Genomic DNA, 92,233 nt, shown 5'->3' with positions numbered 1-92,233 from the left:
CGCAGGGGATTGGCGTGCCACTGTCTCGCCCGGGTCCTCACGCCGTATTTCGACGGTCTGCTTGTCATACCAGTTGGTCCGAGTTCGGCGGCAGCCCCCCTCCTCCCGGGCGCAGTCATTCCGGCTCAGGCCCGGTGGCTGCTCTCACCGGTGACGACCGCCGAGCCGATGAGGTGCGCCAGCCGCAGCGGCTCCGGGACGAGGCCCCGGTCGGTGACACGGGCGAGGGCGTCGGCCACCTCGGCGGGCTCCGCGCCCTGCACCTGGAACGTGAAGCCTCCGTGCTGATGGATGGGCCCGGCCCGCTTGATGAGCGCCAGCCGCTGCTCCGGACGTGGCAGCCGCCGGAGGGCCCGCTCCACCGCGTCCAGGTCCGGCATCCGTCGCATCACCGCCACACACGGGAGCTTCAGGCGGGCCGCCAGCGCGGGCAGGTCCACCACGTTGAACCCCCCGAAGGCGATGCCATCCAGCAGCACCAGGTGCAGCTGCGGGAGGAACTTGCCGCCCTCCAGCAGCCGACACACCTCCTGTGTCGCGGTCCACCCGTCCTTGCGCACTCGCCCCCAGACGAGCCCCTCGAAGCGCGTCCCGCTGCACACCACGCCCACCACCGGCACGGCGGCGCCGGGGCGACGCTGGAAGGGGCCATCGTCGAAGCCGATGACGCGGGGCAGGCGGGGCAGACGCATGGAGAGCAGCCTGTGCTCTTGTCGAGCCAGAGGGAAGGGAAACGCGAGCGAGGAGCCGCGGAGCTACTCCGCCGTCGGCTCGCCCTCGGCGGCAGGCTCCGAGGAGGAGCCGGTGTTCCCCTGGCGGCGGCTGTTCAGGACCAGCTCGGGGTTCATACCCACCACGAAGGTGTTGCCCGAATGGCTGCTCGCGCTGGCCAGCGTCTGGAGCGTGCGCAGCTGCAGCAGCACGGGGCTCTGCTCCACCATCCGCGCCGCGTTGGCCAGGTTGCGCAGAGCCGCCGTCTCTCCACGCACCTTCTCCAGCGCCGCCTGCGCCTCCTTGCGAGCCTTGAGCGACTCGGCGAAGGCGCGCCGCAGGTCCGCCGGCAGCATCACGTCCTTGAGCTCCGCCGCCTCCACCGCGAGCCCGAAGGCCCGGGCCTGCTCGGCCACCCGCGTGCGCAGCCTCTCGGCCAGCGACACCTGCCCCGTGATGAGCTCCTCCAGCGGGTGCTGCCCCGCCTCCGCCCGCAGGGCCAGCTGCACCGCGAGGTAGAGGTGGTCCGTGTAGCTCTGCACCCGGTGGAGCGCCACGTCCGGCGCCGCCACCGCGTAGCGCACCGCGACGCTCGTCTTCAGCGCCACCTGGTCTCGGCACAGCACCTCCTGGCCGGGAACGGTGAGCGTGCGCAGCCGCAGATCGACCAGCTCCACGCGTCGGCTCCAGCGCCAGAGTCGATGCGGACCTGCTCCCAGCGTTCGTGCGTAGCGTCCCTGCTTGTAGAGCAAGCCCGCGTAGCCCTCGGGGACCACCGTCTTGCGCACCGCGATCAGGAAGAGCAGCAGCGCCCCGAGCATCAGCACCATCGCGAGGAGGAGATCCGTCATGCGCGCATCCTTTCTGGAGAAGGAAGACCTCGGAGGATCCCTTGGAGTCGGCGGGGGCTCTTCACCCGCATGGCCTGCCCCTCGGTGCGCCCGAGAGCGCTGATCCTCCGAGGCCCCCCATGGGGATTTGAACCCCGCCCATGTCTGGGTACCTGGAGTGGAGCTCCGCGATGCAGGACCCGATGGGACGATGTCCTCTCGGACTGACAGCCACGAGCTCCGAGGATCGGCGACGGACGCGCGCGCCGGGGCCTGACGCCAGTCGCTCCTCCGTGACAGTCAGGCACTCCAGGGCCCGCAAAAGCGGAAGCCCGACCCCCATGAGGAGGCCGGGCTCCGGGAACATCACCTGGGGTGCTGATCAGCCCGCGCGGACGTTCGCTGCCTGCAGCCCCTTGGGGCCGCGGGTGACGTCGAAGGTCACCCTCTGGCCCTCGGCCAGAGTGCGGAAGCCATCCATGTTGATCGCGGTGTGGTGGACGAACACGTCCTCACCCCCGCCATCCTGGGTGATGAAACCGAAGCCCTTCGCATCGTTGAACCACTTCACAGTACCAGTTGCCATGAACCTTCTTCTTTCGTTGCGAGGCGGATTCTCCCGCCCTTGCCCGGCCCGACCCGAGCAAGGCCAGACGTAGTCGGACTTCCCCGGAAAGTCGAGAGGGGTCTGACTTTCTTTCAAGAGCAGACCCGGGGTGTCTTTCACCCCAGGCGCGGTACCCGCGGGCGTCTGGGATGTCTATCGTTGCCGCATGAAGGAGCAGGCTCCCCAGGCCCGTGGCACCACCGTGCGCGCCGCCCTCGAGGCCGCGCTGGCCGCCGCGCCCGAGCAGGGCCTCACCGCGCGCGAGCTGTCCGGCGCCGTGGGCATCTCCGAGTCGAGCGCTGAGGGCCCGCGAAAGCAGAGCGGCAGGGCACCCGGGGGCACCCTGCCGCTCATGAATGCTTCAGCGAAGCGCCAGGAAGGCTAGTGCGCCTTCGCGGCCGCGTTGGCGCCCTCGGCGCTGCTGCGCATCGGCGTCTCGATGCGCATGCCGTAGAACGAGCGGTACACGAAGTAGAGCGAGAGGACGAAGAACACCGCCGCCAGGACGTGGGTCAGCGTGCCGTTGCCGGACTTGTTCAGCTCCACCGCCAGCTCCACCGCCAGCAGGCCGAAGAGCGTGGTGAACTTGATGACCGGGTTGAGCGCCACCGACGAGGTGTCCTTGAACGGGTCGCCCACCGTGTCGCCCACCACCGTGGCCGCGTGCAGCTCCGTGCCCTTGGCGCGCAGCTCCGTCTCCACCAGCTTCTTCGCGTTGTCCCACGCGCCACCCGCGTTCGCCATGAACACCGCCTGGTACAGGCCGAAGATGGCGATGCTGATCAGGTAGCCGATGAAGAAGTACGGCTCGGCGCACGCGAAGGCCAGGGTGCTGAAGAAGACGCCCAGGAAGATGTTGAGCATGCCCTTCTGCGCGTACTGGGTGCAGATCTCCACCACGCGCTTGGAGTCCGTCACGCTCGCCTTCTCCACGCCCTCCAGCTTGATGTTGGCCTTGATGAACTCCACCGCGCGGTAGGCGCCCGTGGACACCGCCTGCATCGAGGCGCCCGAGAACCAGTAGATGACCGCGCCACCCGTCACCAGGCCCAGGAGGAAGGGCGCGTGCAGCAGCGACAGGAAGCCCAGGTTCGCCGTCTGCAGCGCCATGATGCCGTTGCGCGTCTCGGTGCCCACCAGCAGCACGATGATGGAGAAGATCATCGTCGTGGCGCCCACCACCGCCGTGCCGATGAGCACCGGCTTGGCCGTGGCCTTGAACGTGTTGCCCGCGCCGTCGTTCTCCTCCAGGTACTCCTTGCCCTTCTCGAAGTCCGGCGAGAAACCGAAGTCCTTCTGGACCTGCTCCTTCACGTTGGGCACGTTCTCGATCAGCGACAGCTCGTACACGCTCTGCGCGTTGTCCGTCACCGGGCCGTAGCTGTCCACCGCGATGGTCACCGGGCCCATGCCCAGGAAGCCGAACGCCACCAGGCCGAAGGCGAACACCGCCGGGGCCAGCATCAGCGTCGCCGGCACGGAGGTGCTCACCCAGAAGGCCAGCGCCATCAGGCCCGCGATGATCATGCCCATCCAGTACGCGGAGAAGTTACCCGCCACCAGGCCGGAGATGACGTTGAGGCTGGCGCCGCCCTCGCGGCTGGCCGTCACCACCTCGCGCACGTGGCGGCTCTCGGTGGAGGTGAAGGCCTTGATGGCCTCGGGGATGATGGCGCCCGCCAGCGTGCCGCAGGTGATGATGAGCGACAGCTTCCACCACAGCGTCGTGTCGCCCGCCAGGTCCGGGATGAGCAGCTTGCTGACCACGAAGGTGAGCACCAGGGACACCGCCGACGTCAGCCACACCAGGAACGTCAGCGGGTGCTCGAAGTTCATCTTGTCCGCGTTCTTGTACTTGGCGCCCTGGATGACCTCGTTGACGAAGTAGGACAGGAGGCTGGCCAGCACCATGACGATGCGCATGGTGAAGATCCACACCAGCAGCTGCACCCGGAAGTTGTCTCCGCCCGGCACCACATCCGGCACCGCCAGCAGGATGAAGGTGATGAGCGCCACGCCCGTCACGCCGTAGGTCTCGAAGCCGTCCGCCGAGGGGCCCACGCTGTCGCCCGCGTTGTCACCCGTGCAGTCGGCGATCACGCCAGGGTTGCGCGCGTCGTCTTCCTTGATCTTGAAGACGATCTTCATCAGGTCCGAGCCGATGTCCGCGATCTTCGTGAAGATACCGCCCGCGATGCGCAGCACCGAGGCGCCCAGCGACTCGCCGATGGCGAAGCCGATGAAGCACGGGCCGGCGTAGGTGGGGGGGATGAAGAGCAGGATGATGAGCATCAGCAGCAGCTCGGTGCTGATGAGCACCATGCCGATGGACATACCGGCCTGCAGCGGGATGGCGTAGGTGGGGTAGGGCTTGCCGCGCAGCGAGGCGAACGCGGTGCGGCTGTTGGCGAAGGTGTTCACCCGGATGCCGAACCACGCCACGCCGTAGCTGCCCGCGATGCCGATGAGGCTGAACAGCAGGATGGCGAACAGCTTGAGCGGCGCCTCGCTCAGCATGTGCTGCAGGAAGCCGAAGTAGCCGACCATCACCACCAGCAGCAGGCCCCACAGCGCCAGGATGAACTTGCCCTGGGTGATGAGGTACGTCTTGCAGGTCTCGTAGATGAGCTCGGAGATCTCCAGCATCGACTTATGCACCGGCAGATTCTTGAGCTGGGCATACTGGAGGAAGCCGAACACCAGGCCCACCACGCACACCACGATGCCGCCGAGCAGGATCTGGTGGCCGTTGAGCGAGCCGTTGAGGAACGACTGGGAAGCGAAGTCCGGGAGGACGAGGTCCGCCTCGCTGGCGCGGGCGGTGCTACCAGCAAGGACGGCCAGGAGTCCGAGGACCCGGGCGACCGTGCCGGTGACGCCCCTCCGCAGGGCGTCCATCCGTGAAACGGTGGGTGTCATGGGGATGCAACTCCTCAAGAGATTCGTCTGTGGCGCGAGGCCCGTGCAGGCGCCGCGTGCCGGGATGAACAGGAGAATGTCGAGGGGTTGGCCGCCAGCGAGCGGGGACACCGCGCGCCGACGCTTCAGCACAGCCTCGCCCTTCGGAGCCTGGAGAGCCCAGAAGGCGGCGGCCCCTTAACATGGGCGAGGTGTGAAAGTCGAATTCAACTGTACGACACTTGGCGCTGCCGGGCCTTCCGGGGGGCCGTCGAGGACGCTTGGCCTCTCAACGAATGGCCGGAAGGGTACCCGAAAGTCCCGGGACTCTCAGGGCTTGAGCCGCAGCAGGAAGCCGTCCCGGGCGTTGGAGCCGGGCGTGCGCGGGCCCGCAAGGCTGCCGGCCACCAGCGCGTGCCCGGAGGCATCCACCGCCACGGTACTGGCCTGTAGCGCGCCGGTGCCCACGAAGCCTCGGGCCCACACGGAGCTGCCGTCCTCGGGCAACAGCTTCGTCACGTAGAGGCCGGCCCTCCAGTCCCGCTTGCCTACATCCAGCCCGCCGTCATGGGCGCCCGCCACCAGCACCTGGCCGGCGCCATCGGCGGCCAGCGCCGTGGCCGAGGCCGCGAAGGAGCGCGCCCAGCGCGCCTCCCCCTGTGAGCCGAACGTGGCCACGAAGCCGTCCTGCCAGTCCGACTCGAAGGTCTGCTGGCTGAAGAAGAAGCGGCCGGTGTAGGTGCCGGCCAGGAACACGTGGTCCACGCCCACCGCCACCGCCTGGGCCACGCCGTCGGCGCCCGACACCTCGCGGCTCCAGCGGTGCGCGCCCTCGCGCGACAGCTTCAGCACGAAGGGCGTGCGCGGCCGCGTCGTCACGAAGGTGGAGCCACCGAAGCTCACCGCGCCCGCGTAGCTGCCCGCCACCACCACCTCGCCAAAGGCGTCCACCGCCAGCGCCCGCGCGGACACATCCCCCTTGCGCGTGCCGTAGGCGCGACTCCAGCTCGGCGCGCCCTGGGCGGTGAAGCGCGCCACGAAGGCCCCCAGCCGATCCCCCGGCACGGACAGCTCGCCCGTGCCGAAGTCCCGGTGCCCGGCGAAGTCCCCCACCATCACCACGTCGCCGGAGGTCGGCTCCACCGCCACCGCGCCCACCGTGAGCGGGCCCTCTCCCGGAAAGGAGTGGACCCAGCTCAGCGCCCCCTCGGAAGTCATCCGCGCCAGGAACGGGCCCTCCGGCAGCCAGGCCTCGCCCAGCTGGAAGCCCGCGGAGGTGCCGCCCAGCAGCACCTCTCCCTCGGCGCTCATCCCCACCGCTCCCACCTGCGTGCGCACCGTGCCCCTGGGGACCAGCCCCCGGGCCCAGCGCAGCGTGCCCTCTTTCGAGTAGCGCGCCACCAGCAGATGCGAGCTGCGTGCTGCACGGTCGAAGGGCAGGGGCCCTCCCCCGAGGTCTATCGGTCTCCCATAGGCCGCCACCAGGAGGACGTCCCCGTTGGGTGCCACCGCCGCACGCATCGCCTGGCTGTCCCCCAGCACCAGCGCTCGTGACCACTCCATGGCTCCCACGCCCTCACCGCCGGCAGGCCCCGCCTCCTCGAGCCCCGGCGCACGCGCGGCCACGACGGGCTCCTCGCACCCCGCGAGGAACATCCCCACCGCGAACAGCACGCCCACCTGGCCCCGCCCCGCCATCCCGCCCCCCGCCGCCACCCCGCCTACCGCCTCCGCCCGCCAACCCCCACCACCTACCCGACCGACCCCTGCCCTTCGAACCGCGCCCAGTCCTTGTGCAAAGGCGCGGCCAGCCCCGCCAGAGGGCCTGTCTCTCGGGAAGACGCGGGCATGCAGTGTCCGGAAGGCGTTCCGGGCATGGCCGCTGGCCGTAAAAAACTCCGGGAGCCGTGGACACAGGGGGCGCCAGGGGGAAAAAAGAACGCGCCCGCCTGGGATGCGAGCATCCCCGCGACGGGCGCGTGTGGAGCAGGCCGTGGCCCGCCCCTCCCAGTCAGGGTGTGGACTAGTTCACCTTGATCTGGATCTCCTTGAGCGTCTCCTCGCCGCGCATGATGGTCACCGTCCAGTTGCCCGGCTTGTTCAGCCGCACGCCGGTCCACTGCCGGGCGCGCCAGCCCTCGCCCTTCACCTTCACGTCCTTCGTCTCACGCACCGTGGTGCCCTGCTTGGTCTGCACCATGATGTCCTCGACGGAGTCGCCGGAGGGCACCAGGTAGGACTGCCACAGCATGACGGTGGTGTTGGCCTTCACGCCGGCGGTCGGATCCACCTCGGCGGTGCACTCGAACTTGTTCGGGCCGTCCTTGGCCACCTCGGTGCACAGCTTGGCCTCGACGAGGATGGGCCCCTGGCCCTGGCCCTTGTAGAAGTAGTTCCAGGTGTCGCGCACGGCGTCCGCGCCAGGCTTGTTCACCGGCGTGGTCGGAGCCGCGGGAGCAGCCGCATCCTGCGCCAGGGCCACCGGCGACAGCGTCAGGGCCGCGAACACCACGCTCCGAGTCAGCATCTTCTTCATTTGAAAGAGTCCCCTCCGTTGAGAGCCGGACGGATGCCGGCTCGGGGGCAGCGTCTAGCACGAAACCCCTCGGGGAAAACCCGCGTGGAGGAGGGCAGAGGTGGGTCTATTGCCTCCAGTGTGGTGGTGCCGCTTCTGAATACGCGCCGGACGGGTGCGTCCGCCCGAACATGATCCGATCGCTCCTCGTGGTGCTCGCAGCGTTTGGAGTCCTCACCAGCGGTACCGCGCGGGCCCAGGCCTCCAGTGGCCGGGCCCGCGCCGCCAGTCGCCCCGCCAGCCCGGCGGGCAGGCAGATCGCCGCCCGGGCCACGCAGCTTGTCGGCGTGCGCTCGCTGCGCTCGGTGGATGCCTCGGTGCCGGATGACTGCTCGGGGCTGGTGCGCCTGGCCTACGAGAAGGCGGGCATCGAGCTCATGGAGGGGGGCGGGGGCCGCCGCGGTGACAATGCCGTGACATACCTCTACCAGCGCGCTCGCCGCCTGGGCGCGGTGCGGCGCGAGCGCCCCAGGCCTGGAGACATCGCCTTCTTCCGCGAGACGTATGACAGGAACCGGGACGGGCGCCGCAACGACGGGCTCACGCACGTAGGCATCGTGGAGCGCGTGGAGCCCGACGGGCAGATCATCCTCGTGCACCGCGGGAGCAAGGGCGTGGCCCGCACGCGCATGAACCTGAAGCACCCCACCGTGCACCGCCAGAAGCGCGGCGGCGCCGTGGTGAACGACTACCTGCGAGCGGCCTCGCGCAAGCAGCGCGCGTACGTGACGGGAGAGCTCTTCGCCGGGTTCGCCTCGCCGGAGCCCTGGATCCGCGCCCGGCGTGCGCCCCCGCGCCGGTAGGCACGGCGCCTTCCACCCGGTGTTCCGATCAGCATCCGCCGAGTGGCCGGATTCGGGTTTACCTCAATCGCAACGGAGCGGGTTTGTGGCTCAAGTGCGCATGCGGCTCGGGGTGTCAGCCCTGGCTGGCATGACGAGCGGATGAGGTGCCCATGAGTTGTCCCGTTGTCTCCGTGAACCGAGCCCTGTGCGTCCTGGCCGTGGCGTGGGTGATGATGCCGGTGGGCCGGGGAACGCCGGAGCAGACGCCCCGACCGAAGGAGCCGCGCGCCCTCCAGATGGCCTACCAGTCCCAGCGCGCCGGGCGCTCGGTGGCCCGCCGCGAGGAGTCCGAAGAGTCGGCTCAGGAGAACAGGAGGAACGCCAGGGTGACGAACGGCAGGTAGAGCAGGAAGGCCAGCAGCAGGAAGCCGAGGATGTCCTTGAACTCCAGCCGCGCTACCGCGAGCAGCGGCAGGGCCCAGAAGGGTTGGATGAGGTCGGTGGCCATGTCTCCCCACGCGTACGCCAGCACCACCTTCTCTGGCTCCACGCCCAGCGAGCTGGCCGCGTTCAGCAGGTAGGGCGCCTCGATGGCCCACTTCGAGCCGCCCGACGGCACGAAGTAGTTCACCACGCCGCTATAGAGGTAGACGATGGCCGGGAACGTCTCGCGCGTGGAGAGCGACACGAATAGCTCGCCGATGCGGTCCGTCAGCCCCGTGGCCTTGAAGATGCCGTAGATGCCCGCGTACAGCGGGAACTGCAGCACGATGCCGTGCAGCACGCCGCCGGCCTCCTCGCTGGCCTTGAGCAGCCGCGCCGGAGTGCCGTGCAGCAGCACCGCCAGCGTGAGGAACAGGAAGTTCACCACGTTGAGGTTGATGGCCCTCCAGCCGCCGCCGAGCGCCAGGTGGCGCGCGAACCACACCAGCCCCAGCACGCCGAAGAGGACGTTGAGCAGCCACGCATGGTCCAGCCACACCGCCGGGCTGCGCTCGGCCGGGCGCTCGGGCGGCACGAAGTCCCCCAGCTTCTCCAGCACGGCCGGATCCACCCTCACCGTGTGCTCGGGCTTGGGGTGCAGCGCCCAGGCCAGCAGCGTCAGCCCCGCCACCACCGCCAGCGTGAGCCCCACGTTGAAGGCCGAGAAGAGCGTCCGGTCGATGGGGATGACGCCCAGCTGCTTCTCCAGGAAGTGCCCGGGGGTGGCCACCAGCAGCGGCGCCGAGGCGGACAGCCCCGCGTGCCAGGTGGCGCCCAGCCCGAAGTAGGCGCACGCCACCAGCAGCCGGTAGTCCACGTCCGGCCGCCGCCGCGCCATCATCCGCACCAGCATGGCGCTGGCCACCAGGGACAGGCCCCAGTTGATGTAGGCCAGCCCCATGGAGACGATGGCCATCAGCGCCACCGCCCCCCGAGGGCCGCGCGCCAGCCCCGCCAGCCGCTCCAGCAGCGCCCGCACCGGCGCGGTGAGCGCCAGCAGGTAGCCGGTGAACATCACCAGCGCCATCTGCATGGAGAAGGTGAGCAGCTCCCAGAAGCCGCCGCCCCACGCCCCCACCACCTGGTCCGGCGCCGCGCCGACCCAGCCCAGGGCCAGCCCCATCGTCAGCAGGCTCAGGAGGACCGCGATGGCGAACGCGCTGGGCACGAAGCGCGCCGAGAAGCGGCCGAGTCCTTCCGCGATTCGGACGAGGGTCTCCACGGCTGGGCTCCAGTCAACAAAGGTGTTGGCCTTGCAGACAGCGTCGGAGGGGCGGTTTTACGGTAAGAGACACGGGATGTCCCCTTCCGAGAACGCGCCCCTCTCTTCCGGACGGCTCTCCAGCGGCGTTCCAGGCCTGGACGAGGTGCTGGGAGGCGGCCTGCTGCGCGCCGGCATCTACCTGGTCGCGGGAGACCCGGGCGCGGGCAAGACGCTGCTGGCCAACCAGCTGTGCTTCCACCAGGCGCGCCAGGGCGTGCGCTCGCTCTACGTCACGCTGCTGGCCGAGCCCCACGCGCGCATGTTCGAGCACCTCAAGCCCATGCGCTTCTTCGACGCTCGCACCGTGTCGGACTCCGTCTACTACGTGAGCGCCTTCCAGGTGCTGGAGAGCCAGGGGCTGGCCGGGCTGCAGGAGCTGCTGCGCCGCGAGATGCGCCAGCGCGAGGCGGGGCTGCTCGTCATCGACGGGCTGGCCCAGGCGCGCGAGCAGGCCGCCAGCCCGCGCGAGTTCAAGAAGTTCCTTCACGAGCTGCAGGTGTCCGCCCACCTGTCGCGCTTCACCGCGCTGCTGCTCTCCACCACGGCCGCCGAGGCCCAGGCCTCGCCCGAGCAGGCCATGGTGGACGGCATCCTCGAGCTGCACGAGCGCACGTATGGCGTGCGCGCGCAGCGCGAGCTGAGGGTGCGCAAGTTCCGCGGCGGCGAGAGCCTGCCCGGGTGCCACTTCTTCCGCATCTCCGACGCGGGCCTGGAGCTCTTCCCCCGGCTCGAGTCCCGCAGCCACCGCCAGCAGCCGGTGGACCCAGGCGCCCACCGCGTCCACTTCGGCATCGCCTCGCTGGATGCTCTCTTCCCCGAGGGGCTGGCGGCGGGCTCCACCACGCTGCTGCTGGGGCCCACCGGCAGCGGCAAGACGCTGCTGGGCATGTCCCTGCTGGGCGAGGGGCTTCGCCTGGGCGAGCCCTGCCTCTACTTCGGCTTCTACGAGCCGCCGGACCGGCTGCTGAACAAGGTCGCCAAGGTGGGCATCGCGCTGCATGCCGCGGCGGAGACGCACCGGCTGGCGCTCCACTGGCAGCCGCCGGGGGAGTACGTGCTGGACATGCTGGCCGCGCGGCTGCTGAGCGCGGTGAGGGCGCAGGGCGCGCGGCGGGTGTTCGTGGACGGGCTGAGTGCCTTCTTCGACGCCACCACCGAGCCGGCGCGCCTGAGCCTCTTCTTCGCGGGCCTCACCCACGAGCTGCGCTGCCTGGGCGCCACCACCGCCTTCGCGCTGGAGACGTCGCAGATCTTCGGCCCGGAGCTGCCCGTGCCGGTGGGCAGCGGCATCTCCGCGGTGGCCGAGAACCTCATCTTCCTGCGCCACGTGGAGCTGAAGTCCCGGCTGCACCGGCTGGTGTCCATCCTCAAGCTGCGGGACACCGAGTACGACACGACACTGCGCGAGTTCACCATCTCCTCCCAGACGGGAATCGTCGTCGACGGCCCGTTCCAGGGGGGCGAGGGAGTGCTCACCGGCGTGGCCCACTCCTCGGGCGGCTCCTCGCGTCATGGGTGAGCCCCGAGGCGCCGAGCTGTCGAGGCCTTCGCGTCTCGGCTCGGAGGTGCTCGACAGGCGGCCCCAGGCGCGATAGCCCGGAGTCATGTTCCACCTGCTCAAGCTCGGCCCCGTGCAGCTGACCCAGGACAGCACCAACGTGTATCTGCGGGTGACGCCCACGGGCGAGTTCTCGCCGCCCGTCTTCGACCGGGACGACCTGGCCGGCGTGCAGGCGCTCATCGAGGGAGTGGAGCCCGCCAGCGTGAGCTGCGAGCCCGCCCTGGCCGCCGTCGCCGAGGCCCTGGGCCTGCGGGTGGAGCCGCCTCCGCAGGAGGTGCTCTCGGCGCGCGCGGCCATCGCCACCTTCATGGCGTGGGAGCAGCGAGGGGTGGCCGGGCTGGGAGCGGACAAGGCGCTGCTCTTCGTCCAGGCCGGCACCGAGTTCTGGGAGGCCCGCCCCTGGTCCCACTGGGACGACAGCCAGCCCTTCCACGTCGCCGTCACCGGGCCGCTCACGCGCAACTACGAGGGCAGCATCTTCGGAGGGGAGAACGGCGGCGAGGGGCTCGCCCTCTACGAGCAGTCCGGCGCGCTCAAGGTGCTGATGGATCTGCAGGGGCGTGGCCAGGGTGACGCCGCCACCCAATTGCCGGCCATCGCCGTCACGCTGGACACGCGCCCCAGCTACGCCATCGATGCGCTCGCCGCCGCGAGCCGCGCGCCTCGGCTGCCGCTGCCGCTCAAGACGGGGCCCTCGGGGCTCACCATGCCCTCGCCCGTGGAGGCGCTGGTGCTGGTGGCCACCCTGCGGGCCGTCGCGCGCCTGGATCCGGGCCGCCGCGAGGCGCTCAGCACCGTCGTCGCCGGCTCCGAGCAGATGGCGGTCCGCGTGCTCGCTCCCCAGCCGCGCATGCGCAACTGAGCCCGCCTGTCGGGCCAGCGGACCAGCGTGCCCGGGTGGCGCATTTCACTCAAGGTACGGTGGGCCGACGGAAACGTCCGATACCCGACTCTGGAACCCGGGATCACTCCCCTCCCCACCGGCCGAGCGTGGCCCGGGGACTGGCGCAAAACCGCGTAATCAAAGAGAACTTGCCCCCGCTCAGTATTCCCAGTCCACGGCAAGGGACTGCCTTGACCGCCGTGGGCCAGCCAGGGGCTCGAATGCGCACGCAGAAGACGTCTGTACCTCGGAAGCCCTCCCCGCCGAAGGACGTGGAGGTCGCCTCCGACACGCTGGATGCACGCCAGCTGCTTCGAATCCTCTCCGCCGTCCAGCGCGGGGACTTCACCGTGCGCATGCCGGTGGACACCGTCGGCATCGCGGGCAAGGTGGCCGACATCCTCAACGACATCATCGATCTCAACGAGCGCATGGCGAAGGAGTTCGAGCGCATCGGGACGATGGTCGGTAAGGAGGGCCGCATCACCCAGCGCGCGACGCTGGCCGGCTCGGTGGGCTCGTGGGCCGACTGCGTCGAGTCCGTCAACATGCTGGTGGCGGACCTCATCCAGCCGACGTCCGAGATGGGCCGCGTGATCGGCGCGGTGGCCAAGGGCGACCTGTCGCAGACGATGGCGCTCGAGGTGGACGGCCGTCCGCTCAAGGGCGAGTTCCTCCGCACCGCCCGGCTGGTGAACGGCATGGTGGAGCAGCTCGGCTCGTTCGCCTCGGAAGTGACGCGCGTGGCGCGCGAGGTGGGTACGGAAGGAAAGCTGGGCGGTCAGGCCAAGGTGAAGGGCGTGGCCGGTACGTGGAAGGACCTCACGGACAACGTGAACTCGATGGCGTCGAACCTGACGTCTCAGGTGCGCAACATCGCGGAAGTGACCACGGCCGTGGCCCGTGGCGACCTGTCCAAGAAGATCACCGTGGACGTGCGCGGTGAGATTCTGGAGCTGAAGAACACCATCAACACGATGGTGGATCAGCTCTCCTCGTTCGCCTCGGAAGTGACGCGTGTGGCGCGCGAAGTGGGCACGGAAGGAAAGCTGGGCGGGCAGGCCGTCGTGAAGGGTGTCGGTGGTACCTGGAAGGACCTCACCGACAACGTGAACTCGATGGCCAGCAACCTGACCGCTCAGGTGCGAAACATCGCCGAGGTGACGACGGCGGTGGCCAACGGTGACCTGTCCAAGAAGATCACCGTGGACGTGCGCGGCGAGATTCTGGAGCTGAAGAACACCATCAACACGATGGTGGACCAGCTGTCGTCCTTCGCCTCGGAAGTGACGCGCGTCGCTCGTGAGGTGGGGACGGAAGGAAAGCTGGGCGGCCAGGCCGTCGTGAAGGGCGTGGCCGGTACGTGGAAGGACCTCACCGACAACGTGAACTCCATGGCCAGCAACCTGACCGCTCAGGTGCGAAACATCGCCGAGGTGACCACGGCGGTGGCCAACGGTGACCTGTCCAAGAAGATCACCGTGGATGTGCAGGGCGAGATCCTGGAGCTGAAGAACACCATCAACACGATGGTGGACCAGCTGTCCTCGTTCGCTTCGGAAGTGACCCGTGTGGCGCGCGAAGTGGGCACCGAAGGAAAGCTGGGTGGCCAGGCCGTCGTGAAGGGCGTCGGTGGTACGTGGAAGGACCTCACCGACAACGTGAACTCGATGGCCAGCAACTTGACCGCCCAGGTGCGAAACATCGCCGAGGTGACGACGGCGGTGGCCAACGGTGACCTCTCCAAGAAGATCACCGTGGACGTGCGCGGCGAGATTCTGGAGCTGAAGAACACCATCAACACGATGGTGGATCAGCTCCGCTCGTTCGCCTCGGAAGTGACGCGCGTGGCGCGCGAGGTGGGGACGGAAGGAAAGCTGGGTGGCCAGGCCGTCGTGAAGGGTGTCGGTGGTACCTGGAAGGACCTCACCGACAACGTGAACTCGATGGCCAGCAACCTGACCGCTCAGGTGCGAAACATCGCCGAGGTGACGGTGAGATTCTCGAGCTGAAGAACACCATCAACACGATGGTGGACCAGCTCTCCTCGTTCGCCTCGGAAGTGACGCGCGTGGCGCGCGAAGTGGGGACGGAAGGAAAGCTGGGCGGGCAGGCCGTCGTGAAGGGCGTCGGTGGTACGTGGAAGGACCTCACCGACAACGTGAACTCGATGGCCAGCAACCTGACCGCTCAGGTGCGAAACATCGCCGAGGTGACGACGGCGGTGGCCAACGGTGACCTGTCCAAGAAGATCACCGTGGACGTGCGCGGTGAGATTCTGGAGCTGAAGAACACCATCAACACGATGGTGGACCAGCTCTCCTCGTTCGCCTCGGAAGTGACGCGCGTGGCGCGCGAGGTGGGGACGGAAGGAAAGCTGGGTGGCCAGGCCTTCGTGAAAGGTGTGGCCGGTACGTGGAAGGACCTCACGGACAACGTGAACTCCATGGCCTCCAACCTGACCGCCCAGGTGCGAAACATCGCCGAGGTGACGACGGCGGTGGCCAACGGTGACCTGTCCAAGAAGATCACCGTGGACGTGCAGGGCGAGATTCTGGAGCTGAAGAACACCATCAACACGATGGTGGACCAGCTGTCCTCGTTCGCCTCGGAAGTGACGCGCGTGGCCCGCGAGGTGGGCACCGAAGGAAAGCTGGGCGGGCAGGCCGTCGTGAAGGGCGTGGCCGGCACGTGGAAGGACCTCACGGACAACGTGAACTCCATGGCCACCAACCTCACCACCCAGGTGCGCGGCATCGCCAAGGTGGTGACCGCGGTGGCCAACGGCGACCTGAAGCGCAAGCTCGTCGTGGACGCCAAGGGCGAGATCGCCGAGCTGGCCGACACCATCAACGGCATGATCGACACCCTCGCCGTGTTCGCCGACCAGGTGACCACGGTGGCCCGCGAGGTGGGTATCGAAGGAAAGCTGGGCGGTCAGGCCCGAGTGCCCGGCACCGCCGGCATCTGGCGCGACCTCACCGACAACGTGAACCAGCTCGCCGCCAACCTCACCACCCAGGTGCGCGCCATCGCCGAGGTCGCCACCGCCGTCACCAAGGGTGACCTCACCCGGTTCATCACCGTGTCCGCCCAGGGCGAAGTGGCTGCCCTCAAGGACAACATCAACGAGATGATCCGGAACCTGAAGGACACCACGCGCAAGAACACCGAGCAGGACTGGCTCAAGACGAACCTGGCCAAGTTCACCCGCGTCCTCCAGGGACAGCGCGATCTGCTCACCGTGTCCAAGGTCATCCTCTCGGAGCTGGCGCCGCTGGTGGATGCCCAGCACGGCGTCTTCTACATCTCCGAGCGCATGGACGGAGAGCAGGTCCTCAAGCTGCTCGCCTCGTACGCCTACCGCGAGCGCAAGGGCCTCTCCAACGTCTTCAAGCTGGGCGAGGGGCTGGTCGGCCAGTGCGCCCTGGAGAAGGAGCCCATCCTCCTGTCCGACATCCCGGACACCTATATCCGCATCAACTCCGGCCTGGGCGAGGAGGTGCCGCGCAACATCGTCGTGCTGCCGGTGCTCTTCGAGGGTGAGATCAAGGCCGTCATCGAGCTGGCCAGCTTCCACAAGTTCAGCGACGTGCACCTGGGCTTCCTCGAGCAGCTCACCGAGTCCATCGGCATCGTGCTCAACACGATCGCCGCGAACATGCGCACCGAGGCGCTGCTCAAGCAGTCCCAGGCCCTCACCGAGGAGCTCCGCAAGCAGCAGGAAGAGCTCACCGAGACGAACAAGCGCCTGGAGCAGCAGGCCACCTCGCTCCAGCAGTCCGAGGAGCTCCTCAAGCGGCAGCAGGAGGAGCTGCGCCGCACCAACGAGGAGCTGCAGGAGAAGGCCAAGCTGCTCTCCGAGCAGAAGAACGAGGTGGAGCACAAGAACCTGGAAGTGGAGCAGGCCAAGCGCGCCCTCGAGGAGAAGGCCGAGCAGCTCTCGCTCACCTCCAAGTACAAGAGCGAGTTCCTCGCCAACATGAGCCACGAGCTGCGCACTCCGCTCAACTCGCTGCTCATCCTCAGCCAGACGCTCAGCGACAACACCGAGGGCAACCTCTCCGCCCGCCAGGTGGAGTTCGCCAAGACGATTCATGCCTCCGGCGCGGACCTGCTGGAGCTCATCAACGACATCCTCGACCTGTCGAAGATCGAGTCCGGCACCATGACGGTGGACGTGGGCGCGCTGCGCTTCAGCGACCTGCGCGAGTTCGTCGAGCGCACCTTCCGCCAGGTGGCGGACAAGAAGGGGCTGGACTTCAACATCGCCGTGGCCCCCGAGCTGCCGCTGGAGTCGCAGACGGACGCCAAGCGCCTGCAGCAGGTGCTCAAGAACCTGCTGTCCAACGCCTTCAAGTTCACCGAGTCCGGTCAGGTCACCCTCAGCATCCAGGCCGCCCGCTCCGGCTTCTCGGCGGACCACCCCATCCTGCGCACCGCCCCCACCGTGGTGGCCTTCGCGGTCAGGGACACGGGCATCGGCATCCCCAAGGACAAGCACCAGATCATCTTCGAGGCGTTCCAGCAGGCGGACGGCTCCACCGCGCGCAAGTACGGCGGCACGGGCCTGGGCCTCTCCATCTCGCGCGAGATCGCCCGGCTCCTGGGCGGTGAGATCCGCCTGGAGAGCGAGGTCGGCAAGGGCAGCACCTTCACCCTCTACCTGCCGCTCAACTACGTGGCCCCGCGCCCCGTGGACTCGGGCAGCGTGGTGGACAAGGTCATCTCCGGGGTCCAGGCCCTGCCGGTGCCCGCCCTCATTCCCGGGGCCCTCGCCATTCCCGCCCCCGCCCCCGTCCCCGTCCCCGTCCCCGTCCCGACGGAGCTGCCCGTGCCGGTCGTCAAGCGGGTGGAGATCGAGGACGACAGCGCCTCCATCCTCCCGGGAGATCCGGTGCTGCTGGCCGTGACGACCGCGCCGGACCACGCGGCCCGGCTGCGCTCGGCGGCGCAGGGCGTGGGCTTCAAGATGGTCATCTCCACCGAGGCCGAGGCGGCGCTGGAGACGGCGCGCAACGCCCGGCCGGTGGCCGTGGCCGTGGACCTGGACCTGCCGGACATGGCGGGCTGGGTGGTGCTGGACCGGCTCAAGCACGACGCCGCCACCCGCGCGCTACCCGTCTACACGCTCTCCGAGGGTGACTACCGCGAGCGCTCGCTCAACCTGGGCGCGCTCGGCCACCTGAGGGCCGCCGCGGACCCCGAGGCCGCCGCGAACGCGCTCAAGGACCTGCGCGACTTCGTGGACCGCAAGGGCCGCAGCCTCCTCATCGTGGAGGATGACGAGGTCCACCGCCGCACGCTGGTGGAGCTGCTGGGCAGCGACGACGTGCACACCGTCGCCGTGGGCACCGCGGCGGACGCCGTCAGCGCCATCTCCAGCCGACGCTTCGACTGCGTGGTGCTGGACCTGGGCCTGCCGGACATGCCCGGCGCGGAGCTCTTGCGCAAGCTGCACTCCGAGCATGGCGCCGGCACGCCGCCCGTCATCGTCTACACGGGCCGCGAGCTGTCGCGCGCCCAGGAGACGGAGCTGCGGCGGGTGGCCGAGGCCATCGTCATCAAGGACGCCCAGAGCCCCGAGCGCCTGCTGGAGGAGACCAGCCTCTTTCTCCACCGCGCCCCCGCCCAGATGCCCGAGCCCAAGCGCCGCATGCTGGAGAAGGCGCGCCACATGGATCCGCTCCTGGTGGGCCGCAAGGTGCTGGTGGTGGACGACGACGTGCGCAACATCTTCGCCCTCAACACCGTGCTGGAGCGCTACGGCATGAAGGTCGTCTTCGCCGAGAGCGCCAAGGACGGCATCTCCCTGCTGGAGCGTGACCCAGAGGTGGAGCTGGTGCTCATGGACGTGATGATGCCGGAGATGGACGGCTACCAGGCCATGCGCGCCATCCGCGGCATGGAGCGGTTGGCCCACCTGCCCATCCTCGCGCTCACCGCCAAGGCGATGAAGGGCGACCGGGAGAAGTGCCTGGAGGCCGGCGCCTCCGACTACATCACCAAGCCGGTGGACATCGACAAGCTGCTCAGCCTGCTGCGCGTCTGGCTGCACGCGCCGCGCGGCGGGGCGGCCCGCACTCCGCGCACCGAGGTCTCCGAGTGACGTCGATGATGGACAGCGGGGAGCTGGAGACGCTGGAGCTGGAGCTGCTCGTCGAGGCGGTGCGGCGCCGGTACGGCTTCGACTTGCGCAACCACGCCCGGCCGCTGCTCCTGCGGCGGCTGCGGCGGCACCTGCGCGAGGAGCGCCTGGAGAGCTTCTCCGCGCTCCAGGGGCAGGTGCTGCACGACGCGGAGGCCATGGACGGCCTGCTGCGCGCGCTGGCGTGTCCCCCCGAGGCCCTCTTCTCGGAGCCGGCCTTCTTCTCCGCCTTCCGGGCGCGGGTGGTGCCGGTGCTGCGCACCTACCCGTCCATCCGCGTGTGGCACGCCGGCTGCGGCTCCGGGGAGGACACCTACGCCCTGGCCATCCTCTTGATGGAGGAGGGGCTGTGGGGCCGCTGCCGGCTCTATGCCTCGGACGCCAGCGAGGGGCTGCTGGCGGACGCGCGCTCCGGGGTGCTGGCGCTGCCCACAGAGCAGGACGTGCGCAACTACCAGGAGGCCGGGGGCCGGCGCTCGCTCTCGGACTACTACACGCGGGACGGCGACTGGGCGGTGGTGCACCCGGCCCTGCGCGACGCCATCTTCTTCACCCAGCACAACCTGGCGACGGACGGCTCCTTCAACGAGTTCCAGGTCGTCCTCTGCCGCGACACGCTGCTGTCCTTCAACCGCTCGCTGGCCGGTCGCGTGCACGAGCGCCTCTATGAGAGTCTGGCCCGGTTCGGCTTCCTGTGCCTGGGCCGCAAGGAGTCCGTGGCGCGTACGCCCCACGCGGCGGCGTACGAGCAGCTGGAAGGCACGGGCCGCGTCTACCGGAGGTCCGCATGAGTCCCCTGGGGCTGCTGGTGGTGGGCGCGCCGCGTGGCGCCTCGGCGGAGGTGGAGGCGCTGCTCGCCTCGCTGTCTCCGCGCCTGTCCGTGCCGGTGCTCCTGGCGCTCCACCGCGGCCCGCATGACCTGCTGGCCATGCCGCTGGGGCGCCGCTGTCCGCTGCCCGTCCTCGAGCCGGACGACAAGGAAGAGCTCGTGGGCGGCCGCGTGTACCTGGCCCCCGCGGGCTACCACCTGCTCGTGGACCGCGACAGCCTCTGCCTGTCTCGCGAGCCGGCCGAGCATGGCCAGCGGCCCGCCATCGATCCGCTCTTCGAGTCCGCCGCGGACGCCTACGGGCCGGCCGCCGCGGGCCTGCTCTTCGGCGAGCACGAGGACGGGTGGGCGGGGATGAGCGCGCTGCGCGCTCGTGGCGGGCACGTCGCCGTGGTGGGCGAGGGACAGCCCGTGGATGGGGTGGAGCGGGTGCCGTTGTCCGAAGTGAGGAACTGGCTGGCGCGGTGGGCTCACGCGCCTCGAATGAAGGTGCAGCCGTGAGCGCGCAGCCCCGGGAGAAGGTCCCCATCCTGCTGGTGGACGATCAGCCCGAGGGGCTGATGGCGCTGGAGGCGACGCTGGCCCCGCTGGGGCAGCAGCTCGTCACCGCCCGCAGCGGCCGAGAGGCGCTGCGCCACCTGCTCCACCAGGACTTCGCGGTGGTGCTGCTGGACGTGGTGATGCCGGAGATGGACGGCTTCGAGACGGCCCAGCTCATCCGCGAGCGCGAGAAGAGCCGCAACACGCCCATCCTCTTCCTCACCGCCCTCTCGCGCGGCGAGGTGCCCGAGTTCCGCGCCTACGCGGTGGGCGCGGTGGACTACCTGCTCAAGCCGTACGAGCCGGACATCCTCCGCTCCAAGGTGAGCGTCTTCGTGGACCTGTTCCGCAAGACGGAGATGCTGCGCCGCCAGGCCGAGGCGCTGCGCGAGGCGGAGCGGCGCGAGCACGAGCGGGAGCTGGCCGAGGCCCGCCAGCGCCTGGAGGTGGAGCGCTCCCGGTGGCGCGAGGAGCTGCTGCGCAAGGAGATGGAGACGGGCCGCAACCAGCAGCGGTGGCTGGAGGCGGTGCTGGCCGCGCTGCCCAGTCCGCTGGCCCTGCTGGAGCCCGGCACCGGCCACATCCTCTTCAGCAACCGCGCCGCGCAGGAGCTGGCCGACGGCGCCCTGCTCTTCCGCGAGGCGCGGCGGCTGCACTCGGACCTGGTCTTCACCGACGCCGAGGGCAAGGCCCTGCCCGACGAGGCCCTGCCCGCACCGCGCGCCGCCCGGGGCGAGCTGCTCTCCGGCCTGCCCGTCGAGTGGCGCCGGGGCGAGCGGCGGGGCGGGGCGCTGGCCTTCTCCACCCGGCTGCCGCCCATGCACGGCCGCCCGGAGACGGTGCTGCTGGCCCTGCTGGACGTGACGGCCCTGCAGGTGACGGAGCGCAACCTCCAGCGCGCGGTGCGCGTGCGAGACGACTTCCTCTCCATGGCCAGCCACGAGCTGCGCACACCGCTCACCTCGCTCAAGGTCCACATCCAGGGCGCCCTGCGCGCCGCGCTCCGACGCGGCGAGGAGCCGGTGCCCGTGGCCCAGCACGTCGCGAAGCTGGAGACGCTCGAGCAGAACGTGAGCCGGCTCGCCCACCTGGTGGACAGCCTGCTGGACATCTCCCGCATCAAAGCGGGCCGCCTGGACTTCGAGCTGGCCGAGGTGGACCTGGCGGCGGTGGTGCGCGAGGTGGCCTCGCGCTTCGGGGAGGAGGCCTCGCGCGCGGGCTGCCCGCTCACGGTGCGGGCCGACAACCCCGTCGTCGGAAAGTGGGACCGCAACCGGGTGGATCAGGTGGTGACCAACCTGCTCACCAACGCCCTCAAGTACGGCGCCGGGGCCCCCGTGGAGCTCAGCGTCCGCGAGGAGGCCGCTCACGCCCTGCTCGAGGTGAGGGACCAGGGCATCGGCATCCGCGAGCAGGACCGGCACCGCATCTTCGAGCGCTTCGAGCGCGCCGTCCCCCATGACAACTACAGCGGCTTCGGGCTGGGGCTGTGGATCGTCCACGAGATCGTCACCGGCCTGGGCGGCTCCGTCACCGTGGAGAGCCACCCTGGCCAGGGAGCGAGCTTCCGCGTGCAGCTGCCCTGGACGCGAGAGCCCCAGGCGACCGAGTGGCGCAAGGCCGCCCAGGGGTGAACATCCTGGGCCGTACCCGCAAAAGAATAGTTGATTTAGCAAACATCATGGGCAAGTTGGGCCTGTGAGTGACGCGGTCATCCCCGCGCGGGTCCAGCGCTTCATCGCGACGCACATCGACTCCATCGAGAAGCTGGAAGTCCTTCTCCTGCTGAGGGCGCGTGCTGAGCGGGACTGGTCTGCCCGCGATGTCAGCCAGGAGCTGCGCATCACGGAGATGTCCGCCACGGCGCGCCTGGAGGACCTGACGGCGCGCCGGCTGCTGGTGAAGGACGGCAGTCCTCCTATCTACCGATACGGCCCGGCCAGCTCCGAGGACGCCCAGGACGTGGGCGACCTGCAGGCCACCTACAGCACGCGCCGGGTGAGCGTCATCTCCTTCATCTTCTCCAAGCCCCTCGACAAGGTGCGAGGGTTCGCGGACGCATTCCGGCTGAAGCGGGACAAGGACGACGGCCATGGCTGAGGCGGTCTACATCCTCTGTGCATTGACGAGCGTGGCGTGCGCGGTGCTGCTGCTGCGCGGGTATGGCCGCTCGCGCTCGCGCCTGCTGCTGTGGAGCGGGCTGTGCTTCATGGCCCTGGCCATCAGCAACATGGTGCTCTTCGTGGACCTGGTGGTCGTCCAGGGAGTGGACCTGTCGCTCTTGCGCAGCTCCCTGGCGCTGCTGGGCATCGCCACGCTGCTCTACGGCCTCATCTGGGACGCGCAGTAGGAGAGGAGCCGGCGATGCTCAAGCCCATGATCAACGGCGCGCTGGTGATGGCCTGCCTGGCGTGCGCCCTGTTCTTCCTGCGCTTCTGGCGGGCCTCGCGCGACAGGCTCTTCGCCTTCTTCTCGCTCGCCTTCGTGGTGATGGGCTGCAACTGGCTGGCCCTCACCCTGCTCGACGTGGACGACGAGCGGCGCCACTACGTCTACGTCATCCGACTGGTGTCCTTCCTGCTCATCCTCTACGCCATCTGGGACAAGAACCGGGCAGGGCGCGGTAGCAGCTCCTGACACCTCGGTGACGCGGAGTCGACAGTTCGCGCGCCCTGTTCCGCAGGGCTGCCTACCTGTTCGTCTGCCACCAGGGTGGAAAGGAGGCGAATTCGCGCCGGACCGGAGGGCGATCCACTTGCCGGTTTGAGTCGCAATCCGCATGTCGTCAGAGCCGTGCGCTCCGCGGGTGGGGAGTATCCGACATGATGGAAGAACTTCCAGTCGCGAGCATCCTCCTGGTGGATGACCACCCGGCGAACCTGGTGGCCCTGGAGGCCGCCCTCGAGCCGCTGGGGCAGCGGCTGGTGCGGGCGCGCTCCGGCACGGAGGCGCTCAAGCGCATCTCCGAGGAGGACTTCGCCGTCATCCTCCTGGACGTGCAGATGCCGGAGCTGGACGGCTACCAGACGGCGCGCCTCATCAAGTCCCAGGAGCGCAGCCGCCACGTGCCGCTGCTGTTCCTCACGGCCATCCACCGCGACGAGCGGCAGATGCTGAGGGGCTACTCACAGGGCGCGGTGGACTACCTGCTCAAGCCGCTGGATCCGGACGTGCTGCGCGCCAAGGTGGGCGTCTTCGTGGATCTGCACCAGCGGCAGGAGCAGCTGCGCCGGCGCGAGGCGCGGCTGCGCGAGCAGGAGCGCGAGCTGCTGCTGCGCCAGAGCGAGGCGAACGCGCGCGCCATCCTGGAGGCCATGCCGCAGGCGGTGTGGGCCTCGCGGACGGATGAGGAGGAGGCCTGGTGCAACCCGGCCTGGGAGAAGCTGATGGGGGGCCGGGTGTCGGGCGCGCCGCGCGCCAGCTTCCTGGAGGGCCTCCACCCGGATGAGCGGGCGGTGGTGGAGGCCGGGTGGCGCGAGGCGCTGCGCTCCGGGCAGCCGTGGGAGGCCCAGCACCGCATGGGCAGCGAGGACTCCTGGCGCTGGTACCGGCTGCGGGTGACGCCGCTGCCCTGCGCGGGCCACCGGTGCCGGGGCTTCCTGTGCACGGCGACGGACATCGACGACGAGCGGCGCAGCCACCTTGTCTCCCAGCTGCTGTCCCACGCCAGCGTGATGCTGTCCTCCTCGCTGGACTACCACGCCACGCTCACGCGCCTGGCGCAGCTGGTGGTGCCGCGCTTCGCGGACTGGTGCACGGTGGACGTGCTGGAGGAGGACCGGCCCGGCGCGCGGCTGACGCGCGTGGCGGTGGCGCACGTGGAGGGCGGCAAGGCCGAGCGGCTGCTGGAGCTGCACCGGCGCTTCCCGCCGCGGCAGGGCAGCCCGTCCGGGGTGGGGCGGGTGCTGGACTCCGGCACGCCCGAGCTGCTGCTGGACGTGCCGGACTCGCTGCTGCAGCGGCTGGCCACGGACGCCGAGCACGCGGCGCTGCTGCGCGAGGTGGGCTTCTCTTCCTGCATCCACGTGCCCATGCGCGCGCGCGAGCGGAACTTCGGCGTGCTCACCTTCGTCATCGCCAGCAAGCGCCACCGCTATGACGCCAGGGACCTGGCCCTGGCCGAGGAGCTGGGCCGGCGCGCCGCGGTGGCCATGGACAACGCGCTGCTCTACGGCGAGGCCCAGCGCGCCCAGCGCGCGGCCCAGGAGGCCAACCGCCTCAAGGACGAGTTCCTCGCCACGCTCTCGCACGAGCTGCGCACGCCGCTGACGTCCATCCTCGGGTGGACGCAGATGCTGCTCAAGCGGGACGACCTGGACGAGCACGGCCGGCGCCGCGGCCTGGCCATCATCGAGCGCAACGCCCGGGTGCAGCGCCAGCTGGTGGAGGATCTGCTGGACGTCTCGCGCATCACCAGCGGCAAGCTGCTGCTGAACCTGAAGGAGGTGGCGCTGCGCGAGGTGGTGGAGGCGGCGCTGGAGAGCGTGCGGCCCACGGCGGAGATGCGCGGGGTGCGGCTCATGGCCGACCTGGGGCCGCTGAGCGAGACGGTGATGGCGGACCCCACGCGGCTGCAGCAGGTGCTGTGGAACCTGCTCACCAACGCCATCAAGTTCACCGACAGCGGCGGGTGCGTGGCGCTGAGCGCTCACCCCCGCGGCGCCACGGTGGAGGTGGTGGTGCGCGACACGGGCAAGGGCATCCCTCGCGAGCTGCTGCCCCACGTCTTCGAGCGCTTCCGCCAGGGAGAGATCGGCCGGGAGCAGGGCGGCCTGGGGCTGGGGCTGGCCATCGTGCGGCACCTGGTGGAGCTGCATGGAGGCTCGGTGGAGGTGGCGAGCGAGGGGCCCGGCCTGGGCTCCACCTTCACCGTCCGCCTGCCGCTGCGGCCAGCCCGTCAGGAGGGCCTGCCCGGCGCGGAGGACACGGTGCGGGTGCCGGACCTGGCGGAGGCCAAGGGCAACCTCCTGGTCTCCGAGGAGCTCGTCTCGGCCGTCGCCGCGCTGCTGGGGCAGGCCGTGCACTGAGGCGCGCGTGCGGGCGGCCCGGCCGGAAGACTGAAAATTCTTCCCAAGGTGGGGCTGGAATTCCTACCGGCTGCCGTCATGGCTCCCTGCCCCGCGGGAGGAGAGCGATTCAGGACAGTGTCCGAAATCTGAATCCGATCAGCCGCTTGTGGGGCACTTGCAGTGATGGGTAGGTGTGAGCCGGGGTCGGCACGGTTGTCGCATCGGGTGCACATGTTCGGGTGTGGGTGGGCCCGGACATTGACCCTCCGCGTCGCCCCGGAACCCTGCCTTGCAAGCGTCCCCGTCCGTCTGCAACTGCGCGAGTCCGCACCTCGAGGCCGAGTGCCCGACGCTCATCCGTCAGAGCGGTGGGGCGGTGGAGCCGCGCCGCGCGCCGAGCCCGGTCCCGGAGCTGGCGGAGGAGGGGGACTCCTTCGTCGGGCAGAAGTTCGGCAGCTTCCAGGTGGTGCGCGAGCTGGGGCGCGGCGGCATGGGCACGGTGTGGCTGGCCGAGCATGCGCTCATCCAGAAGCGCGTGGCGGTGAAGGTGCTGCACGCGCACCTGGCGAGGGACAGACGGCTGGTGTCCCGCTTCCTCTCCGAGGCGCGCACGCTGACGCTGATCCAGCACGAGAACGTCGTCACGCTCTATGACCTGGACATGCGGGAGGGGCGCCCGTACCTGGTGATGGAGCACCTGGAGGGGCAGAGCCTGGCCTCGTTCGCGCAGGGGCCGCTGGAGCTGGCGCTGGCGGTGGATCTGCTCTCGCAGGTGTGTGACGCGCTGGGGGCGGCGCACGCGCACGGCGTGGTGCACCGGGACCTCAAGCCGGCCAACGTGTTCCTGGTGCCGGGCAGCCACGGCAAGCACCGGGTGAAGCTGCTGGATTTCGGCATCGCCAAGCTGCTGACGTACCCGACGGGGATGACGCCCACGCAGGATGGGGCGGTGCTGGGCACGCCGGAGTTCATGTCGCCCGAGCAGTGCGGCGGCCTGCCGGTGGACGCGCGCACGGACCTGTACGCGGTGGGGGTGATGGGCTACTTCCTGGTGACGGGGCGGATGCCCTTCACGGGGAACCATCCGGCGGAGGTGCTGATGGCGCACCTGCTGAAGGCGCCGCGCCTGGCGCACGAGGTGCGGCCCCAGGTGCCGCGAGCGCTCTCCCAGGTGCTGGCGCGGGCGATGGCCAAGCGGCCGGAGGATCGCTTCGCCTCGGCCGGGGAGCTGCGGGAGGCGCTGCGAGGGGCGCTGGCGCCGAAGCGGGAGCCGCCGCCGTCCTTCACGGCGCGGGTGCGGGTGAGCGGCGAGCCGGTGTCGGCGGAGCTGCGCTGCGAGCGGGTGGGGCGCACGGGGCTGTTCCTGCACACGCAGTCGCCGCCTCCACCGCTGCTGGTGGACGTGGGGCTGCTGCTGCGGCTGCCGGGGGGAGAGCTGGCGTGCACGGGGCAGGTGGTGCGGCACGTGTCTCCGGAGCAGGCGCATCAGTGGCACATGACGCCGGGCTTCGGGGTGCAGCTGCGAGACACGGCGCCGGGCTTCCAGGAGGCCTTCGAGAAGCTGCTGGCGGGCGAGCGGGTGGCGCCACAGACGCCACCGGTGAGCAACGTTCGGGAGGACGAGCGGGCGGAGGCGGTGCTGCAGCGCTTCGGGGGACGGCTGCTGGGGGACCACTACCGGGTGCTGGGGACGACGTGGGACGCGGACTTCGACACGGTGCGGGTGAGCGCGCGCGAGGCGCGGCTGGCGCTCGAGCCGCTGCTGAAGCTGACGCTGGCTCCGAGCCAGCGGGCGCGGGCGGAGCGAGCGCTGGAGCGTGTGGCGGAGGCGTTCCAGGTGCTGAGTCACCCGGAGCGCCGGGCGGAGTATGACGCGGAGCTGCGCAACCTGGAGGGCGTGCAGCGGTGCCTGTCGGCGGGGCTGACGGTGACGGCGCTGGAGGAGTGCCGCCGGCGCTTCCTGGCGCGCAACCGCGTGCCGGAGGGGCACGCGACGCTGCACCTGGCCACGGGGGATGCGTTCGCCGCGCAGGGCAAGCTCGCGGAGGCGTTGCGCTCGTACGAGGCGGCGCTGCGGGTGGATCCGCTCCACCTGGAGGCGCTCAAGCGCTGGCGCACGGTGCGGGCCCGGCTGCGCAGCACGCCGCCTTCCTCGGAAGCGATGGGGCGCTGAGCGCTTCGCGCCAGGAGCCGGGCCGTCGCCCAGGCCCTCGGACCGGACGGCCTAGCGCGCGGCCGCCATGGGGCGGGCCTGCGCTTCCGGGATGGGGGCGGAGCGCGGCAGCCGCACGGCGAAGGTGGTCCCCTCCGCCTCGGTGGAGCTCACCTCGACCCGGCCCCCGTGCGCCCGGGCGATCTGCTGGACGATGAACAGGCCCAGGCCCAGCCCGGATGTCGGATGGCCGTCGTCCGTGGACCGCCGGAAGGGCTCGAAGATGTGCGGGAGCAGGTCCTCCGGAATGGGGGGGCCTCCGTTGTGGACCTCCACGCACACGGTGTCCCCCTCGTCCCTCGCCACGAAGTCCACCGGGCTGTCCTCGGGGCTGTAGTCCAGCGCGTTCTTGCCCAGGTTGCCGAGCAGCTGGGCCAGCCGGTCGGAGTCCCACTCGCCCCGGAGATCGCCTTGCGTCCTCAGCCGCAGCTCCCGCTGGGCGTTGCCGGCCCCCAGCTCCTCCAGCACCTGCTGGCAGATGGAGCGCAGATGGGCCGGGCGGGAGCTGATGGGAATGCCTCCGCCCAGCCTTCCGCGCGTGAAGTCGAGCAGGTCCGAGATCATCCGCCCCATGCGCTCGGCGCTGGTGGCGATACGCCGCACGCTCTTCAAGTGCTGCTGGAGCACGCAGTCGGAGCGCATCAGCGCGTTGGCGGAGAGGAGGATGGCGTTGAGCGGGTTGCGCAGATCATGGGAGACGATGCCGATGAAGCGCTCGCGGAACTCCGCGGCCTGCTGCAGCTCCGCCTCGGCCTGCTTGCGCTCGGTCACGTCGGTGTTGACGGCGACGGCTCCCACGATTTCGTCCCCGACACGGACGGGGGCGGCGGCGCAGCGCACCACCAGCTCCCTGCCCGTCACGAGGTGGCGGGTGCGCACCTCTTGAACGGTCGGCTGCCCGTGAAAGGCCCGCATGAACGGCTCCTCCTCCAGCGTGAGCCGGTGGCCGTCCTCGATGGAGCGGTTTTGAAGACGCTCCCCCAGGAGCGCGACGTTCTGGTTCAGCTCCTCCAGCGAGCCGAACCCCAGCATCTCCAAGGCCGCGGCGTTGGCCTGCTTGATGCCGGTGGCATCGCCCACGTACAGGGCATCCGGAATGCTCTGGAGTATGGCCTGGAGAATGGCCGTGTTGCGCGCCAGCTGCGCCGCGGCGCGCTTGCGCCCGGTGATGTCCTGGCCCGTGCCCAGGAAGCGCACGGGACGCCCCGTCGCGTCGAGGTGAACCCGGCCCTGCATGCAGACCCACCGCTCCTCCTGGCCCTCTCCGGGGGCGACACGGCACTCGCATGCGAAGCCACCCGTGCCGCCAGGTGCCAATGCCTCCCGTGTGAGCCGCTCCAGGTGCTCGCAATCCTCGGGATGGACGCGTGAGAACAGGGTGGAAGGAGCCACGAGGACGGGGGCGCTCGCTGGCAGCCCGAAGAGAGCGCACATGCGCTCGTCGCACACCAGAGTGTCCGTGGTGAGGTTCATGTCCCACGTTCCCAGCCCCATGGCCTCCGTGGCCAGGCGCAGCCGCTCCTCGGCGGTGCGGAGCTCCTCGGCGGCGAGCGCCTCCGTCTGCCGTCGCGCCCGCACCTGCTCGGTCACGTCCGAGGCGACGGCGATGACGCCCTCCACGTGCCCCTGGCTGTCGCGCATGGGCTCGTAGACGAAGTTGAAGAGCACGTCCTCGAGGGCACCTCCTTCCAGGCGGGCCAGCCTCGCGGGAAGCTCCCTTCCAACGTAGGGCTCTCCGGTGGCGAGCACCCCATCGAGCAGCTCCTCGAATCCCTGGTCCGCGGCCTCGGGCAGCGCTTCGAAGAGGGGCTTGCCGAGCACCTGCTCGGGGTGGCGGCCCCAGATGCGGCACATCAGGTGACTGGCCAGCTCGATGATGTACCGAGGCCCCCGGAAGATGGCGATGGCCGTGGGTGCCTGCATGAACAGCGAATGGAGCCAGGCGCGCTGACGCTCGGCCTCCGCGCGGGCCTGGGAGGCTTGGGCCAGCGCCTCGTCGCGCGCCCGCAGCGCCTCACGCAGCTCCTGGTTGGCGGTCTGGAGCTCCTGACTCCGGCGCGGCAACTCCACCTCCAGGTTCCGGCTCTGGAGGGCCGTCGTGCGCTCTCGCTCGTCGTCGCCCCGGCGGGCCAGGCGCACGGAGTCCGTCACGTCCTCCACGCGGTGGAGGAGGTAGCGCACCGCGCCCTCGGGAGACAGGACGGGGAGGTTGATGGGGCTCCAATACCGCTCCTCGAAACCGCCCCCTTCGGCCGCGGGACGCCGGATGTCGTACTTCTGCACGGCCATGGTGTCAGCCGAGCGGGTGGCCCGCGCCCGCTCGAGCGAGGCGCGCAGGTTGCGCACGCCCGTTGCGCTGGGGTCCGCCGGGTTGTCGGGGAACACCTCGAAGAGGGGCCGGCCGAGGATGCCCTCGCGAGTCGCCATCGTGGCGCTCAGGTAGGCATCACTCACCGCGACCAGGGTGAAGTCCGCGTCCGGCAGGGCGATCAGGTACAGGCCCGGACACTTCTCGAAGAGCTGCTGGAAGTCAGGAGAGGACGGGGAAGACATGGCGAGCTCGCAGTGAGGCGGCGAAGGAAGGAAACGGTAGGCGGGATGGCTTGCCAGACATCGTGTCCTCGAAGCTCGGACCCCGCCGTGTCCCCGTGAGCCCGACGTCGGCATGAAGTAACAGAGGACGGGGCTTGGGGCTTCTAGCCATGTATCGCATAGCAGGCAGGCCAGCGAGAGGCCGAGCGTGCGCTGCCCGACGGTCCTGCCGTGCTGGCGCGAACGGGACGGGTGAAGGGCTGTTCGTGAGCCGCCACATCGACGTCCGCCGAAGAGAAGCTCCTTCCTTCGCGGAGCGCCCCCCTCTAGGTCCGACGCCTCTCATAGGAGGCAGAGCCATGGACTCGGAAGAGAACAACGCCCCTTCCCGCCGTCAGGTCGTCGGGGGGATGGCCACCGGAATCGCCGCTGTGTTCGCCACGCCAGCGCTGGCCCAGGACGGAGGCACGCCGCCTGCTCCCGCCGGGCCGCTCCAGAACCCCGTCACCCTGTATCCGATGCCTCCGTTCCCCGCCCAGTCGCAACCCTGGCCGGGCCTCACGAGCAAGATGCAGCCCCGGCCGGACCATGGGGAGAAGAGCTACAAGGGCTGTGGCCGCCTCACCGGCCGCAGGGCGCTCATCACCGGTGGGGACTCCGGCATCGGCCGCGCCGCCGCGATTGCCTATGCGCGCGAGGGCGCGGACGTCGCGATCAACTACCTCCCCCCGGAGGAGCCTGACGCGCAGGAGGTGGTGGAGCTCATCAAGGCCGCGGGCCGCAAGGCGGTGGCGCTGCCCGGCGACATCCGCAACGAGGCCTTCTGCCGCAAGCTCGTCTCCGACGCCGTGAGCAAGCTCGGCGGGCTCGACATCCTCGTCAACAACGCCGCCCGACAGCAGAGCCACGACTCCCTGCTCGACATCTCCACCGAGCAGTTCGACTGGACCCTCAAGACGAACCTCTACGCGATGTTCTGGATCACCAAGGCGGCCCTGCCTCACCTCAAGCCGGGCGCGGCGATCATCAACACCGCCTCCGTGGTCGCGTATGAGCCGCCCGAGAACCTGCTCGACTATTCGATGACCAAGAGCGGGATCGTCATCTTCACCAAGGTCCTCGCCAAGCAGCTGGCCAAACAGGGCATCCGCGTGAACGGCGTGGCGCCGGGCCCCTTCTGGACGCCCCTCCAGGTGACGGGGGGACAGCCGCAGGAGAAGCTCACCCAGTTCGGCAAGAGCACGCCCATGGGCCGCCCCGGCCAGCCCGCGGAGCTCGCGACCGTCTACGTCGAGCTCGCGAGCCCCTCGGCGAGCTACACCACCGGGCAGATCTACGGCGCCTCCGGCGGCGGCGGCAACCCCTGAGCGGGCGGGGAGCGCACCCGTGCGCGCGCTCCCAGGCGGACGAGGCTCGCCTCAGGCGCGCGCGCTGGGGCGCTGGCCGGGCTTGAGGATGACCTTGGTGTAGCCGTCCCGGCGCTCGTCGAACTTGCGATAGGCGCTCGCGGCCTCCTCGAGCGGCAGCCGGTGGCTGACGATGAAGCTGGGGCGGGCCCGGCCGGCGATGATGAGGTCGCGCAGGAACAGGTTGTAGCGCTTCACCGGGCACTGCCCGGTGCCGATGGTGAGGGCCTTGTCGAACACCTTGCCCCAGGGCAGCGGGAACTGTCCCTGCTTCGCGGCCTCGTCCGCCGCGCCCGGATCCGGCGCCATGTAGACGCCCACGATGCCCAGCGTGCCGGTGGGGTTGATGAGCTCCACGAGCTGCTCGAGCACCTGGGTCGCTTGACGCGGACGCTCCGCGCTCGTCTGCTAGGGTGAGGGACTACCCGTGAGGTCCCCTCGTCTTGCTCCTACCGTCCCTCCCGCCTTTTGCGTCCGCCTCCCTGCTGGTGGGCCTTGCCGCTATGGCTCTGGCCGCGCCCGCGGGGGCTGCCTCTCCCCGCTCCATCGTTCTGCTGGGCAACGCGGGTGAAGCGCCCCTGCTCTACCTCTCGCCCGATGTTCCCACCCTCATCCTGCTGGATGCGCCGATTGTGCGTGAGTCTGTCCAGGTGGAGGGCCGCGCCCGCTTCGCCAGAGTCGATCCGAGCAACGAGGGCATCACGCTGCTGCTGGCCATGCCGCTGGGGCCCAGGGAGCGGCTGGCGCTGCGCTTCACCTACCGAGAGGGCTCCCCCCAAAGCGTTATCTTCCTGCTCACCGGCCAGCCCGGCACGGTGGACACCGTGGTCAACGTGCGCCGCCCGCAGCAGGCGGTGGAGGCGTGCCACGTGGAGCTGGCTGCCACGCGCGAGCGGTGCGACGCACAAGCCAAGGAGTTGGAGGAGTGGAAAGCGCGGCCCCCGGTGGTGAGCCCGGCCGCCGTGGCGCTCGCGGGGCTCGTGAACGCGGACGGCGTGCAGGTTGGCAACTCCTGGGAGGCGTGCCGCGAGTGGGAAGGCGGGTTTCGCGCCGCCCGGTGCCAGGGGCTCGCGGCGTCGACGTGGACGGTGATTGTCTTCGAAGGCAACAACCTTGGGGAGGAAGCATGGGCGCCCGCGTGGGCCGAAGTCACGCCCGCGGCAGGAGGGGCGCCACGCCGCGCCCGCGCGGTGCTCTCGGGACAGGCCCCCATTCCTCCAGGCGGTACGGTGCGCGTGGCCGTCGAGGTGGAGATGCCCGCGAGGAAGCCGGAAGCATGGTTGCAACAGCCGCACTCGCTGCGGGTGTGCACCGCGGACGGGAGCCGCTGTCTGTCCGCTCCTCTGGTCAGGCTGTAGCCACAGGCGAGAGGTGCACGGCATGTTCTGGCGAATGGATCCAACGAACCTCAAGCCCGGTCAGCGGGTGGACGGCTGGCGCATCGTCCGGAAGCTCGGCGGCGGCAGCTACGGCGTTGTGTACGAGGTGGAGAAGGACGGGAAGCGCTTCGCGCTCAAGGTGGCCTGTCAGGCGGACAATCGCGGAGATCCGAAGCAGACGGACGCGCGTGCGAGGCGGGAGGCGGTCTGCCTCGGGAAACTCGGACACCCTCACATCATCCGCATGTGGGCGCAGGGCCGTTGGAGGGAGCCTCGCTCCGGTTTCCTCTACGTCGTCCTGGACTTCGTGGACGGCTACACGCTGGGGGAGTGGGTGCGGCGGACGTACCCGACGGTGCATGAGGTGGTCGTCCTGTTCCGCAAGCTGTTCGACGCGCTGGAGCACATGCACGCGCGGGGCGTGTTCCACCGGGACTTGAGCCTGCGAAACATCATGGTCACCCAGCAGGGCGAGCCGGTCATCATCGACTTCGGAGCGGCGGACTACGCGGCGGCCGAGGAGTTGACGGATGCACCGTTGCCGCCCTGCACGCCGCGCAACCGCAGCCCGGAGGCGATGGAGTTCTGGCGGGAGAACCGCCTCAATCCCCAGGCGCGTTATCCCTTTCAGGCGACAGACGACATCTTCGCGCTCGGAGCGGACCTCTACGACGTGCTGACGGACCCAACGGCCGACTTCCCCAAGAATCGGCCCTCTCTCCATGGGGTGGTGCCTCCTCCTTCCCCCTTCAAGGTGACGCAGGGGCGCGTGCCCTCGGAGCTGAGCAGCTATGCGATGATGCTGATCCACCAGTCGCTGGAGGTGCGGCCCGCGACGGCGAAGGATGCGCGGCGGCCGCTGGAGGACTTCGAGCGGTATGAGGGCCCGGAGTGGCGCGACACCCGCCCTCATCCTGTCGTCGCGCAGCTCCCGCCAGAACCCGTCGAAGGGGCTCCCGTGCCAGTCGAGGAAGAGCCACCCGGGAGCGAGGAGGCGCCCATCCCCGCTCACCCCTCCGCCGTGCAGGGAGCGTGGAGAAGCGCGCTCCACAGCGCGCGCCTGAAGTGGGGGCATGTGGCACTCGGGGGGCTGCTGGTGCTCGGGGGCTCGCGGCCGCCGTGGCGACCTCGCTGCTGCACGGGCCCGTGCAACCGCAGGTGCCCTCGGTGGCCAGCAGCGCCCCAGCGGAGCCTTCCCCTCCCGCCCCAGTGCTGGCCGAAAAGCCGACAAGCCGCCCTGCTCAGTTACCCTCGCCGCTCCCTACCCAGAAGGAGGCGAGCCCTTCCGTGCCACTGCCCGAGAATTCCCCCACCCTCACCCGCGGCGTCCCCACCCCACAGAAGGCCACCCCCCGCCGCGCGCTCTCGAAGGTTCAGCGCTGCGCGCTGCTCGTGTTCACCGTCGCATGGGTTGAAGCGGGATGCACGGGCGTGCAGCCGCGCCCGGACCCGGAGGAGTGCCCCCAGGAAGCCGTGGACGCGATGGAGAAGGAGCTGGACTGGAGCGTGTCGCAGACCACATGGGGGGGCACGCAACCCGCGATCCTCGTGGATGTGACCACGGGGCGTACTCCCCAACCTTTGCCCAAACGCGGGGACGCTCACACGGTGTTCAAGGACGGCCCCGTGACGGGGGCGCTTGTCATGGACGAGGGCAAAGCCCCGGAGGGGACACGACTGGAGGGGCACCTGTGGACGACGGGGGATCGCATCTACGGCCGCTATCGCCGTGCCATCCTTCCGGACGGGCGCTCCGTGCCCATCTGTGTGGAGCTGGTCAACGGGAACACTCTAGGCCTGGACAAGCGGGAGGGCTCGAAGCCCGGCCACGCGGTGGGCGCGAAGGAAGTCAACGGGCGGGCGGTGGAGCGGTGGCATTGAGCGCGGCATGTAGAGCGGCCTGTTCCGAGGGAGCTCAAGCGACGGCCAGCGCTTCGCCATGTTCATGGCCCCATGATACCTCCGGGCCATCCGGACGGCTGGCTGGGGGGCGTCCAGGCAAAGCGTCGTCATGACTTGCGTCCGGCGACCGCCTCCTCGTTAATCATCTCCATCCCATGGCCTCCTCGGACTCAGACGACAAGCTCCCACCCCAGGGCCGCTTCACCCGGCTGCGCAAGCTGGCCGGGCTGTCCGCCCAGCTCGGCGCCGATGCCCTCAAGAGCGGCGCCAAACGACTGGCCGGCCAGGACTCGGAGCTGCTCACCAAGGGCATGGCCGAGAAGCTCGTCGCCACCCTGGGAGACCTCAAGGGCGCCGCCATGAAGTTCGGCCAGGCCGTCTCCATGGACCCGGACCTGCTCACCCCCGAGGTGCGCCAGGTCCTCGCCCGCCTCCAGAACCAGGCCCCCGCCATGGGCTACGACACCGTGGCCCGCGTCATCCGCGAGGAGCTGGGCGCGCCCCCAGAGGCCCTCTTCCGCGAGTTCGACAAGCAGCCGCTCGCGGCCGCCTCGCTCGGACAGGTGCACCGCGCCGTGCTCGAGGACGGTCGCTCCGTCGTGGTGAAGGTGCAGTACCCCGGCGTCGGCGACTCCCTGCAGGGAGACCTCGACAGCCTCGGCATGGTGGTGAAGACCGTCTCCAAGGCGTCCAAGGCCATGGATGGCACCGCCTACTTCCAGGAAGTGCGCGAGGAGTTCCTCCTGGAGCTCGACTACCAGCGCGAGGCCCAGCTGTGCCGCGGCTTCGCCCAGAGCGTCTCCCGGCTGCCGGACCTCAAGGTGCCCGACGTCATCTCCGAGCGCACCGCCGAGCGCGTGCTCACCCTCGAGCTGCTCGAGGGCCAGACGCTCAAGGACTGGGTGGTGACGGAGCCTCCCCCCGAGGAGCGCTTCCGCGTCGCACGCCAGCTCATCCGCGCCATCTACGGGCCCTTCTTCTGCGCCGGGGAGATCCACGCTGACCCCCACCCCGGCAACTTCATGGTGATGAAGGACGGGCGGCTCGGCCTGCTGGACTTCGGCTCCATCAAGAGCTTCTCCGAGCGCTTCGTGGACGCCAACCGGCGCATGTTCATCCAGGCCGTGAACCTCCAGCCCCTGGACATCCTCCCCCTGAGCCTCGAGGTGGGCTTCACCCTGGAGCTGCCCGAGGCCGAGGCCGAGGAGCTCATCCACGAGGTGCTCCGCATCGTCGGCCGGCCCATGCGCTCGCACGCGTACGACTTCGCCACCTGCGAGATCAGCCGCGACATGAAGCGCCACTTCGCCAAGAACGCGGCCCGCTTCCTGAAGATCCGCCCGCCCGCCGAGGCCATCATGTTCTTCCGCTCCACCGGCGGGCTGGCGCAGAACCTGAGGCTCATCGCCGCCAGTGGGGACTTCCGCCGCGTCTACCAGGAAGTGGCCGATCTGCTGAGCTGAGCCTCGGACCTCGCCTGAGCGGCGTGGAGACGGAGCGCTCGGCCGCATGCTCGTCTCTGCTCACGTCCAGGCCGGCGGCCTCGTGCCTAGCTTCCAGAGGCAGAGGCCACCGCATGAGGCATCCCCGTCTCCTCTACACACGTGCCGCAAGCAGGCGCTTCCAGGTGCTGCCCCCCGAGCTGCGGGTGCACCTGGAGACGCACCTGGAGAACCTCGCCCTGCTGGTGAGGGCGAGCTCGCCCGAGCGGCTGCCTCGGCTGCTGGCTCGTGAAGAGGACGGCTTCGTCACCGCCGTGAGGGGGATGCGCGTGCACTTCGTGGTCGATGCCACGGCGCGCACCCTCCTCATCCACCGGCTCGAAGCGCCGACCCCGGATGGACGGGAGGCCACACCGTCCACCCCATGAGCGGATGGGCATAGACCTTTCAGTTGGAGGAGGGAATGAAGCCTGCCTGAGCCCTTACCTCCTCGAGCCCCTTCGAGAGTCCTCTGCGAAGGCGCCCTCCGCGGGGCAGTCTGCGGATGCGTCCCTCGAGGTCCTCCAGAAGACGTCGAGCTTCACGGCTGTCGTGGTCGGGCTGCCGCCCACACCACAGGGCGTAGAAGGTGACCACGTGATAGCGGCGCTCGAGGTTCGAGTAACCCAGTCGCTGGAGGCGCCGCAGGGGGCGGCTGAAGATGGGCCAGGGACAGTTGCGCGCGAATGCCTCGGAGAAGAGCCGCTCCGCGATGCGGCGCTGGATCTCCGTTCGTTCGAAGTCCGAGGCTGCGGCAGCCAGAAGCTGCTTCTCCAGCTTCTTGAACCGGGGCTCCAACTGCTCGTAGGAATCGTCGAGCGTCGTGGCGAGCAGCTGCTCCAGCGCCCGGGCCACCTCGCGCGATCTCCGCTCACGTCGACTCGCCCTCCTCATCACCGGCACGGCTTTCCGTTCCGAAGCTGCTGTGGCCAGATGCCTCTCTGACGCATGCATTCATCGCGGCAGTCGATGCAGCGACTATGACCCCACAGACCACCCTTCTTGCTCTGGACGTCACTTTCGAGGCATCCAGTGAACGCCGCGTTGCATCGCTCCTTCACCTCCTCGGTGTGCTGTGAAGAGCCTGCCAGACGGGTAGGTTGGGGAGAGCGACTCGGACGAAGGGCTGTGGGGTGTTGGACAGCAGCAGCTTCGAGTGAAGCGGGGAGGCATTGATGCGCAAGCTGCTGGGGTGGGGGCTCGTTGCGGTGGTGCTGCTGGCGATGGTGGCGGGGATGCTGTGGCTGGCGCTGCCAAACAGGCCCGAGCTTCACGCTTCCACGACCGATTCACCCGAGGCCGCGCTTCACACCCAGCGCGCGGTTGCCTCCGCCTACCTCCGGCAGATGGCTCGCGCGAAGCAGGAGATGGACGCCCTGGAGCCCGTCGCGGCACTGGGTACCTGGAGGAACACCTCCTTCCGCCAGACCTTCCTCGACGCGCGCGAACATCTGAAGGAGGCCGGCGTGCCCACGCCCGGTATGGGTGCCTTCATCGTCGCGGTGCAGTCCTCGGCGACCGTCGGCCCGCACCTGCTGCGCAAGCGAGCCGAGGCCACGCGGAGCCAGCTCCTGCCGGGCGCGCGCTATCGGCTGGGACACCTCCAGTGGAAGGTCGGCCTGCGCGTCTCCGCGGCCTCCACGATCCTCGAGCGCATGGTCGGCCTCCATCTCATGGTGGCCGGGGCCGAGGACATGCAGGACCTGGATGAGCGGGGCCGAGTCGCTCGCCTGAGGGACGAGGCCGTGGCGCAGCTGGAGGCCATGCGCCGGGTGGACCCCGAGAAGTGGCCGCTGCCCTCTCTGGCGGAGGAATTACTGGAGGCAGCCGCCAGCGATGAGCTGGCGGCACTGCGCGCCTTTGCCGGGCCGCTTCCCGAGCATGCCTCTCCCTGAGGAGAGCACGAGGACATGAGGCCGGCCGCGCCCACCCGGGCGCCTCGGCGCTACTTGTTGATGGCCTGATTGGTCGTGCTGGACGTGGGACTGGTCGCCGAGCGGCCTCGCTTGTAGAGGTCCGTCAGCTTCTTGGCCAGGTCCGCGCCCTGCACGCTCTTGGAGATGTAGCCGTCCGCGCCGGACGACAGCGCCAGCGAGCGCAGCTTGGACTCATCCGAGGCCGAGTAGAGGATGAACTTGGTGCCCAGCGGCGCTTGCGCGCGCGCCAACGACAGCACCTTGTCTCCGCTCAGCGCGGGGATGTTCACGTCGAGCAGCACCAGGTCCGGCGCTACCGAACGCACCAGGTTGGAGACGCCCAGAGAGGACCGATGCGTCCTCACATCGAAGCCGTAGGAGGAAAGAGAACGTTCAGCGAGCACGAGTTGATCCTGGTCGTCGTCTACGACGAGGACGCGGATCTTGGTTTCCGACATGGTTCCCCCAGGGGGCAGGGTTGTCGAGCAGGGTAAAGGGATTATGGCCTCTCTTTCTCACCCATTGAAGGGGGGGTGTGAATCCACCCGCGAAAACCGAGTAGACGAGCAGGCATCTCCCGGAAAGCAGTGAAGCGCCAAACACGCCGAATCACCGGATAGCCCGTCATTTCATCCAGGAAACTCCGGGCAGACGGGAATTATGAAGGCAGGACTGGAGAGGAGGCGGGCGGGCACGCATGCCTCGCGTGCTGCTCCGGGGGCGCATCGTGCGCAGAGTTGGGGTGCCTTCCGACCGAGTGGAGCTGAATGGCACCGCGCTACACGCACGACCTTGTCGTCATCGGAGCCTCCATGGGGGGGTCGAAGCGCTCTCCCAGCTCGTGGCTCAGCTGCCGGCGGATCTTCCCGCGAGCGTCTGCATCGTCCTGCACCTGGCCGCGGAGCACCGCAGCGTCCTGCCGCAGATCCTCTCGCGCGTGGGGCCCCTGCCCGCCATCCACCCCCGGGATGGAGAGCCCCTGGAGCATGGCCGCATCTACGTGGCGCCCAATGATCGTCACCTGCTGGTGGAGCCCGGCTACGTGCGCGTGGTGAAGGGGCCGCAGGAGAACGGCCACCGCCCCGCGGTGGATCCGCTCTTCCGCTCCGCGGCGCGCGCCTATGGGCCCCGGGTGATAGGCGTCGTGCTCACCGGCGCGCGCAACTGCGGCACGGCGGGCCTGCTCGCGGTGAAGGCGCTGGGGGGCGTGGCGGTGGTGCAGGATCCCGAGGACGCCGCCTGCGCGGACATGCCGCGCAGCGCGCTGGAGTACGTGGAGGTGGACCACAGCGTGCGGCTGGCCCGGATGGGGCCCCTGCTGACCCGGCTGGTGGCCACTCCGGTGCGGCTGACGCGCAAGCGCCTGGCCTCCCCCGTGCTGGAGCATGAGGTGCGGCTGCTGGAGGCGGACGCGCGCGCCACCAACATGCCTCCCAATGAGGGAGCGCCCTCGCACTACTCCTGCCCGGACTGTGGCGGCGTCCTCTTCGAGGTGGATGACACGGGGCTGCTGCGCTACCGCTGCCGGGTAGGCCACGGCTACACCAGCGAGGTGCTCGTGGAAGGGCAGGAGGGCCGGGTGGACGCGGCGCTCTGGGCCGCCATCCGAGCGCTCGAGGAGAACGCGGGGCTGGCCCGCCGCATGGCCAGTCGCGCGCGCGAGCGCAACCAGGGGCACACGGCCCTGCGCTATACCCGGCGCGCCGAGGAGGCCGAGCTGCAGGCCCAGTCGATCCGCCAGCTGACCACCTACGGCATCGGGCGGCAGGGGGCGCTGCTCTCTCCGCGAGAGGGTGACGGCGAGGGTGACAACCCCGAACGCTCCAGCTGAGCCGGGCGACTGACGACCGGAGCCGCCCTCACCGCGAGGTGCGGCGGCGGGCGGGGCGCCTGGGCTGCCGGGGCGTGGGCGGGCCTGGCTCCTGCTGGGGAGGCCTGGCCTTCCGCGGCGCCTGGGGCAGGGGGAAGCGGAGGGTGAAGACGGCGCCCCCCTCCCGGCGGTTGGCCGCGGAGATGGTGCCCCCCATGCGAGACACCACGCCATATGCCATCGACAGGCCCAGGCCCGTGCCATGGGCGCCCTTGGTGGTGAAGAAGGGCCGGAAGATGGTGTGCAGGTCGGTCTCGGGGATGCCCGTGCCCTCGTCCTCCACGGTGATGATGACCTGGCCCTTGGTGGTGAGGCCGCGCAGGCGGATGGTGCCGCCTCGGGGCATCGCGTCCCGGGCGTTGAGCAGCAGGTTGATGAAGACGTAGCGCAGGTCCGTCGACGAGCCGTGCACCGGCGGCAGCGCGGGCACCTCCACCGCGAGGTGCACCGAGACGCCCTCTCGCGCCGCGCGGTGCTCCAGGTCGCTGCGAGCAATCTCCACCGCCTCGTGGATGACGTCGGCGAGCTGGACCTGCTCTTCGACCGCCTCGGGGCGCTGCCGCGCGAAGTCCTGGAGGCGGTGGATGCGCGTGCTCGCGTCGCTGACGATACGCACCAGCGAGTCCAGGTGGGAGCGGTTGCGCGCGGCGAACGCCGGGTCTCGCTCGAGCATCTCCAGCCGGAGCTTCATCGCATTGAGGGTGTTGTTGAGATCATGCGCCATGCCCGAGGCCACCTCCCCCACGGCGCGCAGGTGCTCCTGCTCCATGAGGGCCTGGCGGGCCTGCTCCAGCTCCTTCTCGGCCTGCACCTGCGCGGTGATGTCCAGGGCGAGCACCAGCACGGTGCGCTGGGGGCGGTGCCTCATGTGGGCGCCCACCCGCTCCGTGCGGACCTCCAGGGTCCGGCTCCCGGCCTTGTCCTGGTAGCGGAGCACGACAGCGCCCTGGTCCTTCACGGCGTGCAAGGTGTCGGAGGCGGCCTCGGCGATCTGTCGCAGCGTCAGCAGCGTGGTGCCTCGCTGCGGCTCCTGCCGCACGGGGTGCCAGGGGCCGCCGCGGGACAGCTCGTGCCAGCGGCGGTTGGCCAGCAGGACGACGCCATTGCTCAGCAGCGCCAGCGCGCTCGCGCTCGTCTCCAGCGCCCACGCGGAGAGCCGCTGGGTGGAGATGTGCTCCTCGTTGCGCAGCGCCAGCCTGCTGACGAGCGCCTCGTGCTTGGCGAGCAGCTCCTGGTACTTGCGTAGCAGCCCGTCCTTGCCGGTGGCCGGAGGCTCGTCGCGGTCGGCGCGTCTGGCGCTCGGAGAGGGGCGGCGGGGGGTCATTTCCTCAAGCGCTCCTTGAGCTCCCGCTTCTCCTGCGTGAGCGCGGCCAGGCGGGTGGTGTCCTCGAAGAGGAGGATGGAGCCGAGGGTCTGATCGCCCAGCACGAGGGGCGTGACCACCAGCATGGCGCGCCCACGGCCGCCGTGGGGCAGCTGATAGCTCACGTCCTCCAGGCGCAGCGAGCGGTTGTCCGCCAGGTACTTGCGGATGCGCGTGAGCAGCGAGCGCTTCAAGGCGGGGATGCTCAACGTCCACAGCAGCTGTCCCACGGCCTCGCGCTCGGTGAGGCCCATGAGCCGCTCGGCGGCCAGGTTCCAGGCGGTGATGCGCCCGCTGGCATCCAGCACCACGACTCCGGCGGACAAGGTGCGGATGGTGGTGCGCTGGATGAAGCTGAGCGCGTCCATCTCCTGGGTGCGGTGGGCCAGCTCCCGGTTGGTGGCGTCAAGCTCGGCGTTGGTGGACTGGAGCTCCTCGTTCGTCGTCTCCAGCTCCTCGTTGGTGGACTGGAGCTCCTCGTTCGTCGTCTGCAGCTCCTCGTTGGCGCTCTGGAGCTCCTCGTTCGTCGTCTCCAGCTCCTCGTTGGAGGCGCGCAGCTCCGCGTTGGACTTCTGCAGGCGGAGGTTGACGCCGTTCAGCTCCTGCGTGGCGTGCTGGATGTTCTGCTCCAGCGTGCGCAGGGCCGTCACGTCATGCGCCACGTACAACAGGCCCTGCGTGTCGTTGGACGCGCCTCGCAGGGGGATGACCTCGGCCTGGAGGGCCACCGCGGCCGAATTCGGGTGCTCCAGGAGGCCCGCGGCCGTCTCTCGCTCCGAGCGGCCCGAGAGCACCCGGGCGCTCTGCTCCACGAGCAGCTCCTGGGGCAGGCCCGGCAGTCCCAGGGACACCAGCCGCTTGCCGGACAGCTCGCGCTCGGCTCGGGACCAGAGCCTGGTGGCGGCCGGGTTGACGAGCGTGACGACGCCCTCCAGGGTGGTGGCGATCATCGGGCAAGGCTGCGAGTCGATGACTTCCTTGAAGAGCCTGCGCTGGGCTTCCTGCACGGCGGAGGGCTGCTCGTCCGCGGGCGGCGCCTCCCGCGCGACGCTCGCCAGCAGCCGCTGACGAGGCATCAGGGAGAGCTCCTGGCGGCCGTCCTTGCGGTAGATGCGTCGGGACAGGTCCACCGGCTCGAACAGACGGGCGGCGAACGGGATGAGCTCCGAGCGGCCCAGCACCAGCACGCCTTCACGGCGCAGGGCGAAGTGGAAGCGCGACAGCACCCGCTTCTGCATCTCCGAGTCCAGGTAGATGAAGACGTTGCGGCAGACGATGAGATCGATGCGGGAGACGGGCGCGTCCGAGACGAGGTTGTTCACCCCGAACACCACCGCGCGGCGGATCTCCTTGCGCACCGCATGGCCGTCTCCGTGGGGGACGAACCACCGCTCCAGCCGCTCCTGGGAGCAGCCCTTGAGCTGCTGGGGGGAGTAGACGCCCCGGCGAGCGAAGGCGATGGCGCCCTCATCCGCGTCCGTGCCAAAGACCTTCAGCTCCGGGCCTGGGTAGCCCGGGCCGAGCGCCTCCGCGGCGGCGATGGCGATGGAGTAGGCCTCCTCGCCCGTGGCGCAGCCCGCGCTCCAGATGCGAAGCTCCTGATCCGGCTTGCGCTTGCGCACCAGCTCTCGCAGCACCTTCTCCAGGGAGGCCCACACCTCGGTGTCCCGGAAGAAGGTGGTGAGCTTGATGAGCATGGACGAGACCAGCGTGTTGACCTCGTTCGGGTCTCGATCGAGCAGCGCCAGGTAGGCGCCGCGCGTCTTGCAGCGGGTGGCGGCCATGCGCCTGTCGATGCGGCGCTGGAGCGTGGCACGCTTGTAGTTCCTGAAGTCGAAGTTCCTGACCTGCCGGATCTTCTCGAGGATGGACTCCAACTCCGGGTCCCGCTGCGGCTTGCTGGCCATGACACAGCCTGTAATACGCGGCGCCATACAGGCAAGGGCAGGAGTGTCTCGTGGCGAGAGCCCCAACCGATGCTCCCTGGGGAAGCGGTGGTTCTCCATTGTCCCAAAGTACAGTCCCTCCAGGGGTCGAGGATGGACAGCTCGCATGTAGGTGAGGGCCCCTCTCGAGGGGTGCTCAAGGACCGCGGGCTCGACATTCCCGAGGTATGGCGTGCGCTGCCGCAGAAGCCCTGGCCCCTGGGTGCTCGCCGCTGGGAGCGGCTGGCCCGCCCGCCGGGGCTCGGACTCAATCCATGGGGATCGCCTGTTGAACACTGGGGCGCAGGACGCGCCGGGTAGGCCTTTCTTTCCCGATCAGCGTTGCCATTAGATGGAACGCGAGCCCTCGGTTTTCTGGATGAGGCTTCAGCGACCGGCCCTGGAGGGTCACAATGGTAACAGGAACGCACCTGCGGATCGGCATCCTCGAGGATCAGCAGCTCTTCCTCGAGAGCCTGGTGAACATCTTCGAGAGCTTCGGTTTCGAGGTGACCGCGCGCTGCTCCACCGTGGAGGACTTCCTGTCGCGCACGCGGCAGCAGCCCCCGGACGTGGCGCTGGTGGACCTGCGGCTGGAGCACCGGGACGGCACCGGGGTCTCGGATGGGCTCCGGGCCGTGGAGCTCTTGCATGACTTCCATCCTCAGGTGCGCCCGCTGGTGCTGTCGGGCAACCGGAGCGCGACGGACGTGGAGCGCTGCCTGCGCGCGGGGGCCGCGGGCTATCTGTGCAAGCAGAACGTGAGCTGCGCGGACCTCCTGGAGGCCGTGGAGAGGGTGGCGCGCGGCGAGCGGCTGGTGCCTCCGGAGCTGTTCCCCAGTCCCCTGCCGACGGAGGAGTCCTCCGCCTCGCGGGGGGCGCTCTCGCGGCTCACCTCGCGCGAGCGCGAGGTGCTGGGCTACATCGCCTCGGGAGCGGACAACCTGAAGATCGCCGTGTGCCTGGGCATCACCGAGCGCACGGTGAAGGCGCACATCACCAGCATCTACCGGAAGCTGGATGTGGAGAACCGAACGCAGATGGCGATGCTGGCCTGCCAGCTCGGCGTCGAGCGCCCGGCGACCGTGTGAGCCGCGCTCGTCCGCTGGGGGGGGGCAGCGTGGCGACAAGCGTGCAGAGCCTCCGACTCGGGGACAATGGGAGGTGCCGCCTTCCATCCACATTCTAGGGACAGCATGGGCGGTGGGATCCCTCCTTCCCTGCCTTCTCTCGCTGCCCGTGCCCCGCAGGTCGCTGTCCAGCGGGCCGGGGTAGAGACGCTTCCTCCCCTGCCCCGGTCCGCTGTTGCCTGGGCCTTGCCGCCTTGATTTCGTGGCGCTGAACCCGTAGACGGGCCTGGACCCCGTGTTCGGGGTGTCATGCCCATGAGACTCAAAGTTGCCATCATCGGGGGGTGCGGCCACGTCGGCCTGCCACTGGCGCTCGCCCTGGCCCCGCACCACGATGTGATCATCTACGACATCAACGCCGCGGCGGTAGCGCAGGTGAAGCGCGGCGAGATGCCCTTCCGGGACGAGGGCGGCGAGCAGGCCCTGCGCGAGGCGCTCGCGCGCGGCCTCATCGTCACCACCTCGCCGGAGCACCTGTCCTCGTGCGACATCCTGGTGGCCGTCATCGGCACGCCGGTGGACGAGCACCTCAACCCGTCCTTCGCGGTGTTCGACAAGCTGCTGGCGCAGCTGGACGAGGTGCTGCGCGACGGGCAGGCGCTGGTGCTGCGCTCCACGGTGTACCCGGGCTCCTCCGAGCGGGTGCAGCGGCACTTCCAGAAGCGCGGGCGCAAGGTGGAGGTGGCCTTCTGCCCGGAGCGCGTGGCCGAGGGCGTGGCGCTGCACGAGATTCGCAAGCTGCCGCAGATCATCTCCGGCTTCAGCCCGGAGGGGGTGAAGGCGGCCCGGGACTTGTTCTCGCCGCTGGGGGTGGAGCTCATCGAGCTGTCGCCGCTGGAGGCGGAGCTGGCCAAGCTCTTCACCAACGTCTACCGGTACATCTCCTTCGCGGTGGCCAACCAGTTCTACATGGTGGCCTCCGAGTGGAACATCGATCCGTACCGGATCCTGCACGCGATGAAGAAGGACTACCCGCGCGCGGCGCACCTGCCGATGCCGGGGTTCGCCGCGGGGCCGTGCCTGTTCAAGGACACCATGCAGCTGGCGGCCTTCAACAACAACCAGTTCTTCCTGGGCCACTCCGCCATGCTGGTGAACGAGGGGCTGCCGCAGTTCGTGGTGCAGCAGATGCAGCGGCGCTGGCCGGACCTGGGGCAGAAGACGGTGGGCCTTCTGGGCATGGCCTTCAAGGCGGAGAGCGATGACCCGCGCGAGTCGCTGTCCTACAAGCTGAAGAAGATCCTCGAGCTGCACTCGGCGCAGGTGCTCACGTGCGATCCGTACGTGTCGGACGCGCGGCTGGTGGCGGAGGAGCAGGTGCTGGAGCAGGCGGACGTGTTCGTCATCGGCGCGCCGCACAAGCGGTACAAGACGTTGGACTACCGCGGCAAGCCCGTGGTGGACGTGTGGAACCATCTGGGACACGGAGGCAAGCTGTGAAGGCACTCGTTACGGGCTCGGCGGGCTTCATCGCGGGCTACCTCGTCGAGGAGCTGCTGGCCAGCGGCTACGAGGTGGTGGGCATCGACAACTTCTCGAAGTACGGCCCGGTGGAGAAGAGCTACTCCAAGCACCCGCGCTACCGCTTCATCGAGGGCGACGCGAAGGACGTGCGGCTGATGAAGGAGCTGGTGGCCGACTGCGACCACCTGGTGGCCGGCGCGGCGATGATTGGCGGCATCAGCTACTTCCACGAGTTCGCCTACGACCTGCTGGCGGAGAACGAGCGCATCATCGCCTCGACGTTCGACGCGGCCATCTGGGCGTTCACCAACAAGAGGCCGCTGAAGAAGATCACCGTGCTGTCCAGCTCGATGGTGTACGAGAGCACCACGGTGTACCCGACGCCGGAGGGGGCGCAGCTGTCCTCGCCGCCGCCGATGTCCACCTACGGCTTCCAGAAGCTGGCGTGCGAGTACTTCGCGCGCGGCGCGTACGAGCAGTACAAGCTGCCGTACACGATTGTTCGCCCGTTCAACTGCGTGGGCATCGGCGAGAAGCGGGCGAAGAGCGACCGCGAGGTGATGAGCGGCAACGTGAAGCTGGCGATGAGCCACGTGGTGCCGGACCTGGTGCAGAAGGTGGTGAAGGGCCAGGACCCGCTGCGCATCCTGGGCTCGGGCGACCAGGTGCGGCACTACACGTACGGCGGAGACCTGGCCAAGGGCATCCGCGTGTGCATGGAGCACCCGGCGGCGCTCAACGAGGACTTCAACATCTCCACGCCGGAGTCCACGGACGTGCGGACGCTGGCGTCGGCCATCTGGAAGAAGCTCAAGCCGGGGCAGCCGGTGCGGCTGGAGTCGGATCCGCCGTTCAAGTACGACGTGCAGAAGCGCGTGCCGGACGTGAGCAAGTCCGAGAAGGTGCTCGGCTTCCAGTGCGCCACCTCGCTGGACAAGATGCTGGACGAGGTGGTGCCCTGGGTGAAGCAGCAGGTGGAGCTGGGGAACATCTAACCGTCCGCCCTGGAGGACAGCGTGTCCGCGTCGAGCCCCGAGCGCACTCCGGCAGAGCCGGATCTGCACGTGGTGGTGCCCGTCTACAACGAGGCGGAGAACTTCCGCCCCTTCTACGAGAGCCTGGCGAGCAAGGTGCGCACGCCGTTCGACGTGCTGGTCGTCTATGACCGGGACGAGGACACGACGCTGCCGGTGGCGCGGGAGCTGGCGGAGAAGGATGCGCGCATCCGGCTGGTGAAGAACGAGGGGAAGGGCGTGCTGGGGGCGCTGAAGACGGGGATGCGGCGCCCGAAGGGCGGGGCGGTGCTGGTGACGATGGCGGACCTGTCGGACGACCACGGGTGCGTGGACGAGATGTACGCGCTGTACCGGCAGGGGTACGCGGTGGTGTCGGCGAGCCGGTACGCGCGGGGTGGGGCGCAGAAGGGCGGCCCGCTGGTGAAGGGGTTGCTGTCGCGCACGGCGGGGGCGAGCCTGCGGGTGCTGGCGGGCGTGCCCACGTGGGACGCGACGAACAACTTCAAGCTGTACAGCCGGGAGTTCCTGGGGACGGTGGAGATCGAGTCCGAGGGAGGCTTCGAGCTGGCGCTGGAGCTGACGGTGAAGGCGCACCTGCAGGGGCGGCGCATCGCGGAGCTGCCCACGGTGTGGACGGACCGGGTGGCGGGCAAGAGCAACTTCAAGCTGATGAAGTGGCTGCCGCACTACCTGCGCTGGTACGCGATGGGCGTGCGCGGCCGGCTGGTGCCGCAAGCCGCGCGCCGGTGAGCGCCGGGGCTGACTAGCGCTTCGGGGCGAAGACGCTCAGCTCGAGGCGCCGCAAGTCCACCGCCCGCTGGCGGACCAGGGACACGTGGCCGTACATGCGCTCCAGCTCCTCGTCCTTCCGCGTCTCGAAAGTGAGCAGGGCCTCGCGGTTCTGTCGGCCCTGGTTGCGCAGGATGTAGCCGGCGTCCAGCCCGCTGGTGAAGGACCAGAACCCTGACGTCATCGCCGCGCAGAGCAGCACGCCCATGAGCAGGCCGCGGCGGCTCGGCTCCCGGAGCGTGAGCAGCGCTCGGTGCAGGCCCACGAAGCCCAGCAGCGTGAAGGTGCTGTAGCGAGAGGTGAGCCCGTACTCCCGGCCGAACCCCGCGCGCCCGACGAGCACCAGGAACGCCGCCGCGCCCGCGAAGAGGATCAACCCCAGCGCGAACGTCGTCGGGCCGTCCTCCACGCGCCCCCGCCGCACCTCCAGCAGCACCCCCCCCGCGCCGACGAGCAGCAGCGCCCCGAAGGCCACCGCCGTGGGGAAGGTGTCCGACGTCACCGAGCCCAGCGTGGCCAGCATGAACAGCACCGAGTCCACCGGCTTCTTCAGGAACGCCTGTGGCTCCGGGTGGTGGCCGGGGCGCTGGAAGCCCCACGCGAACAGGCCGTAGGCGAGCGCCGCGGCCAGGACCCAGCCGAGCACCGCCCGCCAGGGAGTGCGCCCCTCGCGCCGTCCCTGCCAGAGCAGCGCGATGAGTCCCACCGGCCACAGCGCGAGCCCCGAGCCGAACGAGAACGTCGCGACGAAGGCTGCGGCCGCCGCTCCGGCCCATCGCGCCCCGAGCCCCCGTACGCCCTCCAGCAGCCGCAGGCTCACCACGCCGCAGAGCACGCACAGGGTGATCTGGAGCTGCCACCCCCAGACCAGGTTCTCGCTCTGCCGGAAGGTGAAGACGAGCCATGGAACCGGCAGGAACGCGAGCAGCGAGCGGTTCGAGGCGCCGAACGCGCGCACGTGCGCCTGGAGCAGCACCGCGCCCAGGGCGAGCAGCAGCCCCACGTTGAGGTACATCTCCGCCAGCGCGTTGTAGCGGGTGAGCGCCGCCAGCCCGAGCATGATGAGGCGCGGGAAGAAGAGGCGGTGCTCGTTGTGCTGCGCCGTCAGCTCGGCGAGCGTGAGGTGCCCCTCGTGGAAGCTCACCAGCAGGGGCACGAACTCCCACTGGTCCCAGAAGGGGACGTTCACCCCGAAGCGATAGACGAAGTTGAGGGGCAGGAACGCGGGCAGCCCCAGCGCGAGAAAGAGCGCGTACCGGACCCAGCGCGCCTCCACCGGGTCCGAAGCCGGAGCCTGTGTTCCCTGCGTCTGGGGAGTGTCCATGGTCCTCGGGTGCAGTCGGCCCTCTACCGCAAGGCCCCCGGGGCATCAATCAAAGGGTAGAGCGCTCTCCCTCGGCGCTTTCGTCCGAACTGGTATGCCTGTCGGACCAGTTGGCCTGGAGCGGCGGCGGGGAGGCAGGGGCTGCACTGTTCGCCGGCGGCACATTGGCCCTGAGCCTGAGGACAATGCCGTGTTGTCGGGAGGAGCCCCATCCTCGTGCCCGCTTCTTACACGGGAGTGAGCGCACATGCGGACGAAGGGTTTTCGGAGCACGCTGCTCGTCGGTGCGGTGGCGGCCACTACGCTGCTGGGCTGGGGATGCAAGGGCTCGCAGTCGGCGGAGCGGACGGGTGAGCAGACGGGCCAGGACACCGGCACCACCAGCGGCGGCGAGGGCGGAGCGACCGGCTCCGGCGCCAGGGGCTCCGGTGTGGGAACGCCGTTCAACCCGAGCCCCGACACGAGCGGCTCGGGCGGTGGCACCCGTGGCGGCACCGGCGGCTCGGGCTCGGGCGAGAGCAGCGGCGCTTCGGGCACGGGGATCGGCGGCTCGGGTGTCGGCGGCTCGAGCACCTCGGGCCCGAGCGGCAACACGGGTTCGGGCACCGGCGGCGCGGGGAACAACGGCGGTGGCACGGGCGGCTCGGACGGTAATGGGGCGAACACGGGCCGCTGAGCCCGGGCGGCTCACCTCATTGCCCCGGGGGACGGTAGCGGCGCTCCTCGTGGAGAGCGCAGACTGCCGTTGCATTCGTGGATTGGACCCCTCTGCCCCCTTCCCCCAACTTCACGAGTGCAGCGGCACGTTCGGGTAGGCTGGGGTGGGTTGGCTGCGTCCCATCCCAGCCTGCCGCTTCAGGGCTTCGTGGCCACCACCAGCTCGAACGGGCCCGGCAGCACCTCGGGCGCCCGGAAGCCCAGCTCCTTCAGCGCCTGCAGGTAGTACTCCACCTCGCGCAGCCGGCTCACGCAGCTGTCCACGCCCATGAGGAAGTAGGACCAGAAGAACTGCGCCGTCAGCCGCTCGGGCGTCCGGAACTCCTCGCAGATGAGGAGCCGCCCGCCCGAGGGCAGCGCCGCGTACGCCGCCTTCATCAGCTCGCGCGCCGTCTCCGCCGGCCAGTCGTGCAGCACCCGCACGAAGGAGAGCGCGTCATACCCCTTGGGCAGCGGCTCCTTCAGGAAGTCCCCACCCACGAAGCCCAGCCGCGCGCCCAGGCCGTGCTTCTCCCGCGTGCGCGCCACCAGCGCCTCGGTGGCCGGCAGGTTGTACACGTCCACCTTCAGCCCGGGGTGCTGCTCCAGCAGGTGCGCCGCCAGCGAGCCGTCCCCGCCGCCCACCTCCAGCAGCCTCTGCCCCGCGCCCCACAGCCTGGGGCCGTGCGTGCGGAACACCTCGAGGATGGGGCCCAGCCCCGCGGCCATGCTCGCCTCGAAGCCCGCCACCTGCTCGGGCGTCTGCGGCGGCCAGTCGAAGGACTCCCGGGGCATGCTCTTCTCCCCGCGCAGCACCTCCGGCAGGTGGCCGTGCAGCGCCTTCCAGGCGTACTTCTCCCTGTCCCGCTCCAGCGACTGCGGCCCCACCACCTTCTCGGCCGCCGCGCGCAGGCCCGGCACCGCCGTGTAGCGCGCCTCGACGAGCGCGTCCGTCGTCTGCTCGCGCTTCACCAGCCCCAGGCTCTCCAGGCAGTCCAGGAACTTGTAGAGCCGCCCGGGCACCATGCCGTACTTCTGGCTCAGCGCCCCCAGCGTCACCGGGCCGGCCTCCAGCGCCTCCAGCAGCCCCAGCCGGTACGCCGTCTCCACCACGTCGATGGCCCGCGCACCGTTGAAGAGCAGGTGCAGCAGCGCGCGGGGTGAAAACTCCAGGCTGCTCATGCCTTCTCCCTCCGAGCCTCCGCCACCAGGGCGTCCATGAAGCGGTCCACTTCCTCCAGCGTGTTGTAGAAGTGCGGCGCCACGCGCAGCGCGCCCCGGTAGCTGCAGATGAAGCCCCGCGCCACCATCCGGCGCGTCACCTCCGCGTCTCCCTGGAAGCGCAGCGCCACCACGCCGCCGCGACGGGCGTCCTGCCGCGGCGTCACCACCGTGAGGCCCGCCTCCTCCGCGCGCTCCATCACCCGCGCCGTGCACCGCAGCGAGTGCGTGCGGATGGTGGGCATCCCCACCGTCGCCAGCAGCTCCAGCCCCACCCGCGACAGCTGCGAGGGCAGCACCGCCGGCGTGCCGCTCGCCAGCCGCCGCGCCGTGCTCGCCCAGTCGCGCGCCGGCTCGAAGTTGAGCGGGTTCTCCCCGGCGATCCACCCCGTGGCCGCCGGCCGCAGCGTGGGCAGCAGCGCCGGCCGCACGTACAGGAAGGCGCTCTCCGTGGAGCCGCACATCCACTTGTGCGCGCCCCCCAGCAGGAAGTCCACGCCCAGCGCCTCCACGTCGATGGGCACCGCGCCCACCGACTGGTACGCGTCCACGATGACCAGCGCTCCCACCTCTCGCGCGCGCCGGATGACGGGCGCCAGGTCCACCAGCGCGCCCGTGGCGAAGCTGGCGTGGGCGATGCTCACCAGCAGCGTGCGCTCATCGATGGCCGCGCACAGCCGCTCCTCGTCCATCCTCCCGCCCTCGGAGGGCACCACCACCGCCTGCGCGCCGTAGCGCCCGAAGCCCTTCCACAGGAAGGGCACGGTGGGGAACTCCAGGTCCGTCATCACCACGCGGTTGCGCGCGCCCTGGTAGTCGAAGCACGTGGCCAGGCGGCCCAGCAGCGTCGTGAGGTTGGTGTCCGTCACCACCGAGCCGACCGGCCCGCCGATGAAGCGCGCCACCGCGTCCATGTAGCCGAGCCAGTCCGCCCACCAGCCCTCCCACGCCTCGTCCCGCCAGTTCTGCAGCGTCTGCGAGTAGCGCTGCAACACCCCGTCCATGCCCCGCGGGAACGCGCCCGTGGAGTTGCTGTTGAGGTAGGTGCACTTCTCCAGCAGCGGAAACTCGGCGCGGATCGCCGCGAGCGTCGTGTCCATGTCAGAACGGTCCTTGGTCCTTCGGCGGGCGGGACCACTGCGGACCGCCACCCGCGTTCGCTTCCTCCTGGGCCTGCGCGGCGCGGCGCGAGGTGGGCGGCTCGGGCTTGGACCACGGATCGTTCGGGTCCACCTCGGGTGGAGCCGCGGGCGCCACGGGCGGGGGCGCGCCCTGGGTGGCCTGCCCGCGGCGGGGCGGCTCGGGCCGGGACCACGGATCGTCCACGGGCGCCTCCGGCGGGGCCATGCTCACCACGGCGGGCACACCCGCCACGGCAGGCTCGCTGGGAGCGGAGGCGGGATCCACGACGGCTGCGGCCGCCGCCAGGGCCTGCGCGGAGGCCGTCAGCGGCGAGGGCTCCGGGGGAGCGAACGCAGCCGGAGGGGGAACGCTCGCGGCGTGGGCGCTCACCGCCTCGGCGATCAGCCCCGAGGCGTTCGGAGCGTGCGCCGCGGGAGGCACCGCCGGGTGCGTGCCCGAGGCCCGCCGCGTGCCCGGCGCGTAGCCACCGTCACGCCGCCACGCGTTCGTCATCTCCACGCGCACCTCCCACAGCTTGCGGAAGAGCGGCAGCGTCATGCGGCCCGCCAGCACCTGCGTCGGCAGTCCGTCCAGCGCCTTGATGGAGCGGTCCACGCCGATGATGCGGCGCACCATCTGGTAGTGCGTGTACAGCCACGTCTGGAACAGCTCGTCCAGGTCCACGAACTGCTCGCAGATGCGCTTGAGGTCCTCCGCGCCGAACGAGCCGACCTTGTAGACGTCCACCAGCCGCAGGTTGCGCCGCCGCAGCACCCGCTCCAGCGCCGCCTCCATGGCCTCCGCCGACACCCGCATGGCGTTGTACCCCGGAGACTCCTGCCCGCTGCCGTTGCCCAGGCTGCGCCGGATGATTTGATACGTGTCCGGCGTCATCGTCTCCAGGATGTTCATCTCCGCCACCAGGCAGCGCATGGTGCGCAGCATCCGCTCCAGCCGCCCCGTGGCCGGCCACAGCAGATCGCCATCCATCTCCGCCACCACCTCCACCGCCTCCTGGGAGATGAGCTTGAGCCACAGCTCCTGCGCCTGGTGTGTCACCTGGAAGAGCAGCTCGTCGTGGTGCACGAGCTCCTCCGACGGCGTCTGCAGGTGCAGCAGCGTGCCCGTCTTCAGATACACCTCGTAGTCGAGCTCCCCCTTGCCCACCCACTTCTTCAGCAGCGGGTTGAACATGGGGGACTCCAGTTGGCGGCGTAACTTTTCAGCCTCACTGTAGTCAGGGGTCCGCAAGGCTTGGCCCTCCAGAGCGTACGGGCGAATTCAAGAGAAGACAGACAGCCGAGTCATTGAAACAGCGGAACTCAGACCAGCGGCACGGGCGTGGGGCGGGGAGGCTTGTGGCGGAAGGATTCGATCTTCTGCGCAAGCTCGGCTCCCTGGACGCTTTTGGAGAGGTAGCCATCCGCGCCCGAGGTGCTGGCGAGCGCGCGAAGCTGGGACTCATCCGAGGCCGAATAGAGGATGAACTTGGTCCCCGCTGGCGCCTGGGAGCGCGCCAGCGACACCACCTTGTCTCCCTTGAGGGAGGGGAAGTTCACGTCGATGAGGACCACGTCCGGCCTGGACTCGCGGATGCGGGTGGAGACGCCCAATGCGGACAGGTGCGTCTCCACCTCGATGCCGTAGGCGCGCAGCGAGCGCGCCACCAGATCCAGCAGATCCGGGTCGTCATCCACGACCAGCACGCGGAGCACCCCCTCAGGCATGGCTCTTCCCCAGGTGCTTGCGGATGGTATCCAGCAGCTGGTCCCGATCCAGGGGCTTGGTGAGGTAGGCGGTGCAGCCGGCGGCCAGGGCCTTGTCCTGGTACTCGCGGCCGGCGTGGGCGGTGACGGCGATGACGGGGACCTTGGAGATGGCCGCCGGCAGCGCGCGGATGCGGCGCGTGGCCTCCCAGCCGTCCACGCGCGGCAGCGACAGGTCCATCAGCACCAGGTCCGGCGTGTCGCGCTGGGCGCGCTCCAGCCCGTGCTCACCGTCCTCGGCCTCGAGCAGCTCGTAGTTGTTGCCCAGGTAGCGGCGGACGATGTCGCGGTTCTGCGGGTTGTCCTCCACGTAGAGGATGCGGGGCGGCCGGCCGTTGACGGCCGCGCGCTTCTGGAGCAGCAGCGTCTTGGCCTGGCCAATCACCTCGTCGATGGCGTGGCCGCCCTTGCGCACGAAGGCGATCAGCCCGTCGCGCAGCGTGGACTGCTCGCGCACGTCCAGCTCCTTGCCGGTGAGCACCACCACCGGCATGTGGAGGTTCTCCGAGCGCAGCCGCCGCAGCACCTCGAAGCCGTCGAGGTTGGGCATCATCAGGTCCAGCACCACGAGCACCGGCGGCGACACGCGCGCCTTGAGCAGGGCGTCCTCGCCGCTGTGGGCCTCGGAGGTGGAGAAGCCGGCGCGGCGCAGGCTGCGGCTGACGAGCTCGCGCGTGCTGGAGTCGTCGTCCACCACCAGCACCTCGCCGCTGGCCAGGGCCGCGTTGCCCAGGGTGCGCGTCACCACCTCGACCAGGCGGTCCGGCTCCACCGGCTTCACCAGGTACTCGCACGCGCCCAGCGAGTAGCCGCGCGCGCGCTGCTCCTCCACGGACACGAGGATGACGGGGATGCTGGCCAGGCCCGGCTCGCTCTTGAGTTGGCTGAGCACGGACCAGCCGTCCAGCCGGGGCAGGTGGATGTCCAGGATGATGGCCTGGGGCTTCGCCTCGCGCGCCAGCCGCAGCGCCATCACGCCATCACCGGCGGGGATGACCTTGAAGCCGGCGGGCTCCAGCTGGCCCACCACCAGCTGCTGCATGAGCGGATCATCGTCCACCACCAGCACCGTGCTGCCGGCGGCCAGCGGCGCCAGCTTCGCGGCCACCTCCTCCACCGCCACCGGCTCCTGCTCCGGCGCGGCGTTGGCCGAGGGCGCCGACGGCATGGGCCCGGCGCTCTCGAGCACGCCGGCCAGCCGCACCGTGAAGGTGGAGCCGCGGCCCAGCACGCTGGTGACGGTGACGTTGCCGCCCAGCACCTTGCTCAGCTCGCGCACGATGGCCAGGCCCAGGCCCGTGCCGCCCACCTTGCGCGTGGTGGAGCCGTCCACCTGGCGGAACTTCTCGAAGATGTAGTCCACCTGGTCGGCCGGGATGCCCACGCCGGTGTCCTCCACCGTCATGACCAGCTCGTTGCCCTCGGCCCTGGTCCCCAGCGCCACCTCGCCGGACTCGGTGAACTTGGCCGCGTTGCTCAACAGGTTGAGCATCACCTGCCGCAGCTTCAGCGCGTCCGTCTGCAGGTAGCGCGCGCGCTCCTCGATGTTCATCGTCAGCGCGACGTCCTTGCCCTTCAGGTACTCGCGCACCGTGGCCAGGCACTCCTCGGCCAGCTCCTGCACGTCCACGCGCTCGACGACCACCTCCACGCGGCCCGCTTCGATCTTGGACAGGTCCAGGATGTCGTTGATCAGCGCCAGCAGCGTCTTGGCGTTCGTCTTGACGACGTTCAGGTCGCGCCGGCCGTGCGCGGTGAGCCGGCTGCCCTCCTCGCGCATCAGCAGGTCGCAGTAGCCGATGATGCCGTTGAGGGGCGTTCTGATTTCATGGCTGAAGTTGGCCAGGAGCTCGCTCTTGAGGCGGGCGGCGGCCTCGGCCTCGCGGGCGCGCTCCTCCTCGTTGCGCTTGGCGATGGCCAGCTCCGTGGCGAGCCTGTCCAGGTCCTCGTTCTGCTGACGGATGATCTCCATCTGCAGGGCGCGCTGCTGGTAGCTGGCCAGCGAGCGGGCGGACACGGAGCGCGAGCGCTTGAGCTCCTCGAGGCTCTCGGCCAGCTTCTTGTTGGCCGCCTCCAGCTCCGCCTTGGACGCGCGCAGCACGTCCTCGCTCTGGCGGCGCTCGGTGATGTCCTCCGTGACGCCCATGACGAAGCGGACCTCGCCCTTCTCGTCCATGAGCGGCACCTTGCGCGTGCCGAAGCGGCGGTCCTGATCCACGACGCGCGCCACCTCGTCGAAGACCTTGATGCGCTTGGTGGCGATGACCTCGCGATCATCCTTCACGAAGGCGTCGGCCTGGTCCTGGGGGAAGTAGTCGTGGTCCAGCTTCCCGATGAGCCAGTCCTTGGTGACCTTGAAGGAGTCGGCGAACGTCTTGTTGGCCACCTTGAGCCGCAGCTCCCTGGCATCCTTCACGAAGAGGATGAAGGGCAGGCTGTCGATGATGGTGTTGAGCAGCCAGTTGGTCTGCTTGAGCTCCTCCTCGGAGGACTCGTGGCGGTTCTGGCTGGAGCGCATGCGCTGCTCGCGCGCGAGCACCAGCCCCAGCCGCCCCAGCTGCTCCTCGGTGAGGTAGTCGCACGCGCCGGCCTGCGTGGCGGCCGCCAGCGTGTCGTCGCTCCACTTCTGCGACAGCACCACGAAGGGCGTGGTGCCACCCTTGTCCTTCCACACCGCCTGCACCTGGGCCAGTGACAGCCCAGGGGCCTCGGTGCCGATCACCGCCAGCGCCCACGGCCTGGCCAGCGCCGTGGTGAGCGCGTCGGCGCTGGTGACACGCTCCACCTGGGCCTGCGGCGCCGAGCGGCGCAGCGCGCTCTGGACCTGTTCGGTCTCACGCTCGCTGGTCAGGAGGAGGATGCGGTGGGTTGGGCTTTCGGTTTGCGCGGTGGGGGAGAGGCTCATCAGTTGGATCCGAACGCCAGCACGGTCAGCGTGGTGTTGATGTGGAACCCCGAGTAGATCTCGAAGTGCACATTCATTCCAGCCGCCGTGGGCGCGGAGCGCAAGGTCTGGGCTAGCTCCGGCACCTTACCTGTAGCGCTCGCGTACCACATTCTCCCACCGCAGTGAAACAGGAGGGCGGCCTGGGGGTTGTGTACCCGCCTGGGCAGCTCCTCGGTGAAGAAGGTTTTCGTCATTCCGGCCATGTCGCCGATCTTCATCAGCTCCAGCTCCGAGCCCTCCTCCAGCAAGTTGGCGAAAAGAATGGAGTTGTCCTCGAGGATGGGCTTCCAGGGCGCGCGGATGAAGTACTCGCGCCCCACTCGGAGTGCGGTCGGGCGGACGGCGAAACCCTTCGGGGTGCCGAACTCCAGCTCCGCCGGCTGGCACCCGAGCAGGTCCGCGTAGCGCAGGGCCGCCGGCTTGCCGTCGATCTCCAGCGCGCGCGTGTGCGTCTCGTCGACCTTGGTGATGGTCATGCGCTCGCCGGTGGGGATGTACCAGTGCGAGCGCAGGGCGGCGAAGGGCGCGTTGGTGCGGAACAGGCCGACGACGACGGCGTCGGTGGCCACCTCGCCGTCCACGTGCAGCTGCGCGGACTGCTTGCTCATGTCGCGGTTGTCGTCGCTGGCGCCGCCGCCCACGAGCACCAGCGTCTGGTTCTTCTCGAGGATGCCGAGCAGCAGCTCCTCCTTCTTGTAGCGGAAGCCGTCGTCGATCACCAGGCCCACGTACTTGCGCGGATCCAGGTCCGCCTGCCGCACGCCCAGCTCCTCGCAGGCCTTGCGGATGGCGGTGGCGCCGGCGGACACCGCGTCGGAGCTCAGGCCCACGCCCATGCCCAGGCCCACGTCGAAGTCACCGGCCAGGGCGCCGATGACCACCTGGCCAGAGTAGATGCCGGTGTTGTCCAGCTCTCCGGCGGTGGTGGCGCCCAGCAGGCGGCAGCCCTTGGGCAGGCGCTCGCGCACGGCGCGGTTGAGCGCGCTCTGGTCGCGCTCACGCGAGGCGAACAACATGACCAGCTTGGGCTGGAAACCGCCCAGCTGTTTCAGCAGGTCCTCCGCGGCCGCGACGGGCTCCTTCTCCGAGGTTCGAGCCGTCTGCATCTTCACCTGTGCCATGGAGGACCTCCTGAATAGGTTGGGGGCGGCTAGAGGCCGCTTTTCGGGTGCGTAGTGTGGCAGGTACTGGTGCACTGCTGGAAGGACTCCCGTCCACCACCCACATACATGTTCTTGATCGGGCCGAACTGGGCCTCGTGCTGCCGGGACCAGGTCTTGTGGCAGGAGAAACATGCAGCCTTGCTGGTGCGCTGGATGCTCTCCTTGCTCAGGTGGCACTTGCTGCACTGGGCGAGCTCGGCGTCGAAGCGGTCCGAGCGCGAGTGGATGAAGTGCACGCGCACGAAGATGGGACCCTCGAGCTCGAAGCCCAGCGGCGTGTGGCAGCCGGAGCAGGCGGCGCGGTTGTCGTTGCCGTGGAGCACGGCGCTCAGCTCGCCGCCCTGGCTGTGGCAGCTGTTGCAGGGGCCGGTGGTCAGCGGCGCGGTGGTGCGCTGCCGGGTGCCGACCTGGATCTCGATGGTCTTGCTGGCCGGCAGGTCCTCGCCCATGAAGGTGCGGCGGCCCTTGACGGTGACCAGATAGGTGCCCGGCACGGCGTTGGCGGGGATGTCATAGGTCCACGCGTCGCTCACCGGAGCGGCCCAGCCCAGGTGGGCCGGATCGAACGCGCCGCCGAACAGATCGTTGCCGGGGGGGAAGGTCTGGAACTGGGAGAACACCCCGTCGCGCTCGAACGTGCCCAGCGTCTGCACGTCGTTGGGGCCCAGGAACCCCTCCATGTCGATGATGGAGCGGATGGGCTTGATGAGCTGAGCCGGTCCGATGATCTGCGTCATCAGCATGCGCTCGCGGTGCTTGCGCCGGTAGTAGGTCGCCGTCGGATCGAAGAACGCCTGGTAGTACTGGATGCCCGACTCGACGGAGCCGGAGATGACCTCATTATACGTGGGAAGCGAGCCCTGGGGGTGCAGGCGGCGGCCGGCGCCGTCCTTCAGGGTGAGGCGGAACTGGATGGACGTACCCGGCGCGTAGGTGCCATCCGCACGCGGAGGCGTGATGGCGTTCACGTCGATGTCGAAGCCGTAGGCGTAGGCCGGCTGGGCCACCTGCTCCACGGGGATGGTGTAGGGGGCCACCGGGCGCAGGGACCAGCGCAGGCGCAGCGCCTTGGTGCTCGGGTGGAGGGTGAAGTTCTTGCTCTTGCAGGGGGTGCGCGCGTTGCGCAGCTCCACCAGCGCCTCCTGCAGGAAGTTGCTGGCGCCGACGCAGCTCGACTCGCTCACGCAGCCGTACGTCCACTGGATGGCGCGGAAGCGGCGGACGAAGAAGTCGTCGTCCTCGCGGCGCTTATCGTTGGAGCCCGCGTTCAGGATGATGGGCAGGGCAACGAGGTGGCCGCGGGCGTCCACCTGCTCCACCATGAAGTAGCTGGGCACGTCCATCCACGCGGCGTCCCGGTAGAAGCGGCGGCGCTTGTAGCCGTCCGGCCCGGCCAGCAGCTCGAAGGACTCCTCGGCCAGGCGCAGGCCGCCCCAGCCCAGGCCGCTGAAGTCGCCCGTCCGGTCCAGCCCACGCACGCCCTCGTCGTGAGTGGAGGTGGCCGTCGCGCGCAGATCGATCTGGTTGATGAAGAAGGCCTGGCCGGCCTTCAGGCGCAGCGGGGTGGCCGTGCCGTCCTCCACCAGGAGCGAGATGCCCACCGCGTTGCCGCCCGACGACGGGGGGGACGGCGGCGGTCATCGCTGTCGTCATCGTCATCGATGGCCTGCGCCTGGATGCTCAGCTCGTCCGGGGTGCCCGCCTCGTCCTGGGGACCACAGGCGGAAGCAAAGGCGGCAAGAGCGGCGAGCAGGAGTCCGACGCCCGGCAACCCCACCCGATGGGTGGTCTCGAACTTCGTTGCCAGTGTCTCGGTCGTCTCACGCATGGTGGCCCCTCCTTGCGAATCACCGGAGTGAGAGGGCACTCCGGTTTTCTGTTATGTCCCCTGTTTGCTCTACTAATCTGAGCTTACCAGAGGTTCATCATTTCCGGCTTTCACCGGAAGAGTCATTTTCGAGCCATAAAAAGAATATCCGTTTCGAACAGAACAATTCAACAAGTAAGAAAAATATCCGGGTGTGTTGAATGTGGGCCGTTCGAAATCGCCCTGTTTCGCTCCAACAATTGAGAAAACAGGACGTTTTGGGATCGTCTCCCGCACGGGTCAAAGCAATATCTCACCAAGGTTTTCTTGACTTCCCAGTCTGCATCAGGCTCGCGAAAACAGGGTCTCACTGGAAGGCCCGGGAGACGATGAGCCCGCAGGGGTATGGCGCCGGGGTTTTGGAAGCGAGAAGGCGAGCGAGCGAAGCGGGTCGGAGGCGGCTGATCGCGAGCGCGGGAGCTGGCGCGCGCGAGCCGGGCGCGGAGCTCGCGGGGTGACTCAACAGGTCGGGTCGAGCGAGCGGACGGCGTGCGGCTTCGCTCTGACGAGGCCCCGCGCTGCGGGATGGCCTTCGCGAAGGCGGAGCGTTAAGAGGCGAGCCCCCTTTCTGTCCGATCACCTCTTCTGAGTGCCTATGCCCCTCGTCGAAGGAATCAAGGTCCGCTACCTCCCCCAGCCCGAGTGGGGCGTGGGGCATCTCGCCATGCTCGAGGAGGGAGGCGCCAAGGCGGTCGTCTTCTTCCCTGCTCGGGAGGACGCGCCGGTGCTGGTGTCCACGAAGGGCGGCGCGCTGGTGTCCTACGCGCTGCCGACTGGCGAGCCCATCGTCACCACCAAGGGGCGACAGGCCACGGTGGTGCGGGAGGAGCCCGGCGCTCGAGGCCTGCGGCGCTACGTCATCCGCTACGCGGACACGGGGGAGGAGGACGAGATGCCGGAGTCCGAGGTGCGCGCGCTGCCGCCGCGCTCGGATCTGCTCTCCACGCTGCGCGAGGGCCGGGTGGGGGACGCCAAGGCCTTCATGCTGCGCAAGCAGGCGCTGGTGCTGGACGACGAGCGGCGCTGCGACGCGCTGGGGGCGCTGCTGGCCAGCCGGGTGATGGTGAAGCCGCACCAGGTGGGCGTGGTGCAGCGGGTGCTGTCGGCGCGCCGGCCGCGCTTCGTGCTCGCGGACGAGGTGGGCCTGGGCAAGACGATTGAAGCGGGCATGGTGTTCAGCGCCCTGCGGCTGTCGGGGCTGGCGCGGCGCGTGCTCGTGGTGGCGCCGAGCCACCTCACGGTGCAGTGGCTGGTGGAGCTGTTCCACAAGTTCAACCAGCTCTTCACGCTGATGGACTCGGACCGCTACGCGCAGTCCTTGAAGGAGCAGCCGGACGTGTCCCCGTGGGAGCGCTTCCCGCTGGTGGTGACGAGCCTGGAGATGCTCTCGCGCACCGAGGAGCACCGGCGCGCGGTGGCCGAGGAGGACGCGTTCTGGGACCTGGTCATCATCGACGAGGCGCACCACCTGAAGGGCGAGAAGGCCTTCGAGGCGGCCGAGGCGCTGGCGGGCAACAGCTGGGGCCTGCTGCTGCTCACGGCCACGCCCATGCAGCTGGACCCTGCCGAGTACCACGGGCTGCTCACGCTCATCGACGCGGCGACGGCGCCCACGGTGAAGGGCTTCGAGCAGCGGCTGGCGCGGCAGGAGGAGCTGTCCAGCGCGGTGCGCGCGCTGCTGGAGGGCAACGAGCCGGCCAAGGCGGTGAAGGCGCTGGCCAGGCGCTTCCCGGAGGACGCGAAGCTCCAGGCGCTCAAGGAGAAGGAGGCGCTGCTGGAGCACCTGGCGGAGACGTACAGCCTGTCGGATCGGCTGGTGCGCAACCGGCGCGCGGTGGTGGGCGGCTTCTCCACGCGGCGGCTGCACCGCCACGCGGTGAAGCCCACGGCCGAGGAGCTGAAGACGCGTGACGCGGCGCTGGCGGCGCTGGCGGCGTCGAGCTTGCGCGGCGCGCCCCTGGCCAACGTGCTGCGCCGGCTGGAGTCCAGCGCCGCGGCGTTCACGGGCGCGGTGAAGGCCAACCCGGCGCTCAAGGCGGCGGACCTGAAGCTGCCGGCGAGGGATGCGAAGCTGGTGGCGTTCCTCGGCGTGCTGCGCGGCATCTGGGCCTCGGAGGCGGCGGCCAAGGTGCTCGTCTTCACCGAGAGCCGCGACACGCTGGAGGCGCTGCAGACGGAGCTGGGGCGCGAGGGCATCGAGGCGCTCGGCTACCATGGAGACCTGCCGCTGGTGGAGCGTGACAGGCAGGTGGCGCGCTTCCGGGACCCGGAGGGCCCGCTGGTGCTGGTCTGCACGGAGGTGGGCGGCGAGGGCCGCAACTTCCAGTTCGCGCACCACCTGGTGCACTACGACCTGCCATGGAGCCCCGCGACGGTGGAGCAGCGCATCGGCCGCCTGGACCGCATCGGCCAGACGAAGCCGGTGGAGATCCACGTGTTCGATCCGGCGGGGACGCTGGCCTCGGACGTACTGATGCTGCTGGCGGACGCGGTGGGCGTGTTCGGCGAGACGGTGGGCGGCCTGGACGCGGTGCTGGAGGAGGTGGAGGACCGGCTGGCGGAGCTGGCGCTGCTGCCGCGCGAGGCGCGCGTGGCGTACGCGGCGGAGCTGAAGGCGAAGGTGGAGGCGGCGCGGGCGCAGGTGAAGCGCGCGTATGACCCGCTGTTGGACTTGCGCTCCTTCGACAAGCCGGCGGTGGAGCGGCTGGTGAAGCGCGCGCAGGCGCGCATGGGCATCGAGGAGGACGAGGAGGAGGAGGACGAGGCTCAGCCGCTGGAGGACGGGCTCTGGGGCGTGGCGAGGGACTTGGACGAGCGGCTGGAGGAGACCGTCACCGAGCTGGCCAAGCGGGTGGGCATCCGGGTGGACACGGACGAGGAGGTGGAGGCTTTCCAGTGCGCCTTCCACTTCGGCCACGCGCTGAACGTGGAGGGGCTGCCGGGGCTGGACGTGATGGAGGACCGGACGGTGCTGGGCACCTTCTGGCGCGACACGGCGGTGGAGGCCGAGGAGCTGGAGTACTTCGCCACGGGGCACTCGCTGGTGGAGGCGCTGTTCGGCTTCCTGCGGGACGGGCCGTACGGGCGCAGCGGGTTCCGCTTCCTGGAGAAGCGCGGGCCGCTGAAGGCGCGAGGGCTGGAGCTGCTCTACCACGTGCAGCTGCCCGAGCCGGAGGACACCTCGCCGGGCGCCCGGGTGCCGAGCCGTCAGCTCGCGCGCTTCCTGGAGCGGACGCTGCTGCACGTGGCGGTGGCGGAGGCGCCGGGCGGGGCCAAGGCGGACGCGAGCCTGCTGCCGGTGCTGGAGGCGGACGGGCGCGCGCTCAAGGGGGACGAGGTGTCGCGGGCGTTCCCGAACATCGGCGCCTTCGTGGACACGGCGGTGCCGGTGGGCCAGAAGGCCGCCGAGGCGGAGCTGGGCAGGCTGGCGGCGAAGGCGCGCAAGGCCATCGAGGCCGAGCGCGACGCCGCGCTGGAGCGGATGCGGCTGTCCTTGGGGCACCAGGGGCTGAAGGCCGAGGCGCTCGAGGAGCAGCTGGACGCGGAGCGCACGCACTACGAGCGTCTGCTGAAGGCGCTCTCCGGGGCGAAGGTGGTGCTCGACTCGGCCTGCGGCTTCGTCATCAACCGCTGAGCCTCGACAGTGGCGTTCAGCTCCTGGAGAAAGTTGCGCTGACGCTAATCCGTGGGTGTGTGGGCCTCCAGTAGCGAGGCCCGCGCCGCGCCGCGTCCTGCGTCCGTCATGCGCAAGGAGTACGCTGCGGGCGTGAGCGACCAGGATGTCTCCAGGGAAGGTTCTTCGACGCTCGCATTCCTTCGCGAGCTGGCGCACGTATCCGACGCACCGGTGAGCGGGCTCACCTCGGACACCGCGGTGTCCGGCAAGGCCGAGCTCGTCCGAGGCTGGAGCTCCGAGCGCTTCGTGCTCCAGCGTCAGCTCGGCGCCGGGGCCTTCGGGGCGGTGTTCGAGGCGCACGATCGCGAGCGCAACGCGGTGGTGGCGCTCAAGCTCATGCGCCGGAGGGATCCGAGCGCGCTCCTGCTCTTCAAGCAGGAGTTCCGCACGCTCACGGGGGTGGCCCACCCCAACCTCGTGCAGTTCTACGAGCTGCACTCGGACGGGGAGCAGTGGTTCCTCACGATGGGGCTGATCCGGGGCCGCTCCTTCCTGGACGCCGTGCGGACTCCGGCGGGCTCGGAGCGCCCGTTCGACGAGGAGCGCCTGCGGGATGCGCTCCGGCAACTCGCCGAGGGGCTCGGCTTCCTGCACGGCGCGGGGAAGCTGCACCGGGACATCAAGCCCTCCAACGTGATGGTCGCGGACGGTGGACGGGTGGTGCTGCTGGACTTCGGCCTGGTGACGGACATGGCGGCGGCGCTCCAGGAGGCGAAGGGCGCCGGGACTCCTCGCTACATGTCTCCCGAGCAGGCCGCGGCCCAGCCCATCGGGCCCGCGGCGGACTGGTACTCCGTCGGGGTGATGCTCTACGAGGCGCTGACGGGCCGCCCGCCCACCATCAAGGCTCCGGCCAACGCGCCGCCTCCGCCGCCGAGCACCTTCTCCCAGGGAGTGCCGGAGGATCTCGAGACGCTCTGCCTGGACCTGCTCGCGCCCGCTCCCGAGCAGCGTCCCTCGGGAGCCGAGGTGCTGGAGCGGCTGGCGCGCTCCGATGCCCGGCCTCGCCTGGGAGAGCGGCCCGCGTCTCACGGCGCGGCCTTCGTCGGGCGCTCCGTTCATCTCCAGAGGCTCGAGCAGGCGCTCACGGACTCGCGGGAGGGCCGCACGGCGATCGCGCTCCTCCACGGCCCCTCGGGCATGGGCAAGAGCGCGCTGGCCAACCGCTTCCTCGAGGATTTGCAGGCGCGGGGCTCGGAGCCGGAGCGGGTGGTGCTCTCCGGCCGCTGCTTCGAGCAGGAGTCCGTGCCCTACAAGATGCTCGACAGCCTCGTCGACGCGCTCTGCCGGTACCTGCGGCGGCTGCCTCGCGAGGAGCTGAAGGCGCTGCTCCCGCCGGAGCTCGGCGCGCTGGCGAGGCTCTTTCCCGTGCTCGGGCAGCTGCCCGGAGCGCCGGTGCCGGGCCGGCTCGAGACGGGAGAGCCGGCCCAGCTCCGCCGGCGCGGCGCCTTGGCGCTGCGAGAGCTGCTCGTGGGCCTGGCGGGCCGTGGGACGCTGGTGCTCTTCATCGATGATCTCCAGTGGGGAGACCTCGACAGCGTGGCCCTGCTCCTGGAGGTGCTGCGCCCTCCATCCGCGCCGGCCCTGCTGCTGCTCGCCTCCTACCGTCAGGACGAGGCGGAGACGAGCCCGGCCCTGTCGACACTCCTCCGGGCGCTGCGCGAGGAGCCCTACACCTCGCTCGCCCTGCACGACGTGGAGGTGGGCGAGCTGGAGGCGACCGAGTCGGAGGCGCTGATGCAAGCGCTGCTCGGCACGGGCGCGCAGGCACTGCCCACGACGCCAGCGCTGGCCTCGGAGGGGCGCGGCAGTCCGTTCTTCCTCACGGAGCTGGCCCGGTACATCGAGGAGTCCTCTGCGCCGAGCCCCCGTGCTGGAGAGAGCGCCGGCCCCGGTGACATGCCGATGGGCCTGGAGGCCGTCATCCAGGCCCGGCTGCAGCGGTTGCCCGAGCCCGCGCGGCGGCTGCTGGAGGTGATCTCCGTGGCGGGCCAGCCCCTGGCACGCACGAGCGCCTCGCGCGCCGCCTCGGGGGCGCCGGGCGGAGAGGAGGAGCTCCAGGCCCTGGCCCTGCTCCGAGCGGGACAGCTCCTGCGAGTCCGGCGCGTGGAGGGCCGCGAGGAGCTGCTGCCCTACCACGATCGCATCCGCGAGGTGGTCGTCACGCAACTCGCGCCCCAGGTGCGCCGGGGACACCACCGGGGCCTCGCGCTGGCCCTGGAGGAGTCCGGGCGCGCGGAGCTGGAGCAGCTCGTCTTCCACTTCCGCGAGGCGGGAGAGCTGCCGAAGTCCGCGCGCTACGCCGTCCAGGCCGCCACGCGGGCTCACGAGGTGCTGGCCTTCGATCGCGCGGCCCGGCTGTACCGCGCGGCGCTGGAGACGCGGACGCTGGCCGCGGATGAGGCGCATGCGCTCGAGGCCCGCATGGGAGAGGCGCTCTCCAGCGCGGGGAGGCCTCGGGAGGCGGCGAAGGTGCACCTCCAGGTCGCGGAGGCGAGCGCGCCCGCCCAGGCGCTGGCGCATCGTCGGCAGGCCATGGAGCAGCTCCTGCTGGGCGGCTACACGGAGGAGGGGCTGGAGGTGCTTTCCCGCGTGCTGCGCGAGGCGGGGCTCTCACAGCCCTCCACGTCGGTGGGAGCGCTGCTGTCCCTGGCGGTGCGCAAGCTCCGGCTCAGGCGGCGGGGCTTCGACTTCCAGCTCCGGCCCGCCACGGCGCTGCCCGAGGAGACGCTGCGGCTCATCGACACCACCTGGGCCGCGGCGCTGGGGCTGACCATCACCAACCCCCTGCGCTCCGCGGACTTCCAGACGCGCAACATGCTCCTGGCGCTCGAGGCGGGGGAGCCCTATCGGCTCTCCCGGGCCCTGTCCCTGCACGCCATCATCCAGGCGCTGCGCGGGGGCCGGGACACCGGGGAGACCGAGCACCTGCTGCGCCGGGCCCGGGAGCTCGCGGAGCACGAGGGCCATCCGCACGCGCTGGGGATGGCCCTGCTCAGCATGGGCATCTCCACCATGACGCGTGGGGACTACCGGAAGGCCGAGCCGCTCCTGCGCGAGGCAACCTCGGTGCTCCAGGAGCGCTGCGCGGGAGTGCCGTGGGAGCTGGACTTCGCGCGGACCCAGTGGGCCATCAGCCTGTGGCATATGGGCGAGTTCCCCCGCATGGCCGCGCTGGTGAAGTCGCTGCTCGAGGAAGCTCGCGAGCGAGGCAACCTGCACTGCGAGACGATGGTGCGCGTGACGACCGACTACCTCGTCCACCTGGTCGCGGATGAGCCCGAGCGAGCCAGGGAGACGCTGCGCACGGCCATGAAGGGCTGGACGCAGCGCGGCTATCACATCCAGCACTACCGGGACTCCGCGGCGCAGCTACGGCTCGCCCTCTACCTGGGGGAGAGCCAGCGAGCGCTGTCCATCACCCGTGCGAGGCGCTTCCTGCTGCTGCGCTCGGGGCTGATGGCCGTGCCGGCCCTGCGCATCGAGACCGGCTACTGGGATGCGCTGGTGGAGCTGGAGGCCGCGCCTGGCGGAGACACGCGCGTGCTGCGCAAAGTCCTCCGGGCGGCCAGGGCGCTGGAGCGCGAGCAGGTGAGCTGGGCCGCGGCGCCGCTCGGCACCATGCTCCGGGCCAGCGTCGCCTGGAGACAGGGGAACGACGCGGAGGCGCTGCGGTACCTCTCGGTGGCGGAGGAGGCGGCGCGCGCGCACGGCATGGCGCTGGCCATGACGTCCATCCAGCGCCGGCGCGGAGAGCTGCTGGGCGGGGACGAGGGGCGGGCGCTGATCCGCCAGTCCGAGGAGTGGATGGCGCGCCAGGCCGTCCGCGCCCCCGAGCGGCTGTCGACCATCGTCATGCCGTCCATGTCCAGGCCCTGAGGCCGCGGCGCGGGCTCACTCCTCGGGGATGAGCCCTTCCTTGCGTCCCTGCTCGATGAGCCGCTCCTTGAGGAGCTGGAAGCGCTTGCGCAGCCGCTGGGACTCCTTGGAGAGCTGCGCGTCGGACACCTCGGCCTCCTCGCCCAGCATCACCCGGGCCAGGTCCTTCCACTCCAGGCCCTTGTCGATGCGCAGCACCAGGAGCGTGCGGTCCTCCGGTGGCAGGCTGTCGCGCAGCTCGGCCAGCTTGCTCTTGGCCTCGGTGCGCAGGTAGGGCTTCGTCTGTGTGCGCACCTGCTGCGCGATGGCCGACAGCGCCTCCGAGTCCGGCATGGGCGGGTGCAGCCGCTCGCGGAAGCGCGCGTTGCGCTGGAAGCTGATGGAGACGTTGCGCGCCAGCGTATAGGCCCACGTGCGCAGCGAGCAGGACCAGGTGAAGCCGCCGAGCCCCTTCCACAGGCGCTCGCTCCACTGGGAGAAGACTTCGTCGGCCACCTCCTCGTCCCGGTGCGTGGCCAGCAGCACGCCGAGGATCTCCGGGCCATACCCGCGGATGGCCGTCTCGGCCGCGCGCTCCGGCTGTCCCTGCTCACACAGAAGGCGGACGTCGCGCTCCAGCTCTTCGCGCTGTTGAGGCGTCATGGACGCCATTGTACCGCTGCTGGCTCAGGCCTTGAGCTTCTCGCGCAGCGCCTTGGCGCGGCCCTGCATCTCCGGATCCATGCTGGTGAGCTGGATGGACTTGAGGCGCTCATCCAGGCTCTTGGGCACCTTGGTCTTCAGCTTGCCCTCGCCCTCCATGGCCTCCAGCTTCGCCAGCGCCTTGTCGGCGATGCGCTCGCGGGGGTGGTCCAGCAGGCTGTCCAGGAAGTACGCGTCCTCGGGCAGCTCCGGGTACTTCTCCAGGTAGTCGACGACGCCCTGCACCCACTCCTGGCGGGACTCGGCCTGCTGCAGCTTCTGCATGGCCTGCTTCTGCGTCTTGCGCTTGCCCTCGGGGTCGAACTTCTCGGCCAGCCCCTGGGGCAGCTCGCCGCCGGTGAAGAGGGCGTCCGCGGCCGCCTTGTACTTCTGATAGGAGGCGCTGCGTTCAATCCGCTGCTGGGCGGGGTCATCCTGACGCGAGTGGCTCTTGCTCTTGCCTCGCATCGCGTCGATTTCGCGCCAGCTCTTGTTGCGCTTGCCGGAGAAACCGCCGCCGTCGTTGTCGTCCTTGTCTCGTGCCATCCGTCAACTTCCCTTCCGGGCCTTCCACAGCGCCGCCAGCCCGCGTCGCACCAGGGTGCGCACCCGCGCGGACTCCTCGGCAGAGAGGGGGTGCTCCTCATCCTGCTCCGCCTCGAACAGCGCTTCTTCCGCGTAAGCGGCGAGGGCCTCGGGCACCGGCGGAGCCTCCGTGTCCTCCCTCTCCAGCACCGCCGGGTCCACACTGGCAAGTCCCGGCGGCCAGCCCAGCTCCAACATGGCGTGCAGTTCGAAGAGCAGGTGGCGGGCTGCCGCGTATCCTTCGTCCGTGAGGCCCATGCCGTCAAGGGTGCCCAGCAGCGCGCCCTGCCGGTTGTCGAAGGAGTGCATCCGCCGGGTCCGCTCCTTCTCGTCGTCTTCCAGATAACGCCAGGCGGCCTCGACGAATTCGCTCCCTGGCTCACCGGGGGCGAATGCGGGGGGCGGCACGGGCTTGACCTTCCTGGGCCGGGGCGGCCGGGGCCCCTCCTCGGTCCGGAGGGGCTTGCCTTCGGCCACCAGGTCCCAGAGCCCCAGCAGGTTCTGGAACAGCCGCTGGGCCACCTCGGGCGAGGGGAAGCGCGGCTCCCTCGGGAAGAGGGTGGGGATGACGGCGGTGTGCGGCTGCCCCTCGGCCTGGGCAGTGCGCATGCGGACGATGACTTCGGTGGTGTCGCAGGAGCTGCCGGCGAGCTCCAGCAGCCCGTCGAGCGTCTGTGCGCTCTCGAAGTGGTGTTCGAAGTCGGTGCCTCTTCCCCGTGAGCGGCTCATGGGACAGGGACGCTAGCTCCGAGAGCGGGGAGACGCACGTGTGCATGCTAGGCTTCGCCGACGGATGAACAACCCCTCGCCAGAGAAGCTGAAGGAAGCGGTGCAGGCGCTCTACCGGGTGCGAGCCGTGGAGGGGCCTCCCGGAGACCACGGCCAGCGCTCGGTCTGGCACATGTGCTCCCAGGGGGCCGAGCTGCTGTCGCTCGTGGACCTGGAGGGCCGGGTGCAGCGCCAGGAGCTGACGCTGCTGGAGGACCACTACGTGTGGACCAGCGGCGAGGGGCTGCGCACGGGGCGGGTGGAGGTGGAGGGCGGCTCGAAGGCGGGCCCGGCCTCCCCCATCGTCCACACCGATCCGCAGCTGGTGCCCTTGCGGCTCATGCGGGCCGCGGCGGCGCTCGAGACGTACGAGGGCGAGGACCGCTACATACTCCACATGAAGCGGGTGCTGGCGCTCGCGCGAGAGGGCCTGGCCATGAGGGAGGCCTCCAGCGGCTCCCCCTCGGCCGAGCCGTCGCGGGAGCCTGGGCTGACCGCGGACCCGTTCCGGGAGATGAAGCCCGACTCCGAGGCGGCGCCGAACGTCCCCCCGTCCTCCAGCGGCGAGGGCGTCATGATGCTGGTGGTGTTCGGGTTCGGGCTGTTGGTGGCCATCGCGCTGCTCGTCTGGCTCCTCTGAAGGACGGAGACGGGCCGGGGAGCTTGGCGGCGAGGGGCCTGGGCGCGCGGCCGCTCCGAGGCCTTTCGCAGCGCTTCCCACCCGTAGCGCTTCACCTCCAGCCCGCGGCGCAGGAGCTCGGGCGAGGGGAGGCCGGGAGCCGGAGCACTCCACCGCGCGGGACTCCAGAGGATCTCCGTACCGCCCTGGGCGGGCCCGGCCACGGCGGAGTCCACCTCGAGCAGCGCCACGGCGGAGGCGCCCGCCAGCGCGAGCACCTCGGCCGCGGCGCCGAGCTCCTTCAGGGAGACGTCGTCCGAGAGCTCCAGCCCGACGAACGTCCCCGCGAGGTCCGCGGGGATCTCCGCCAGCGTGGCCTGCACGGAGAGCGTCAGCGGCACGCCGCCTTGAAGCGGCGAGAGGCTCAGCCGGCCCCCCTTCTCCAGCCGGGCGCGCCAGGAGAGGCTGCTCGGGGTTGGCAGGGCGGCGGGAAGCAGGAGCTGCAGCATGCCCGCCCTGGCCGCGAGCAGGGAGAAGAGAGGCTGCCGGGACTGGAACCACTCCAGCGTCGCGGGGCTGGCGGCGTGAGGCTGCTGCCCCACCAACTCCACGGAGCGGGCTCCGGCCAGGGCGCTGGCCTGGATGAGGTGGCGCACGGAGGCACCGGACAGCCGGGCGTCCACCAGCAGCGGCAGCACGGGCTCGGGAGTGGCTCCGCCCCGAGGGGCCGTGCTGGAGGTGGAGTGGAGCGAGGCGGAGAGGGCCTCGGCGAGCGTCCGCGCCGGAGCGCTCCAGGAGAGCCGGGAGCCGACGGTGGGCAACAGGCCCTCCAGCGTGGCGACGGCGACGAGCGGGCGCGGCGTGGAGGCGCGCGGCGTGGAGAGCGTCTGGAAGTCCCGCGGCAGGGACGGAGCGTCGAGCCCCGCGTTGCGGGCGCGCAGCTCCGCCAGGCGCAGCGGGTGGCCGTCCAGCACGAGCAGGGCGGTGACGGAGGCGACGAGGAAGGCGCTGCCCATCCACCCCCGGGCGGGGCGCGTGGCGCGGCGGAGCTGCCACACGAGGAGCACGCCGCCCAGGGTGAGGAGCAGGGCCTCGCAGGCCTGGCGGATGGGCCGCAGGTGCGCCAGCTCCTCGGTTACCTGGCTCAGCAGGCCCACGTGCTCCGGCAGGGGCGCTCGTACCAGGCGGGTGAGCCCCGTGAAGAGCTGGTGGGCCTCCATCGCGCCCACCAGGGCGAGGGCGGCCAGCACGAAGGCGACGACGATGCCGAACAGCAGGCTGGCCGTGGTGCCCCGAGGCGCCGAGCGCCACGGCGCGTCCGAGGAGGCTCCGGTCATGGCCAGCCCCAGCCCCAGCCCCATGAGCAGCGCCATGCTCATCCACGCGCCGAGCATCCGCGCGGCCATGGCCTCCGCCACGCCGAGCGCCAGCGCGGTGCGGGCGTCCGGGGCCTCGAGCCCGGCGATGGCCGTGAAGGTCCGGTCGATGACGGTCTCCGTGCCCAGCAGCCCCACCGTCCACGGCAGGGTGGCCATGCCCAGCATGACGGCCAGCGGCACCACGCGCCCGTTGCCGGTGTGACAGACCATCACCGTCAGGAAGGCCAGCTCCACCAGACCCGAGATCACCACGAGCGAGGTGAACGTCCCCGCGGTGCTCATGATGCGAGACAGCTCCTCAGGTCCCCCCGCCCATGCCACGAGCAGCCATGAGGAGAGCAGAACGGTCATGGGCGCGGTCGCGGCCGCAACCCCACCCGGAGTGACGCTCGGTCTGGCGGTAACAAGCATTTCCGGGAAACTAGGTGCCCGGGGTATCCCTGGTAAGTCAGACTGGAGGCCGACCGACCAGCCAGTACACGACGGTGAACAGCAGGCCGACGATGGGCGCGAGCATGGCGCCGAGGATGACCACTCCCATGCACTTGCCCGGCTCGCAGCCGATGCTGGCACGGGCGAAGAATCCACAGATCAACATGGGCACGTTGAAGCCGAGGAAGAACAGGCCCAGCCCGCGGATGACCAGCCCGCGGTACCAGCTGCGCGTCATGAGGCGGAAGACGACGGGCACCAGGAAGAGGGTGAGGGTGGCCGCGGCGGCCAGGGCCGTCTGACGCACCGCGACGGCCCAGCAGGCGCCCGCCGCCAGCACCAGCGCGGGCACCAGGAGCAGGGCGTTGAGGTTGAGCGGCGACGGCTCGCGCGACATGGCGGGGCGACGCTCGCAAAGCGAGGGCCTTCGGGCAAGCGTGGAGCGGACGGCTCAGGCGGCGACGGCGCCTTCCCCGAGCAGCTGGGCGTAGCGGCCCTGGCGCGCCACCAGCTGCGCGTGGGTGCCGGACTCCACCACCTGGCCGGCGTCCAGCACGACGATGAGGTCCGCGTCCCGCACCGTGGAGAGCCGGTGGGCGATGACGAGCACCGTGCGGCCCTTCATCAGCTCCGCCAGCCCCGCGCCCACCGCCGCCTCGCTGGCCGCGTCCAGGGCGCTCGTGGGCTCGTCCAGCAGCAGCAGCGAGGGCCGGCGCAGGAAGGCGCGCGCCAGGGCCAGCCGCTGCCGCTGTCCGCCGGAGAGCCTCGAGCCGCGCTCGCCCACCGGCTCGTCCAGGCCACCGGGCAGCGTGCGCACGAAGTCCTCCGCGTGCGCCAGCGCGAGGGCTTCCCAGAGCTCCGCGTCGGTGGCCTCGGGGCGGCCCAGCAGCAGGTTGTGGCGCACGGTGCCGGAGAAGAGGACGGGCTCCTGGGGCACCCACGCCAGCTGCGCGCGGACGCTCGAGGGCTTGAGCTCCGGCAGCGGCACGCCATCCCACCGCACCGAGCCTCCGCTCGCGGGCAGGAAGCCGAGCAGCACCGAGAAGAGCGTCGTCTTCCCCGCGCCCGAGGCGCCCACCAGCGCCACCCGCGCGCCCGCGGGCACCGTGAGGCTCACCCCGCGCAGGCCCTCGCGGCCGTCCAGGTACGTGGCGCGCACGTCCTCCAGCACCAGCGCCCGGGACAGCGGCGCGGCCTCGCGGCCCTCGTCGGGCGGGGCGGGCTCGTCCGCGATGGCGAAGAGGCGCTCGGCGGCCACCAGGCCGGTGAGCACCTGCGAGAGCGTGCCGCTGAGGGACTTCACCGGCTGGTAGAGCAGCAGCGCCGCAGCGATGAAGGAGAGCAGCCGCCCGGCCAGCGCGGGCTCGGCCGCCACCGCGCGAGCACCCCACATGACCACCAGCGCCACGCCGACGATGCCCAGCATCTCCACCGTGGGGCTGAAGGCGCCGCGCAGGAAGAGCGAGCGGCGCATGGCGCCCAGGTAGCGCTCGGCCTCCGCGTCGAAGGTGGCCAGCGCCCGAGGCACTCCCCCGTAGGCCTGCACCACGGGCAGGTTCTGGAGCTGCTCGGCGGTGAGCGAGCTGAGCGCGCCCAGGCTCGCCTGGGAGCGGGTGGCCACCTTCTTCAGCGAGCGCGCGAAGCGCGACACCGGGAACACCGTGGCCGGCATGACGACGAAGGTGAGCAGGAAGAGCTTCGCGTCAATCACCGCGCAGGTGACGAGCAGCGCGACAATCTGCATCCCGTCCTTCACGTAGGAGGACAGGGCCTGCGTCACCGAGAACTCCACCAGGGGTATGTCGGCGGTGAAGCGTGAGAGCAGCTCGCCGGAGTGGCGCCGCTCGAAGAAGGCCGGGGGCTGGGTGAGCAGCCGCGCGTAGAAGAAGCCGCGCAGATCCGCCATCACCCGCTGCCCCAGCCGCTGCATCCACCCGCCCTGGAGGAACTGGGCCGTGGCCTTCACCGCGGCCACCGCCACCACGAGCAGCGGCAGCCGGCGCAGCATCTGGTCCGGAGGCAGGCTGAAGCCGGCCACCGCCACGGCCTCACCGGTGAGCACCGCGCGCAGCAGCGGCCCCACCACCCACGCGTACGCCGAGGTGGCCACCGCCGCCAGCACCGAGGCGCCCAGGCCCGCGACGAGCAGCCGCCGGTACGGCCGCAGATAGCTCAGCAGTCGACGGTAGATGTGCGGGGAGGGACGGGGCGCCAAGGCGCGCGGACTCTCTCACCCTGGCTGGCCGGGTCCAAGGCGCTTCGGGGGGCTCGGGACGCTCCCCTGCCTGCTGTGCGGCCCTCCTGCCGCCGCACGCTGGCCCGTACGTTGCTGTAGGCCGGTGTGGCGGACAGCTTTCCGGAAGCCATGGACATCAACGATACGAACCAAAAAGAGGCGCTGTTCAGTCCAGGCTGTGAGCCGGTGGTCGAGGACGAGGAGCGCCGGCGGCTCCTGTGGCTCATGGCTGAGTACTTCCGGACGATCGGGTACACGGACATCAAAGCGAGGCTGCCTGGCTTCATGCCACCGCCCATTCTCTCGGGAACGATCGAGGACCATCGGCCGGACTTCACGTGCCGGCAGACGGACTCGGCTCGTACCCCCATCATCCTGGAGATTGTCACCCCGGAGATGGTGGAGGATCCCATCACGGAGAACCGCTGGAGCCTGCTGGCCAGCGCGGCCAAGCTCTACAACGCGGAGCTGCACTTCGTGGTGCCGAAGTGGTCCGCGATTGGCCCGGTGGACCCGGCACTCAAGCGGCGGCTGGCCCGGATGGAGCTGACGGCCAACCGCGTCTGGATGGTGTAACCGACGACTCGCTCACACCCCTGGATTGCTGGCCTCAAACCCTGCGTTATAGTGGATCAGGTTTCTACGCAGGTTGAAAAGGCCAATAAATCCAGGGGTTTGACGCGATGCCAGCGGCGGCGGGACAGAAGCGCGACTACTACGAGATTCTCGGCGTCCAGAAGAACGTCAGCCCACAGGAGCTGAAGAGTGCCTTCCGGAAGGTGGCCCTCCAGTACCACCCGGACCGCAATCCGGGGAACAAGGAGGCCGAGGAGAAGTTCAAGGAGGCCTCCGAGGCGTACGAGGTGCTGAGCGATCCCGAGCGGCGGGCCCGGTATGACCGGTTCGGCCATGCGGGCGCCAGCGGCCAGGGCTTCGAGGGCTTCGGCGGCTTCCAGGGCGTCAACATCAACGACATCTTCGGGGACATCTTCGGAGAGATCTTCGGAGGCGCGCGCGGCCGGGGTGGCCGTGGAGGCCCGGGGCGTGGGGCGGACCTGCGCTACAACCTGGAGATCTCCTTCGAGGAGGCGGCGTTCGGCTGCCGTCCGAAGGTACCGATTCCGCGACCGAAGAAGTGCGAGACGTGCAGCGGCTCGGGCAGCAAGAGCGGCATGCCGCCCAAGCCGTGCGCCACGTGCGGCGGCGTGGGAGAGGTCCGCTTCACGCAGGGCTTCTTCGCGGTGTCGCGCACGTGCAGCGACTGCAACGGCACGGGCGCGGTGATTCCGGATCCGTGCTCGAAGTGCAAGGGCTCGGGCAAGGTGCCGTCCGAGGAAGTGATCGAGGTGAACATCCCGGCTGGCGTGGACAACGGCACGCGGGTGCGCCTGTCGGGCATGGGCGAGCCGGGAGACCGGGGCGGCACGCCGGGTGACTTGTACGTGACGGTGATCGTCCGCGAGCACCCGCTGTTCCAGCGCGAGGACTACGAGGTGTTCTGCGAGGTGCCCATCTCCTTCACGCAGGCGGCGCTGGGGGCGAAGATCGACGTGCCCACGCTGGACGGGAAGGTGAAGATGACGATTCCGTCGGGCACTCAGTCGGGCAAGGTGTTCCGGTTGAAGGGCAAGGGTATTCCACACCTGCACAGCCAGCAGCGCGGGGACCAGCACGTGCGCGTCATCATCGAGACGCCGACGGAGCTGTCGTCCAAGCAGCGCGAGCTGCTGGAGAAGTTCGCGGAGGCTTCGGGCGAGGAGTCGCATCCGCAGTCCAAGAGCTTCTTCGACAAGGTGAAGGAGCTGTTCGGCTAGGGCAGGGCGGTCCTGATCAGAGCTTCCAGGACCGCTCGAACTGATCCAGGCGCGTGAACTCCACGTTGCGGATTTTCGCGCGCTCGAACGCCTTCTTCACCTCTTCCACGACGAGCTTGTGGCCGACGCGCTCGGCGGGCATGAAGAAGTCGGAGCCATCCCAGGAGTCGGGATCGAAGAAGAGCCCCTTCCAGACGGGGAAGATGCCGGTGGGACGAATCCTGGGCACCTCGATGCCACTGGCCCAGTCGATGTTTCCGCAGCGGCCGGTGATGGCCAGCCCGTGATGGCCTGGGACGAGTTGTCCCTGCTTGTCCCGGACGGCGACGTCGTAGAGAGACCACCCGGTGAACCCGTGCGAGCGCAGCAACTGCACCACGGCGTCCGAGACGATGACCATGGTTGCCATGGTCGTCCAGACCACATCGCCTGGCTTCGCCTGCCCCATGGCCCACTGAACCGGGAGCGGGGGAGTCGGGTGGACTTCGGCACGAGTCAGGCCGAAGGCGTCGGTCCCCACATCCACATCGCCTCTGAACGCCCTCGTGCTCCCCGAGCCCCCTAGATAGAAGAGCTTGTCGAAGCCAGGGAAGGGCCTAGAAGTGGACTTGGAACCCAAATTCGCCTCCCAACTCTCTTCCATGCTGGAGGATCTGTTCGAACGTGCGCTCCCTATCAAAGAACGATTCCCAGCGTTTGGTGTATTCGGCTGCATTTTTGAGGTGGCTGGAGCGCTCCCACCAGGCACCGAACCTCGGGTCGTGGACGTTGATCCCGGCTTGCTCAAACTTCCTTGCGAGCTTCTGAGGGAACACGTGATGAGCGTGTGCGCCATCGGGAAGCTGGCCGGTCAGGCGCGCGAGGTTCTCGCGGAAGTTGCTCTCCGTGAAGGCCCTGAAGCCGCTGCCAGCCGTCCTTGCGGCGCCCGAGACCTGACCAGGACTGCCCTCGGGTGGAGCCTGGCCTGAGCCCATCAGGACGTAGACGGCACCCACGCTGGTTCCCAGCGCCGCGGTGGTCGTGCCCATGGGAAGCGCCACCTGCTCGATGAGCAGGGCGCCCTCGGCCGAGAGTGACAGCACGGGCAGCTCGGCTGTCGTCGTGCCGATGCGTGCCGTCGTCCCCGCGGCACTGCCGTACAGCATGAGCAGGTGCGTGGAGAGCCGGGAAGCCTCCCGGATCTGCTCCTGAAGAGGGAGGGCGGAGTAGCGAGCGAAGTAGTCGGGCGAAGAGGCAATGAGGCCGGCCACGGCGGTCGGCAGCTGCTGGAGGCCCTGGAGGCTGCGAACGGGAGAGGTAACGAAGCGAGCCAGGGCGTGGCCGAGCTCCACCAGGGCATCCTCGCTGCCATCGAGCGCGGCGTTGAACCAGTCGCGCTCCAGGCCCAGCTCGCCCACCAGGCCGCCCGAGAGGTTCAACGACTCGTCCACGGGATAGAAGACGCCGCCCTTGTCCCGGTAGAAGGCTCCCACCTCGAAGTTGCCCGCCATGAGCCTGCCGTCGCGGAGCTCCAGGCGGCCCATGCGCTGGATGGACTTTCCGGAGAGGGCGCTGACGAGGTAGCCGTCGGGGCGCATCACCACCAGGCTTTGAAAGGCGCCCACGCGCCGCACCAGCTCGGAGTAGGGCACGTCCTCATCCCGAGAGAGCACCTGGCGAAGCAGGAAGACGAGGGAGCGGCGCGGGCCGAAGTTCCGCAAGGTCGTTCGGGTACGAGCCAGGCGCTCCCACAGCGCCCGAGCCTCATCAGGCTCCAGCTCCTCTTCCACCTCGAGCCTCGAGTCCTCCTCCACACTTGCGGCCTGGAGCAGGAGCTGAAGGTCATCCTGCTGCTTCGAGAAGCCGAAACAGCCGCCGTCCTGGCAGGGATCGGCTGAGGCCGCTCCGCCTTGAGGAGTGGACTGTCGGCCACCGACGCTGGAGGTCGCACAGCCGGTCATCCACGCCAGCGCCACCAGCATGATCAGCGCTAGTCGAAGGCCCATCGTCGCCATCGGTCGACTCTAGGACCGGGCCATTCGGGATTGCACCCGGTGGCTCACGGCAGACACTGGTCGTCTTCGTGCGCCGTGATTACCTCGGTGTAGTCGCTCCTACCTGTGCGGTGGGCGTGTGCCTGCTCAACCTTCGACGCTTTGTCAGGCGCCGGCGCGCTCGAGTGCCCGCGACTCGACGTTCGTCACGATCAAACCGAGCAGGCACTCACCATCTCGCGGGGCCATGCGCATCTGGGCTGCCACCACCAGAAGCTCTGGGGGGAGTTCACGTGGCCACGTACCGACTCGTCCGCAAGCTGGCCGCGGGCGGCATGGCGGAAGTCTTCCTCGCGAAGGTCGTCGGAGCCGAGGGCTTCGAGAAGCCTGTCGCGGTCAAGCGCGTCCTGCCCTCGCTCGCTCAGGACAAGGAGTTCATCGAGCTGTTCCTGCGCGAGGCCAAGCTCACGGTCTCGCTCCAGCACGCCAACGTCGTCCAGGTGTTCGACCTGGGGTGTGCTCGCGGCCAGTACTACATGGTGATGGAGTTCGTGGACGGCGAGAACCTCCGCGCCCTCCAGCGCGCCGCCGCCGCTCAGCAGGTAGGCCTGGGCCTGCGCGAGGTGTGCTTCATCGTCCAGCAGGTGGCCGAGGGCCTCGCCTACGCGCACGAGAAGCTCGATGCGTCCGGCCGCCCGCTCAACATCATCCACCGCGACATCAACCCTTCCAATGTGATGATCGCCGCCGCGGGCGAGGTGAAGCTCGCCGACTTCGGCATCGCCAAGGCCGCCAACTTCCAGAGCGGCACCCAGGCCGGTGTGGTCAAGGGCAAGCTGGGCTACCTGGCCCCGGAACAGGTGCGCGGTGGCGCGGTGGATCAACGCGCGGATCTCTTCCTCCTGGGGCTGCTGCTCTATGAGCTGCTCTCGGGCCAGCAGCTCTTCTGCGGACCGGACTACTTCCAGATCCTTCGCAACATCTCCTCCTTCGACGTGAAGACGGTGGTGCCCGTGCCGGGCGTGCCCGCGCCTCTGTGGAGCATCGTCACCCGGGCGCTGGCGCCGGATCCCGTGGCCCGCTTCCAGCGCGCGCGCGACCTGTCGGACGCGCTGCAGAACTTCCTCTTCGATCACCGGCTGCGCGTGGGCCCGCAGGACGTGGCCCGGCTCTTCGCGCGCACCTTCCCCGGACGGCGCTCGCCGCTGGACACGGGGACTCCGGGGACGGTGGAGTCGCGCGGCGAGGAGATCCGCCTGGGCGCCGAGGGAGCTTCTCCTCCGGGAGGCTCGCGCACCATTCCGCTCCGCAACGCACCGCAGGAGCCGCCGCGCCCCGCCGTGCCGAAGACGCCACCGCCCATTCCGAGCGCCCCACCGGTGCCAGCGCCCGTGATGGCGGGAGCCAAGACGGTCGCCATCCGCACCCACAGCCGGCCGGAGATGCAGCGTCCCGCCGTACCGCCCATGCAGGGCCCGGTGGGCAACCCCGAGCCGGGGCGCCGCCTCACGCCCGTTCCCCTGCCACAGGGGACCGTCCCGCCGGAGCCCTCGCGCCGCATCGTCCTGCCGCAGCGCTCCGCGACCGCGCAGCTCCTCCAGCTCGGCGCGCTGCGCCCGCGTCCGTCGGTGCGCCGCCCGCTGGGAGAGCTGCTGCTCGCCGCGGGCAAGCTCACGGAGGCGCAGCTCCGAGGCATGCTCGAGCGGCAGCGCCGCGAGGGCGGCAAGCTGGGCGAGCGGCTCGTGGCCGAGGGCCTCGTCACGGACGAGGAGCTGGTGGCCGCCATCGGCGAGCAGCTCGGCATTCCCTTCATCGCCGAGCACCAGCTCCGCACGCTGCCGGTGCCCACGCCGCTGCTGTCGCTGCTGCCGGTGGAGCACGCCGAGCGCTTCGAGGCCGTGCCGCTCACGCTCCAGGGCAAGGAGCTGTTCTGCGCCATGCGCGAGCCGCAGAACCTGGAGCGTCTGGACGAGCTCCAGTTCCGTACCGGCTACGCCGTGCGCGGAATCCTCGCCAGCGAGGGAGCCATCCGCCGCACCATCAACCGCTTCTACCGCGGCGAGGATCCGCGGGAGGGCCCCGACTGGGCCAACATGATGAAGGTGAGCGCGTCGGAGACGCAGCTCGGCGTCACCCCCTTCGCGGACAAGCACACCCGCACTCGCGAGCGCGTCCTCGACGAGACCTCCTTCACGCCTGCTCAGGCTCAAGCGCCGCAGACTCCCGCACCGCCGCCTGCTCCGGCGCCGCAGCCGACACGCTCTCCGCCCCGCTCCCTGGCTCGCATGATGCTGGTGGTGGCGGATGATCCGGAGCAGCGAGAGGCGGCCGTGCGTCTCTTCTCGCGTCAGGGCGTCGCGGCGGCCGGCAGCTCCAGCGCGGAGGCCGAGCGCGCCGTGGCCCTCGGCGGCATCGAAGTGGCCCTCGTCGCGGCCGACACCCTGCAGGACGCGCCCGCCGTGGTGGCCCGCCTCCTGGCGGCGGCTCCCGCGATGGAGGTGCGCGTGCTGCCCTCGCTGGCCGAGGCGCTCGGCGGCGAGGCCGGACCGCTGGGACGCGCGGCCCGGCTGCACGCCCGGGTGCTGGATGCGGCGCTCGCCGCCCTGGGAGGAGCCGGTGTGCAGGGCGCGGCCCTGGCGAAGCTGGCCCGGCGCGTGGCGCTCCGGCTCGGTGCGGGCAGGGCGGAGGCGGAGCGCGCCTCGGCCGCCGCCTACGCCATGGCCTGTGCCGCGCGCCTCGAGGGCAAGGGCACCTTCGCCCGGCCCAGGTGCGAGGCCGTGCGCGCGGTGTTCGGCCGGGATGCGGGCGAGCTGGCCTCCGTGCTGGGCGCACCCACGGAAGGCTCGGCGACTCCTCCAGGCCGAGCGGCCCTGGCGCTGACCGCCGCCACCGCGCTGATGGAGGCCGTCGGCACGGGCTCTCCGACGCCGGACGATGCCTCGCGCGCGCTCGTGCGCCTGCGGGAGGAGGGGCGGGTGCCCGCCGTCGCCCTGGAGGCCCTGGCCGCCGAGGTCTCCGAGCTGGTGCTGGGAGACGCCACCTCGCCCACCATCGTGCTGGCCGAGCCCGACCCGGCTCGCTCCGCCACCTTCCAGGCGCGCTTCCTGGCCGAGGGCGTGCGCGTGCTGCTCGCGGACTCGATGGCGCGGGCCCGGGAGCTGCTGGAAGGGGGCGCCAGCGCGCTGGTGGTGGGCTCGCGTCTACCGGACGGGGAGGGCACCGCGCTCACCCGCCTGCTGCGAGCCGCCGCGCCCACCGCCGCACTGCCCATCTTCCTCCTCGCCCCGCCGGAAGACCCGGGCGTGGTGGAGGAGGGGCTCGATGCCGGAGCGGATGACGTGCTCACCTACCCGGTGAACCCGGACGTGCTCGCGGCCAAGGTGCGCCGCTCCCTCCAGCCTCGCCGCTCCATGGCGGCCGTCGCGGGCTGAGTGCCGGGCGGGCTGCCTTCCTCCGAGCGTGCGAGCCCTCCTGACCGCAAGGCGCGGTTCAGCACCCGCGGTCACTCCGAGAAGCCCTCGGAGTGTCAGGCACTTGGAAGGGGCATGGGCACTGCAAGCGCCGAGACGTCTTCCCCGGAATCTTCCGGTCGCTCGATTGTCGACGGAGGCGCACCCACACTGCTATGCACCCCCCCACCATGGAAGTCCTCACCACTTCGCGCCGAGCCCTGGGGCTGGCGCTGGCGCTGCTGCTGACCGCCTGTCCGAAGACGTCGTCTCCCGTGCGTGGAGGCGGTGGAGGTACCGACGGAACCACTTCCGAGGACGGCTCCCTGCCGACCCGCCCCCGGGTGGAGGCCAGGAAGGACGCGGCGGCGGACGCCGCGCTGGCCCAGGCCATCGAGTCCGCGGCCCGGGCGACGGACAAGAAGCAGGCGGCCGAGGTGTTCATCGGCGTGCGCAAGGCGTACCCGGAGACCACCGCGAGCCAGGAGGCGCTCTACCGCGCCGGCGTCCTCTACTTCGAGTCCGAGGACTACGCCAACGCGCGCAAGGCCTTCAACGAGCTGCTCTTCGAGAACCCGCTCCACCCCCAGTCCGAGGACGCCAAGAAGAAGCTGGCCCTGTCCGCGCTGGAGGTGGGCGCCTACCGGGACGCCTACCAGACGCTCTCCAGCCTCGCCGAGCGGGCCGAGGGCCCCGAGCGTGACAAGCTCCTCGAGGACGCCGCGCGCGCCGCCGAGGGCGCGGGCCTGTACGGCGCGGCGCTCGACATCGCCGTGAAGGCGGCCGGAGACGCGAAGACGCCCGAGGAGCAGAAGGAGGCCGTGGCCCGGGTGGAGCAGCTGGTGGAGGGCCGCGCGGCCTTCGTGGACGTGGCCCGCGTGGCCGAGGGGATGTCTCCGCGGCACCCGGCCTGGCCCGTGCTCACCTTCAAGCTGGCGCGCATCTACTACCACCTGCGGGACTGGACGCGGCTGGAGGAGACGCTCCAGCGCTTCCTCCAGGAGGCGCCGAGCCACCCGTTCGCCGCGCAGGCCAAGGAGCTGCTGGCCCGCTCCTCGCGCCGCGTGGAGGTGCGTCCCAAGACGGTGGGCGTGCTGCTGCCCATGACGGGGCGCTACAAGCCCATCGGCGAGGCGGTGCTGCGCGGCGTGCAGCTGGCGCTCAACGGCAGCGACATCGAGCTCATCGTCAAGGACACCCAGGGCGAGGTGACGCTGGCCGGCCAGGCCGTCGAGCAGCTCGCCTTCGACGAGGGCGCCATCGCCATCCTCGGGCCCCTGCTGCCGGATGACTCGCGCCGCGCCGCGCTGGTGGCCGAGGAGCTCCAGGTGCCGCTGCTGACGATGACGCGCGCCGAGGGCATCACCGACATCGGCTCCTACATCTTCCGCAACATGCTCACCAACTCCGCGCAGGCGCAGGCCATCGCGGACTACGCGATGAAGGTACGGGGCTTCAAGCGCTTCGCGATGCTCTACCCGAACATCCCCTACGGCGTGGAGATGGCCAACGGCTTCTGGGACGAGGTGCTGGAGAACGGCGGCACCGTGCGCGGCGCGGAGAGCTACGCGCACGACCAGACGACCTTCACCAACGAGGCCAAGAAGCTCGTCGGCCGCTACTACCTGGAGGACCGCGCCGACTACATCGAGGGCATGCGCGACGTGAACTCGCAGGAGCTGGACGCGTTCCGCAAGCGCAAGGCCGTGGAGAAGGTGAAGAGCGGCCTGGAGCCCGTCATCGACTTCGACGCCATCTTCATCCCGGACGACTGGAAGCGCGTCAGCCTGGTGGGCCCGGCGCTCGCGGTGGAGGACATCGTCACCAACGCGTGCGACCCGAGGGACCTGGAGCGCATCCGCAAGACGACGGGCAAGAAGGACCTGAAGACGGTGACGCTGCTGGGCACCAACACGTGGAGCAGCCCCAAGGGGCGCTCGGGCCTGCCGGAGCTCATCGAGCGCGGCGGCAAGTTCGTCACCTGCTCGGTGTACGTGGACGGCTTCTTCATCGACTCGCAGCGGCCGGCCACCAGGAAGTTCGTCCAGGCCTTCCGCGAGGCCTACAAGGACGTGGACCGCGAGCCGGGCCTGCTGGAGGCCATCGGCTACGACTCGGCGATGATGCTGCGGCAGCTCATCCAGAAGCAGCGCCCCAACACCCGCGCCGACATGCGCGAGGCGCTCTTCAACCTGAAGAACTTCGAGGGCGCCACGGGCCGCACTTCCTTCAGTGACAAGCGCGAGGCCGTCAAGCCGCTCTTCCTGCTGTCCGTGGACAACAAGGGCGTCAAGGAGCTGCCGCCGGAGACGGCGACGGGAGGCTCGGGCTCATGAGCCAGCAGGTGCGTCTGCTGCTCGCCGCGGCGCTGGTGCTCGGAGCGGGCTGTGCCCACAAGCCCGCCACGCTCTCCTCGGACACGCTCTCGCGGCTGGAGCAGACGCCGGGCGGCTACCTGGCCGGAGCCCCGAAGGAGCTGGGGGACGGGCCGGTGCTCAACAACAAGGACTTCGTCTGGTCCCTGGACTTCTCCCCGGACAGCTCCCGCGTGGCGTACACGCACCTGGGCTCGAAGTTCTACCTGCTCGGGCTGTGGACGCTGGGCACGCCGCCGGTGCTCGTGTCCGACAAGAACGTGAACACCTACGAGGCGGACCTGGAGGCGGTGGCCTTCTCCGCGGACGGCGGCCTGCTGGCCACGGCGGGGCGGGATGGCGCCGTGCGCCTCTTCGATGGCGCCACCGGCGAGCCGAAGGGCCAGGTGGTGACGGAGGAGCCGCTCACCGCGGTGGCCTTCCACCCGAGCGGCCGCTACATCGTCGCGGGCAGCGCGCGGGGGCTCGTCTCCATCTTCACCCTGCCGCAGCTCTCCTTCATCTTCGAGTCCCGCGCCCACATGGGGCAGGTGAGCGCGCTCGCGTTCGCGCGGGACGGGACGCTCTACTCGGGAGGCTGGGACAAGCACGTGCGCGTGTGGGCCACCCGCGAGGAGGCGCTGCGCACGGATCAGGCCCGGGTGCTCTTCGAGCGGCGCGGCGGCTTCACCGTGGTGCGGGGCGCCGTCAACGGCAAGGCGCAGGTGACCTTCGCGGTGGACACGCGCGCCCCGGCCATCATCCTCACCACCGAGGCCGCGGGCCAGGCCGGCATCGACGTGGCCTTCCTCAAGGAGACCGTCACGGTGCCCACGCCGCTGGGCAACACGGTGGCGCGGCTGGCGCGTGCCCAGTCCCTGCGCTTCAAGTCCATGCCGGTGGAGGGCGTGGACATCGCGGTGTGCGACGTGTGCGTCCCCTCGGGCGCCCAGGGAGTGCTGGGCACGCCCTTCACGGACCGCTTCGACGTCTCCTTCGACGAGTCCACCCACGAGGCCATCCTCACCTCGAAGGCGGGCCCGGCTCCCGGCGCGGAGACGCAGGGGCTGACGCTGGCGCCCCAGGCGGACTTCGCCTTCGAGGGCTACGTCAACGACGTCACCCTGGACGCGAAGGGCCTGCGCCTGGGCGTGGCCTTCTCGGAGGAGAAGGCCGAGCGCAGCCGCGCCGTGTACGAGCGGGAGAAGAAGGGCGTCCAGGAGCCCACCGCCGCCTTCAATGCGGGCGCGCTGGTGGACGCCGCCTCCGGCAGGATTCTCCAGAAGTGGTCCATCCACGGCGGCGTGGTGTCCAGCGCCGGCATCTCTCCGGATGGCCGCTCGCTCGTCACCGGCGGCTGGGACAAGCGCGTGCTGCTGCTCACCGAGGGGCAGGAGCAGCTCCAGGGGCAGCGCGGCTTCGGCTGGTCCGTGCGCCGCGTGCGCTTCAGCCCGGACGGGCGCTGGATCGGCGTGGCGGCGTGGACGCCGCAGAACCCCATCGGAGATCAGGAGAGTGATCCGGCCGCGGCGCTCTTCCAGGTGCTCTACGAGTCGGCCTCGGTGGAGCGGCGCTGACTAGAAGTTCTGGCAGATGGCTTCCGGGGGCAGCCCTCGCGCCCGGAGCGCCGCCACCACGCCCTGCACCATCTCCTGCTGGCCGCACACGAAGGCCAGCGTGCCCGGCGTGAGGGGCTCCTCGGCCAGGTGCGCCTGCACGTAGCCGGTGAGCCCCTGCCACCCGCTGGCGCCGGGCTGGCTCACCGTGCGCACCACGCGGATGGAGGCCTGCTCCCACGCCTCGAAGTCCCTCGCGTAGGCGAAGGCGCCAGGTGTACGCACGCCGAAGTACAGCGTCACCCGGCCATAGGTCTGGCGCTCCCGCCGGATGCTCTCGATGACGGAGCGGATGGGCGAGATGCCCGAGCCGGTGGCGAACAGGAGCAGATCCCTCCCCCGGGCCTGATCCAACGGGAAGCCGCGCCCCTTGGGAGGGCTCACCTCCACGCGCTCACCCAGCGGCAGCACCAGCAGCGCGCTCGTCAGCGGGCTGCCCTCCTTCACCAGCAGGTCCCACCTCGCGGTACCCGGGGGAGAGGCCAGCGCGAACAGCCCCTCCTCATGGCCGGGCAGGCGCAGGTGGACGTACTGGCCTGGCCGCTGGTGGGCACCCGTCAGGGGGGTGTCCGAGAGATCGAGCGTCAGGTCGGTCAGTCCATCCGCCGCGGGCGAGCGGGAGACCAGGGTGGCGGGGTGCCATTGGGTCATGTCTTCCTCGTTTTAACCCGCGAGCCGTTTGGGCGCTGCCCTGGTAGCCTTGGGGCTGTGAAGGCCATCATCTGGTTCATTCTGTTCTTGTTGGGGCTCGCCGGGGTGCTCGTCCCGATCTCCTACCTCTACAACGCGAGCAAGCTGCCCTCGATGGAGAGCGAGTTCGACATCGAGAAGCAGCTCAAGCACAGCATCGAAGGCGAGCGGATGAGCCTGGTGTCCGGCATGTACGTGAAGCCGGACCGCCCCATCACCTTCAACCGCCCGGACTTCAGCCGGCTGCCGAAGGATCTGGTGGCCATCTACATCACCCAGATGGGCTGTCCCCGCTTCTTCCAGACGCCTCGAGAGGATGGGGCGGCGTGGGCTTGGCGGCTCTTCGTCGGAATCACGACGGGCGGCCAGCCCGAGGGAGACGGGGCCTGTGAGCGCCTGCTGGCCCTGCGCATCGCCTGGAAGCTGGGGGTACGCGACGAGACGGAGCTCACGGTGGCCGCCAACAAGCTCCATGCCTTCCTCCAGAAGGATCAGCTCATCGCCTACGACCTGGCCATCATCACCTTCGAGCGCGGCCTGGTGGGCGTGGAGGACGTGGCCTTCAAGCTCTTCGGGAAGGAGCTGGACAAGCTCTCGCTCTCGGAGCTCGCCGAGCTGCAGCTCGCGCTGCCGCCGTACGGCTACTACTACGACCTGAAGGCGTGCGTGAACCAGGCCATCATGAAGCAGAACCGGGACCTGATCCTCAAGTACACCGCCGGGGAGCAGCTGCTCAGCGCGGACAAGGTCAACAACGCCATGGCGCAGCCGGTGTTCTGCGCCTCTCGCAAGTAGCGCTCCTCGCAGGCAGCGCCTCTCGCCAGCAGCGCGCGCGGCGGTGGCCCGCGGCGGCTACTGCCGCTTGAGCAGGGCCTTTTCCAGGAAGTCGAGCGTCTTGGCGACCTCGCGCAGGTCCTCGGCGTCGCGCGCCTTGCGCGTGTCGGCGCGCAGCTCCCGGAACTTCTTGCGCGCCAGCTCCGCGCCCTGGATCTCCTGACCGCGGGCCAGGCGCGCATTCAGATCGCGCTCGAGCCGGTCGATGTTCTCGAGCATCTCGGACGCGCCGGCCACGGTGCCGGAGCTGGGGCGGTTGGTGTTGCGAGGCTTGGGCGTCTCGGGCTGCGCCACGGCCTTGCTGTCCTCCGGCGGCTTCGCGGTCTCCGGGGGCGGGGTGGGGTTCGCCGGGTTCGGCGACACCGGGCTCGTCCCGGGAGAGGGGTTGGCCAGGACCGGATCGACCGGAGGAGGCGCCGGCGGCCCCGGCTTGTCGGAAGGCGGGGTGGGCTCGGGGTTGGCCACGGCCGGAGGCTTCACGTCCGGAGCGGGCGTGTCCCGGTTCCACAGCAGCAGGCCCACGGCCGCCAGGAACGCCACGACGCCCACCACCATCGGCATCAGGCGCCGCATGGGCGCGGGCCGGCTCGCGGCGCGAACCTCCGCGGGGATGACCTCGGGAGCGATGGGCGTCGGGGCCTGGGGCTGACGCGGCGCCGGGTCCTCCACCTTCACGATGTCGTTGGGGACCGTGGCGGGCTCGGAGCGCTTGGGCAGCTCGTCGGTGGGCGCGTTCGAGGCGTCCGCGGAGGCGGCCCTGGGCGCCGCGGCGGCGGACGGAGACGTGGTGGGCTCGGGAGGCAGCGTGGCGGGCGCGGGCCCGGGCGTGGGCACTCGCGTGCCGCCGGTCGCCCCGTTGGCGGAGGCCTGGGCGCGCGTGGGCCGCAGCATCGTGCGGCGCAGGCGGTGCAGCTGCTGCCGCAGGGCGTCCGCCGAGCTGGGACGCGCCTCGGGGTCCTTCGTCAGCATCTGCAGGATGAAGGCATCCAGCGCGGGCGGCAGCTCGGGCACGAACTCCGAGGGCCGCGGCGGACGCGCGTCCACGTGCTTCATCAGCAGGTCCACCGGCGAGGTGCCGATGAAGGGCAGCCGGCCGGTGACCATCTCGAAGGTGACGACGCCCATGGCGTACAGGTCCGTCATCGGCCCCACGGCCTGGCCGCGGGCCTGCTCCGGCGCCATGTACTCGGGCGTGCCCACCACCATGTCCGTGCGCGTCTGCGCGGTGCGCGCGGCGGCGCCGCTCTGGCCCTGCTTGGCCAGACCGAAGTCCAGCAGCTTCACGTAGCGCGTGCCGCCCGGCTCGCGCACCAGGAAGATGTTGCTCGGCTTGAGGTCTCGGTGCACCACACCCGCGCCGTGCGCGGCGCCCAGCGCGGCCAGCACCTCGTCCAGGATGGAGAGCGCCTCGGTGGGCGGCAGCCGGATCTTCTCGGCCAGGTAGCCGTCCAGCGGCTGCCCGTCGAGGAACTCCATGACGATGTACTGCCGTCCGTCCGGCACCTGCCCGAAGCCGAAGATGTCGATGATGCCGCGGTGGCGGATGGCGTTGACGGCGCGGGCCTCGGCCAGCAGCCGCGCCACCTGCTCGGGGGCCTGGGCCAGCTCGGGCCGCAGCACCTTCACCGCCACGCGCTTGCCGATCAGCGGCTGGATGCCGTCATAGACGAAGCCCATGCCGCCCACGCCGATGCGCGAGCGCAGCTCGTACTCGCCCAGCTTCATGCCGATGAGCGGATCGCGCGTCGGCGGCTCCTCTCCCCACATGGGAGACGCGGGTTCGGAGGAGTCCATGTCACTCGGGGCCTGGCTACGGGGAGGAGGCTCCTCGCCCCAGGCGAAGGGGGCGTTGCGGCCTCGGGAGGGGGGCTCATCACCCCACACCTTGGCGAGGGCCTCGATCTGCGTGTCCTCCTCGTCCCGGGCCATATAGGACGAGAGAATCACGGTCCCGTCCCGAGGGCACACACCGGCGCCGGGCGGAACTTCGAGACCACAGGTTTCACAGGTGCGCGCAGAGGCCATCGGGGAATTCAGGGTTCGCAGCCTAGCAGACTGCGGGACTGTCGCCGATCTGTCGTCTCCAGGAAAGCAGACCGGCAGGCGGGCGCTCTGGCTAGCCTGTCCTTCCATCCTGACACGTCGCCCACCTTCACTCGACGTGATGGGAGGGATGGAATGCTGCCCTCACAGCGGATCAGCGCGGTCTCCGCCTCTGCGATGCTACCTGTCGGGTCGCCCTGAGGGATAGGAGCCAGCCGTGTCATCCAGAGGCTCCTGTCCTTCATGAAGACTCCCGTTCGAGGCCCAACCCCCTACAGGGGGTGGAGGGGCTGGGTCTATGGACACCCTTGGTAGGGGATCTGCTGTCCCGGCTGGCCGGCATCGCCACCCGTCCCACCATTCCCCCCAGCGCCTCCGCTGCCCAGCTGGGGGGCGACGTTGCCAGAAGCAACGAAGCCGGCGTCCGGGCTGCACCAGATGCCCACGGAGGGGCCGCCGCCGCCGCCACCGCCCGGACCGCCCGGACCACCGGGGCCGCCGTGGCCTCCCGCTCCGCCGTTTCCTCCGTAGGAGTTGTAGCTGGGGCTGGTGATGATGCTGCCCGTGCCACCTGGACCCCCGGGGCCACCTACGCCGCCAGGGCCGCCTTCACCGCCGGTTCCACCGCGCCCGCCACCGCGCGTGCGCAGCACCGTGTCGCCCTCGAAGGCCACCTGCGAGCGGACGAGCAGCACGGAAATGGAGGCACCGCCTCCGCTCCCACCACCACCGCCACCGCCGCCACAGCCGCCGCCACCGCCACCGCCGCTTCCAGCGCCAGCGGCTCCAGCTTCACTCTCTCTCCTGCAGGCGCCACCGCTGCCGCCACCGCCACCGCCACCGCCCGAGGTGCCCGGGCCTCCAGTGCCACCCTGCTGGTTGGCGACCCAGAGGGTGTCGCTCAGCTCGCCCATACCACCGCCGCCAGCGCCCACGGAGCCCACGTCTCCAGGCCTGCCGTGCTCGCCCACGCCTCCGTCACCCGCATTGCAGGTGAAGATGGAGTTGCCGTGGTCCACCAACCTACCGGCCTGGCCCCCTTTGCCTCCCGCTCCCCCGCGCCCGACGGGTTGACCCGTGGCACCCGTCTCTCCGGGGGCATAGGAGCCGGCCACTCCATCCTGACCGTTTCCACCCGAGGCATTCCCATCGCTGCAATTGCTCACGCCGCGAGCTCCGAAGCCTCCTGCCGTGGACCCCACGGAGTTACCTCCGTCCAGGCCTGCTCCACCGTCCAGTCCCTGGGTGCCCACGCTTCCCGGAGCTCCAACCGCTCCGAGCCCGGCCGCAAAGGTGCCGTAGCGCAGCACGATGCCCTGAGAGTCGATGACCTGAAGGGCGATGGAAGGCGTCCCCGCATCCGTCGCATTCGCGGAGGAAATGCTCAGTCTGTCTAGCACCGTCCTTGTGCCATGGGAGATGCCTCGGATGACGAGCCCGATAGTGCCGCCGTCCAGGTGAGTCAGGTAGTCACTCTTGCGCTTCCAGTTCTGCAGCGTCCCTCCATAGGCGCCATACAGGGATACAGGCTGGTCTAGGACGAGGTGCTCCTCATCATATGAGCCCTGTGCAAGGTACAATGCGCCGATGCCTTGCCCCGGGTCGCGGCGCAGCAGATCAAGCGCAGCCCGGATCGTCTTCAGGGGACGGTCCCGAGTGCCCGGATTCGTGTTGTCCCCGCTTACGGGGTCAACGAAGAGACCTGCGGCTGCGATGCCATCGATGCCGTCACAGTTGCTGTCGTTGAAACTGTCGTCTGGCGGATCGGTCTGGCTGGATGGGACGCAGGGATCTGCGCATCGCTCAGGGTTGCGTTCGCAGTACTCCTGCTCTTCGCGAGCAAAGTTGGTGCAACCAGCGACACCTGCAATCAGCACGATGGCGAAGCCGCGCAGGTACACCTTCACGGCCACCTCCCAGATACAAAGGCGGAAGTACCATCCGTGGTGACGTCGAGACTTACTGTGGATGCTGGCATGCTGAAGAAAAGGCCTGCGGCGACTCCCACACCAGCGAGACCTGCCCCAAGCAGTCCCACGCCTACAGCTTGATAGGTTCTCCCTCGTGAGGCGCTGCGATGGACATCCTCTCGTGTGGCAAGCGTCACGTCATTTCCCCTCAGGCGTGCTCGCTCGTGCCGGGACAATACCCAGGACGTACCCCCCGCGAGCATCAGCACACCGCCGCTGATTGCCGGAATAAGTACTTGAGGACGCAGAGCACTGCGCTGCGAGTTCGTCGTTGAAGCCGTTGAATCTGCGTCGGCGGGCAATGCTGCGTGGGCCCTCATTGATTGAGAGAGCGCTTCGTCGCCTTGCTGATTTCCTGCCTTCGGCGGGGGGGCCGACTTCCGTGGAGCCTGTGACGCGGATGGCCTTGGTCCCTGCTGTGCCTTCGCTATCTCGCTACGTACTTCCTGACGCACGGACTCGAAGCGTTTTGCCACTTTGGGAGACACTTCCAAAGGAAGCTTTGCCTCGGGATTCAGGAAGAGCGCGGCCTTAAACGCGGCCGTGGAGTCCTCCAAGCGGTTCATATCCGCCAAGATGATGCCCTCGTACAGCGACAGGGTGACGTCATCTTCTACGGTGTGTGCAAAGCGCTTGGCTCGGGTGAGCTGTTCCAGAGCTTTTTCATACTCAAGTGCCGCGTAGAGGCGATTGACTGAAAGCAGATAGCCCCTCAGCTTGGAATCTTCTTGGGCATGCACCAGCAAGGGGAGCAGCAAGAGGAGCACAATCAGGCCCGCCCTGTGGATGAACTCTTGCATTCGTGGAGATTCACTCTCGGCAGGAGGGAACTCAGGCTTCTTGCGCATCGCGATGATGCGCCTTTGTTCAGACGGCACGGAGGGAAGGGGCAGCGCTGGGCCGCCACTCCCCTGGAGCCTGCTGGCGTCAGGGCGAAGGACACCCATGGGACGGGATCTTGGTCCCGGACTGGCCCGAAATGCCGCCGGTGCCGCCCGGTCCCCCCTGTCCGCCCTCGCCGAGCTGGGGATTCACCGTCCCCGAGGCGAGGTAGCCCGCATCCGGGCCGCACCACACGCCCACGGAGGGTCCACCGCCTCCGCCACCACCCGGGCCACCCGGGCCGCCGGCCCCTCCGGGGCCCCCCGTGCCACCTGCGCCGCCATTGGCCGTGTACGTGACGCCATTGGCTTGCGTGCCGACAAAGCCGCCACTGCCTCCGGGCCCACCTAGTCCGCCCGCGCCGCTGGGGCCTCCCTCACCACCATTTCCTCCCCGGCCACCCCCTCGGGTGCTCAGCGTCGTCGTTCCCGCGAACTCCACATTCGAGCGGATCAGCAGCACGGAGATGGAGGCACCGCCGCCACCGCCACCGCCACCGCCACCGCCACCGCAGCCGCCGCCACCACCGCCGCCACTGCCGCCGCCCGCGGCACCTTCGATCGTCTCCACCGTGTTGCAGCCGCCGCCGCCGCCGCCACCACCACCGCCACCGCCCGCGGAGCCCACGCCTCCGTCGTCACCCGACTGATTGGCGACCCACAGGTTGCCGCTCAGCGTACCCATGCCCTGGCCACCATCGCCCGGGGCGCCGCTCGAGCCGGGGGTGCCGGGCTTGCCG

The 92,233-nt window shown here is 70.1% G+C and carries 69 protein-coding genes and 1 pseudogene (1 of these 70 running past the window's edge); 36 read left to right on the top strand and 34 right to left on the bottom strand.

Features of this window, described 5'->3' with window-relative positions; translation table 11 throughout:
* Positions 1-125 precede the first annotated feature (125 nt).
* The 3 genes from KY572_RS38210 to KY572_RS38200 form a co-directional block, all read right to left on the bottom strand.
* Complete coding sequence (locus KY572_RS38210; protein ID WP_224248653.1) at positions 126-692, bottom strand: endonuclease dU; 567 nt, start codon at positions 690-692, stop codon at positions 126-128.
* Between the two features lie 63 nt (positions 693-755).
* A complete protein-coding gene (locus KY572_RS38205) occupies positions 756-1,562 on the bottom strand; it encodes an SPFH domain-containing protein (protein WP_224248652.1) in 807 nt (268 codons plus the stop codon).
* Between the two features lie 361 nt (positions 1,563-1,923).
* On the bottom strand, positions 1,924-2,127 hold the full coding sequence (locus tag KY572_RS38200) for a cold-shock protein (protein ID WP_224248651.1): 204 nt from the start codon (positions 2,125-2,127) through the stop codon (positions 1,924-1,926).
* 130 nt (positions 2,128-2,257) lie between these two features.
* Here KY572_RS38200 and KY572_RS38195 point away from each other — a divergent pair, with 130 nt between their 5' ends.
* Positions 2,258-2,533 carry a hypothetical protein gene (locus tag KY572_RS38195; protein WP_224248650.1) on the top strand — a complete coding sequence of 92 codons (276 nt, stop codon included), beginning with the start codon at positions 2,258-2,260 and terminating at the stop codon, positions 2,531-2,533.
* Here the strand turns inward: KY572_RS38195 and KY572_RS38190 are convergent.
* The 3 genes from KY572_RS38190 to KY572_RS38180 all read right to left on the bottom strand — a co-directional run bounded on the left by KY572_RS38190 (position 2,530) and on the right by KY572_RS38180 (position 7,582).
* Positions 2,530-5,067: a sodium-translocating pyrophosphatase gene (locus KY572_RS38190; protein ID WP_224248649.1), complete on the bottom strand. Its 2,538-nt coding sequence runs from the start codon at positions 5,065-5,067 to the stop codon at positions 2,530-2,532. The genes KY572_RS38195 and KY572_RS38190 overlap by 4 nt on opposite strands.
* A 309-nt stretch (positions 5,068-5,376) precedes the next feature.
* Entirely contained in the window at positions 5,377-6,762 is a 1,386-nt protein-coding gene (locus KY572_RS38185; protein WP_224248648.1) for a hypothetical protein, read from the bottom strand.
* Positions 6,763-7,069: 307 nt separating this feature from the next.
* A complete protein-coding gene (locus KY572_RS38180; RefSeq protein WP_224248647.1) occupies positions 7,070-7,582 on the bottom strand; it encodes a hypothetical protein in 513 nt (170 codons plus the stop codon).
* A gap of 170 nt (positions 7,583-7,752) precedes the next feature.
* On the opposite strand from KY572_RS38180, the gene KY572_RS38175 reads away from it, so the two are divergent.
* Both KY572_RS38175 and KY572_RS38170 read left to right on the top strand, forming a co-directional pair.
* Complete coding sequence (locus KY572_RS38175; protein WP_224248646.1) at positions 7,753-8,424, top strand: CHAP domain-containing protein; 672 nt, start codon at positions 7,753-7,755, stop codon at positions 8,422-8,424.
* 152 nt (positions 8,425-8,576) lie between these two features.
* The gene (locus KY572_RS38170) at positions 8,577-8,810 is read left to right on the top strand and encodes a hypothetical protein (protein WP_224248645.1); all 234 of its coding nucleotides are present in this window, start codon (positions 8,577-8,579) and stop codon (positions 8,808-8,810) included.
* On the opposite strand, the gene KY572_RS38165 is transcribed toward KY572_RS38170, so the two are convergent.
* Entirely contained in the window at positions 8,768-10,111 is a 1,344-nt protein-coding gene (locus tag KY572_RS38165) for a short-chain fatty acid transporter (RefSeq protein ID WP_224248644.1), read from the bottom strand. The two genes, KY572_RS38170 and KY572_RS38165, sit on opposite strands and share 43 nt — an antisense overlap.
* Positions 10,112-10,187: 76 nt before the next feature.
* Here KY572_RS38165 and KY572_RS38160 point away from each other — a divergent pair, with 76 nt between their 5' ends.
* The 11 genes and pseudogenes from KY572_RS38160 (at position 10,188) to KY572_RS38100 (ending at position 27,296) form a co-directional block, all read left to right on the top strand.
* A complete protein-coding gene (locus tag KY572_RS38160; protein ID WP_224248643.1) occupies positions 10,188-11,672 on the top strand; it encodes an ATPase domain-containing protein in 1,485 nt (494 codons plus the stop codon).
* An 85-nt stretch (positions 11,673-11,757) separates the two neighbouring features.
* The gene (locus KY572_RS38155) at positions 11,758-12,576 is read left to right on the top strand and encodes a hypothetical protein (protein WP_224248642.1); all 819 of its coding nucleotides are present in this window, start codon (positions 11,758-11,760) and stop codon (positions 12,574-12,576) included.
* 242 nt (positions 12,577-12,818) lie between these two features.
* Positions 12,819-18,706 (top strand): annotated as a pseudogene (locus KY572_RS38145) (HAMP domain-containing protein).
* A gap of 5 nt (positions 18,707-18,711) precedes the next feature.
* Positions 18,712-19,536 carry a CheR family methyltransferase gene (locus KY572_RS38140; protein ID WP_224248658.1) on the top strand — a complete coding sequence of 275 codons (825 nt, stop codon included), beginning with the start codon at positions 18,712-18,714 and terminating at the stop codon, positions 19,534-19,536.
* On the top strand, positions 19,533-20,075 hold the full coding sequence (locus tag KY572_RS38135; RefSeq protein ID WP_224248640.1) for a chemotaxis protein CheB: 543 nt from the start codon (positions 19,533-19,535) through the stop codon (positions 20,073-20,075). The genes KY572_RS38140 and KY572_RS38135 overlap by 4 nt, the downstream gene beginning before the upstream one ends.
* Entirely contained in the window at positions 20,072-21,748 is a 1,677-nt protein-coding gene (locus KY572_RS38130; protein ID WP_224248639.1) for a hybrid sensor histidine kinase/response regulator, read from the top strand. The genes KY572_RS38135 and KY572_RS38130 overlap by 4 nt, the downstream gene beginning before the upstream one ends.
* Before the next feature lie 64 nt (positions 21,749-21,812).
* On the top strand, positions 21,813-22,214 hold the full coding sequence (locus KY572_RS38125; protein WP_224248638.1) for a hypothetical protein: 402 nt from the start codon (positions 21,813-21,815) through the stop codon (positions 22,212-22,214).
* Positions 22,207-22,464, top strand: coding sequence for a DUF5985 family protein (locus KY572_RS38120; protein ID WP_224248637.1), 258 nt, complete (start codon positions 22,207-22,209; stop codon positions 22,462-22,464). Before KY572_RS38125 ends, KY572_RS38120 begins: the two co-directional genes overlap by 8 nt.
* A 14-nt stretch (positions 22,465-22,478) precedes the next feature.
* Positions 22,479-22,751, top strand: coding sequence for a DUF5985 family protein (locus tag KY572_RS38115; RefSeq protein WP_224248636.1), 273 nt, complete (start codon positions 22,479-22,481; stop codon positions 22,749-22,751).
* A 185-nt stretch (positions 22,752-22,936) separates the two neighbouring features.
* Complete coding sequence (locus KY572_RS38105) at positions 22,937-25,141, top strand: ATP-binding protein (protein WP_263452324.1); 2,205 nt, start codon at positions 22,937-22,939, stop codon at positions 25,139-25,141.
* 271 nt (positions 25,142-25,412) lie between these two features.
* Positions 25,413-27,296, top strand: coding sequence for a protein kinase domain-containing protein (locus KY572_RS38100; RefSeq protein WP_224248635.1), 1,884 nt, complete (start codon positions 25,413-25,415; stop codon positions 27,294-27,296).
* A 51-nt stretch (positions 27,297-27,347) separates the two neighbouring features.
* On the opposite strand, the gene KY572_RS38095 is transcribed toward KY572_RS38100, so the two are convergent.
* Positions 27,348-29,888: a sensor histidine kinase gene (locus KY572_RS38095; RefSeq protein WP_224248634.1), complete on the bottom strand. Its 2,541-nt coding sequence runs from the start codon at positions 29,886-29,888 to the stop codon at positions 27,348-27,350.
* Between the two features lie 338 nt (positions 29,889-30,226).
* Here KY572_RS38095 and KY572_RS38090 point away from each other — a divergent pair, with 338 nt between their 5' ends.
* On the top strand, positions 30,227-31,234 hold the full coding sequence (locus KY572_RS38090; protein WP_317987952.1) for an SDR family oxidoreductase: 1,008 nt from the start codon (positions 30,227-30,229) through the stop codon (positions 31,232-31,234).
* 51 nt (positions 31,235-31,285) lie between these two features.
* Here KY572_RS38090 and KY572_RS38085 read toward each other — a convergent pair whose 3' ends face one another.
* Positions 31,286-31,645, bottom strand: coding sequence for an MDR/zinc-dependent alcohol dehydrogenase-like family protein (locus KY572_RS38085; RefSeq protein ID WP_224248633.1), 360 nt, complete (start codon positions 31,643-31,645; stop codon positions 31,286-31,288).
* 71 nt (positions 31,646-31,716) lie between these two features.
* Here KY572_RS38085 and KY572_RS38080 point away from each other — a divergent pair, with 71 nt between their 5' ends.
* The 5 genes from KY572_RS38080 to KY572_RS38060 all read left to right on the top strand — a co-directional run bounded on the left by KY572_RS38080 (position 31,717) and on the right by KY572_RS38060 (position 36,424).
* Positions 31,717-32,631 (top strand): DUF2381 family protein, encoded by a 915-nt coding sequence (locus KY572_RS38080; protein ID WP_224248632.1) that lies wholly within the window; start codon positions 31,717-31,719, stop codon positions 32,629-32,631.
* Positions 32,632-32,653: 22 nt separating this feature from the next.
* A complete protein-coding gene (locus KY572_RS38075; RefSeq protein ID WP_224248631.1) occupies positions 32,654-34,210 on the top strand; it encodes a serine/threonine-protein kinase in 1,557 nt (518 codons plus the stop codon).
* A 68-nt stretch (positions 34,211-34,278) separates the two neighbouring features.
* A complete protein-coding gene (locus tag KY572_RS38070; RefSeq protein WP_224248630.1) occupies positions 34,279-34,533 on the top strand; it encodes a hypothetical protein in 255 nt (84 codons plus the stop codon).
* Between the two features lie 176 nt (positions 34,534-34,709).
* Positions 34,710-36,017, top strand: coding sequence for an ABC1 kinase family protein (locus KY572_RS38065; RefSeq protein ID WP_224248629.1), 1,308 nt, complete (start codon positions 34,710-34,712; stop codon positions 36,015-36,017).
* Between the two features lie 113 nt (positions 36,018-36,130).
* A complete protein-coding gene (locus tag KY572_RS38060; protein WP_224248628.1) occupies positions 36,131-36,424 on the top strand; it encodes a hypothetical protein in 294 nt (97 codons plus the stop codon).
* Positions 36,425-36,443: 19 nt separating this feature from the next.
* On the opposite strand, the gene KY572_RS38055 is transcribed toward KY572_RS38060, so the two are convergent.
* Positions 36,444-36,890 carry a hypothetical protein gene (locus tag KY572_RS38055; RefSeq protein ID WP_224248627.1) on the bottom strand — a complete coding sequence of 149 codons (447 nt, stop codon included), beginning with the start codon at positions 36,888-36,890 and terminating at the stop codon, positions 36,444-36,446.
* A 320-nt stretch (positions 36,891-37,210) separates the two neighbouring features.
* Between KY572_RS38055 and KY572_RS38050 the strand changes: the two genes are divergently transcribed.
* On the top strand, positions 37,211-37,930 hold the full coding sequence (locus tag KY572_RS38050; RefSeq protein ID WP_224248626.1) for a hypothetical protein: 720 nt from the start codon (positions 37,211-37,213) through the stop codon (positions 37,928-37,930).
* 50 nt (positions 37,931-37,980) lie between these two features.
* Here the strand turns inward: KY572_RS38050 and KY572_RS38045 are convergent, their stop codons facing one another.
* Positions 37,981-38,409: a response regulator gene (locus tag KY572_RS38045; RefSeq protein ID WP_224248625.1), complete on the bottom strand. Its 429-nt coding sequence runs from the start codon at positions 38,407-38,409 to the stop codon at positions 37,981-37,983.
* A 383-nt stretch (positions 38,410-38,792) separates the two neighbouring features.
* Here KY572_RS38045 and KY572_RS38040 point away from each other — a divergent pair, with 383 nt between their 5' ends.
* Positions 38,793-39,782, top strand: a complete 990-nt coding sequence (locus KY572_RS38040; RefSeq protein ID WP_317987951.1) for a chemotaxis protein CheB — start codon at positions 38,793-38,795, stop codon at positions 39,780-39,782.
* Between the two features lie 28 nt (positions 39,783-39,810).
* On the opposite strand, the gene KY572_RS38035 is transcribed toward KY572_RS38040, so the two are convergent.
* Positions 39,811-41,145, bottom strand: a complete 1,335-nt coding sequence (locus KY572_RS38035; RefSeq protein ID WP_224248624.1) for a sensor histidine kinase — start codon at positions 41,143-41,145, stop codon at positions 39,811-39,813.
* The gene (locus tag KY572_RS38030) at positions 41,142-43,091 is read right to left on the bottom strand and encodes a CheR family methyltransferase (RefSeq protein ID WP_224248623.1); all 1,950 of its coding nucleotides are present in this window, start codon (positions 43,089-43,091) and stop codon (positions 41,142-41,144) included. The genes KY572_RS38035 and KY572_RS38030 overlap by 4 nt, the downstream gene beginning before the upstream one ends.
* 431 nt (positions 43,092-43,522) lie before the next feature.
* On the opposite strand from KY572_RS38030, the gene KY572_RS38025 reads away from it, so the two are divergent.
* The 4 genes from KY572_RS38025 (at position 43,523) to KY572_RS38010 (ending at position 47,469) form a co-directional block, all read left to right on the top strand.
* Complete coding sequence (locus tag KY572_RS38025) at positions 43,523-44,200, top strand: LuxR C-terminal-related transcriptional regulator (protein WP_224248622.1); 678 nt, start codon at positions 43,523-43,525, stop codon at positions 44,198-44,200.
* A 294-nt stretch (positions 44,201-44,494) separates the two neighbouring features.
* Positions 44,495-45,679: a nucleotide sugar dehydrogenase gene (locus KY572_RS38020; protein ID WP_224248621.1), complete on the top strand. Its 1,185-nt coding sequence runs from the start codon at positions 44,495-44,497 to the stop codon at positions 45,677-45,679.
* The gene (locus KY572_RS38015; protein WP_224248620.1) at positions 45,676-46,698 is read left to right on the top strand and encodes an NAD-dependent epimerase/dehydratase family protein; all 1,023 of its coding nucleotides are present in this window, start codon (positions 45,676-45,678) and stop codon (positions 46,696-46,698) included. The genes KY572_RS38020 and KY572_RS38015 overlap by 4 nt, the downstream gene beginning before the upstream one ends.
* A gap of 21 nt (positions 46,699-46,719) precedes the next feature.
* Positions 46,720-47,469, top strand: a complete 750-nt coding sequence (locus tag KY572_RS38010; protein ID WP_224248619.1) for a glycosyltransferase — start codon at positions 46,720-46,722, stop codon at positions 47,467-47,469.
* 13 nt (positions 47,470-47,482) lie between these two features.
* Here the strand turns inward: KY572_RS38010 and KY572_RS38005 are convergent, their stop codons facing one another.
* Positions 47,483-48,832 (bottom strand): hypothetical protein, encoded by a 1,350-nt coding sequence (locus tag KY572_RS38005; RefSeq protein ID WP_224248618.1) that lies wholly within the window; start codon positions 48,830-48,832, stop codon positions 47,483-47,485.
* A 247-nt stretch (positions 48,833-49,079) separates the two neighbouring features.
* Here KY572_RS38005 and KY572_RS38000 point away from each other — a divergent pair, with 247 nt between their 5' ends.
* Positions 49,080-49,508, top strand: coding sequence for a hypothetical protein (locus KY572_RS38000; RefSeq protein WP_224248617.1), 429 nt, complete (start codon positions 49,080-49,082; stop codon positions 49,506-49,508).
* 179 nt (positions 49,509-49,687) lie between these two features.
* On the opposite strand, the gene KY572_RS37995 is transcribed toward KY572_RS38000, so the two are convergent.
* The 8 genes from KY572_RS37995 to KY572_RS37960 form a co-directional block, all read right to left on the bottom strand.
* Positions 49,688-50,710, bottom strand: a complete 1,023-nt coding sequence (locus tag KY572_RS37995; protein ID WP_224248616.1) for a methyltransferase — start codon at positions 50,708-50,710, stop codon at positions 49,688-49,690.
* Complete coding sequence (locus KY572_RS37990; protein ID WP_224248615.1) at positions 50,707-51,849, bottom strand: aminotransferase class V-fold PLP-dependent enzyme; 1,143 nt, start codon at positions 51,847-51,849, stop codon at positions 50,707-50,709. Before KY572_RS37990 ends, KY572_RS37995 begins: the two co-directional genes overlap by 4 nt.
* 1 nt (position 51,850) lies before the next feature.
* The gene (locus KY572_RS37985) at positions 51,851-53,065 is read right to left on the bottom strand and encodes a tryptophan 2,3-dioxygenase family protein (RefSeq protein ID WP_224248614.1); all 1,215 of its coding nucleotides are present in this window, start codon (positions 53,063-53,065) and stop codon (positions 51,851-51,853) included.
* Positions 53,066-53,193: 128 nt separating this feature from the next.
* Positions 53,194-53,598 (bottom strand): response regulator, encoded by a 405-nt coding sequence (locus tag KY572_RS37980; RefSeq protein ID WP_224248613.1) that lies wholly within the window; start codon positions 53,596-53,598, stop codon positions 53,194-53,196.
* Positions 53,591-56,542, bottom strand: a complete 2,952-nt coding sequence (locus KY572_RS37975) for a response regulator (protein WP_224248612.1) — start codon at positions 56,540-56,542, stop codon at positions 53,591-53,593. The genes KY572_RS37980 and KY572_RS37975 overlap by 8 nt, the downstream gene beginning before the upstream one ends.
* Positions 56,542-57,705 carry an FIST signal transduction protein gene (locus KY572_RS37970; RefSeq protein ID WP_224248611.1) on the bottom strand — a complete coding sequence of 388 codons (1,164 nt, stop codon included), beginning with the start codon at positions 57,703-57,705 and terminating at the stop codon, positions 56,542-56,544. The genes KY572_RS37975 and KY572_RS37970 overlap by 1 nt, the downstream gene beginning before the upstream one ends.
* Before the next feature lie 29 nt (positions 57,706-57,734).
* The gene (locus tag KY572_RS37965; RefSeq protein ID WP_224248610.1) at positions 57,735-59,348 is read right to left on the bottom strand and encodes a cytochrome c3 family protein; all 1,614 of its coding nucleotides are present in this window, start codon (positions 59,346-59,348) and stop codon (positions 57,735-57,737) included.
* Complete coding sequence (locus KY572_RS37960) at positions 59,297-59,575, bottom strand: hypothetical protein (protein WP_224248609.1); 279 nt, start codon at positions 59,573-59,575, stop codon at positions 59,297-59,299. The genes KY572_RS37965 and KY572_RS37960 overlap by 52 nt, the downstream gene beginning before the upstream one ends.
* A 634-nt stretch (positions 59,576-60,209) precedes the next feature.
* On the opposite strand from KY572_RS37960, the gene KY572_RS37955 reads away from it, so the two are divergent.
* Positions 60,210-63,248: a helicase-related protein gene (locus KY572_RS37955; protein WP_224248608.1), complete on the top strand. Its 3,039-nt coding sequence runs from the start codon at positions 60,210-60,212 to the stop codon at positions 63,246-63,248.
* Between the two features lie 132 nt (positions 63,249-63,380).
* Positions 63,381-67,169 (top strand): serine/threonine-protein kinase, encoded by a 3,789-nt coding sequence (locus tag KY572_RS37950; RefSeq protein ID WP_224248607.1) that lies wholly within the window; start codon positions 63,381-63,383, stop codon positions 67,167-67,169.
* A gap of 15 nt (positions 67,170-67,184) precedes the next feature.
* Here KY572_RS37950 and KY572_RS37945 read toward each other — a convergent pair whose 3' ends face one another.
* The 3 genes from KY572_RS37945 to KY572_RS37935 are packed head-to-tail and all read right to left on the bottom strand — an operon-like array spanning position 67,185 to position 69,164.
* Positions 67,185-67,811, bottom strand: coding sequence for an RNA polymerase sigma factor (locus tag KY572_RS37945; RefSeq protein WP_224248606.1), 627 nt, complete (start codon positions 67,809-67,811; stop codon positions 67,185-67,187).
* A gap of 24 nt (positions 67,812-67,835) precedes the next feature.
* Positions 67,836-68,396 (bottom strand): hypothetical protein, encoded by a 561-nt coding sequence (locus tag KY572_RS37940; protein ID WP_224248605.1) that lies wholly within the window; start codon positions 68,394-68,396, stop codon positions 67,836-67,838.
* 3 nt (positions 68,397-68,399) lie between these two features.
* Complete coding sequence (locus tag KY572_RS37935; protein WP_224248604.1) at positions 68,400-69,164, bottom strand: hypothetical protein; 765 nt, start codon at positions 69,162-69,164, stop codon at positions 68,400-68,402.
* A gap of 40 nt (positions 69,165-69,204) precedes the next feature.
* Here KY572_RS37935 and KY572_RS37930 point away from each other — a divergent pair, with 40 nt between their 5' ends.
* The gene (locus KY572_RS37930) at positions 69,205-69,843 is read left to right on the top strand and encodes a hypothetical protein (protein WP_224248603.1); all 639 of its coding nucleotides are present in this window, start codon (positions 69,205-69,207) and stop codon (positions 69,841-69,843) included.
* Between the two features lie 1,806 nt (positions 69,844-71,649).
* On the opposite strand, the gene KY572_RS37925 is transcribed toward KY572_RS37930, so the two are convergent.
* Together KY572_RS37925 and KY572_RS37920 are read right to left on the bottom strand one after the other, a co-directional pair.
* Positions 71,650-72,030 carry a hypothetical protein gene (locus KY572_RS37925; RefSeq protein ID WP_224248602.1) on the bottom strand — a complete coding sequence of 127 codons (381 nt, stop codon included), beginning with the start codon at positions 72,028-72,030 and terminating at the stop codon, positions 71,650-71,652.
* A 54-nt stretch (positions 72,031-72,084) separates the two neighbouring features.
* Entirely contained in the window at positions 72,085-73,848 is a 1,764-nt protein-coding gene (locus tag KY572_RS37920; protein ID WP_224248601.1) for an ABC transporter ATP-binding protein, read from the bottom strand.
* Between the two features lie 150 nt (positions 73,849-73,998).
* On the opposite strand from KY572_RS37920, the gene KY572_RS37915 reads away from it, so the two are divergent.
* Positions 73,999-74,445: a hypothetical protein gene (locus KY572_RS37915; protein WP_224248600.1), complete on the top strand. Its 447-nt coding sequence runs from the start codon at positions 73,999-74,001 to the stop codon at positions 74,443-74,445.
* Positions 74,446-74,552: 107 nt separating this feature from the next.
* Positions 74,553-75,683: a molecular chaperone DnaJ gene (gene dnaJ, locus KY572_RS37910; protein ID WP_224248599.1), complete on the top strand. Its 1,131-nt coding sequence runs from the start codon at positions 74,553-74,555 to the stop codon at positions 75,681-75,683.
* A gap of 16 nt (positions 75,684-75,699) precedes the next feature.
* On the opposite strand, the gene KY572_RS37905 is transcribed toward dnaJ, so the two are convergent.
* A complete protein-coding gene (locus KY572_RS37905) occupies positions 75,700-76,092 on the bottom strand; it encodes a hypothetical protein (RefSeq protein ID WP_224248598.1) in 393 nt (130 codons plus the stop codon).
* A 187-nt stretch (positions 76,093-76,279) separates the two neighbouring features.
* Entirely contained in the window at positions 76,280-77,677 is a 1,398-nt protein-coding gene (locus KY572_RS37900) for a TIGR02269 family lipoprotein (protein ID WP_224248597.1), read from the bottom strand.
* Positions 77,678-77,949: 272 nt separating this feature from the next.
* On the opposite strand from KY572_RS37900, the gene KY572_RS37895 reads away from it, so the two are divergent.
* From KY572_RS37895 to KY572_RS37885, 3 genes are all read left to right on the top strand, one after another.
* Positions 77,950-81,087 (top strand): protein kinase domain-containing protein, encoded by a 3,138-nt coding sequence (locus tag KY572_RS37895; protein WP_224248596.1) that lies wholly within the window; start codon positions 77,950-77,952, stop codon positions 81,085-81,087.
* A gap of 209 nt (positions 81,088-81,296) precedes the next feature.
* Positions 81,297-83,441 carry a penicillin-binding protein activator gene (locus KY572_RS37890; protein WP_224248595.1) on the top strand — a complete coding sequence of 715 codons (2,145 nt, stop codon included), beginning with the start codon at positions 81,297-81,299 and terminating at the stop codon, positions 83,439-83,441.
* Positions 83,438-85,036 (top strand): WD40 repeat domain-containing protein, encoded by a 1,599-nt coding sequence (locus tag KY572_RS37885; RefSeq protein WP_224248594.1) that lies wholly within the window; start codon positions 83,438-83,440, stop codon positions 85,034-85,036. Before KY572_RS37890 ends, KY572_RS37885 begins: the two co-directional genes overlap by 4 nt.
* Here the strand turns inward: KY572_RS37885 and KY572_RS37880 are convergent, their stop codons facing one another.
* Positions 85,037-85,726 (bottom strand): ferredoxin reductase domain-containing protein, encoded by a 690-nt coding sequence (locus KY572_RS37880; RefSeq protein ID WP_224248593.1) that lies wholly within the window; start codon positions 85,724-85,726, stop codon positions 85,037-85,039.
* 57 nt (positions 85,727-85,783) lie between these two features.
* On the opposite strand from KY572_RS37880, the gene KY572_RS37875 reads away from it, so the two are divergent.
* Entirely contained in the window at positions 85,784-86,560 is a 777-nt protein-coding gene (locus tag KY572_RS37875; protein ID WP_224248592.1) for a transglycosylase domain-containing protein, read from the top strand.
* 57 nt (positions 86,561-86,617) lie between these two features.
* Here the strand turns inward: KY572_RS37875 and KY572_RS37870 are convergent, their stop codons facing one another.
* From KY572_RS37870 to KY572_RS37855, 4 genes are all read right to left on the bottom strand, one after another.
* Positions 86,618-88,624 (bottom strand): serine/threonine-protein kinase, encoded by a 2,007-nt coding sequence (locus tag KY572_RS37870; protein WP_224248591.1) that lies wholly within the window; start codon positions 88,622-88,624, stop codon positions 86,618-86,620.
* A gap of 314 nt (positions 88,625-88,938) precedes the next feature.
* Positions 88,939-89,757, bottom strand: coding sequence for a hypothetical protein (locus tag KY572_RS47525; protein WP_263452322.1), 819 nt, complete (start codon positions 89,755-89,757; stop codon positions 88,939-88,941).
* A 788-nt stretch (positions 89,758-90,545) separates the two neighbouring features.
* Positions 90,546-91,412 (bottom strand): tetratricopeptide repeat protein, encoded by an 867-nt coding sequence (locus KY572_RS37860; RefSeq protein ID WP_224248590.1) that lies wholly within the window; start codon positions 91,410-91,412, stop codon positions 90,546-90,548.
* A gap of 127 nt (positions 91,413-91,539) precedes the next feature.
* Positions 91,540-92,233: the 3' portion of a hypothetical protein gene (locus KY572_RS37855; RefSeq protein WP_224248589.1), read on the bottom strand. It continues 938 nt past the right edge of the window; 694 of the gene's 1,632 nt are visible here — the last part of the coding sequence; its start codon lies off the right edge, out of view; the stop codon is at positions 91,540-91,542.

Source organism: Hyalangium gracile (assembly GCF_020103725.1).
Taxonomy (GTDB): domain Bacteria; phylum Myxococcota; class Myxococcia; order Myxococcales; family Myxococcaceae; genus Hyalangium; species Hyalangium gracile.
Note: the sequence above shows the minus strand (reverse complement) of the source record. Positions and strands in the feature narration are given on the sequence as shown.

Bases quoted from the DNA above. Each gene is read 5' to 3' on its own strand.
- KY572_RS38210 (WP_224248653.1), bottom strand. From the start codon at position 692: ATGCGTCTGCCCCGCCTGCCCCGCGTCATCGGCTTCGACGATGGCCCC.
- KY572_RS38205 (WP_224248652.1), bottom strand. From the start codon at position 1,562: ATGACGGATCTCCTCCTCGCGATGGTGCTGATGCTCGGGGCGCTGCTG.
- KY572_RS38200 (WP_224248651.1), bottom strand. From the start codon at position 2,127: ATGGCAACTGGTACTGTGAAGTGGTTCAACGATGCGAAGGGCTTCGGT.
- KY572_RS38190 (WP_224248649.1), bottom strand. From the start codon at position 5,067: ATGACACCCACCGTTTCACGGATGGACGCCCTGCGGAGGGGCGTCACC.
- KY572_RS38180 (WP_224248647.1), bottom strand. From the start codon at position 7,582: ATGAAGAAGATGCTGACTCGGAGCGTGGTGTTCGCGGCCCTGACGCTG.
- KY572_RS38175 (WP_224248646.1), top strand. From the start codon at position 7,753: ATGATCCGATCGCTCCTCGTGGTGCTCGCAGCGTTTGGAGTCCTCACC.
- KY572_RS38170 (WP_224248645.1), top strand. From the start codon at position 8,577: ATGAGTTGTCCCGTTGTCTCCGTGAACCGAGCCCTGTGCGTCCTGGCC.
- KY572_RS38160 (WP_224248643.1), top strand. From the start codon at position 10,188: ATGTCCCCTTCCGAGAACGCGCCCCTCTCTTCCGGACGGCTCTCCAGC.
- KY572_RS38155 (WP_224248642.1), top strand. From the start codon at position 11,758: ATGTTCCACCTGCTCAAGCTCGGCCCCGTGCAGCTGACCCAGGACAGC.
- KY572_RS38140 (WP_224248658.1), top strand. From the start codon at position 18,712: ATGATGGACAGCGGGGAGCTGGAGACGCTGGAGCTGGAGCTGCTCGTC.
- KY572_RS38135 (WP_224248640.1), top strand. From the start codon at position 19,533: ATGAGTCCCCTGGGGCTGCTGGTGGTGGGCGCGCCGCGTGGCGCCTCG.
- KY572_RS38120 (WP_224248637.1), top strand. From the start codon at position 22,207: ATGGCTGAGGCGGTCTACATCCTCTGTGCATTGACGAGCGTGGCGTGC.
- KY572_RS38115 (WP_224248636.1), top strand. From the start codon at position 22,479: ATGCTCAAGCCCATGATCAACGGCGCGCTGGTGATGGCCTGCCTGGCG.
- KY572_RS38105 (WP_263452324.1), top strand. From the start codon at position 22,937: ATGATGGAAGAACTTCCAGTCGCGAGCATCCTCCTGGTGGATGACCAC.
- KY572_RS38095 (WP_224248634.1), bottom strand. From the start codon at position 29,888: ATGTCTTCCCCGTCCTCTCCTGACTTCCAGCAGCTCTTCGAGAAGTGT.
- KY572_RS38090 (WP_317987952.1), top strand. From the start codon at position 30,227: ATGGACTCGGAAGAGAACAACGCCCCTTCCCGCCGTCAGGTCGTCGGG.
- KY572_RS38075 (WP_224248631.1), top strand. From the start codon at position 32,654: ATGTTCTGGCGAATGGATCCAACGAACCTCAAGCCCGGTCAGCGGGTG.
- KY572_RS38065 (WP_224248629.1), top strand. From the start codon at position 34,710: ATGGCCTCCTCGGACTCAGACGACAAGCTCCCACCCCAGGGCCGCTTC.
- KY572_RS38060 (WP_224248628.1), top strand. From the start codon at position 36,131: ATGAGGCATCCCCGTCTCCTCTACACACGTGCCGCAAGCAGGCGCTTC.
- KY572_RS38050 (WP_224248626.1), top strand. From the start codon at position 37,211: ATGCGCAAGCTGCTGGGGTGGGGGCTCGTTGCGGTGGTGCTGCTGGCG.
- KY572_RS38045 (WP_224248625.1), bottom strand. From the start codon at position 38,409: ATGTCGGAAACCAAGATCCGCGTCCTCGTCGTAGACGACGACCAGGAT.
- KY572_RS38035 (WP_224248624.1), bottom strand. From the start codon at position 41,145: ATGACCCCCCGCCGCCCCTCTCCGAGCGCCAGACGCGCCGACCGCGAC.
- KY572_RS38030 (WP_224248623.1), bottom strand. From the start codon at position 43,091: ATGGCCAGCAAGCCGCAGCGGGACCCGGAGTTGGAGTCCATCCTCGAG.
- KY572_RS38025 (WP_224248622.1), top strand. From the start codon at position 43,523: ATGGTAACAGGAACGCACCTGCGGATCGGCATCCTCGAGGATCAGCAG.
- KY572_RS38020 (WP_224248621.1), top strand. From the start codon at position 44,495: ATGAGACTCAAAGTTGCCATCATCGGGGGGTGCGGCCACGTCGGCCTG.
- KY572_RS38005 (WP_224248618.1), bottom strand. From the start codon at position 48,832: ATGGACACTCCCCAGACGCAGGGAACACAGGCTCCGGCTTCGGACCCG.
- KY572_RS38000 (WP_224248617.1), top strand. From the start codon at position 49,080: ATGCGGACGAAGGGTTTTCGGAGCACGCTGCTCGTCGGTGCGGTGGCG.
- KY572_RS37995 (WP_224248616.1), bottom strand. From the start codon at position 50,710: ATGAGCAGCCTGGAGTTTTCACCCCGCGCGCTGCTGCACCTGCTCTTC.
- KY572_RS37990 (WP_224248615.1), bottom strand. From the start codon at position 51,849: ATGGACACGACGCTCGCGGCGATCCGCGCCGAGTTTCCGCTGCTGGAG.
- KY572_RS37985 (WP_224248614.1), bottom strand. From the start codon at position 53,065: ATGTTCAACCCGCTGCTGAAGAAGTGGGTGGGCAAGGGGGAGCTCGAC.
- KY572_RS37980 (WP_224248613.1), bottom strand. From the start codon at position 53,598: ATGCCTGAGGGGGTGCTCCGCGTGCTGGTCGTGGATGACGACCCGGAT.
- KY572_RS37975 (WP_224248612.1), bottom strand. From the start codon at position 56,542: ATGAGCCTCTCCCCCACCGCGCAAACCGAAAGCCCAACCCACCGCATC.
- KY572_RS37970 (WP_224248611.1), bottom strand. From the start codon at position 57,705: ATGGCACAGGTGAAGATGCAGACGGCTCGAACCTCGGAGAAGGAGCCC.
- KY572_RS37960 (WP_224248609.1), bottom strand. From the start codon at position 59,575: ATGCGTGAGACGACCGAGACACTGGCAACGAAGTTCGAGACCACCCAT.
- KY572_RS37955 (WP_224248608.1), top strand. From the start codon at position 60,210: ATGCCCCTCGTCGAAGGAATCAAGGTCCGCTACCTCCCCCAGCCCGAG.
- KY572_RS37945 (WP_224248606.1), bottom strand. From the start codon at position 67,811: ATGACGCCTCAACAGCGCGAAGAGCTGGAGCGCGACGTCCGCCTTCTG.
- KY572_RS37940 (WP_224248605.1), bottom strand. From the start codon at position 68,396: ATGGCACGAGACAAGGACGACAACGACGGCGGCGGTTTCTCCGGCAAG.
- KY572_RS37935 (WP_224248604.1), bottom strand. From the start codon at position 69,164: ATGAGCCGCTCACGGGGAAGAGGCACCGACTTCGAACACCACTTCGAG.
- KY572_RS37925 (WP_224248602.1), bottom strand. From the start codon at position 72,030: ATGTCGCGCGAGCCGTCGCCGCTCAACCTCAACGCCCTGCTCCTGGTG.
- KY572_RS37915 (WP_224248600.1), top strand. From the start codon at position 73,999: ATGGACATCAACGATACGAACCAAAAAGAGGCGCTGTTCAGTCCAGGC.
- dnaJ (WP_224248599.1), top strand. From the start codon at position 74,553: ATGCCAGCGGCGGCGGGACAGAAGCGCGACTACTACGAGATTCTCGGC.
- KY572_RS37905 (WP_224248598.1), bottom strand. From the start codon at position 76,092: ATGGCAACCATGGTCATCGTCTCGGACGCCGTGGTGCAGTTGCTGCGC.
- KY572_RS37900 (WP_224248597.1), bottom strand. From the start codon at position 77,677: ATGGCGACGATGGGCCTTCGACTAGCGCTGATCATGCTGGTGGCGCTG.
- KY572_RS37890 (WP_224248595.1), top strand. From the start codon at position 81,297: ATGGAAGTCCTCACCACTTCGCGCCGAGCCCTGGGGCTGGCGCTGGCG.
- KY572_RS37885 (WP_224248594.1), top strand. From the start codon at position 83,438: ATGAGCCAGCAGGTGCGTCTGCTGCTCGCCGCGGCGCTGGTGCTCGGA.
- KY572_RS37880 (WP_224248593.1), bottom strand. From the start codon at position 85,726: ATGACCCAATGGCACCCCGCCACCCTGGTCTCCCGCTCGCCCGCGGCG.
- KY572_RS37870 (WP_224248591.1), bottom strand. From the start codon at position 88,624: ATGGCCTCTGCGCGCACCTGTGAAACCTGTGGTCTCGAAGTTCCGCCC.
- KY572_RS37860 (WP_224248590.1), bottom strand. From the start codon at position 91,412: ATGCAAGAGTTCATCCACAGGGCGGGCCTGATTGTGCTCCTCTTGCTG.